Below are 112,766 nucleotides of genomic sequence, written 5' to 3'. Positions count from 1 at the left end.
CACGTCGAAGTCGATTTCCGCGCCGCGCGCGGCCAGTTCGCCGGCAATCGCCGCACGCACCCGGTCGGCGGTGCCCACCGGCACCGTCGACTTGTTGACCACCACGGTCGGCCGCTGTAGGTGGCGGCCGATGGTGCGGGCCACCGCCAGCACGTATTGCAGGTCGGCGCTGCCGTCCTCGTCCGGCGGCGTGCCGACGGCGATGAACACCACCTGCCCATGCGCGATGGCAGCGGCCGCGTCGGTAGTGAAGGCCAGCCGCGCGGCGGCGTGGTTGGCCTTCACCATCGGTTCCAGCCCCGGCTCGTAGATCGGGACGATGCCGCGGTTCAGGCCATCGACCTTGGCCGGGTCGATGTCGACGCAGACCACGTCATGCCCCACTTCGGCCAGGCAGGTCCCGGTGACGAGACCTACATAACCGGTGCCGAAAATAGCGACGCGCATTGGAAACGGTGGCTCCGGTGGGTTACGGCAGGACGCTCAGCAGCTCGACGTCGAAGGTCAGGGTCGCGTCCGGGCCGATCGGGCCACCCGGGGTGCCTTCGCTGCCGTAGGCCAGCTCGGACGGGATCCAGAAGCGGTACTTGGAACCGGCCGGCATCAGCGCCACGCCCTCGGTCCAGCCCTTGATGACCTGGCCCAGGCCGAAATCGACCGGTTGGCCACGCTCGTAGCTGCTGTCGAACACGGTGCCGTCGAGCAGCTTGCCCTCGTAGTTCACCCGCACCCGGCTGCTGGCCACCGGGCGCTCGCCGTTGCCGGCGCGCAGCACCTGGTACTGCAGGCCCGAGGCGGTGGTCACCACGCCCGGCTGGGTCTTGTTCTTGGCCAGGAAGGCGACGCCTTCCTCGCGGTTCTTGCCGGCGGCGGCGGCCTGCTTGGCGGTGCTGTAGGCCTGCAGCGTGGCCTGCGCCTGCTGGCGGTCCATCAGCGGGGTGCCCTTGGCGAAGAGGGTGGCGATGGCCTGGAAGGTCGCGTCCAGGTCGATCTCGTCCTTGATCGGCGCCAGCGACGGGCCGACGGCGTAGCTGCCCAGCATCAGGCCGACCTTCTCGCGGTCCACCGGCGGCGGCTGGCTGCCCGGCGCCATGCCCGGCACCGGCTGCCCCGCGCGCACCATCATCGTCGTGCGCAGCGCCTGGTCGGTCTGCTGCGCCTCTTCCTGCGACAGCAGCGGCTGGCCGCCGGCGAAGGCGTTTTCCACGGCGCGGCGCAGCGCGGCGACATCCACGTCGGCGGCAACCGGCTCGAACGAACTGGCGACATCCACGCCGATGGCGTAACCGACTTTTTCACGTTCCGAGGTCAAAACGGACTTCTCCTTGGTGGCCGCCGGGGCGGCGGGTTGTTGCGCGATGGCGACACCGGTGGCGGCCATTGCCAGAATCAGAAGCGACGCCGTGGCGCCACGCTTTCCCATCTTCATTCGCTGCATTCTCTGGAAGTGAACAAACGCCGCCATCGGCGCGAGGGGCGCCATTGTCGCACGCGTGCCGGTGATGTCGAGGTGCGCGCGGCTCTGCTCAATGGTGGTGCGGGGCCGGCGCGGCAAGCTCGCGCTCGATCGCCGCGCGCAGCCCGGCATCGTCCGGGCGCACCTTGCTCGGGAACTGCGCCACCACCCGGCCGTCGCGCGCGATCAGGTACTTGTGGAAGTTCCAGCCCGGCGCGACGCCGGTCAGGCGGGTGAGGTCGCGGTACAGCGGGGTGGCATCGTCGCCGACCACGTGCACCTTCTCGAACATCGGGAACTTCACCCCGTAGGTCAGCGTGCAGAACTCCTGGATCTCCACCTCGGTGCCCGGCTCCTGGCCCTTGAAGTCGTTGGAAGGAAAGCCGAGCACGGCGAAGCCGCGGCCGCCCAGTTCCTGGTGCAGCGCCTCCAACCCTTCGTATTGCGGCGTATAGCCGCACTTGGAGGCGGTGTTGACCACCAGCAGTACCTTGCCGCCATAGTCATGGTTCAGGTTGACCGGCTCCTTGCCGGCCAGCGGGCGGTAGTCGCGGTCCAGCAGGGATTGGTCCCCGGCATGGGCCGGCGCCATGAAAAGGCCGGCGATCGCCATGCCCAGCAGGAAATTTCGAAGTGCCATCTGTGTTCTCCCGGTTGCCCATCGGCGTCGGCAAAGACTAGGCCATCAGTTGGGTTACAGGGGAGTTGCATGCCGGCGTATCGGTGTTATAGTTGCATACAACACCAGACACCCTGTACGGGGGATCGCAATGGACCTGAAGCACTGTCGCCCTGCCCTGCCAGCGCTTGCCGCCGCCGGTACGCTGCTGCTGCTCGGCTGCACCCTGTCCATGCCGGCCGGCCGCAGCGCCGCGCCGACGCCCGATGCCGGCCTTGCCGGCGAAGCGGCCGAGGCCGAGGCCGACCTGCCGGAGAAGGCCCGGCGCCACGCGCGGCGGGTGCGCACCAGCCTGTCCCTGCCCTATTTCTCGTTCGCACGTCCGCTGAACCCACGGAGCTGACCATGAGCGACATCCACTGGAGCGATGGCGCTCCGATCTACCGCCAGCTGAAGGACCGGGTCATCGCGATGATGCTGGACGGCATCATCAAGCCGGGCGACGCCCTGCCCTCGGTGCGCCAGGTGGCCGCCGAATACCAGCTCAACCCGATCACCGTCTCGCGCGCCTACCAGGAACTGGCCGACGAGAACCTGGTCGAGAAGCGCCGCGGCCTCGGCATGTTCATGACCGAGGAGGCCGCGCGCAAGCTGCGCGGCAGCGAGCGCGAGCGCTTTCTCAACGAAGAGTGGCCCGGCGTGCTGGAGCGCATCCAGCGCCTGGGGCTGAGCCTGGACGATTTGCTGCCATCGGGGACCAAACAATGAATGCCACCGCCGAAACCGTCGTATCCGCCCGCGGCCTGCGCAAGGCCTACAAGCGCAAGCCGGCGCTGGACGACACCAGTTTCACCATCGCGCCGGGGCGCATCGTCGGCCTGATCGGCCCCAACGGCGCGGGCAAGACCACCGCGCTGAAGGCCATGCTCGGCCTGACCGCGTTCGAGGGCGAGCTGCAGGTGCTGGGCATGGACCCGCGCAGCCAGCGCAATGCGCTGATGAACGACGTCTGCTTCATCGCCGACGTGGCGGTGCTGCCGCGCTGGATGCGGGTGAAGGAAGCCATCGACTTCGTCGCCGGGGTGCACCCGCGCTTCGACCGCGCCCGCTGCGAGCGCTTCCTCGCCAACACCAAGCTGCTGCCGAAGCAACGCGTGGGCGAGCTGTCCAAGGGCATGGTGGTGCAGTTGCACCTGGCGCTGGTGATGGCCATCGACGCCCGCGTGCTGGTGCTGGACGAGCCGACCCTGGGCCTGGACATCCTGTACCGCAAGGAGTTCTACCAGCGCCTGCTGGAGGACTACTTCGACGAGCAGAAGACCATCCTCATCACCACCCACCAGGTCGAGGAGATCGAGCACATCCTCACCGACGTGCTGTTCATCCGCGACGGCAGGATCGTGCTGTCGGCCGACATGGAAAGCGTGTCCGGCCGCTACACCGAGCTGCTGGCCTCGGCCGACACGCTGCAGGCCGCGCGCGAACTGCGCCCCATCGACGAGCGCGCGCTGCCGTTCGGCAAGACCGTGCTGCTGTACGACGGCGCCTTGCCCGATGGCACGCCCTCCGGCGTGACCCGCGCGCAGCTGGACGCCCTGGGCGAAACCCGCAACCCCGGCCTCGCCGACCTGTTCGTGGCCATCATGAAGGGAACCTACGCATGAACGCCGTCCACCACATCACCCCTCTGGGCAAGTTCAAGTGGCTGCTCAAGCGCGAATACTGGGAAAACCGCGGCGGCTTCCTGCGCGCACCGCTGGTGGCCGGCGGCATCTCGCTGCTGCTGACGGTGATGGCGATCATCGCCGGGCTGTTCGCCGCCCACCGCGCCGCAGCCAATGGCGGCCTGCATATCGATGGCGTCAACGTCAACGGCCTGGACCTGGGCATGCTCACCCGGCAGATGTCGCCGGAAGACATGGTCAAGCTCGGCGAAGGCATGAACTTCACCCTGCTGCTCAGTTCGGCATGGCCGTTCATGGTGCTCGGCTTCGTGGTGTTCTTCTATTGCCTGGGCGCGCTGTACGACGACCGCCGCGACCGCAGCGTGCTGTTCTGGAAGTCGCTGCCGCTGTCCGACACGCAGACGGTGCTGTCCAAACTGGCCAGCGCGGTGGTCGTCGCGCCGGTGCTGGCGACGCTGGCGGCCATCCTCACCATGTTCGGCTTCATCGCGATCATCAGCATCGTGGTGCTGGCCCACGGCGGCAACCCGGTGACGCTGGTCTGGGCGCCGTCCAGCCCGTTCACCCTCATCGCCGGGATGCTGTGCTGGGTGCCGGTCTACGCGCTGTGGGCGCTGCCTACCGTCGGCTGGCTGCTGCTGTGCTCGGCATGGGCCAGGAGCAAGCCGTTCCTGTGGGCGGTGATGCTGCCGGTGTTCGCCGGGGTCGTCGTCAGCTGGTTCGGGCTGATGAAGCTGTTCGCGCTGGATGCCGGCTGGTTCTGGGCGCACGTGGTCGGCCGCCTGCTGCTGGGCACCTTCCCTGGCGTCGAAGTGGCTTACCAGGCCAAGTCCACGCAGGGTCAGTCGCTGCGTTCGGTGCTGGATGGCTTCACCCCGACCGACCAGTTGGCGACCCTGGCCAGCCCGCAATTGTGGATCGGCGTGGTCGTCGGCGCGTTGTTCATCGCCGCCGCCATCTGGCTGCGCCAGCGCCGCGACGAAATCTGACCGCAAAATCCGACCAATTACGCCCGCGAGGAATCCCGATGAAGATCACGCCCCTGCTGTTCGCCCTGGCCCTGCTGCCGGCCAGCGCCTTCGCCGAAGAACACTGCAAGTTCAGCCAGCCGCAGGCACTGGAGCTGGACCTGGCCGGAGTTAAGGCGGTGGTGTTCGAAGTCAACAGCCACGACCTGCGCCTGCAGGCCGGCCCCGGCGCCAAGGGGGCATTGTCCGGCCGCGCCTGTGCCTCCAGCCAGGACCTGCTGGGCCAGCTGTCGCTGGGCCAGCACAAGAGCGGCGACAAACTGACCGTCACGCTGGAACGCAAGCAGCCGGGGCTGAACTTCAACCTCGGCAGCACCTATGCCTGGCTGGACATCGCCGGCACCTTGCCGGACACCCTGCTGGTACAGCTCAAGGTCGGCTCCGGCGACGCCACGCTGGGCGGCGCGCGGGCGATGAGCGCCGACGTCGGTTCCGGCGACGTCAAGGTGCGCGACATCGGCGGCCTGGCGAGCGTCGCGGTCGGCTCGGGCGACGTCGAGCTGGACAACGTCGGCACGCTGCACCTGCTGTCGGTCGGTTCCGGCGACGTCCAGGCCCGCGGCGTGCGCGGCGAGGCCAGGGTCGGCAGCATCGGCTCCGGCGACCTGCAACTGCGCGACGTGCAGGGTGCGGTGAGCATCGACAGCATCGGTTCGGGCGATGTCGAACTCGACGGCGTGCAGGGCGCGGTGACGCTGGGCACGCTGGGGTCGGGCGACCTCGACGTGCGCGGCGCCGCCAGCCTGAGCGTGCGCCGCCGCGGCAGCGGCTCGATCGACCACCGCGACGTCCGCGGCAGCGTCGACCTGCCGAAGAAGCACTGACCCCTTCCACTTTCCCGCAAAGGACGCCGCCATGAAGAAGCTCGACACCTGCCTGCTCGCCCTGCTGCTGTGCCTGCCGCTGGCCGCCTGCGGCGGGCAGCCATCCTCCTCCACCGCGACCGAAACCGCCGACACCACGCTCGGCAAGAAGGTGCGCGAGGCCACCGACGAGGCCCGCAGGAAGCTGGCCACGGAGAACATCAGCGTTTCCCGCAACAACGGCGTCAAGGCGGAAATCACCCCGGCCGGCGACCTGTTGATCGACGGCAAGGCGGTCGCCATCGACGACGCCCAGCGCAAACTGCTGCTGGAATACCGCACGCAGATCGTGAAGGTGGCCGAAGCCGGCATCGACGTCGGCGTGCAGGGCGCCAACCTCGGCATGCGCGCGGCAGGCGAGGCGATCAAGGGCATCTTCTCCGGCGATACCGACAAGATCGAGGAACGGGTCAACGCCGAGGCGAAGCGGCTGGAAGAAAGCGCCCTGAAGATCTGCGAGCAGATGCCGGCCATGCTCGCCACCCAGCAGCAGCTGGCCACGGCCGTCCCCGAGTTCAAGCCCTACGCCACCATGGACCAGGACGACATCGAGGAATGCCGCAAGGGCAGCGTGACGCTGCGCTAGGCCGCGGCACCCGGCAGCGGCGGTAGAATGCCGCCCCTGCCGTTCGTCCCCGTACCGCCGCCATGAAGAAGCTGCTGCCCGTCCTGTTCGCCTGCGCCACCCTGCTCGGCGGCTGCGGCGACCGCGAAAAGTACGCGGCCCACCGCGCCGAGCGCAGCAAGCCCAAGACCGAGGTCAGCGCGGACATGGTGGCGATACGGCGTGCGCCCTATCCCAACCTGACCATCCTGCCCGGCGGCCACCTGCGGGTGGACGACATCGAGATCCCGCTGAAGCCGGCGCAGCAGGAAGTGCTGCAGGACAGCTTCGTCAAGCTGCAGATCCTGCGCCAGAACACCCTGACCGACGCCGCCACGACCGACGGCACCGGCGAACGCAGCGTGCCGATCCAGCCCGCGCCCGGGCAGCCGCCCTTCCCGGCCGACCTGGCCACCGGCATTCCCGAATTCAAGGAATACGGCGAGGCACTGGCCAACCTGCGCGCGGTGCGCTGAAAGCCGTGGATGCGGGGCTCGCCCCGCATCAAGCCATACCGGGAATGCACCTGCGCGGGGCAAGCCCCGCGCCTGCGGTACTCACCCGTGGATACCGCCGCGGGTAAGCGCCGCCGGGTCCAGCAGCCGCTTCAGCTCCGCCTCCGGCAACCCACTGTCCTCGCGTGCCACGTCCAGCACCGGGCGCTGCTCCTTGTAGGCGCGCTTGGCGATGGCCGCAGCCTTCTCGTAGCCGATGATCGGGTTCAGCGCGGTCACCAGGATGGGATTGCGCGCCAGCGCCTCGCGTACCCGCTCCTGCTTGACCACCAGCCCGGCGAACACCTTGTCGGCCAGCAGGGTCATCACGCTGGACAGCAGCCGGATCGAATCGAGCAGGTTGGCCGCGATCAGCGGCAGGGTCACGTTCAACTGGAAGTTGCCGGTCTGCCCGGCCACGGTGATCGCGGTGTGGTGGCCGATGACCTGCGCGGCGGCCATCACCGTCGCCTCCGGGATCACCGGGTTGACCTTGCCGGGCATGATCGAACTGCCCGGCTGCAAGGCCGGCAATTCCACCTCGCCCAAGCCGGCCAGCGGCCCGGAGTTCATCCAGCGCAGGTCGTTGGCGATCTTGATCAGCGCCACCGCCAGCGCGTTGAGCTGGCCGGACAGCTCCACCGCATCATCCTGCGCGGCCAGCCCCTCGAACTTGTTGTCGGCGCTGTCGAACCTGACCCCGGTGCCCGCCGAAAGCGCGCGCGCCACCTTGCCGCCGAAGCGCGGGTCGGCGTTGATGCCGGTGCCGATCGCGGTGCCGCCCAGCGGCAGCCGGCGCAGGCGCTTGAGCGCATCCTCGATGCGCCCCTGCGCCGATGCCAGTTGCGCCGACCACGCGCCGAACTCCTGCGCGAAGGTCAGCGGCATCGCATCCATCAGGTGGGTGCGCCCGGTCTTGACCACCTTGCCCAGCGAACGCCCGCGCCTGTCGATGGTCCGGCGCAGGTGCTTGAGCGCCGGCAGCAGCGTTTCCACCGTTTCCAGCTGCGCCGAGACGCGGATGGCGGTGGGGATCACGTCGTTGGAACTCTGCCCGAGGTTGACGTGGTCGTTGGGGTGCACGCGGGTCTTGCCGGCCTTGCCGCCCAGGTTGGCGAGCGTGGCGATGACCTCGTTGGCGTTCATGTTCGACGAGGTGCCCGAGCCGGTCTGGTAGACGTCCAGCGGGAAATGCGCGTCGTGCGCGCCGGCCGCCACTTCCGCCGCCGCCGCCGCGATCGCCCTGCCCACGCCCTTGGGCAGCAGCCCCAGGCCGGCATTGACCTCGGCGGCCGCGCCCTTGATCAGGCCCAGCGCACGGATGAAGGCACGCGGCATGCGCTGCCCCGACACCGGGAAATTCTGCACCGCGCGCTGGGTCTGCGCCCCCCACAGCGCCTCGGCCGGCACCTGCAGTTCGCCCATGCTGTCGTGTTCGAGCCGGTATTTTTCGCTCATTCGCAATCTCCTGATGTGGGTAAGGAAGTCAGCGGCTGGCGGCGCGAAGGCCCGGGCTGGCGGCTGCGCGAAGGATACGCCGCGGTGCCGCGCGAGGCGATGGAGGCCAGCCTCCCCGCTCCAGGGGGCTTCGGGGCCCGGCGAGCAGCCGCCCGACCCTGCCGTAGAATATGGCCCCCATCGTCATCACCCTCCGGCCCCCATGACCGACTCTGCCCTGCTCGCCCTGTCCCCGCTCGATGGCCGCTACGCCTCCAAGGTGGACGCGCTGCGCCCGATCTTCTCCGAGTACGGCCTGATCCGGGCCCGGGTGAAGGTGGAAATCGAATGGCTGCTGGCGCTGGCCGCCGAGCCGGGCATCGCCGAGCTGGCCGACTTCTCCGCCGCCGGCAAGACCACGCTGCGCGCGCTGGCCGAAGGCTTCAGCCCAGCCGACGCGGCCCGGGTCAAGGAAATCGAGCGCACCACCAACCACGACGTCAAGGCCGTGGAGTACTTCATCAAGGAACGCCTGCGCGACGACACCGAACTGGCCCCGGCGCTGGAGTTCGTGCATTTCGCCTGCACCAGCGAGGACATCAACAACCTGTCCTATGGCCTGATGCTGGCCGAAGCGCGCGAGAAGGTGCTGCTGCCGGCCTACGCAGGCATCGCCGCCACGCTGCGCAAGCTGGCGCACGAGCAGGCGACGCAGCCGATGCTCTCGCGCACCCACGGTCAGACCGCCTCGCCGACCACCCTGGGCAAGGAGATCGCCAACGTCGTTGCCCGCCTGGAACGGCAGGTCCGGCAGATCGCCGCGGTCGAGCTGACCGGCAAGATCAATGGCGCCGTCGGCAACTACAACGCCCACGTCGTGTCCTACCCCGACGTGGACTGGCCGGTCTTCGCACGGAAGTTCGTCGAATCGCTGGGGCTGGTGTTCAACCCCTACACCACCCAGATCGAGCCGCACGACAACGTCGCCGAGATCGGCGACGCCACCCGCCGCGCCAACACCATCCTGATCGACCTGGCCCGCGACATCTGGGGCTATGTCTCGCTGGGCTACTTCAAGCAGAGGCTCAAGGAAGGCGAAGTCGGCTCCTCGACCATGCCGCACAAGGTCAACCCGATCGACTTCGAGAACGCCGAGGGCAACTTCGGCATCGCCAACGCCCTGTTCGAGCACTTCAGCGCCAAGCTGCCGATCAGCCGCTGGCAGCGCGACCTGACCGACTCCACCGTGCTGCGCGCGCTCGGCACCGCCTTCGGCCACACCCAAGTGGCGCTGGACTCGCTGGCCAAGGGCCTGGGCAAGCTGGAGGTGAACCCGCAGCGGCTGGACGCCGACCTCGACGCGGCGTGGGAAGTGCTGGCCGAAGCGGTGCAGACGGTGATGCGCCGCCACGGCTTGCCCAACCCCTACGAGCAGCTCAAGGCGCTGACCCGCGGCCAGGGCATCACCGCCAGGTCGATGCATGCCTTCATCGAATCGCTAGAACTGCCGGAAGACGCCAGGCAGCGCCTGCTGGCGATGACGCCGGGCAGCTATACCGGTTTGGCCGCCGAACTGGCCAAGGCCATCTGAACTTTCCCGTAGGAGCGCACCTTGGTGCGCGACTTGGCTTTCCCGGCAAAGCCCCATCGCGCACCAAGGTGCGCTCCTACCCCGCAATCCAAGGATTTCCCCATGGCCACCGCCAAGCCAAAAACCTTCCCCATCGAAGTCCAGGCCCGCCCCGGCCTGATGCTGGGCATGCCCGCCGAGCGCTTCCTGCGCGACTATTGGCAGAAGCGCCCGCTGCTGATCCGCGGCGCCTTCGCCGGTTTCCAGACCCCGGTGCAGCCCGAAGACCTCGCCGGGCTCGCCTGCGAGGAAGGCGCGCTGGCGCGCATCGTCAGCCATGACCCGGCGACCGACGCGTGGACGCTGCGCACCGGCCCGTTCAACGAGGAAGACTTCCCCGGCATGCCCGACCACGACTGGACCCTGCTGGTGCAGGACGTGGACAAGTGGGATGCCGACGTGCGCGCGCTGGTGGACCACTTCGGCTTCCTGCCGCGCTGGCGCATGGACGACGTGATGATCAGCTTCGCCGCCACCGGCGGCGGCGTCGGCGCGCACGTGGACCAGTACGACGTGTTCCTGCTGCAGGCCCATGGCCGGCGCCGCTGGAAGATCGACGCCAGCGAATCCACCAAGGGCAAGCGCCCGCCGCTGGGCTTCCGCGACGACGTGGAGCTGAAGCTGCTCAAGAGCTTCAAGCCCACCCACGACTGGGTGCTGGAGCCGGGCGACATGCTATACCTGCCGCCAAACGTGCCGCACGACGGCATCGCGGTGGACCCGTGCCTGACCTTCTCCTTCGGCATGCGCGCACCGTCCTCGGCCGAGCTGATCAGCGACTGGCTGGACGACCTGGTGGCCGACGCCGACGAGGCGATCCGCTACCAGGACCCGGACCTGAAGCTGCCGGCCGACCCCAACGAGATAGACGCGGCGGCAATGGCGCGTGTGGTCGCCGCGCTCAATGCCCTGCGCATGAACGACCCGGACCGCCTCGGCGACTGGTTCGGCCGCTTCATCACCACCTACCGCGCCGCCGGCGACATCCTGCCCTCGCAGGCGCCTCCCGCGCCGGAAGAAGTGGAAACCGTGCTGGCCGAAGGCGGCCTGCTCGAACGCCACCCGTGGGCGCGGCTGGCCTGGCGCCGCGCCAGCCGTGGCGCATCGCTGTATTGCTCCGGCCGCAACTTCGCGCTGCCGGTCAAGGACGCGCAGACGCTGGCCGCCGCCGAACGACTCGATGACACCGCCTTCGCCAGGCTCTCGGCCAAGGGCCGCGCCGCTGTGCTGGAACTGCTGGCCGGCGGCCACTACCAGTTGCTGGATGCCGAAACGCTGGCGGCGATGCTGGCCGAGCAGGATGCGCTGGACGTCATGGAGGAAGCGTTCGACGAGGATGCCGACGCCCCGGAATTCGAAATCGAGGTCATGGAATACACCGAGGCCGGCGCAGGCGAACCGGCCAGCGCCGCCATCGACACCGTGCAGGTCAGCGAGGAAGGCGTCGAGGTCGTGGTGATCTGCGACGACGGGGACGACCGCGGGTAAGCCGTCGCGATGGACGCCCCCGCCGCCATCCGCATCGAGGCTGCCGACTACGCGCACCGGCACGAACAGCTGCATGCGCTGCGCCGGGCCGTGTTCGTCGACGAGCAGCGGGTCCCGGCAGAACTGGAAGCCGACGCGCTCGACCCGCTCAGCCACCACGTCGTTGCCCTGGACGCGGACGGCCAGGTCGTCGGTACCGGCCGGCTGACGCCGCAGCGGCGCATCGGCCGCATGGCGGTGGCCGCCGGCTGGCGCAACCGCGACGTCGGCGCCGCTCTGCTGCAGGCACTGGTCGCCGAAGCCGGCCGCCGCGGCTGGAACGAGGTGGCGCTGCACGCCCAGCTCGGCGCCCGCAATTTCTACGTCCGCAACGGCTTCCTGCCCGAAGGCGCGGAATTCGAGGAGGCCGGCATCGTCCACCAGACCATGCGCCGGCGGCTGGACGGGCCCATGCGCGTGCAGGACCCGGCCCAGGGCACGGCCGCGGCCACCGCCGTGGCCCACCGTGCCCGGCGCCGGCTGCTGCTGCATTGCCGCGGCAGCGATGCCCCCCTGCTCGGCCAGCCGCCGGTACTGCAGGCCCTGCGCCGCTTCGCCAGCGCCCGCCACGACAAGCAGGCCCTGCTGTTGCTGCATGACGGCGACCTGCAGGCCTTGCCGGCCGCGCTGCTGGCGCTGATGCAGCGCCTGCCCAGCGTGTTCGTGCTGCGCGGGCCGGTCGATCCGGCCGATGCCGCAGCGACCTCGGCGGCCATCCTCAACGACACCGGCGACTGCTACTTTCGTCCAATGGGCGAACGCCCCGACGGCGAGTTGTCGCTGGACTCCCCGGCCCGGGCACTCGCGCACGAAACACGGTTCCAGCGCATGTGGGAGCGTGCGCACGACTGTCCGGGCCTGCGCGCGCTCGGCATCTGAGCGTAATTCCGGCAGGACATGCAGTGGCCGAGCATTAAGACAATGGACAGGCGTCACTGCCCCTTCCTGTCCATGCGAGCGTATAATTCGGCGGATTCATCACGCCCGTGCGGCACCCGCCCCGCAAGGTACCGCCGGTTCCCTGAGCAATAATCAAGCGAATCCGACTCCCCATCGTGGACAATCTCCTGAAGCAGTTTGCGCAGTCATCGCAACTCGCCGGCGGCAACGCCGCCTATATCGAGGATCTGTACGAGCAGTACCTCGTTTCCCCGGACAGCGTGGACCCCAGGTGGAAGACCTGGTTCGACGGCTTCAAGGGCCGCGAGGCCGGGGATGTCCCGCATTCGGCCGTCATCGCCCACATCGCCGAGGCCGCCCGGAACGCGGTTTCCGGCGCTGCCGCCGTTGGCGGTGGCGATGAACGCGAACGCAACGTCGGCCGCCTGATCACCGCCTACCGCTCGCGCGGCCACCTCGGCGCCCAGCTCGACCCGCTGGGCCTGACCCCGCCGGTCAACCCGCCCGACCTGAGCCTGCCGTTCCACCACCTGTCCGATGCCGACCTCAACGACGAGTTCAGCACCGGCGGCGTCGGCGGCCAGCCGCGGATGAAGCTGCGCGACCTGCTGGCGCGCCTGAAGGCCACCTATACCGGCTCGATCGGCGCCGAGTTCATGTACATCGCCGAAGTTGGCCAGCGCCAGTGGCTGTACCAGCGGCTCGAGAACGCCGGCGGCAACTACAACCTCGACGCCGACACCAAGCGCCGCACGCTGGAGCGCCTGACCGCCGCCGAAGGGCTGGAGCGCTATCTGCACACCAAGTACGTCGGCCAGAAGCGCTTCTCGCTGGAAGGCGGCGATTCGCTGATCCCGATGATGGACACCGTGATCCGCGGCGCCGGCGCCGACGGCGTCAAGGACGTGGTGATCGGCATGGCCCACCGCGGCCGCCTGAACGTGCTGGTCAACACCCTGGGCAAGAGCCCGCGCAAGCTGTTCGACGAATTCGAAGGCCGCTTCGAGCACGACGACCGCGCCGTGGCCGGCGACGTGAAGTACCACATGGGCTTCTCCGCCGACGTCGCCACCAACGGCGGCCCGGTGCACCTGGCGCTGGCGTTCAACCCCTCGCACCTGGAGATCGTCGACCCGGTGGTCGCCGGCTCGGTGCGTTCGCGCCAGGAACGCCGCGGCGACACCGCGCGCAAGCAGGTGATGCCGATCCTGATCCACGGCGACGCCGCCTTCGCCGGCCAGGGCGTGGTGATGGAACTGTTCCAGATGTCGCAGGCACGCGGCTTCGCCGTCGGCGGCACCGTGCACATCGTCATCAACAACCAGGTGGGCTTCACCACCTCCAACCGCGACGACTCGCGCTCCACCCTGTACTGCACCGACCTGGCCAAGATGGTCGGCGCGCCGGTGCTGCACGTGAACGGCGACGACCCGGAAGCGGTGGTGTTCGCCGCCAGGCTGGCCTACGACTTCCGCCAGCAGTTCCACAAGGACGTCGTCATCGACCTGGTCTGCTACCGCCGCTGGGGCCACAACGAGGCCGACGAGCCGGCGATCACCCAGCCGCTGATGTACCAGGTGATCCGCAAGCACAAGACCACCCGCGAGCTGTACGCGGCCAAGCTCGAGGCCGAGGGCGTGATCCCGGCCGACGGCGGCCGCGCGCTGGTCGATGCCTACCGCGACAAGCTCGATTCGGGCGAGGTCACCACCGAGCTGGCCAAGGTCGAGAAGACCCCCCCGACCAGCAAGCTGTACGTGGACTGGCCGAAGCTGCTGGAAGGCAAGCTGTCCGATCCGGTCGACACCCGCGTCGAGATGGGCAAGCTCAAGCAGCTGGCCACGATGATCAACACCATCCCCGAAGGCGTCGAGCTGCACTCGCGCGTGGCCAAGGTCTACGACGACCGCCGCAAGATGGCCGCCGGCGAGATCCCGGGCGACTGGGGCTTCGCCGAGAACCTGGCCTACGCCACCGTGCTCGACCAGGGCCACAACCTGCGCCTGGTCGGCCAGGACGTCGGCCGCGGCACCTTCACCCACCGCCACGCGATCCTGCACGACCAGAAGACCGACAACTACTACCTGCCGCTGCGGCAGCTGGTGGAATCGCCGGAGCAGGCCACCATCATCGACTCGCTGCTCAGCGAGGAAGCGGTGATGGCCTACGAGTACGGCTTCTCCACCACCGACCCCAACACCCTGTGCATCTGGGAAGGCCAGTTCGGCGACTTCGCCAATGGCGCACAGGTGGTGATCGACCAGTTCATCGCCTCCGGCGAGGCCAAGTGGGGCCGCATCTCCGGCCTGACCCTGCTGCTGCCGCACGGCTACGAAGGCCAGGGCCCGGAGCACAGCTCGGCGCGCCTGGAACGCTTCCTGCAGCTGTGCGCGCTGGAGAACATGCTGGTCTGCGTGCCGTCCACCCCGGCGCAGGCCTTCCACATGCTGCGCCGCCAGCTGTGCATGACCACCCGCAAGCCGCTGGTGGTGATGTCGCCCAAGTCGCTGCTGCGCCACAAGCTGGCGGTGTCGTCGCTGGACGAGATGGCCAACGGCGAGTTCCAGCACCTGATCGGCGACGCCTCGGCCGAGGTCAAGAAGACCAGGCGCGTGGTGCTGTGCTCGGGCAAGGTCTACTACGACCTGCTGGAAGACCAGACCAAGCGCGGCCAGGACGACGTCGCCATCCTGCGCGTGGAGCAGCTGTACCCGTTCCCGCGCCCGCAGCTGGCCGCCGAGCTGAAGAAGTACGGCAAGGCCACCGACGTGGTGTGGTGCCAGGAAGAGCCGATGAACCAGGGTGCGTGGTACCAGATCCGCCACCACCTGCAGGCCTGCCTGGCCGATGGCCAGGCCCTGCACTACGCCGGCCGTTCGCGCTCGCCCTCGCCCGCCGTCGGCCACATGGCCGACCACGTCCGCGAGCAGCAGCAGCTGATCGCCGACGCATTGGTCAACCCGTTCAACGACCAGGTCGCTGAATAACCTCCCCCTTTCACGAATAGATACGAACCAGGAAGCCCACGCATGGCCACCGAAGTCAAAGCCCCGGTACTGCCCGAATCCGTCGCCGACGGCACCATCGCCACCTGGCACAAGAAGGTGGGTGAAGCCGTCAAGCGCGACGAGAACCTGCTCGATCTGGAAACCGACAAGGTCGTGCTGGAAGTGCCTTCCCCGGTCGACGGCGTGCTGAAGGAAATCAAGTTCAAGGAAGGCGACACCGTCACCAGCAGCCAGGTCGTGGCGATCATCGAGGAAGGCGCCGTCGCAGCCGCGCCGGCCCCGGCTGCCGCCGAAGCGCCGAAGGCCGCCGCCCCCGCGGCTCCGGCGGCCGCAGCCGCCCCGGCACCGGCCGCCGCCAAATCGCCGGCCGACGCGCTGCCGCCGGGCGCCCGCTTCAGCGCCATCACCGAAGGCGTGAACCCGGCCGACGTCGAAGGTACCGGCCGCCGCGGTGCGGTGACCAAGGAAGACATCGTCAACTTCGCCCGCAACGGCGGCGCCGGCAAGGCCGGCGGCGCGCGTCCGGAAGAGCGCGTGCCGATGACCCGCATCCGCAAGCGCATCGCCGAGCGCCTGATGCAGTCCAAGGATTCCATCGCCATGCTCACCTCGTTCAACGAGGTCAACCTGGCCAAGGTTTCCGCCGCGCGCAAGCAACTGGGCGAGGACTTCCTGAAGACCCACGGCATCAAGCTGGGCTTCATGAGCTTCTTCGTGAAGGCCGCCGCCAACGCGCTGCAGCGCTTCCCGGTGGTCAACGCCTCGGTCGACGGCGACGACATCATCTACCACGGCTATTCGGACATCTCCATCGCCGTATCCACCGAGAAGGGACTGGTGACGCCGGTGCTGCGCAACGTCGAGCGCATGTCCTTCGCCGACATCGAGAAGGGCATCGCCGAGTACGCCAAGAAGGCGCGCGACGGCAAGCTCGGCCTCGATGACCTGCAGGGCGGCACCTTCACCGTGACCAACGGCGGCACCTTCGGTTCGCTGCTGTCCACCCCGATCGTCAACCCGCCGCAGAGCGCCATCCTCGGCATGCATACCATCAAGGAGCGCCCGATCGCCGAGAACGGCCAAGTCGTGATCGCGCCGATGATGTACCTGGCGCTGTCCTATGACCACCGCATCATCGACGGCAAGGACGCGGTGCAGTTCCTGGTGGACATCAAGAACCAGCTGGAAAACCCGAGCCGCATGCTGTTCGGCCTGTAATGCCCGAAAGCCCCTCTCCCACCGGGAGAGGGGTTGGGGGCGCCAAGCTGCCACATCAGGCGCCACCATGATGAACGAGCCGCCGCGAGCCGCGCTGGCAAACCATCGGCTGTTCACCTGCTTCACTCGCGACGGTTTGCGACTGCGGCACACCCTCATCCGGCGCTTCGCGCCACCTTCTCCCGCAGGGAGAAGGGTTTGGTACCAAGGAACCTCAAATGGCTGAACAATTCGACGTCGTCGTCATCGGTGCCGGCCCGGCCGGCTACCACGCCGCCATCCGCGCCGCCCAGTTGGGCCTGAAGACTGCCTGCATCGACGCGGCGCTGGGCAAGGACGGCAAGCCGGCCCTCGGCGGCACCTGCCTGCGCGTGGGCTGCATCCCGTCCAAGGCGCTGCTGGATTCCTCGCACCAGTACCACAACATGCAGCACCAGTTCGCGCAGCACGGCATCAGCTTCAAGGACGCCGGCATCGACGTGGGCAAGATGGTCGGCCGCAAGGACGCCATCGTGAAGCAGTTCACCGGCGGCATCGCGCAGCTGTTCAAGGCCAACAAGGTCACCGCCTACTACGGCTTCGCCCAGTTGCAGCCGGGCAACGTGGTCAAGGTCAAGCAGCATGACGACAGCGAGGTCGAGCTGAAGGGCACCAACGTCATCATCGCCGCCGGTTCGGACTCGATCGAACTGCCGTTCGCCAAGTTCGACGGCGACACCATCGTCGACAACGTCGGCGCACTGGACTTCACCGAAGTACCCAAGCGCCTGGCGGTGATCGGCGCCGGCGTGATCGGCCTGGAGCTGGGCAGCGTGTGGAAGCGCCTCGGCGCCGAGGTCACCATCCTCGAAGCGCTGCCGGACTTCCTCGCCGCAGCCGATGCCGAGGTGTCCAAGCTCGCCGCGCGCGAATTCAAGAAGCAGGGCCTGGACATCAAGCTCGGCGCCAAGGTCGGCAAGACCGAGGTCACCGGCAAGGGCAAGAAGAAGGAAGTAGTCATCACCTACACCGACGGTGAAGGCGAAAAGACCCTGACCGTGGACAAGCTGCTGGTGGCCGTGGGCCGCCGCGCCGCCACCCGTGGCCTGCTGGCCGACGGCACCGGCGTGCAGGTCAACGAGCGCGGCCAGATCGTGGTCGATGACCATTGCCACACCGGCGTCGACGGCGTGTGGGCGGTGGGCGACTGCGTGCGCGGCCCGATGCTGGCGCACAAGGGCTTCGAGGAAGGCATCGCGGTGGCCGAACTGATCGCAGGCCTGCCCGGCCACGTCAATTTCGACACCATTCCCTACGTCATCTACACCAGCCCGGAAATCGCCTGGGTCGGCAAGACCGAACAGCAGCTCAAGGCCGATGGCGTGGCCTACAAGGCCGGCAGCTTCCCGTTCGCCGCCGTGGGCCGCGCGGTGGCGATGGCCGAGCCGACCGGCTTCGTCAAGGTGATCGCCGATGCCGAAACCGACCGCGTGCTCGGCCTGCACCTGATCGGCCCGAACGTCAGCGAGCTGGTGCACGAGGGCGTGCTGACGATGGAGTTCAGCGGCAGCGCCGACGACCTGGCCCGCATCTGCCACGCCCACCCGAGCCTGTCCGAAGCCGTGCATGATGCGGCGATGGCGGTGAGCAAGCGCGCCATCCACAAGGCGAACTGAGCGGGGAATGCGGGAACAGGGCACGGGGAATGAAACATCCCGCGCCCTGCCCTCCACGAACGCCGGCAGCGATGCCGGCGTTTTGCTTCCTCCGTTCCTTTCATTCCCCCTTTCCCCTTCCCTGTTCCCCGCCTCCATGAAATCCATCTGCGTCTATTGCGGCTCCAATCCTGGCGCCAAGCCCGTCTACGTCGAACGCGCCACCGAACTGGGCAGGCGCATCGCCGCCGAAGGCCTGCGGCTGGTCTATGGCGGCGGCCGCACTGGCCTGATGGGCGCGGTGGCCGATGGCGTGCTCGCCGCCGGCGGCGAGGTCACCGGCGTGATCCCGCAGCACCTGGTGGACCTGGAGGTGGCGCACAAGGGCGTGACCACGCTGGAAGTCGTCGGCTCGATGCACGAGCGCAAGTCGCGCATGTTCGACCTGTCCGACGCCTTCGTCGCCCTGCCCGGCGGCTTCGGCACCGCCGAGGAAATCTTCGAGATGCTGACCTGGCGTCAGCTCGGCATCGGCAAGAAACCCTGCGCCTTCCTCGACATCGATGGCTTCTACACGCAGCTGATCGGCATGATCGACCACATGGTGGCCGAGCGCTTCCTGCACCCGGAGCAGCGCGACGACCTGTGGCACGGCGAAGACCCCACGCGGATGCTGGAGTGGATGCGGGCGTATTCGCCGGCGCAGGCGGACAAGTGGTTCGACGAGAAGAAACGCAACGCATTGCGATAAGTCACCGGCGCGTGGCGACGCGGCGAACATGGCCGGCGCCTTGTTGCTTGCATAGCGCGGCGCGGCACGGTTCGACGAGAAAAGCGCAATGCGTTGCGCTGACTCCCTATCCCAGTGGGTGCCGACCGTTGGTCGGCACTGGCAGCCAGCCTGCAATGCCCCTCGGCGCTGCGCGCCCATGCCCGACCAACGGTCGGGCACCACCCGACGGGGGCACGTAGTGCCGGCCGCCGGCCGGCATCCGCCAGGAAACCAGGTCATGCGCGGTTGCCGGCCAGCGGCCGGCACTACACCATCTTGTGCAACGTCGCTTCGCGCGGCATCGGGTAGCCCAGCAGATAGCCCTGGCCGAAGTTGCAGCCCATTTCCAGCAGCACCTGCCGCTGGCGCTCGTTCTCGATGCCTTCGCCGATGGTCTCGATGCCCAGCGTGCGCGCCAGCGACACCACGCCTTCCACCAGTGCCTGCGTGTTCTTGCCGCCCTCGGTGTGCAAGCCAGAGATGAAGCTGCGGTCGATCTTCAGCGTGCTGATCGGGAACCGGTGCAGGTAGGACAGCGCCGAATAGCCGGTGCCGAAGTCATCCAGCTGCACTACCATGCCGCGCTCGCGCAACTGGCGCAGGATGCGCAGCGTGCGCGGCGCATCCTCCAGCAGCGCCGTTTCGGTCAGCTCCACCCGCAGCCGCGACGGGTCCGCGCCGGCCGCGTCCAGCAGCCCGAACAGGCGCCTGGCGAACTTCGGCACGTGGAAGTGGCGCGGCGAGACATTGACCGAGATGTAGCCCGACGTGGTCGCCGCAAGATCGTGCGCCACCTGCTCGTAGATCAGCCAGTCCACCTGCTCGATCAGGCCGCTCTCCTCGCCCAGCTGCATGAAGTCGCCCGGCAGCAGCAGCCCGCGTCCTTCGTGCTGCCAGCGCAGCAGCGCCTCGTGCCCGACCACCTTGCCGTCCCGCAGCGAGACGATGGGTTGGTAGAACGGCAGGAAATCGCGGTTGCCGATGGCGCGGCGCAGGTCCGCTTCCAGCTCCAGGCTCTGCAGCGACTGCTCGCGCATCACCTCGTCGAACACCACGCAGCGGTCCTGGCCCATGCCCTTGGCGCGGTACATCGCCGCGTCGGCGTCGCGCAGCAGCTCGGCGCCGGATTCGTAATGCGGGTTCCACAGCGAAATGCCGATGCTGCCGGACGGGAACAACTCGCGCCCTTCCACCCACATCGAGCATTCCAGCGCATGCAGCAGGCGCCGCCCCACGTCCATCGCCTCGTCCGCGCCGCCCTCGCAGCGCACCAGCATGGCGAACTCGTCGCCGCCCAGCCGCGCCACCACGTCGTTGCCACGCAGCAGGCCGACCAGCCGCCGCGCCACTTCCACCAGCATCCGGTCGCCGGCGGCGTGGCCGATGCTGTCGTTGACCCACTTGAAGCGGTCCAGGTCGAGGAACAGCAACGCGAATACCGGGCCGATGCCCAGCCGCGCGTGCTCGATGGCCTCCTCCAGCCGCTCCAGCAGGTGCAGGCGGTTGGGCAGCCCGGTCAGCGAATCGTGCATGGCCTGGTGGCTCAAGCGCTGCTCGATGCGCATGCGCTCGCCGATCTGCGCCAGCAGCTTCTGGTTGACCTCGCCCAGCTCGTGCGTGCGCTCGGCCACGCGCCGCTCCAGCTCGGCATGCGCCTGCAGCAGCCGGTTCTGGTCGCGCTGCCGCGCCAGGCTGTTGCCGATGTTGTGCGCGACGAAGGCCAGCAGGCGCTGGTCGTCCGGGGTGTACACGACCTGCGGGTTGTAGCTCTGCACCGCGATCACGCCCACCACCTCGCCATCGCTGAACAGCGGCACGCCGAGCCAGGACTGCGACTTGGCGCCGAACTCGTGCAGTTCGCCACGGGCGAGCAACTGGTCGATCTGCCTGCGCGTGGCCAATAGCGGCTGGCCAGTGCGGATGGTGTATTCGGTCAGGCCGCCGCCGAACTTGCGCGGGGGGCGCTCGCGGTTGAATTCGTCCACCGAATAGACGAACTCCAGCCCGTCGCCGGCCTCGTTGATCAATGCGATGTAGAAATTGCCGGCATCGAGCAGGCCGCCGATCACCCGGTGCAGCTCGGCATGGAACTCGGCTTGGCTGCCGCAGCTCATGGCCAGTTCGGAGATGTTGAACAGCGCCGCCTGCAATGCCTCGGCGCGCTGCCGCTCGACGATTTCGCCGCGCAGGCTGGCGTTGGCGTGCTCCAGCTCCAGCGTGCGCCGCTGCACGTGCTGTTCCAGCTGCACGTGCGCCTGGCGCCGGTCCATCGCGGTCAGGATGTGGGTGGTGACGAAGTTGAGGACCGCGCGGTCCTCGTCGTCGTACTGCACGCCGGGCTCGTAGCTCTGCACCACGATGGCGCCGCACACGACGTTGTCGCGCCACATCGGCACGCCCAGCCAGTCGGTGCTGTCCGGGCCGCTGGGCACCGAGTGCCGCGGGTCCAGTTCGCGGAGCAGGACCCGCGACGGGCCATGCATCACCCGGCCGCTGCGCATCACCGCGAAGGTCAGGCTGTCCTGCATGTCCTCGTAGTGGATGCGTTGCTCCGGGTCCGGCGCGAAGCTGTCCTGGGTATCGAAGAAGTACAGGAAGCGCAGGCTGCTCTGGGTTTCGTCGCATTCGACGATGTAGCAGTTTTCCGCGTACATCAACGTGGACAGGATGCGATGGAAATTGCCGAGCATTTCCGACATTTCAAGGTCGCTGCCGGCCAGGTCGGCGATCTCGAACAGGGCCTGCTGCAGGCGCTTGGAACGCTCCAGCTGCTCGATCTGCCGCCCCTGCCGCATCGATACCAGCACCGCGGCGACCAGCGCCCGCGCGGTGCTCAGCCATGCCCGGCGCTGCGTTTCCGAGAACGTGGCCGACACCTCGGCCAGCACCACGATGCGGGCGCCGCTCTCGGCGTGGGTCCAGCACTCCCACAGCGGCTGGTGCAGGCCGGCCGGCAGCTTGCCGCCGCCAAGCAGCACGCCGGCGGCCTCGCGCAACCGCGTGTCCTCGGCCGGGCTGGTACGGCAGCCGGTCCCCAGCACGGCATCATCCCAGGCAAGGACCACCGTGCTGCCGGCAGGCAACAGGCCATGCAGCGGCGTCACCACGTCGTTGACCGACGCATTGGCCTGTGCGGGCATGTTTTCGGCACTGCTTTGGCGCGGTTCGTCTGCCATGCCTTCCGTCTCTATCCGGTTCCGGTACCCGGAACTCCCCCCGCCCGCAGCATAACGCCCCGCGGCGTGACCAAGGTGTCCGGGTCGACATTTCCTGAACCCGCACTCCGGTGCCGGCGATGCCCGGCTAGGCACGGGCGCGGCGAATGCTTAGGCTGCGGCGCGTGGATACCGCCGTGCAGACACCGACCGACGAAACGCTGATGCTGGCCTATGCCGCCGGCGACGGCGAGGCGTTCGCCGAGCTGTACGCGCGCCACCGTGCCCGGCTGTTCCACTACCTGCTCGGGCAGTTGCGCGACCGCGCGCTGGCCGAGGAGCTGTTCCAGGACGTGTGGCAACGCCTGATCCATGCCCGTGCGGGCTGGAAGCCGGAGGCGGCGTTCGCCACCTGGTTGTTCCGCATCGCCCACAACCGCCTCAACGACCACTGGCGCGCCGCCCGCCACCGCCCGGCCGCCCCGGACGATGCCGACGCGCGCACCGCGCGGCTGGCCGATACCCGCACCCCGGAGCTGCTGGCCGACGAACAGGCGCAACGGCTGCAGCTGCATCGCGCGCTGGCCGAGCTGCCGCCGGAGCAACAGGAGGTGGTGATCCTGCGCCTGGAGCAGGAACTGAGCCTGGAGGAGATCGGGCAGATCACCGGCGTCGGCCGGGAAACCGTCAAGTCGCGGCTGCGCTATGCGATGGACAAGCTGCGCGCGAGGTTGAACGAATGAACACCCCCGATCGCCTGAGCCCCGAAGAACGCGCGCTGGCGCGGCTGCTGGGTCGCCCCGCGGCCGCGGCGCCCGATCCGCGCGTCGATGCCGCGATTGCCGAGCTGGCGCGGCAACCGGCCGCACCGGCGCCGACGCGACCCACGGCGCCGGCGCCCTTCGTCACGCCGCATGCGCGGCATCGGCGCCGCCGCGCCGTGGTGCCGGCATTGGCCGTGGCCGCGTCGCTGGTGCTGGTGGTGGGTCTGGCATGGCAACTGCGGCCCACTCCGCCGCCGCTGGACTTGCCCGTGCTCGCCGAGGCGCTTCCGCCGCCGGCAGCCGTACCGCTCCCTGCCGCCGACGTGCCGATGCCGGAAGCGGCCATCGAACCCGTGGCACCCGCCGTCCGCATGGCTGCCCCGGCAGAGGCGCCACCTCCTCGTGCAAGCGCGGCGTCCGATGCCGCGACCCGTACCGAGCGCGCACGCAAGGAATCGTCGCGGGCGGTGGAAGCGGCTTCCGCGAGAATCGTGCCACCCTCGCCGCCGGCTCCTCCCGCGCCATTGCCGGCCAGCCCAGCACAGGCCGATATCGTCCTGCCCGCCCCTGCCGGTGCCGCACCGGCACGGCTGGCTGCAACACCGGCGCCGGCAAAACTGGATGCACCCGCCGCCACGGCGGCATCCCCTGACCTGGACGCCGATGCCGCCCTGCCCCCGCGGCGATGGTTGCAACGCATCCGGCAGCGGCACGGGGACGGCGACGACGAGGGCGCGCGCGCCAGCCTGCGTCGCTTCGTCGAGGTTCATCCGAAGGCCCGCATCCCGCGCGACCTGCGCCCGTTGCTGGAAGATTCGTAGGTGCCGGGCTTGCCCGGTACGGAGCCTTCCACGGTAATGCTCCATGCGGGGCAAGCCCCGCATCTTGTGTCTTGAAGCCTGCCCCGATCAGGCAGACTTCCCCGGAGTGATCCGGGAGGTTCCGATGATGCCGTCTCCGCACTTGAGCCTTCGAGCTCGCACCGTAGATCCGGCACATCGGAACCCTTTTCCGCCCTGGAGCTTGAACGGTATCTTCGGCCCGCTTTTGCGAGAGCCAGCACGAACAAGGGCAAGCCAGGCGGTCACTGTATCCGGTTCGACAGCAGGAGACAGAGACATGCAGGTGATAGGCATCGACGTGGCCAAGGCCACCTTCGACATCGCCCTGCCACTGGGGCAGGGCAAGTACCGCACCCGGGGCAAGCTCGGCAACACCGCCGCGGGTTGGGAACAACTGCTGGCCTGGAGACAGGCTCACGCCCCGGAAGCGGCGGTGGGCATGGAAGCCACGGGTATCTACCACGAGGCGCTGGCCGAGCGGCTGGTCGCGGCCGGGGTCACCGTCTACGTGGTCAATCCGGCGCAGATCAAGGCTTACGGCCAGAGCGAGTTGCTGCGGACCAAGACCGACCGGACCGATGCCAAGCTCATCGCCCGGTTCTTGCAGTCGCGCCTGCAGGAGCCGGACCGGCTTCATCCCTACGTGCCGCCGACACCGGTCGAGCGCACGTTGCGGGCCTTGGTGCGCCGACGGGACGAGCTCAAGCAGATGCGGCAGATGGAGCTCAATCGGCTGGAGAGCACCCATGCGGCGTTGGCCGCGAGCATCGGCCAGGTCGTGGCGACGCTGGAACAGCAGATCACCCAGATCGAGAAGGCGATCAACGAGCACATCGACAATGACCCGGACCTGCGCGGACGGCGTGACCTGCTTACCACCATCCCGGGCATCTCCGGCACCACCAGCGCCTTCCTGCTGGCGTGTCTGGGCGAGCTGAACCAGTACAGCGACGTGGGCCAGATCGTGGCCCATGCCGGGCTGAATCCAGCCCGCCGGCAGTCCGGCACGCACGAAGGCAAGGTCCGCATCTCGCGTGTCGGCAATGCCACACTGCGCGCCAAGCTCTACATGCCGGCCCTGGTGGGCAAGCGCCACACCCCCGTGCTGGCCGCCTTTGCCCAGCGACTGGCCGAACGGGGCAAGCCACCCAAGCTCATCCTCTGCGCCTTGATGCGAAAGCTCCTGCACATCGTCTGGGGGGTGCTCAAGTCCGCTACGCCCTTCGATCCCCGAAAGGCCATTGCACACGCCTAAGCAAGACGGTATCTACGGCAAGCCCCATTCTCCCGACCGGACATGGCAAGACATCCAATCCGCCGCTGGGCTCTCGCCTAGAATGGCCGGGATGCCCGATACCCTCGCCACGCCCGCCAGCCACCTGCTGGAAGTCAAGCACAGCCGCTTCCTCGCCCATGCCGCCCCCATCGGCAACGCCGCCGATGCACTGGCCTTCGTCGCGTCGGTATCGGTCGCCGACGCCACCCACAACTGCTGGGCCTACCGCCACGGCGGCGAATACCGTTCCAGCGACGATGGCGAACCGGCCGGCACCGCCGGGCGCCCGATCCTGGCCGCCATCGATGGACAGGGCTATGACCGCATCGTCGTGGTCGTCACCCGCTGGTTCGGCGGCATCAAGCTTGGCGCCGGCGGGCTGGTACGCGCCTATGGCGGCGCCGCGGCCGAATGCCTGCGGCTGGCGCCACGGCTGCCGCTGATCGCGATGAAGCGGCTGCATCTGGCCTGCCCGTTCGATGCGCTCGGCAGCGTGCACACGCTGCTGGCCGCGCATGTGGTGGACAAGCTCGGCGAAAGCTTCGACGAACATGGCGCACGCTTGCACGTCGAACTGCCGGCCGAACGCGTCGATGACTTGAAAACCCGCCTGCGCGACGCCACCCGTGACAGGGTGCGGTGGAGCGACGAGTGAACGACCGGGAGGGGGTTGTCGATTTTCCCCTCCACCGTCCTCCCGGCCATTGCCGGCCTGCACTTCCCTCTTCTCCCACGCAGCCACTCCCCGATGACCGACACGTCCGCCACCGAACCCACCCCCGGCCGCAACAAGGCCAAGCTCGGCACGTTGCGCGCGCTGTGGCCGTTCGTGCGCCGGCACATGGGCCTGTTCGTGGCCTGGCTGGCAGCGCTGGCGGTGGCCTCGGCGGCGACGCTGAGCTTCCCGGTCGCGTTCCGGCGCATGATCGACGACGGCTTCAGCAGCGGCGGCAACATCGACCAGGTATTCCTGCTGGTGTTCGCGGTGGTGGTGGTGCTGGCGCTGGCCAGCGCGGCGCGCTTCTTCTTCGTCTCGCTGCTGGGCGAAAAGGTCGTGGCCGACCTGCGCCGGCAGCTGTATGCGCACCTGGTGGCGCTGGACGCGCAGTTCCACGACCGCAATCGCAGCGGCGAGCTGGTGTCGCGCTTGTCGGCCGACAGCGAGCTGCTGCGCAGCGTGGTCGGCAGCAGCATGTCGGTGGCGCTGCGCAGCACCGTCACCGTGGTCGGCAGCCTGGCGATGCTGTTCGTCACCAGCCCGCGGCTGGCCGCCTTCACCCTGGTCGGCATCCCGCTGGCGGTGCTGCCGATCGTGCTCGGCGCGCGCCGGCTGGAAAAGGCCTCGCGCGCCACCCAGGACCGCGTCGCCGACGCCAACAACCTCGCCAGCGAAACCCTCGGCGCCATCCGCACCGTGCAGGCGCATGCGCGCGAAGGCTACGAGACCGGCCGCTTCGCCGCCGCCGTGCGCGTGGCGGTGGATACCGCCCGGCGCCGCATCCGCACCCAGTCGCTGGTCACCGCCATCGTCATCACCCTGGTGTTCGGCGCGGTGGTGCTGGTGCTGTGGTCCGGCGCGCACGACGTGATCGGCGGGCGCATCAGCAAGGGCGAGCTCGGCCAGTTCGTGTTCTATGCGCTGATCGGCGGCGGCTCGGTCGGCGCATTGGCCGAAGTCTGGAACGAACTGCAGCGCGCGGCCGGCGGCATGGGCCGCATCGCCGAGCTGCTGCAGGAATCGGCCGGCGTGCGTGCCCCAGCATCGCCACAGATGTTGCCCGTACCGCTGCGCGGCGACATCCGCTTCGACGACGTGGTGTTCCACTATCCGCAGCGCCCCACCCAGGCCGCGCTGGAAGGCTTCACCCTGCACGTGAGGCCGGGCGAAACCGTCGCGCTGGTCGGTCCCTCCGGCGCCGGCAAGAGCACCGTGCTGTCGCTGCTGCTGCGTTTCCACGACCCGGACGGCGGCACGATCAGCATCGACGGCGTCGACCTGCGCGATGCCGACCCCACCGCGCTGCGCGAGCAGGTGGCGCTGGTGCCGCAGCAGCCGGCGCTGTTCGCCAGCAGCGCCGCCGACAACATCCGCTACGGCCGGCTCGAAGCCAGCGACGAGCAACTGCATGCCGCCGCCCGCGCCGCCGAGGCCGACGAATTCATCCGTACCCTGCCCGAAGGCTATGCCAGCGAACTGGGCGAACGCGGCGCGCGCCTGTCCGGCGGCCAGCAGCAGCGCATCGCCATCGCCCGCGCACTGCTCAAGGACGCGCCGGTGCTGCTGCTGGACGAAGCCACCAGCGCGCTGGACGCGCAGAGCGAGCGTGCGGTGCAGCAGGCGCTGGAGCGGCTGATGGCCGGGCGCACCACGCTGGTGATCGCGCATCGCCTTGCCACCGTGCTCAAGGCCGACCGCATCGTGGTGATGGACCACGGCCGCATCGTCGCCCAGGGCACGCACGAGCAGCTGCTGCGCGAAGGTGGCCTGTACGCGGAGCTGGCGCGGCTGCAGTTCATCGACTGATAACGCGCGACTAACGCTGCCGGGCGCATGCTCGCCCCGTCACACCGGGTTGCATGCCAAGCAGGAGGTTCGTCATGTCGTTCCGCCAGTTCCCCGCCACCGACACCAATGGCGAAAGCCGCATCATCATCGAGTTCAAGCCCGAGCCCGGCGACACGCAGAATGCCGCCGACAGCGGCCCGCGTTACGAGCTGGACGACGGCCGCCACCTGCGGCGCAATGCCCGCGAATTCACTACCGTCGACGGCGAGCTGACGCTGCGGATCTGAACGAACCTGCGCAGGAGCGCACCTTGGTGCGCGAACGGGCATTACCGGGAAAGCCTCCCGCGCACCAAAGTGCGCTCCTGCATCGTGGCTGGCGAATAATTCACCAGCCCTCTTGACAGCCTTGCGCCGCAACGGCCGCCGGCATTCATCCACAGGTTTGTGCGCAGTTCATCCACACCGGCTGTGGATGAATGCGCGCGCTCAGCGTTCCAGCACCCGGCCGATGCCGCTGCGGTCGATCTCGGCCACCGCCGCTTCGACGATTTCCGCCGCATATTCGTGGTCGAAGCCGATGCGGAAATGCACCTCGCCGGCCGGCGTGCGCGAGGAGTGGATCGAGGCCAGGCTGATGCCGTGGCGCTCGAACACGTGCAGCAGTTCGCGCAACGAGCCGGCGCGGTCCTCCGGCAGGTGCACGCTGATCGCGCGGCGCTCGCTCAGGTCGGCCAGCAGGTAGCCGAGCCGCTCGAAGCTGTAGTTGCCTTCCTGCAGGGTCGCCGCGTCGATCGCCTCGCGGTTGCCGGTCAGGAACTGCCGGCGGAAGGCGGCGCGCGACGCATCGTCGCCGGCGCCCACCAGCGCGCGCAGCTGCTGCAGCTGCCGCAGCAGCCGGTCGAGCATCTCCACCGTATGCGGGTTGCCGAACTGGATGTCCTCGTAGATCGCCGGGTTCAGCGACAGGATGCGGGCGATCGCCGCCGCGTCCATTTCGAACGCGGTCGAGCGGTACGGCATCAATGCCTGCAGTTCGCCGAGCAGCGGCGCGTACTCGCGCAGCACGCCGGCCTGCGCCAGATGGGTGGCATGCACCATCGCCTGCACCAGCGCCATCACCCGGTCGTGGTGCTCGGGCGTGGCCGCCACGCAATCGGCTTCCAGCGCGGCATACAACCGCGCCAGCCACGGCTGCCAGCGCGCATCGGGCCGCGCTTCGCAGACCACCATCACCCGCCCCCGCAGCGTCGGCGCCTTGGGCGGCGCGGTCATCGGGTGCAGGCCCACCACGGCCGCCTGCGACTCCAGCATCGCCGCCACCGGCGCGGTCTTGATCGAGGTGACGTCCAGCCACAGCCGCCCGTGTTCGCGGCCGCCGGACTGGCGTATGTAGTCGCGGATCAACCCCGGCGTATGCCGGATCGGCGCGGAAAACAGCAGCACGTCAGCCTGTTCCAGCAACTGCTCGGGCGTGTGCGAGTCGCTGTCGACCGGGTCGTGGCCAATCACCTCCAGCGCCATGCGCGACTGGAAGAAGCCGCGCAGCCAGCGGCCATAGGCGCCGCCGCTGCCGACGATGCCGATGACCGGCGAAGTGGTCGCGGGCAGGCTCACGCCAAGCGCTCGGCACGGAACCGGTGCGGCGTGCCCAGCGCAGCCGGTGCCGCGGCCAGCACGTCGAACTCCTCCACGCCCTGCGCCAGCGTCGCCTCCAGCGCGGCATGCACGCCGGCGATGGCGCGGCCCACGGCATCGGCGAACGCATGGCCCTTGAGCAGGAAGGCGACCAGCAGCGACATCAGCACGTCGCCGGTGCCGGCCACGTCCACCGGCAGGTGCGGCGAGGTCCAGCGCCAGACTTCATCGCGGCCAATCGCCAGCGTCACCAGTTCGCCGGGATCGCCGGACACCGAATGCGCGATCACCCACTGCGGGCCACGCTCCAGCAGCCTGCGCGAAGCGGCGATGGCGTCGTCCTGTTCCAGCGCCGGCATGCCGGTGAGCCGGCCCAGCTCGAAGGCGTTGGGCGTCACCAGCCACGCATGCGGCAACAGCCGCTCGGCGAAGATCGCTTCCAGCCCCGGTTCGACGTAGGGGCCGGTATGGGTGTCGCCGATCACCGGATCGAGGCAATAGCGCAGGCCCGGGCAGGACGGCAGCGTCGCGTCCAGCCAATCGGCAAATGCCGTGCCGTTGGCGACGCTGCCGAAATAGCCGGAAACCAGTGCCCCGGCGCGCTGCGGCAGGCCGCGCTCGCTGGCGCCCAGCAGCAGATCGGTGAACCAGTCGGCCGGCAGCACGCGCCCGCGCAGGGTGTCGTAGAACGGCGCATTGCTCAGCAGGGTGGTGGGGATTTCCGCCACCCGCATGCCCAGCGCGCGCAGCGGCGGCACCGCCGCGCTGTTGCCGGCGTGGCCGTAGACCAGCTGCGACTGCACGGAAATCACGTCCACCGGCGACGGCCCCTCGGGCCGCTGCCGACGACCGTGCACGAGGTGGCTGTGGTCGATATCGTTCATCGCCGCATTTTACGCCCGCGGCAATGGCGACCGGCTGCATGGATGCGCGCGCAACCAATGCGGGGACGACGAACTGCAAGGGCACGCCTTGGCTTTCCCCTTCTCCCCTCGGGAGAAGGTGCCCGAAGGGCGGATGAGGGGCGAACGTAGTCCAGATGGTTGACCATCATGGACTACGTTCGCCCCTCACCCCAACCCCTCTCCCATGGGGAGAGGGGCTTTTCAGGACGAGGTCATCCGGTCCCAGAAGCCCTTGACGCCGTCGATGAAGGTGGCCGACTTCGGCGAATGCTTGCGCGCTTCCTCGCCGGCGAAGGTGGCCTCGAACTGCTCCAGCAGCTTGCGCTGCTCGGCGGTCAGGTTCACCGGGGTTTCCACCAGGATGCGGCAGTACAGGTCGCCCTCGGTGCGGCTGCGCACCGACTTGACGCCCTTGCCGCGCAGGCGGAACAGCTTGCCGGTCTGGGTTTCGGCGGGAACGCGGATTTCCGCCTCGCCGCCGAGCGTGGCCACGCGCACGGTATCGCCCAGCGCCGCCTGCGAGATGCGGATCGGCACCTCGCAATGCAGGTCGTCGCCGTCGCGGGTGAAGATCGGGTGCTCGCGCACGCGCACTTCCACGTACAGGTCGCCCGGCGGCGTGCCCGGCGGGCCGGCCTCGCCCTCGCCCTGCAGGCGGATGCGGTCGCCGCTGTCCACGCCGGCCGGCACCTTGACCGACAGCACCTTGTCTTCCTCGACACGGCCGTTGCCGTGGCAGGTCTTGCACGGCCTGGCGATGATCTGCCCGCGCCCGCCGCAGTTGTGGCAGGCCTGCTGCATGGCGAAGATGCCGCGCTGCATGCGTATCTGGCCGCGGCCGCCGCAGACGTTGCAGGTTTCCACCTTGCCGTCTTCCGAACCGCTGCCGTTGCAGTCGCCGCACTCGGCCAGGGTCGGGATCTCGATGCGGCGCTCGACGCCGGCCACCGCTTCTTCCAGGTCCAGCTCCATCACGTAGCCGATGTCGGCGCCGCGACGCGGCTGGCGCGCGCCGCCACCGCCGAAGATGTTGCCGAAGATGTCGCCGAAGATGTCGTTCATGTCCGGGCCGCCGGCACCGCCGCCGCCCATGCCGTGCTCGAACGCGGCGTGGCCGTGGGCGTCGTACATGCGCCGCTTGTTGCCGTCGGACAGGACTTCATAGGCTTCCTTGCACTCCTTGAAGGAGGCTTCGGCAGCCGCGTCGCCCGGGTTGCGGTCCGGGTGGAACTTCATCGCGCAGCGGCGGTAGGCCTTCTTCAGCTCATCGTCGCCGGCGTCGCGGGCCACGCCCAGGACTTCGTAGTAATCGCGCTTGCTCATGCTTTACCTCTCCCTCCCCCTCCAGGGAGGGCTGGGGTGCGGGTTGGCTACAAGACAAGGGTCCGGGGCCGCATGGCAACCCCGAACCCTCACCCCACCCCCCTCCCGGCGGGAGAGGGGCCATGGACGTCAGGACTTCTTGTCGTCCTTGACCTCGGTGAACTCGGCATCCACCACGTCGTCGTGCGCCGGGCCCGGGGAGGCGCCCGCACCCTGCGCGGCATCGCCCCCCTGCTCGGAGGCCGCCGCGGCCGCGTACAGCGACTGCCCGGCCTCTTCCAGCGCCTTCGAGCGGGCCTCGATCTGTGCCTTGTCGTCGCCCTTCATCGCCGTTTCCAGGTCGGCCAGCGCCGACTCGACCTTGCCGATCACGTCGCCACCGACCTTGCTGCCGTGCTCGGTGATGGCGCTGCGGGTGGCATGGATCAAGCCGTCGGCCTGGTTGCGGGCCTGCACCAGTTCCTGGAACTTCTTGTCTTCCTCGCGGTGCGTCTCGGCGTCGGCGACCATGCGGTTGATTTCGTCCTCGGACAGGCCCGAGCCGGCCTTGATCTCGACCTTCTGTTCCTTGTTGGTCTTCTTGTCCTTGGCCGACACGTGCAGGATGCCGTTGGCGTCGATGTCGAAGGACACCTCCACCTGCGGCAGGCCGCGCGGCGCCGGCTCGATGCCGGTCAGGTCGAACTTGGCCAGCGACTTGTTGTAGCGGGCCTGCTCGCGCTCGCCCTGCAGCACGTGCACGGTCACCGCCGACTGGTTGTCCTCGGCCGTGGAGAAGGTCTGCGAGGCCTTGGTCGGGATGGTGGTGTTCTTCTCGATGATCTTGGTGAACACGCCGCCCAGGGTCTCGATGCCGAGGCTCAGCGGGGTCACGTCCAGGAGCAGCACGTCCTTGACGTCGCCGGCCAGCACGCCGCCCTGGATCGCCGCGCCCAAGGCCACGGCCTCGTCCGGGTTGACGTCCTTGCGCGGCTCCTTGCCGAAGAACTCGGCCACCGCCGCCTGCACCTTGGGCATGCGGGTCTGGCCGCCGACCAGGATCACCTCGTTGATGTCGCTCGAACGCAGGCCGGCATCGTTCAGCGCGGTGCGGCACGGCTCGATCGACTTCTTGATCAGGTCCTCGACCAGCGCTTCCAGCTTGGCGCGGGTCAGCTTGATGTTCAGGTGCTTCGGGCCGCTGGCGTCGGCGGTGACGTACGGCAGGTTGACCTCGGTCTGCTGCGCGCTGGACAGCTCGATCTTGGCGCGCTCGGCCGCGTCTTTGAGCCTTTGAAGAGCAAGAGGGTCCTTGCGCAGGTCGATGCCCTGGTCCTTGTTGAACTCGTCCACCAGGTACTCGATGACGCGGTTGTCGAAGTCCTCGCCGCCGAGGAAGGTGTCGCCGTTGGTGGCCAGCACCTCGAACTGCTTCTCGCCGTCGACGTTGGCGATCTCGATGATCGACACGTCGAAGGTGCCGCCACCCAGGTCGTAGACGACGATCTTGCGGTCCTTGTTGTCGCCCTTGTCCAGGCCGTAGGCCAGCGCCGCGGCGGTCGGCTCGTTGATGATGCGCTTGACGTCCAGCCCGGCGATGCGGCCGGCGTCCTTGGTCGCCTGGCGCTGGCTGTCGTTGAAGTAGGCCGGCACGGTGATGACCGCCTCGGTGACCTTCTCGCCGAGGAAGTCCTCGGCGGTCTTCTTCATCTTCTCCAGCACCTTGGCGGAGATTTCCTGCGGCGCCATCTTCCTGCCGTCGCTGGTCTGCACCCAGGCGTCGCCGTTGTCGTGGGCGAGGATGCCGTACGGCACGTGGGCGATGTCCTTCTGCACTTCGCCGTCGGTGAACTTGCGGCCGATCAGGCGCTTGACCGCGTAGAAGGTGTTCTTCGGGTTGGTGACCGCCTGGCGCTTGGCCGAGGCGCCCACCAGCACTTCGCCGTCCTTGGTGTAGGCGACGATGGAGGGCGTGGTGCGGTCGCCTTCCGAGTTTTCGATGACGCGGGCCTTGCCGCCGTCCATGATCGCCACGCACGAGTTGGTGGTGCCGAGGTCGATGCCGATGATCTTTGCCATTGCCGGTTTCCTCTGGAATTCAATCTGGGGGGCGGCCACGCCGCCGATGTGGGTGATGTAAGGACGCCGCGCGGGCTTTCAAGGGAGGACGGCCGGGCATTGCCCCGGGAATCGCCTTCCCCGCCCCGCCGTCAGTCGTACTTCGCCACCACCACCAGCGCCGGCCGCAGCAGGCGCTCGTTGAGCAGGTAGCCCTTCTGGAACACCGTCACCACCGTGCCCGGGGCCACGCCCGCCGGGGCATCGACCTGGCTGATGGCCTGGTGGTGCTCAGGGTTGAACGGCTGGCTGGTCGGGTCCAGCAGGGTCAGGCCGTTGTCGCCCGCCACTTTCAGCAGTTGCTTGTAGGTCAGCTCCAGCCCTTCGCGCAGCGGGCTGGGTTCGTTGCCGGCCGCGGCCAGCCCCGCATCGAGGCTGTCGAACACCGGCAGCAGGTCGCCCAGCAGTTTTTCGTTGGCGAACCTGCGGGCCTGCTCGACGTCGCGCACCAGCCGCTTGCGCTGGTTCTCAAGGTCGGCGCGCTCGCGCAGCGATTCGCCCTTGAGCTGCTCGATCTCGGCCTGCAGGGCCTGGACCTGCGCCTCGTGCTGTCCGGCGACATCTTCGGCACCGGGCATGGTCTCGAATTCGGGGTGGTCTTGGTTCATTTCCTGTTTCCTGGCGGTCGTTCTGCCGCCCACCCGGCCCCGTATGTGGGCGCTGCCGCCGCTTTCAAGGCCGGCGCAGCCGGTGAGACGGGCGCCGGCCACCCTGCGCCGCATTGACCTGCCGCATGCGCATGCTAGTTTTGCGCGGCCCCATTCCCTGCCCGCCATGCTCAGACATCTTTCGATCAAGGATTTTGCCGTCGTCCGCGCCACCGAACTGGAATTCGGGCCGGGCATGACCGTGGTTTCCGGCGAAACCGGCGCCGGCAAGTCGCTGATGGTCGACGCGCTGGGCTATCTGTCCGGGCTGCGCGCCGACAGCGGCGTGGTCCGCCACGGCGCCGGCCGCGCCGAGTTGTCGGCCGAGTTCGACCTGGCCGACGACGCCCCGGCGCGGCAATGGCTGCGCGACAACGAGCTGGACGACGACGCGCAATGCCAACTGCGCCGGGTGATCCGTGCCGATGGCGGCTCGCGCGCCTTCATCAACGGCCGCCCGGTGCCGGTGTCGCAGCTGTCGGAACTGGCCGCGTTCCTGGTCGAGATCCACGGCCAGCACGAGCAGCAGGCATTGCTCTCGCGCCCCAGCCAGCTGGCCCTGCTCGACGCCTATGCCCGCAACGATGCCGAACGCGCCGCCGTGCGCGCCGCCGCCGGCCGCTGGCAGGCGCTGGTGGACGAGCGCGAGGCGCTGTCACAGCAGGGCGACGTCTCCGACCGCCTCGGCTTCCTCGCCCACCAGCTCGGCGAGCTGCAGCGCGAGGAACTGGAACCGGCGGCGGTGGCGGCGCTGGCCGCCAGCCACCGCCGGCAGGCGCATTCGGCCGCATTGATCGAGGCCTGCCAGTTGGCCGGCAGCACCCTCAACGGCGACGACGGCCCGTCGCTGCTCGGCCTGCTGCAGCAGGTGCGGCACGAGCTGTCGCGGGTCAGCCAGCACGACGCACGGCTGGGCGAGATCGACGCCATGCTCGACGCCGCCGGCATCCAGCTGCACGAAGCCCTGGCGCAACTGGACCGCGTGCAGGACGACCTGGACAGCGACCCGGACGCCTTCGAGGACATCGAGCGCCGCCTCGGCCGCCTGCATGACCTGGCCCGCAAGCACCGCGTGCCGATGGAGAAGCTGGCCGCCACCCGCGACCGCCTCGACGCCGAAATGGAACAGCTGCGCGGCGCCGACGAACGCCTGTCGCGGCTGGCCGGCGAGATCGACGCCGCCGCCGCGCACTGGCAGGCGCAGGCGGCGCTGCTCAGCGCCAGCCGCGGCGCGGCGGCCAAGGCGCTGTCGGCCACCACCACCGCGCTGATCGGCGAACTGGGCATGGGCGGCGGCCAATTCCTGATCGAACTGGAGCCCCAGGCCCAGCCGCGGCCGGACCCCAACGGCGCCGAGCGCGCCGAGTTCCTCGTCGCCGCCAACGCCGGCCAGCCGCCCCGCGCCCTGCGCAAGGTCGCCTCCGGCGGCGAGCTGTCGCGCATCTCGCTGGCCATCGAGGTCGCCGCACTCGGGCTGGACGCGGTGCCGACGATGGTGTTCGACGAAGTGGATTCCGGCATCGGCGGCGCGGTGGCCGACATCGTCGGCGGCAAGCTGCGCGCGCTCGGCGAGCGCCGGCAGGTGCTGTGCGTGACCCACCTGCCGCAGGTCGCGGCCAAGGGCCACGCCCATTACCGGGTCAGCAAGGCGCCGGTGGAGGGCATGACCCAGAGCGCGGTGGAACTGCTCGACGGCAAGGGCCGCGAGGAGGAGCTGGCGCGCATGCTCGGCGGCGCCGAGGTCAGCAAGGAGGCGCGGGCGGCCGCGCGCAAGCTGTTGGCCGAAGCCTGAGCACACCGGCGGCTGCCTGATCGTAGATGCGGGGCTTGCCCCGCATGACGCTTCACCGTGAAAGCCCCGTGCGGGGCAAGCCCCGCACCTACGAGATTTTTTGCGAATGGCCGTTGTGATGCCGGCCCCGAAAACGACGACACCGGCGCAAGGCCGGTGTCGCTTCGATACACGCTCCGACGGCACTGCCGCCGGACAGGCTCACCGCCGCTTCTTGCGCACGTACAGCACCAGCGAATGCTCTTCGAGCTCGTAGCCGTGGTCGGTAGCGATCTTCTTCTGCAGCTCCTCGATCTCGCGGCTTTCGAACTCGATGATCTTGCCGGTGTCCACGTCGACCATGTGGTCGTGGTGGCCGCCGCGGTCCAGTTCGTAGACCGCCTGCCCGCCTTCGAAATTGTGCTTGAGCACCAGCCCGGCCGCCTCGAACTGGGTCAGCACGCGGTAGACCGTGGCCAAGCCGATCTCGTCGCCGCAATCGAGCAATTGGCGATAGATGTCCTCGGCGGTGAGGTGGTGGTGCGGGGTGTTCTGCTCGAGCAGCGCCAGGATGCGCATCCGCGGATGCGTCACCTTCAGGCCGACTTTGCGCAGGTCATTGGATTCCATGGCCATCGTGTTCATTGGCGGTTTAACGCCAGTTGCCTCCGGTCGGATCGCGCTGGGTGCCGGGGAGTGTATCATCGCCGGGATTTCCCCAATCGCCTGTCCCTAATGCGCAAGCTCCTGTTGATCGCCGTCGTCGCCCTGTCCACCACCGCCTGCGGCATCATCTACAAGCAGCCCATCTACCAGGGCAACCTGATCCACGCCGAAGCCGTGGCGCAGCTGCAGGTGGGCCAGAGCAAGCAACAGGTCAATGCGCTGCTGGGCACGCCGTCCATTCCCGACCCGTTCCATGCCCAGCGCTGGGACTACACCTCCAGCCAGCGGACCAACCGCCTGGGCACGACCGAAATGAAGAACTTCACCGTGTTCTTCGAGAACGACCGGGTCACGCGCTGGGAAGGCGACTACTTCCCCAACCAGGACGCGGAGCTGGCCAAGAAGAGCGTGCGCCAGTTCGGCCGCAACCTCGCCAAGGACAAGAAGAAGGGCCGCTGAGCCCGCACCGCACGGGCTTGAGGCCTCAATCGCCGCCGCGCGCCCGCCGGCGGCGATTTTCCTTGGGGTCGGCCAGCAACGGGCGCAGCAGCTCCACCCGGTCGCCCTCGCGCAATGCCTGCGTGGGCCGCGCCAGCACGCCATGCACGGCGGTGGCGACGGTCTCGCCGGCAACATCCAGTGCCGCCATTTCCACCGCTTCGGCGACGCTGCAGCCTTCGGGCAATTCCAGCTCGCGCCGCAGGTAACGGTCCGGCCAGGCCAGCACCACCTCCACGCGCACGGCTCAGCCCCCCTGCTCGGCCACGCGCACGAAATCATTGACCATGCGGTCGGCCAGCCCCTGGAAACCCAGCGCCAACGCCGGCCCGAGCAGGCGCGAGGCCGGCTCGAATTCCAGCTCCAGGCTGACCTTGCAGGCGGCATCGGACAGCGGCAGGAACTGCCAGCGGCCATGCAGGCGCTTGAACGGGCCGTCCTTCAACTGCATGTCGATGCTGGCCGGGCGCTGCAATACGTTCTCGGTCATGAACCAGGTCCGGAACGAACCCAACCCCAGGTCCAGCCGCGCCACCAGCCGCTCCGGTCCCTCTTCCAGGATTTCCGCCTTGTCGCACCAACGGAAACGCCGCGGGTAGGCGGCAACGTCATTGACCAAGTCGAACATGCGCGCGGCCGGTTGTTCGACCAGGGCACTGCGGCGGATGGTAGGCATGCGGTTGCTGCTGGATGTCCTGAACGCCTCCGAATCGGAGACAATAAGCGAATGAGCAAGAAACCCGGCAAGGATAAAGCAAAGAAGGCGGTGGCCGACAAAACCATCGCGTTGAACAAGCGCGCGCGCCACGAATACCACCTGGAAGACCGGGTCGAGGCCGGGCTGGTGCTGCAGGGCTGGGAGGTCAAGGCCATCCGCGCCGGGCGCGGCAACATGACCGACGCCTACGCCTACGTGAAGGATGGCGAGATCTACCTGATCGGCGCACAGATCACCCCGCTGATCCAGGCCTCCACCCACACCGTTCCCGAAGATCGCCGCCAGCGCAAACTGCTGCTGCACCGGCGCGAGATCGACAAGCTGATCGGCCGCGTCGAGCGCGACGGCTACACCCTGGTGCCCACCGCGATGTACTGGAGCAGGAACCGCATCAAGCTGGAAATCGCGCTGGCCAAGGGCAAGCAGGCCCACGACAAGCGCGACGCCGCCAAGGACCGCGACTGGGCCCGCGAGAAGCAGCGCGCCCTGCGTGCGCACAACCGCGACGCGTGACTCGGGAAAGCCCTGCATGGGGCAGCACCGCGCACCCGTAGATGCGGGGCTTGCCCCGCATGGGGCTTCAATGGGAAAGCCCCCGCATGGGGCAAGCCCCATGCCTACGCGCTCAATCGACAAACTCCAAAAAAACAGCGGCGCGGTGGCCTGTGCCACCGCGCCGCTTCCATATGGCGATACCACCCCCGAGGGGGCAGGCCGCGGGCGCATCAACTTCGCCCTAAAGCCGAACGACATGCTGCCGTTATTGGTATCAGCAGCGGTGCTATGGCTCCTACACCCGCCCCACTGCACCCAGTACCGGTCAGGCGAACTGCCGGTTCCAACGCCAAATCAGGAATCAGAATCATGGCACAAGTCATCAACACCAACATCATGTCGCTCAACGCTCAGCGCAACCTGAACACGAGCGGCACCAGCCTGGCCACCACCATCCAGCGCCTTTCCTCGGGCTCGCGCATCAACAGCGCCAAGGACGACGCCGCCGGCTTGGCCATCTCCGAGCGCTTCAGCACCCAGATCCGCGGCCTGGACGTTGCCACCCGCAACGCCAACGACGGCATCTCGCTGGCGCAGACCGCCGAAGGCGCGATGGTCGAGATCGGCAACAACCTGCAGCGCATCCGCGAACTGGCGGTGCAGTCGTCCAACGCCACCAACTCGCAGAGCGACCGTGACGCGCTGAACGCCGAAGTCAACCAGTTGCTGAAGGAAATCGACCGCGTCGCCAACCAGACCAGCTTCAACGGCACCAAGCTGCTGAACGGCGACTTCACCGGCGCCCTGTTCCAGGTCGGCGCCGACGCCGGCCAGACCATCGGCATCAACAGCATCGTCGACGCCAACATCAAGGAACTGGGCAAGGCCGGCTTCGCCGATGACGTGAAGGGTGCCGGTGTTACCGGTACTGCGACTGCCTCGGGCACCATCAGCGGCATCAGCGTCAGCGTGAAGAATGCAGCCGGTACCACCACCAATGTGACGCTGGACGACGTGAAGGTCGAAAACGGCGATGACGCCGAGGCTGTCCAGAAAAAGATCGTCCAGGCTCTCAATGACAAGATGGACCAGACCGGCCTTCATGCCTCGGTCAATGATGATGGCGACATCCAGCTGACCTCACTCAAGGCCGGTCAGGACTTCGGCGGCATCACCAATGGCTCCGGCACGGTGGCAGGCGTAACCCTGAGCTTGGCAGCCGATCTAGCCGCAACCGATGCCGCGGACGGCGTGGCGGCCAATGGCGGTGGCGTCAATCACTTGGAGAATCTGGATATCTCCAGCTTCACCGGCGCCCAGCGCGCCCTTGAAATCGTCGACAAGGCCCTGACCTCGGTGAACAGCTCGCGCGCCGACATGGGTGCGATCCAGAACCGCTTCAGCTCCACCATCTCCAACCTGGCCACCACCTCGGAAAACCTGTCGGCCTCGCGCAGCCGCATCCGCGACACCGACTACGCCAAGGAAACGGCCGAACTGACCCGCACGCAGATCCTGCAGCAGGCCGGTACCGCCATGCTGGCCCAGGCCAACAGCGCCACCCAGAACGTGCTCAGCCTGCTGGGCTGATCCCGGGCTGCACCGCAACAAGAAGGGCCCTGCCGCAAGGCAGGGCCTTTTGCATTATGGATATGGAACGGGACCGCGCGTAGATGCGGGGCTTGCCCCGCATGGAGCTTTACCGGGAAGGCCCCGTGCCGGGCAAGCCCGGCACCTGCGCAGGGACACCGCTCTTGCAGCAGGTAGGTCGGGGCTACGTCCCCGACGCACGCAATATCGGGACACGAACGTCGGGGACGTAGCCCCGACCTACTCCCCTCGTCATGGCCTGGATGCGGCACCTGCCGGCGAACCCGGGGATGGCACGGAACATGCATCCAAACCGGGGATCACGCGCAACGCGCTAAAGTCGCCGCGACGTCTGCCGATATCCGGAGGTGTCCCTACAGGCATCTCCTTGCCACCGAAGGAATCCACATGGCCACCTCCCTTGCTGCCGTCGGCTCCGGCCTGGACATCCCCACCCTGGTCTCGCAACTGGTGGCCAACGAGCGCAAGCCGGTGGCCGACCGCATCAACACCCAGGGCACGGCCGCCACCACCCAGCTTTCGGCGTTCGGCAGCATCAAGAGCTCGCTGAGCAGCCTGCAGTCCTCGCTGGCGGCATTGATCAAGAGCGCCGACGCGCCTGCCTACAAGACCACGGTGCCCGATGGCAGCGGCTTCAACGCCACCGTGGTGACCGATGCCAGCACCGGCAAGACCCAGGCCAGCGCCGGCACCTACAACGTCGAGGTGCTGAGCCTGGCGCAATCGCAGAAGCTCAGCTCGGGGGCCTTCGCCGCCGATGCCGCGGTGGGCGACGGGACATTGAAAATCGCCTGGGGCGACGAAACCCTCGACGTCGAGATAAAACCCGACAGCAAGCTCTCCGACATCGCCGCGGCCATCAACAAGGCCGCCGGCGGCAAGGGGGTCAACGCCACCATCATCACCGCCGACGACGGCCAGCACCTGGTGCTCAACGCGGTCGATGCCGGCACCGAAGGCACCCTGACCATCTCGGCCAGCGGCGGCAACGGCGGCCTGTCCGCGTTGACCTGGGACGGCAGCGGCGGCGGCCTGAGCCAGATCGTGGAGGCCACCAATGCGCGCGTGCGGGTGGACGGGTTCGAGCGCGAGTCCAGCAGCAACAGCATCAGCGACCTGATCCCCGGCATCACCCTGAACCTGACCGAGGCCGCGGAAGGCACCACCAAGACCCTGACCGTCAGCCAGGACAACAGCCCGCTCAAGATCAACCTGCAGGCCTTCGTCAGCGCCTACAACGCCTCGGTCAACCTGCTCAAGTCGTCCAGCGCCTACGACGCGACCAACGACAAGGCTTCCGCGCTGACCGGCGATTCGCTGGTGCGCGGCCTCCAACAGCAGCTGCGCAGCCAATTGAGCGCCAACGTCGTCGACATGAAGGCGCTGGGCCTGGCCATCGGCACCGACGGTACGCTGACGCTGAACGCCAGCACCTTCGACAAGGCGATGGCCGACAACCCGGCCGCCGCGTCCGCGCTGCTGGGCAAGGACGGCACGCTGTCCTCCTCGCTGTCCAGCGTGCTCAAGAGCAACCTGGACAGCACCGGCACCCTGACCCAGCGCACCGATTCCCTCAACAAGCAGATCAAGAAGCTGGAGAAGGATCTGGACGACCTGGATGCGCGCATGGAGAAGGTCTCGGCGCGCTACACCGCGCAGTTCACCGCGATGGACACGCTGGTGGCGCAGATGCAGAGCACCAGCAATTACCTGACCCAGCAGTTGAGCGCGCTGCAGCAGGCGAAGAGCTGACCGGCGGCTCAAGTAGGCGCTTCCCGCGGCCGATATACGTAACAGCCCCCCATCATCCCGGCCGCCCATGCCCCGTGGCGCCGGACAGGTTCCAGGAGACCTCCCCCAATGTACGGTTCCAGCCGCAACCACGCAGAGCAGTATCGCAAGGTCGGGATCTCGACCCGGGTTGTGGATGCCGACCCGCACAAGCTGGTGGCCATGCTGTTCGAGGGCGCCAACGAGCGCATGCGCCGCGCCGAGGCCTTCCTCGCCCAGGGCAACCAGGCCATGAAGGGCAAGGTGATCGGCGAGGCATGCGCCATCATCGGCCACCTCAACGGTTCGCTCGACCATGAAGCCGGCGGCGAGATCGCCAGCAACCTGTCGGCCCTGTACGACTTCGTCATCCAGCGCCTGACCGAGGCCAACCTGAACAACGACGCCGAGGCACTGCGGGAATCGCTGGTGGTGATGAGCGAAATCGAATCGGCCTGGAACGCCATCCCCGGCGAACAGCGCCACATGCCGGTGGCGGCCGGTGCCTGAGGAGAAGACACGCATGGATCACGACGCCACCCTGCAGGCCCTGCACGCCGACCTCGACGCCCTGCGCACCGCCGTGGAGCAGGAGGACCATGCCGAGGCCGCGCTGATCGCGGTCAGGCACGACCGCCACCTGCGCGAATTCATCGAGACCTGTGGCACCCAGGCCGCCGCCAACGGCCTGCGCAAGCTGCTGGAACTGCAGCGCGACCTGACCCGCGACATGCTGGCCCGCCGCGACGTCGCCGCCGCGCACCTGCGCAGCGGCCGGCAGTCGGTACGCGCCGCCAATGCCTACCAGCAGGCCGGAACGCTGGCATGAACGAACCCGGTGCCAGCGTCGTGCACCACCCGGCGGAAACCGAACTGTTCGCCGATACGCTGACCTGCGACGTGGCATTGCCGGCGGGCTTCGAGGCCGGCAGCAGCGTGGTCCACCCCGGTGCCGCCGAGATGCTGTTGCGCAGCGTCGCGCTGGTGGAGGATTCGCGCAGCACCGAAGACAACGACGAACGCGGCGAAAGCAGCCTGCAGGCACAGCGGCTGGAAGCGCGCATGGACCTGGTGCTGGTATTGCTGGGCCGGCTGTTGCGCCAGTCCGACACCACCGCCCTGCCCCTGCGTCCGCTGCGCTGGTCGCGCCGCGGCCTGCGCATGGAATTGGGCCAGCGCACCGGCAGCGCTCCCGGTACGCAGGGCATCGTGCGCCTGCAGCCGGCGGACTGGCTGCCCGACCACATCGAACTACCCGTGCAGGTACTGGCCGAGGCCGCCTCCGGCAACGGCGGCCATTACCTGTGGCTGCGCCTGAACGACCCCGGCACCGCGCTGGAAATGGCACTGGAGCGGCACCTGTTCCGCCTGCACCGCCGGCAGATCGCCAACAGCAGGCGTACGTGAAAGCAGCCCTTGTTGCAGGTGTGGGGCTTGCCCCACACGGGGCTTCACCGGGAAAGCCACGCATGGGACAAGCCCCATGCCTAGGCCACGCGAAGGCATCCCCCCCATGACCATTGCCGGTTGGCTCGCTGCCAACGCTCGGCTATGGTGCGACCACTTCCAGCCGTGACCCTCCTGTTGCCGTGCGTGTCCTGATTGTCGATGACCACACCCTCGTGCGTGCGGGCCTGTGCCGGTTGCTGCAGGGCTTTGCCGGGGTGGAAGTGGCGGCCGAAGCGAGCAATGCCGAGCAGGCACTGGAACTGGCCCTGCAACACCACCCCGACGTGGTCCTGCTCGATCTTTCCCTGCCCGGCCGCAGCGGCCTCGAAGCGCTTTCCGACATCCGCACCCGGCTGCCGCAGGCACGCGTGGTGATGATGTCCATGCACGACGACACCCAGCATGTGCGCGATGCGCTGGACCGGGGAGCGGCGGGCTTCGTCGTCAAGGACGCGGCGCCGCAGGAACTGGAACTGGCCTTGCATGCAGCCTGCTCGGGACAGGTTTTCCTCAGCCCGCAGATCTCGGCAAGGATGCTGGCACCGGCACAGGGCCGCGAACGCCCCACCGGCATCGCCGCGCTCTCGCCGCGGCAGCGGCAGATCCTGCGCCGGCTCGGCAACGGCCAGAGCACCAAGGAGATCGCCGCCGACCTCGGCATCAGCGCCAAGACCGTGGAAACCCACCGGGCGCGGATGATGGAAGCCCTGGGATGCCGCCGCGCCAACGACCTGTTGCTGCTGGCCGCCCGCCACCAGCACGAGCTGATGTGACGCGCAATTGCGGCCGCCTGCTGCCTGTGGCTGCATGGCGGCAACGGGAAATTTGTGACGCAAATCACGAAACAGGAAATCCGTCACCCGTCGCGTCAAATTTCCCGCGCGGGCCTGTCCACCGGGAAAGCCGCGGGCCAAGCGTCAAATGCATGACGCAATCGAGGAAAACATTGCTGCAATGTAGGTAATTTCCCTACGCATGTAGGGGTTTGACCGATTCAGCCCCCGGCACCGCAAAAGCAAGATGCGTTCCATGCCGACGCCAACCACGCGTCACCGGGGAATCGCATGAAAGCCACGCTCGCTACCCAACTCGGCCAACAGCTCCACCTCACGCCCTCGCTGCTGCAGTCCATCCGCCTGCTGCAACTGAACGGCCTGCAGCTGGAGCAGGAAATCCGCCAGGCGCTGGAGAACAACCCGCTGCTGGAGCTGGAAGAGCAGGCGACCGAAGCCGAGGCCATCCCCGGCAGCGATGCGCAGCTGGAAACGGCCGCATTCGACGAACTGCCGGAAAGCTCGATGTGGGACGTGGCCGGCGGCAGCTGGAACGACGCCGACGAGGACCGCACCGCGCGCCTGCCGGCCGGCGAATCCAGCGACCCGCACCTGCGCATCCTGCAGGCCCTGGCGCTGGACCTGGACGAAGCCGACCTGGGCATCGCCGCATTCTGGCTGGAGCACTGCGACGACGCCGGCTACCTCGCCGCGCCGCTGGCGCAGCTGACCCTGCTGGCCAGCGCCCGCTTCGACCGCAACGCCGCGCACGTGGAAGGCATCCGCCAGCACCTGCTGCAGGGCGACCCCATCGGCATGGCCGCGCGCGACCTGCGCGAATGCCTGCAGGTGCAGCTGGCCGCGCTGCCCGGCACGGTGCCGGCGCGACACCTGGCCAACCGCCTGCTCGGCGGCGACCTGAACCTGCTGGCCGACCACGACTACGCCGCCCTCGCCCGCGAATACGGCGTGGAGCAGGCCGACGTGCACGAGGCGTTCCGCCTGGTCCTGTCGCTGCAGCCGCGCCCCGGCGACGCCCTGCAGCCGCACGAAGATACCGCGGTGATCCCCGACGTGGTCGCCTGGCATGCCGACGGCCAGTGGCGCGTGGCGCTGAACCCCGGCACCACCCCGCGCCTGGGCATCAACCCGGCCTACGAAAAGGTGCTGAGCGAGAGCGACGCCGGCGCCAACCAGCCGCTGCGCGAAATGCTGCAGGAAGCGCGCTGGTTCACCCGCGGCCTGTCGATGCGCTACGACACCCTGCTGCGCACCGCGCGGGTGATCGTCGAACGCCAGGCCGCGTTCCTGGCCGAAGGCGAGGAAGCGATGGCGCCGCTGACCCTGAAGGAAGTGGCCGACGCCATCGGCATGCACGAGTCCACCGTCTCGCGCATCACCTCCGGCAAGTACCTGCAGACCCCGCGCGGCACCTTCGAGCTGAAGCACTTCTTCGCGGTGCGGCTGGAAGGCGCCAGCATCTCCGGGCTGGCGGTCAAGGCGATGGTACGCCGGCTGATCGAATCCGAGCCGCCGGCACGGCCGCTGGCGGACGACGCCATCGCCCTGCTGCTGTCGCGACAGGGGGTCAACATCGCCCGTCGTACCGTGGCCAAGTATCGTGAGCAACTGGACATCGCCCCGGCGCGCGCGCGGAAGCGGCAAAATGCACGTCCCCAGTTGGCCCGCGCGGGCTGAACCCGAGAGACCCCCATGAGCAAGCTGACCGTTCTGCTGGTCGACGACCACGAAGGCTTCATCAACGCGGCCATGCGCCATTTCCGCAAGCTCGACTGGCTGGAAATCGTCGGCAGCGCGGCCAACGGGCTGGAGGCCATCGAGCGCTCCGAGGCCCTGCGCCCGCGCGTGGTGCTGATGGACCTGGCGATGCCGGAAATGGGCGGGCTGCAGGCCACGCGCCTGATCAAGACCCAGGACGAGCCGCCCTACATCGTCATCGCCAGCCACTTCGACGATGCCGAGCACCGCGAGCACGCCCAGCGCGCCGGTGCCGACAATTTCGTCAGCAAGCTGTCCTACATCCAGGAAGTGATGCCGATCCTGGAGGGCATCCGCAAGGCGGACGGCCATGAGTGAATCGCGCATCCTGGTCATCGACAGCGAGGCGGTGCGCGCCGAGCGCAGCGTCGCCCTGCTGGAATTCATGGACCTCAACCCGCGCTGGGTGACCGACGTGGGCGACATCGACACCGGCCGCCACCATGCCAGCGACTGGATGGCGCTGGTGGTCGGCACCATCGAGGACCCGGCCCGCGCCGAGCCGTTCTTCCAGTGGCTGGGCGATACCGCGATGCCGCCGCCGGTGCTGCTGGCCGAGGGCGACCCGCTGGCCTTTTCCCGCCACTACGGCCTGCACGAAGCCAACGTCTGGCCGCTGGAGCAGCCCATGCGCCATGCGCAGATGGAGGCCCTGCTGCGCCGCGCCAGCCTCAAGCGGCTGGACGCCGAGCACCAGAGCGGCGGCGAGGACAGCGGCCCCACCGGCATCAGCCCGGCCATCGGCGCGCTGCGCCAGCTGATCGAGCAGGTGGCCGGCTTCGACACCACCGTGCTGGTGCTGGGCGAATCCGGCACCGGCAAGGAAGTGGTGTCGCGCGCCATCCACCAGCGCTCGCCGCGCCGCGACGGCCCGTTCGTGGCGATCAACTGCGGTGCGATCCCGCCGGACCTGCTGGAAAGCGAGCTGTTCGGCCACGAGAAGGGCGCGTTCACCGGCGCCCTGAGCGCGCGCAAGGGCCGCTTCGAGATGGCCGAAGGCGGCACCCTGCTGCTGGACGAAATCGGCGACATGAGCCTGCCGATGCAGGTCAAGCTGCTGCGCGTGCTGCAGGAGCGCAGCTTCGAGCGCGTCGGCGGCAACCAGACCATCCGCTGCAACGTCCGCGTGATCGCCGCCACCCACCGCAACCTGGAGGAGCGCATCGGCGAGGACAAGTTCCGCGAGGACCTGTTCTACCGCCTCAACGTGTTCCCGATCGAGGTGCCGGCACTGCGCGAGCGCATCGAGGACATCCCGGCGCTGGTGGAGACCATCGCCGCGCAACTGGCCCGCACCGGCCGCGGCGAGGTGCGCTTCGCCCCCGAGGCCCTGCAGGCGCTGTCCGGCTACCCGTGGCCCGGCAACGTGCGCGAGCTGACCAACCTGGTCGAACGGCTGGCGGTGCTGCACCCCGGCGGCCTGGTCCGCGTGCAGGACCTGCCGGCCCGCTACCGCGGCGACCCACCGGCGGCCGCGGCCACCGGCGCGGACGAGGAGCGCCCGCTGTCCGGCCTCCCCGCCTCCACCCAGCCGGCCGCGCCGGCCAACGGCAAGGTCGCGGAATCGCCGACCCAACTGCCCGACGACGGCCTGGACCTGCGCGACCACATGGCCAGCATCGAGCTGAAGCTGATCAACGAGGCGCTGGAACGTACCCAGGGCGTGGTCGCCCATGCCGCGCAGTTGCTTGGCCTGCGCCGTACCACGCTGGTGGAGAAACTGCGGAAGTACGGGATCGAGCGGGAATAAGGCCGGGCAAGCATCGCCCTCTCCTCTCTGTGGGAGCAGCCTTGGCCGCGGTGGGGCTTTCCCGAGAAAAGCAATCGCGGCCAAGACCGCACCCCCATTCACTAATTAAAGTGCAGAAAAAATCACATAAATTCCAGATTTCAATAATTAAGTGTTGAAATGCACACATTAATTTAGTGATGCATAAAGTTCACCTTTTCACATGTATAGTGCGAAAATGGACACAATGGGCAGAAAGGCTTACAAGTGAACACAAGCCCCATCAAAAGCCCCGATGAGCTGCTTCAGGAAATCGGCGAGAAGATCAAGGAGCGCAGGCTCCACGAAGGGCTGACGCAGGCCACCCTTGCCGACAAGGCCGGCGTGTCGCGGCGTTCCCTGATTGAGCTGGAGGCCGGTCGTGGCTCCCAACTCGAAACATTTGTCCGCGTCCTCAAAGCCATGGGCCTGGACGACAACCTTGCCACCACCATCCCTGTGCCCCGGGTAAGCCCCATGTCCATGCTGAACGCCGCAAAGGGCAGGAAAAGAGGGTATCGCTGATGGCGGGCTATCAAACCGTCCAACAGATTGAAGTGCGTATCTGGGGGCAACTGGTAGGTGCGGTGGCGCTGGATCCTGCCATCGGCTACCACGTCTTCGAATACGCCCGCTCCTGGAGGCAGAAAGGCGTGGAACTGTCCCCCTTCCACATGCCGACATCGAGCACCCCGCCCCTGTTCGTCTTTCCACAACTCGAAAAGGCGACGTTCATGGGCCTGCCGGGCATGTTGGCCGACGCCCTGCCAGACAGCTTCGGCAATGCATTGATCGACTCATGGATGTCCAAGCGCGGCATCGCCGCCGAGCACGCGACGACATTGGATCGCCTGGCCTACATGGGCAAACGCAGCATGGGCGCGCTGGAATTCAAACCTGCCAGGTCGGGCGCCGGGCAGGCTTCGCTGGCCCCACTGCAAATGGCCTCCCTGGTGGAAGCGGCACGAAAAGCCATCGAAGGCGACCTGTCCACCGATGACCTGTCGGCAGAATCGCTCAATCGCATCATTTCGGTGGGCACCTCCGCCGGTGGCGCAAGGGCAAAGGCCGTCTTGGGCTGGAACCCCGAGACCAACGCCCTCGTATCAGGCCAATTCGACCTGCCCGATGGCTACCAGCATTGGCTGCTCAAGTTCGACGGCATGGGCAAGGACAAGGCGCTGGGGCCGAGCGAAAAATATGGCCGCATCGAGTTCGCCTATTCGCAAATGGCCAAAGCCGCCGGCATCCACATGGCCGAGTGCCGGTTGCTTGAGGAAAACGACCGCGCGCACTTCATGACCAAGCGGTTCGACCGCAACGGCAACCAGAAGATCCACGTGCAATCGCTCTGTGCGCTTGCCCACATGGACTACAAGCTGCTTCAGGCCCACGCCTACGAATCCCTGTTCCTGGCGGCCCACCGGCTGGGGCTTGACGGGGAAGCCATGACCCAGCTTTTCCGGCGGATGGCCTTCAACGTCATTGCCCGCAACCAGGACGACCACACCAAGAATTTTGCCTTCATGCTCGAAGAAGGCGGCAGATGGGCGCTTGCACCGGCCTATGATCTGATCTTCGCCTGCAAGCCGGATTCGATATGGAACAAGCAACACCTCATGTCCATCAATGGCAAGTTCGACGGCATGACGCGGGAAGACCTCCATGCCGTGGTTGATCGCTTTTCGATCCAGAACGCCAGAACCGCACTGGAGGACGTGCGCAAGGCGGTGGCCGGCTGGCCACGACATGCCGAACTGGCAGGGCTGGATGAGGAAGAAACCTCAAGGATTGCCGGGTTGCATCGGCAGATCTGATTGTTCGCCCAACCTGCACCGAAGCATGTGCTCCATGGCCGCACGAAAGCTCAGGCTACACTCGTGATTGTTGCCCACTCCGCACCATGCTTACTCTAGGCATGATGCTTGCTTTCAAACATCACATGCCCCACCCAGCCGGAATCAGGAAGACAAACCACCATGACGATTCCGCTGACACGCCCGCTCTTGCCGCCATTAGAGGACTTCGTTCCCTATTTGGAGCAGGTGTGGGCCAGCGGCATGCTAACCAATGCCGGTGCGATGCATCAGGCGCTGGAAAACGCCTTGAAGCAGCACCTGGGCATCAGTCATTTGGCGCTTACGTCCAATGGCACCTTAGCCTTGATGCTGGCCTTGCGGGCCCTTGGCATCAGCGGCGAGGTCATCACCACGCCCTATTCCTTCGTGGCGACGGCCCACTCACTGCTGTGGAGCGGCATCACTCCGGTATTCGTCGATATCGACCCGGTGACGTTGAACCTGGATCCCGCAAAGATCGAAGCGGCGATCACGCCGCGCACCAGTGCCATCATGCCGGTGCATTGCTACGGCACGCCCTGCGATGCGGCTGCCATCGACAGCATTGCCCGCAACCACGGCCTGAAAGTGATCTACGACGCCGCACATGCCTTTGGCGTCGAAGATGAAGGCGGCTCCATCCTGCGCCACGGGGACATGAGCATCATCAGCTTCCACGCCACCAAGGTGTTCAATACCTTCGAGGGTGGTGCCGTGGTCTGTCCCGACCCCGAAATCGCCACGCAGATTGCCCGCTTGCGCAATTTCGGCTTCGTCGATGAAACCACCGTTTCCTGCGTCGGCATCAATGCCAAATTGAACGAGGTCAGTGCAGCATTCGGCCTGCTCCAGTTGCAGCATGTCGAAAGCGCGCTGGAGCAACGCGGTCGTGTAGCCGCTCATTATAGGCAGCAGCTGAGAGGCATCAAAGGCGTTCGCTGCCTGCCCATAAGCGTTGGCACGCGGCCCAACCATGCCTACTTCCCGATATTACTGGACGAAGATTTTCCGCTGACGCGCGATGCGCTCTACCACTCGTTCCGCGAAAGGGAAATCATGGTGAGGCGCTACTTCTACCCGCTCATCAGCGCCTTCCCCATGTACGCAGATTTTCCATCAGCGTCCGCCGAAAACCTGCCCGTAGCCAATACCATCTCCAGCCAAGTGCTTTGCCTGCCGATATTCCCGAATATGGAGAACGCGGAAATCGACACCATCACCACCTTCATCCGGGAAGCTTCACGGCGCTGATGCCTGAAGCCAGCCTTCCAACAAAGGGTCACCATGAGCCAAGAACAATTCATCGAGAACTTCCTTGCCGCCACCGACTTCCGCAACCCGGTGGAGGTCACGCTGGATACGGTGCTGGTCGAGCTGCCGGAGTGGGACTCGCTGGCCGCCTTGGGGGTTATCGTCATGTTCGACATGGAATACGGCAAAACCATCACCGGCGAGGACCTCAAGAAGACCCGCACGCTCGGCGACCTCTATGCACTGACGGGTGCTTGAATCATGGCCACTTCCACGCTGAACAACGTCCGTTTCGCCGGCATGGCCTCCTGCGTTCCCAAGCGCGTGGTGTCCAACCTGACCGATTGCCGCCCCGCCATCCGCGCGGAGCGCGAGCGGCTGGTGCGCAACATCGGCATCGAGACGCGACGCATGGCGGCGGAATGGCAATGCTTTTCCGACTTGGCCTTCGACGCCACCGAAGCCCTGCTCGAACGGCTGCAATGGAAGCGCGAGGAGATTGATGCGCTGATCGTGGTCACGCAATCGCCGGACTACCCGATCCCCTCCACCGCCATCATCCTGCAGGATCGCCTGGGCCTGCCCAATTCGACGATCGCCTTCGACGTGAACCTCGGCTGCTCGGCCTATCCGTTCGGCCTGCACCTGCTTGGCTCGATGGTCGCCGCTGGTGGCGTGAAGAAAGGCCTGTTGCTGGTGGGCGACCGCAGTTCCACCAACGAATCCCCCATCTTTTCCGATGCCGGCACCGCCACCGCGCTGGAGTTCTGCCCGGACGCACCGCCCATGCACTTTGACCTCAACAGCGATGGCAGTGGCTACAAGGCGATCATCCTGCCGGTGGGTGGGCACCGCGAACCCATCGGCATCCAGCATCTGGTGCCGTTCCGCGACAACGAAGACGAACCCTGGCAGCGCGGCACCGACCTGCAACTGGATGGAACCGCCGTGTTGAGCTTCTCCACCCAGCGCGTGCCACCGGCCGTGGAATCGCTGCTCCAGTACGCCAATGTCGGCAAGGACGACGTGGATTACTTCGTGTTCCACCAGGCCAACCGGATGATCAACGAAACCATCCGCAGGAAACTCGGCCTGCCGGTGGAGAAGGTGCCTTCCACCCTGCACGATTTCGGCAACACCAGCGGCGCATCGCTGCCGGTGACGATGACGGTGCGCCTCAACAAGGAGCTTGCCGGCGGTCGCAAGCAACTGCTGCTGTCCGGCTTCGGCATCGGCCTGTCATGGGGAAGCTGCCTGCTCGAGATCGACGGCGCCTGCCTGCCCGACCTGATCGAATCCTGATGCCCCGTCGAAGCGAGCAGACCCATGACGCCAAGCAATGACTTCAACCCCTTCGGCCTGGCTGGAAAGCGCATCCTGGTCACCGGTGCCAGCTCAGGCATCGGCCTGGAAATCGCCCGCACCTGCGCGCGCATGGGCGCCGAGTTGGTCGTGACTGGCCGGGACGCTGCGCGCCTCGACGCCTGCCTCGCTGAACTGCGCGGCATTTCCGACCTGCCTCACCGCGCGATTCGTGCAGACCTCACGCTTGCCGCCGAACGCAGTGCATTGGTGTCGGACGTGGGCGGAGCAGTCGATGGGTTGGTTCACAGCGCCGGCATTTCCCGGTTGTGCCCGGTGCGGATGATGAGCGAGGCCCACCTGCGCGAAGTGCAGGCGATCAACGTGGAAAGCCCGATGCTGCTGACCCAGGAGTTGCTCAAGCGCAACCTCGTCGCCGCCGAAGGCTCGATCCTGTTCATTGCTTCCATCGCCGCGCATATCGGGGTGGCAGGTGTGGGCGCCTACTCCGGCACCAAGGCGGCACTGATTGCCATTGCCCGTTGCTTGGCAGTGGAAGTGGCAAAACGCGGCATCCGGGTCAACTGCCTTTCACCCGCCTTGGTCGAAACCCCCTTGTTCGAAGCAACTGTGCAGATTACCGGCAACGCAGCCATCGAGGCGCAAAGGGCCAGTTACCCACTGGGCTTCGGCAAACCCGCCGACGTAGCCAATGCCGCCGTGTTCATGCTGTCCGGCGCCAGCCGCTGGATCACCGGCACCACGCTGGTGATGGATGGCGGCCTGACCATCGGTTGAGGCAGAGATGAAGGAACTGGTGATACTGGGTGCGGGAGGGCTTGGCCGGCAGGCGCTCGAACAACTGCTCCGCGACTACGGGATGGGGCGCGAATGGCAGGTGGCCGGTTTCCTCGACGAACGCGGCCCGGAGGCGATGCCTGCCGGCGTGGATTACCCGTGGCTGGGGGAGCCAGCCACGTTTCAGCCTGAAGAACGCCATATCTTCGTGGCCGCCATCGGCGACCCGGACAGCCGCCGCCATCAGGTCACGTCGCTGCTGGCGCGTGGCGCCGAATTCATCCCGGTACGCACGCGCTGCGAGCTGGGGGCGCGCACCACCTACGGCTCGACGTTCTTCGGCTACGACGTCTGTTGCGGCGTGGATTGCCGGATCGGCAACTATGGCTACATTGACCAGCAAACCCTGTTGGGCCACGACGTGGTGACTGGCGATTACGTCCACATCGGGCCGCGCTGCGTGGTGGCCGGCCACGTCCACATCGAGGACGCAGCCGTACTCAACCCCGGCGCGATGATCGCGCGCGGCGTGTGCATCGGCGCAGGCGCGGTGATCGGCATGGGTGCGGTGGTGTTCAAGGATGTTCCCGCCGGAGCCACCGTAGCCGGCAACCCCGGTCGCATCGTGTTCCAGAAATGACCCCGGTACGCTTCTTGCCTGACGGAGAACCATGTCGCGCCATGCCCTGAACCCCGAGCATTACACGAGCCAGGCCACGTTCGAGTTGGAACGGGAACGACTGTTCGGCCGGTTGTGGACGTTCGTCGGCTTCGCATCCATGGTGGCCGAGAAAAACCGCTTCTTCACCCGCAAGGTGGCCGGCGTGCCGGTACTGGTGCAGCGCACCGACGCCGGCATCCGCGCCTTCCTCAACCAATGCCCGCATCGCCTGTCGGCCATCCAGCTGGACAGCCACGGCAAGCGCCCGCTGGTCTGCCCCTACCACGCCTGGTCGTTCGGCCCGGAAGGGGAATTGCGCGGCCTGCCCAACCCCGGCCTGTACCAGTTCACGGCGGCCGAGCGTGAGGGCATCTGCCTGAGGAAGCTGCACCTGCGCGAAGTGGGGACAATGTTGTTCGTGAACCTTTCCGAGCAGCCGCTCGCACTGGAAGAGCAGTTCTCCCCCGAGCTGCTGCGCGAACTGGAGGAAGTCTCCCTGCTCTTGGACACCCAGGTGATCTACAGCTGCCACACCGCGCGCTACAACTGGAAGCTCAACATGGAGAACGTAAAGGACTACAACCATGTTCCATTCGTCCATCCGCGCACCTTCCTACCGGCGATGGCCACGCCGGTACGCTCAATTTCCGGCGACCCGGAAACACCCTCGCTCATCAAAGCGATGATTAGCGAAGCCACCCCGCCAGCATTGGCCTCACTCAGCTACCCAACGCGCGCCGAGTTGAAACCACATGAAAGCTGGTTCCGCCCACTATGTGACCTGTACCGGGACGAGCACGCTTATTACAACTGGTTCCTGTACCCAAACGTCAATTTCTGCTGCGTGCGTGGCGAACATTTCCTGTTGCAGCAATACGACCCTGTATCTCCTGGCGTCACCGATTATCACTTGTGGATGATGACCGCCCGCCGCAAGGACGACCGCACCGATTTCACCGCGCTACTCTCCACTCTGATTCGTGGCGAACGCGCGGTGATAGACGAGGACACCCGGGTGCTGGAACGCTTGCAGGATTCGTTCGGCAACCACTCCCCACCGTTCATGCATGGCGAATACGAGGTGCATCTGGTTCGCCAGCATCAGTGGTACCGGCATCAGGTGCTGGGAGAAAGCGCATGAGCGTTCCCGTGCATGTTGTGGCAGGAGCCGGCACCGCGTTGGAACAAGCACGCGAGGTTGCCGCTGCTTGCCGGTTGCAGGTCGATGTCCTCGAACTCGCCACGGCTGACCATTTCAATTTCGACCTGACGACATTGCTGGAACGGTATGCCCCCGGAACTGCTGCCGTATTCATTGCGCTTGACGCACGCGCAGTCAATTTCGCCCGGATCAAACTGCTGGCAGAAGCGCGACTGGCTGGATACACAGGTTTCAACCTGATCTCTCCCCATGCCCACGTTGCTGGCAGCGCGCGGCTGCTGGGCAACGTGCTGGCCGACGCCGGTGCGTACATCGGCGGCAATTGCCGCGTGGGTACCGGCACATGGCTGGAAGCCGGCGTCATGCTGGGCGATGCCTCGCACACCGGCACCGGTATCTGGTTGAAGGCCGGAACCGTGGTCGGTGCCAAGGCGCAGATAGGTACCGGAACGACCTTGGGCGAAGCGGTCATCGTTCCAATGAATGCCCAGATTGGCCGCCACTGCGAATGGCTGTTGTCTGGCCCAACCCCTATGCAACTATCTTCGCGAAGCTTCTTCGACCATCTGATGCCACAAGGGGCACGCATTTTGGAAGCCTGAAAAGAGGCACTCCCGCAGCCCTTGTCTCCACTGAACCGGATTTCACAATCACATGAATTCATCCAAGCCTGACCACATTTTCATCGTTGGCGTGGAAAAAGGTGGTACCACAGCTCTGGCAGGTTGGCTGGTGAAAAACGGGTTTGCCACCTATGCCCTCCCCGGCATGAAGGAACCCAACCACTATTCGAACCTTGCACCCGCACCGCCGCTACCCGTGGGCAACTTACCCACGCTCGATGCCAGCGTCGGGTATTTCACCAACAGACTGGCAATGTCCCGTTTGCCCACACGGAGAACTCGCATCGTCGTATGCATGAGAAATCCGTTCGAGCGGACGTGGAGTTCGTACAAGATGAAGAAGCTCGTCGTCCAGCAGGGCGAAGGAGCCGAGCACATCCGGAGCCGTGTCCATTCCGCTGCCGGGACAAACTTCACCGAGCCGGAAACGACGACGTACCAGCGCTGGAAGGAGCAGAACAGGAAGCACTTCCCACACGAATCGGAGTTCTTCTGCGACAAGTACTTCGATGCGGAAGCCGAACGCATCATGGCCGGTTCCTTCCTGCAACGGACCGACTACGAAACAGCATTTCTCACGGTGCGCCACAAGTTCCCTCTGCTCTCCATCCTTTGGTGCAGCTACTACTATCGTGGCCTGCGGATGGTGCTGGAAAAGTATCCTCCAGAAGACGTTACCGTCCTGACGATGAACCAGCTGCATGACGCCGAAAAACGTAAAGCGCTCATCGGGCGTTTGACAGGCACCCCACAGGACAGCTCTGAACTGGACTTCGTTTTCACCTCGCGCGACCTGAGCTTCGACGAGCCCGAGCCGGATTTTTCCACGAGCCAGTTCGACGGCTTACGCAAGCTTTTCAAGTATGACTTGGAGCAGGTCGTTGCACTGCTTGATGCCCACGGCGTTCACACAGACCTGTTGGACATGCAGGAACTGCAACGCCACATCGCTTGATTCCTCCGGTCCCGTCCCGGCCACTTCACTCCCAGGCGCCGCAATGACTTCCTCATCCTCCACCCGCTTCGAAGAAATCATCGGCCTGTTGCAGCAGCGCGGCAGCCTGTACCTGCTGGCCCCCAGCTCGCACCTCGGGCTCTTGTTTATCCCTCCCATCCTCGCCGCGCTCCGGCAACGCGTTCCCGTGCTGGAAATCGTGGCCGTGGACGACTTGTATGCGCGCGATGGCCGCGTCCTGCCCGGCATCCACCGCCTGCTGTCCAGCCACGCATTCGCGGCCGAGGCGCATGCCGGCCTGGCAGCCGTGAATTTCGGGGCCTCGCCCAACACATGGCTGACCTTCCAGTCGCTGGCCGGTAACGCGGGAATCCAGGCATGGGACCTGCCCGAAATGCTTTACGCGCTGGACATCCCGCTGGTCTATGAAACAGGGCGCACCACGCGTACGCTGGCGGCCCAGGCATCCCCCCAGCTGCTGACATTGCGTAGCCGGCTGGCCGATGAACTGAGCCGAAAAACGCTCGACGCCATCATGGCGATGCGAGAGAGCGGGCGCCGGGACAGCCTGCTCGACGTACTCTGCCCGGCGGAGCAGGAATACTTTTCCTTCTACCGCACCGTGCAACACCCTATCGGCCTGGGCAATGACGAGCATTACGTCGATATCGGTACCTACGATGGCGACACGCTGCGCAAATTCCTTCTCGCCAGCCGTGGCAAATACGCGTCCATCAACGCCTTCGAGCCCGACCCGGCCAATTTTGCGGTGTTGCAGCGCAATTTCCCGGAAGGGAAGGAAAACCTGGTGCTGCACAATCTGGCGGCATCGGACACAAACACCCCTCTGCGCTTTTCGGCCAAGGGGACGATGGGAAGCCGGGTGCAGGCCGACGGAGACATCCACGTCCCCAGTGTCAGGCTGGACGACATCCTAGAAAACGTCACCCTGTTGAAAATGGACGTGGAAGGCCACGAAGCCAGCGTCCTTCGCGGCGCCGGCAACCTGATCCGCGCCTGCCGGCCACGCATGGCCATCACCTGCTACCACCATGTCCGGGACCTGCTGGACATCGTCGAGACAATCGACACCCTCCTGCCCGACGCCCATCTGCGCCTGCGCCATTACTCGCTATATTTCTACGACACCATCCTTTACGTCGAATGATGCAGTTGGGCGGTGCCGTGCCGGCGACATGGCACCGGCCCCTCCATTTCCCGTGGAATCTCTTTCCATGCGCGCACCTCTTTGCAGCCGATGCCTACCGATCCAGCGCTGACCAGCATTCTCGTTCCCGCCTACAAGGCCAAATTTTTCCGACAGGCGCTGGACAGCGCGCTGGCGCAGACATGGCCTGAGCTGGAGCTGATCGTGTGCGACGACAGCGGTGACGAAAGCATTGCGGAGATGGTCGAGCAGGCACACCGAACCGCACGGTTCCCGATCCTGTATTCGCGTAACGCCACGCGCCTAGGCGAGCTTGCCAGCACGGCCAGGGGCATTGCCCTGGCGCGTGGGCGCTACATCAAGTTGCTGCACGATGATGACGTGCTGGAACCGGAATGCGTGGCCTCGCTCGTTGCCGCTATCGAAAGCCGGCCGGGAATCGCGCTGGCGTCGTCACGCAGGCAACGCATCGGCGGGCTTGGCCGCAAGCTGCCGGACATCGGCGCAACCGTGTTTCCGTTCGACCGCGACGTGGTGGTCAACGGCCAGGAGTTGGTGTCCTTCCTCGCCGACCACACCATCAACTTCATTGGCGAGCCCAGTTGCGTGCTGTGCCGGCGGGAGGACCTGCTGGAGATCGGCGACGAATTGATGTCGCTCGACGGCAAGGTGATCCATTGGGTGGGCGACCTGGCCCTGTATGCAAAGCTGTTGCGCCACGGCGACCTGGCGATGCTGGCGGCACCGTTGACCAACTTCCGGGTTTCGGCACGGCAGTTCAGCCAGATCGGCCGGGACCAGCCCGGTGTGGGCGAACAGGGACACGCCGATTTTCGCCAGAGCATCCGTGGCCTCGGGTGGTACCGGAGTACGGGGGACGGCACCGCCGACAAGGTGACCGTCACTTCGCTGGATGCTTCCGGACCCGCGGAAACCATCGATCTGCGCGAGCGGCTCGAACAGGCATTCGCGCTGGCCCACACCCACATGCAGATGCACGAATGGCTGGTTCGGCGGCAACTGCTCCCAGCCCAGGCCGCCCCGTTCGCGCACCATCTGGCGGATGCCGCGTCCCTGCGTCCAACACGGCTGGGAATCCTGATCCGGCCCCGCCCCGACACGCGCCCGCACGATATCGAACGCACCTTGGTCCGGCTGCCGTTGCCGCCGGAAATCTACCCGCGGATTGCCTGCCGGGTACTGGGTCATCCCCTGCCCACTCCCGCCGACGCATTCATGGTGACGGAGGCAAGGGGGCGATACGACGATGCTCCCTCCCTTGATGAGGCCGTCGCGGACTGGGACGTGGATTGGCTGCTGATGGTCGAGGCGGGAACGGAATTCAGCCTCGGCGGCCTGCCCAAATTGATGCTGGAAATCGCCGAGGCGTCCCCCGGGCTGCGCGCACTTCATGCCGACGAGTGGTACCGCGACGACAACGGCGCATTGGCCCCGGTGATGCGCTCAGACTTCGACATCGACCAATTACTCGGTAACCCGGCGATGCTGGCCGGGCATTGGGTATTCCGCCGCGAGGCGCTGCTCGAAGCCGGTGGCTTTGACCCGGAAGCCGGCAACGCGGCGGAACTGGACCTGATCCTGCGACTGGTGCAGCAGGGCGGTTTCGACGGCATCGCTCACCTGCCCGAACCATTGCTGACCTGCGCACCGCCGCGTTTCGATGCACAGGCCCAGCAGCGCGTCATCACCCGCCACCTGCACGCGCGTGGCTACGCCAATGCCGCGGTCGTGGGCATCGGCAGCGGCCTGTATCGCATCGACTACGGCCACGACCAGCAACCATCGGTTTCACTGGTGGTCATCGTCCCGGCAGGCACCACGCTGGCCGCGCTGGAGCGCTGCGTGGTTTCGGTACTAGAAAAAACCCGCTACCCGAATTACGAACTGCTGCTGATCAACAACGGCGCCGCCGCCAGCATCAGCCAGTGGATGCAGCAGGTCGAAACGCTGGCCGCCGGCCGCGTGCGCGCCTTCGCCTTCGACCCGCCGCTGGCGCACAGCGCCGCCTGCAACGTGGCCGCCACGCAGGCCGCGGGCGACTACCTGCTGTTCCTGCGCCCGGAAGTGGCGGCCTTGCAGCCGCAATGGCTGGACGAGCTGCTCAACCACGGCCTGCGCCCGGAGGTGGGCGTGGTCGGCGCGAAGACCATTTCTGCCGATGGCAAGATCACCCATGCCGGCCTTGTTCCCGGTCTGACGGGCAGCGGCGGCCGCGCCTTCGCCGGCCAACCGATGGACGCGCCAGGCTACATGAACCGCTTGCAAGTGGCGCAGAGTTACTCGGCGGTGGCCGATAGCTGCCTGCTGATCGACAAGGCGCTGTTCATGGAGCTCGACGGCTTCGACCACGCCACGTTCGCCGACGAGGGCGCCGACGTGGACCTGTGCCTGCGCGCACGCCAGCGGGGCTACCTCACGATATGGACGCCACACGCGTTGTTGCTGCATTCGGTCGAAGCCGTACCCCTGCCGGAATCTGCCAACGATGCACTGTTGGAACGCTGGCTCCCCGCCCTCGCCCATGATCCGGCCTACAACCCCAGCCTGCGCCTGGACGTGCCGGGCGGCTTCCGCCTGGGCGAGTCGGATTTCTCGTGGCAGCCGTTGCCGTGGCGGCCCATCCCGCGCGTGCTTGCGCACCCCGCCGATCCGTGGGGCAGCGGCCATTACCGGGTAATCCAGCCATTCGAGGCGCTCAAGGCCGCCGGCCAGGCCGAAGGCGCGCTCTATGCCACCCTGCTCGACACCGTCGAACAGGCGCGCATCGATCCGGACGTGGTGGTGCTGCAACGCCGGGTCACCGACGAGGAGCTGGAGCGCATGCGGCGCATGCCGCGCTTCTCGCGGGCGCTCAAGGTCTTCGAGCTCGACGACTACCTGCCCAACCTGCCGGTCAAGAACATCCACCGCGAGCACATGCCACGCGACATCCTGCGCAGCCTGCGGCGTGCCTTCGCGCTGGTCGATCGCGTCGTGGTCTCCACGCCGGCGCTGGCCGAAGCCTTCGCCGGCATGCACCCGGACATCCGCATCGCCGGCAACCGCCTGCCGCCAGCGTGGTGGCGGAACCTGCCTGCACCGCGTCGCAACACGGGCACGAAGCCGCGCGTGGGCTGGGCCGGTGGCGTGAGCCACGCCGGTGACCTGGAGATGATTGCCGGCGTCATCACCGAACTGGCCGGCGAGGTGGACTGGGTCTTCCTCGGCATGTGCCCGGAGCAGTTGCGGCCATGCGTGGCCGAGTTCCACCCCGGCGTCGACATCACCGTCTACCCCCGCACGCTGGCCCGGCTGAACCTCGACCTGGCCATCGCCCCGCTGGAGCAGAACCGTTTCAACGAGTGCAAGAGCAATCTGCGCCTGCTCGAATACGGGGCATGCGCGGTGCCGGTGGTATGCAGCGACGTCGGCCCCTACCGTGGCGACGACCTGCCGGCAACCCGCGTGCGCAACCGCCACCGCGACTGGGTGGGCGCTATCCGCGGGCATCTGGCCGACGCCGATGCCCGCGCCGCCACCGGCGATGCGCTGCGGACCGTGGTACACCGTGACTGGATGCTGGCCGATGCGGGATTGGAGGAGTGGCGGGCGGCTTGGTTGCCGTGAAGGCTCATGTCACTCCAGGGACATCACATGCCGTCATCTCCGCGCAAGCGTGAATGGCGGCTCCTGACTTTTGCCCACCCTGCAGCCAACCTGCCTGCGGGCCTCACACTGCCAGTGTGATTTCCGCTGGCTTGCCAAGCCTGGCGGCGAATGTCACCAGCATATCCAAGCTGAACTTTTCGACCTTGCCCCGCTTGAGATCGGACACCCTGCTCTGACTGACACCCAATACCTTGGACGCCGCGACCTGCGTCATTCTGCGCTCCCGGATGGTCCTCTCCACCTGAGCCATCAGGTCGGCGCGCAGCGCCAGCACCTGCGCCTCGGCATCGTCAAAGCCCAGATCGGCGAACACGTTGCCGCTGGAAGCCTCGACCCTGTTTTCGTCCCCGGCACTCTTGCACATGGGCTGTCTCCACCTATGAAATCAATTTGTAGCGGGCCTTGCCCTTGTCCAGGTCCTGTTGGCTGGTGCGCTGGGTCTTCTTCTGGAAGGCATGCAGCACATAGACGGCCGTTGCGCTTTCCACCACGTAGAACACCCGGTATGCGCCATCCGGGATCCGGACGCGGATCTCCCGCACGCCCTTGCCCACCGTCGGCATGGGTTTCCAATCGCGCGGATCCACACCTTGCTGGACCATGCGCAAGTCGGTACCCGCTTCCCTTCGCGCCTCAAACGGAAATTCCTTCAGGTCATCCCGTGAGGTACCCAGCCAGAACAGTTCCTTCATGGTCGAAATATACAACAACTTGGATATTTCGCCATGACGACCATGTATCGACCCCGTAATGGATGGACTGCCATCATCACCTGATCCGCTCCTCCCACAGTGGAACGCGCCGGAAAACCGTCACGCCGCGGCAGGAAATCAGGAGTAAGGTGGCGCCACTGTTCATCTGCCCGGTATCGCGGTTCCGGCATGGGTCTTGCAGATGAACAGGCAGGCAACCTCCTGCCCTGGAAATCCGGCGATGTCCCACTCCGTCAACTCGATCCTGTCCCAGATCCGCAGCTACCAGTCGCAGGTGGCGCAGGCCGCGCCGACCGGCGATGTGGCGCGCGGCAACGCCATCGGCGGGCTGGGCGGGCTGTCCGGTACCCAGCCCACCGCCGCGCCCAGCTTCAGCCAGACCCTGCAGGGCGCGCTGGCCGGGGTCAACCAGGCCCAGCAGACCTCCAGCACGCTGGCCGCCGCGTTCGAGCGCGGCGACCCCAATGCCGACCTGGCCCGGGTCATGGTCGCCTCGCAACAATCCCAGCTGGCGTTCCGCGCCACCGTCGAAGTCCGCAACCGTCTCGTCCAGGCTTACCAGGACGTGATGAACATGCCGCTGTAAGGAATAGCCCGCCATGCCACTCGCGTTGTCCAGTGAGACGTTCAATTCGGAAAAGGCCGGCGCCTGGTTCGACCGGCTGCAGAGCCTGCAGATCACCCGTCGGCTCGGGCTGATGGCGATGATCACCATTGCCGTCGCGGCCGGCCTGTTCGTGTTCTTCTGGGCGCAGAAGCCGGCGATGGTGCCGCTCTACACCGGGCTGGACCAGAAGGCCACCGCCGAGGCCACCGACCTGCTGCGCACCGCGCAGATCCCGTTCGAGCTGGACGCGGTCACCGGCGCGATCAGCGTGCCGGAAAAGAACGTCCACGACGCCCGCTTGAAGCTGGCCGGCTCCGGCCTGACCGACAGCGGCCGGCTCGGCTTCGAGCTGATGGAACGCGACCCCGGCTTCGGCGTCAGCCAGTTCGTCGAGAACGCGCGCTACCAGCACGCGCTGGAAACCGAGCTGGTGCGCACCATCACCACGCTGCGCCCGGTGCGCGACGCGCGCGTGCACCTGGCCATCCCCAAGCCCAGCGCCTTCACCCGCCAGCGCGACGTCGCCAGCGCCTCGGTGGTGCTGGAGCTGCGCGGCGGCCAGCAGCTGGAGCGCAACCAGGTCGACGCCATCGTGCACATGGTCGCCTCCAGCATCCCCGACCTGGCCCCCGAGCGCGTCACCGTGGTCGACCAGAGCGGGCGCATGCTGACCATCGCCGACCCGAACAGCGACGCGGCGCTCAACGCCGCCCAGTTCGACCAGGTGCGGCGGCTGGAGACCTCCTACAACCAGCGCATCCGCGAGCTGCTGGAGCCGATGACCGGGCAGGGCCGGGTCAACCCGGAAGTCAGCGTCGACATGGATTTCTCGGTCACCGAGGAAGCCCGCGAGCTGTACAACGGCGAACCGCAGAAGGTGCGCAGCGAGCAGATCAGCGAGAACACCAGCACCACGCAGGGGCCACAGGGCGTGCCCGGCGCGGCCAGCAATACCCCCCCCGGCCCCGGCGCGGCCCCGGCCACCGCGGCCACGCCCACCGAGACCAGCAAGAACGCCACCCGCAACTACGAGCTGGACCGCACCCTGCAGCACACCCGCCAGCCGGCCGGCCGGGTCAGGCGCGTGTCGGTGGCGGTGCTGGTGGACCACGTGCCGCGCCCCGGCGCCAACGGCAAGCTCAGCGACCAGCCGCTGAGCGCGGCCGAGCTGACCCGCGTGGAAGCGCTGGTCAAGCAGGCGGTGGGCTTCGACGCCGAGCGCGGCGATACCGTGTCGGTGATGAACGCCCCGTTCGTGCGCGACACCGTGCCGGTCGAGGAGCCGGTGTGGTGGCAGCAGTGGTGGGAGAACCCGCAGGTGCGCGACGCCCTGCGCTTGGTGCTCGGCGCGGTGGTGCTGCTGGCGCTGCTGTTCGGCGTGCTGCGCCCGGCCCTGCGCCAGATCGCCGGCCCGCCGAGGAAAGGCCCGATGATCGGCGAGGACCCGCTCAGCGCCAACGTGCAGGTGGTCGAGGACGAGGACGGCCTGCCGGTGATGTCCGAGGACCAGCTGCAACTGGGCGCGGCCTCGCCGCTGGCGCTGCCGCTGGACGCCTACGAAGAGCGCGTGCGCATGGCGCGCGAGGCGGTCAAGACCGACTCCAAGCGCGTGGCGCAAGTGGTGAGGGGATGGGTGGCCAATGATTGACAACACCGTCAATCCGATGACGGGCGTGCAACGCGCCGCGGTGCTGCTGCTGTCGCTGGGCGAGGCCGACGCCGCCGAGGTGCTGCGCCACATGGAGCCCAAGGAGGTGCAGAAGATCGGCATCGCCATGGCCACCCTCAGCGACGTCAGCCGCGAGCAGGTACAGCAGGTGATGGACGACTTCGGCGCCGAGCTGGGCAGCAAGACCTCGCTGAGCGTCGGTTCGGACGACTACATCCGCAACATGCTGGTGCAGGCGCTGGGCAGCGAGAAAGCCAACAGCCTGATCGACCGCATCCTGCTCGGCCGCAACACCACCGGGCTGGACACGCTGAAGTGGATGGACCCGCGCTCGGTCGCCGACCTGGTGCGCAACGAGCACCCGCAGATCATCGCCATCGTCATGTCGCACCTGGAGCCGGACCAGGCCGCCGAATCGCTGAAGCTGCTGCCCGAGCGCACCCGCGTGGACGTGCTGCTGCGCATCGCCACGCTCGACGGCATCCCGCCCAACGCGCTGAACGAACTGAACGAGATCATGGAGCGCCAGTTCGCCGGCAATCAGAACCTGAAGTCGTCCAGCATCGGCGGCGTGCAGTGCGCGGCCAGCATCCTCAACTTCATGGACAGCGGCCAGGACCAGGCCATCCTCGGCGCCATCGCCCAGATCGACGCGCCGCTGGGCGGCCGCATCCAGGACCTGATGTTCGTGTTCGACGACCTGGTGGACCTGGACGACCGCGAGATGCAGCTGGTGCTGCGCGAGGTCAGCGGCGAGCGCCTCGGCCTGGCCCTGCGTGGCGCCGACATCAAGGTGCGCGACAAGATCACCCGCAACATGTCCCAGCGCGCGGCCGAGATCCTGCTCGAAGACATGGAAGCACGCGGCCCGGTGCGCCTGTCCGACGTGGAGGCCGCACAGCGCGAGATCCTCGCCATCGTCAAGCGCATGGCCGATGAAGGCACGGTCAGCATCGGCGGCAGCACGGAGGCGATGCTGTGAGCGGCGTCGTGCGCTGGATCGCACCGGACCTCACCGCCCCCGAACCGGCCATGCCGGAGCCGGACGAGGTGCGCCCGCCCGCGCCCGTCGAACCGCCGCCGCCCCTGCTGCAACTGCCGACGCTGCAGGAAATCCAGGCCATCCAGGACGCCGCCCGGCAGGAGGGCCTCGAACAGGGCCGCGCCGAAGGCCACGCCCAGGGGCAGGCCGAAGTGCGCCGGCTCACCGCGCAGATCGAGGGCATCCTCGACAACTTCGGCCGCCCGCTGGTGCGGCTGGAGGACGAAGTGGTGGCCGCGCTGGGCGAACTGGCGGTACGCATCGCCGGCCATCTGGTCGGCCGCGCCTACGAGGCCGAACCGGCGCTGCTGCGCGACCTGGTCGGCGAAGCGCTCGATGCCGTCGGCGGCAGCAGCCGCGACGTCGAAGTGCGCCTGCACCCGGACGACATCGCCGCGCTGGCGCCGCTGCTGTCGCTCGCGCCCGGCCAGCGGCTGAGCCCGGACCCGGGCCTGAGCCGCGGCGACCTGCGCGTGCACGCCGAAAGCGTGCGCATCGACGGCACCCTCGACGCGCGCCTGCGCGCGGCGTTGTCGACGGTGATGCGCAAGGCCGGGGCCACCTCATGAACAGTGCCGCGCCCCTGCCCTCGGACTGGGCCGCCGCGCGCAACCTGCGGCTGGCCGCGCGGCTGGACGCCATCGCGCTGGACGCCGGCCACGGCCGCGGCCTGATCCGCGAAGGCGTGCTGCGCCGCGCGGTCGGCCTGACCCTGGAAGCGGTGGGCTGCGAAGCGCCGATGGGCGCCACCTGCAAGGTCGAGGTGGCCGATGGCTGGGTCGATGCCGAGGTGGTCGGCTTCGCCAGCGACCGCACCTACCTGATGCCCAGCGCCGAGCTGTACGGCCTGCTGCCCAACGCACGGGTGGTGCCCTCCTACCGCCGCGGCGGCGTCGAGGTCGGCGAAGGCCTGCTCGGCCGCGTCATCGACAGCGACGGCGTGCCGCTGGATGGCAAGGGCCCGATCCGCGCCGAAGGCAGCGCCAGCATGGCCGGCGCCTCGATCAACCCGCTGGCGCGCGAACCCATCATCCAGCCGCTGGACGTGGGCGTGCGCGCGATCAACGCGCTGCTGCCGATCGGCCGCGGCCAGCGCGTGGGCCTGTTCGCCGGCTCCGGCGTCGGCAAATCGACGCTGCTGGGCATGATGACCCGTTTCACCTCGGCCGACGTCATCGTCGTCGGCCTGATCGGCGAGCGCGGCCGCGAAGTGCGCGACTTCGTCGAGACCACATTGGGCGAGGAAGGCCTGCGCCGCGCCGTGGTCGTCGCCGCCCCGGCCGACCGACCGCCGCTGGCGCGCCTGCATGGCGCCTACCGCGCCACCGCCATCGCCGAGTGGTTCCGCGACCAGGGCCTGAACGTGCTGCTGCTGATGGATTCGCTGACCCGCTTCGCCCAGGCCCAGCGCGAGATCGGCCTGTCGGTGGGCGAACCGCCGACCACCCGCGGCTACCCGCCCAGCGTGTTCGCCAAGCTGCCGGCGCTGGTCGAACGCGCCGGCAACGGCGCCAAGGGCCGCGGCTCGATCACCGCCTTCTACACCGTGCTCACCGAGGGCGACGACCCGCAGGACCCGATCGCCGACGCCGCCCGCGCCATCCTCGACGGCCACATCCTGCTCTCGCGGCGGGTGGCCGACTCCGGCCTGTACCCGGCCATCGACGTCGAATCCTCGGTCAGCCGCGTGGTCCAGGACATCGCCGACGACGCGTGGCGCGCCCGCATCCGCAAGCTCAAGCGGCTGGTGGCGGCGTATTCTTCCAACCGCGACCTGATCGCCATCGGCGCCTACCAGCGCGGCAACGACCCGGCCACCGACGAAGCGCTGGAGCGCTGGCCGGAAATCCTCGACTTCCTCGGCCAGGACGTCAGCCTGGCCGCCGATCTGCCCCACAGCCTTGCCGCACTGAAACAACTGGTCGAAAGCGAGAACGTCCCATGAAGCAATCCCGTCGCCTGGACCCGTTGCTGCGCCGCGCGCAGGACCACGAGGACGAAGTCGCCCGTGTCCTGGCCGAGCGCCAGCAATCGCTGGACATGCACCAATCGCGGCTGGAGGAGCTGCGCCGCTACGCCGAGGAATACGCCAACCAGCAGATGGCCAGCGCGCAGATGGCCGCGACCAGCCCGGCGCAGCTGATGAACCGCCGTGCCTTCCTCGACCGCCTCGACAGCGCCGTGCAGCAGCAGAGCCAGACCGTGGACCACAACCGCGAGCGCGTCGATGCCGAGCGCGCGCGGCTGCTGCTGGCCAGCCGCGACAAGCAGGTGCTGGAACAGCTCGCCGCCAGCTACCGTGCGCAGGAACAGAAGGTCGAAGACCGCCGCGACCAGCGCGAGATGGACGACCTCGGCGCGCGCCGCGTGCGCCTGGCGCAGCAGGCCGCCGCCGACGAGGGCAAATCGTCATGAACGGCCTGTCCTTCCCGGTCGCCCCGGCACCGGCATCCACCGCTTCCACCGCGCAGGCAACCGGCAACGGCGGCGACAAGGCCGGCGGCGATGCCTTCAAGCACCTGCTCGACGGCGCCGGCAGCCCGGCCAAGGCCAGCGGCAAGGAAACCGCGGGCAAGCCGCGGCCGGCCCCCGGCCGCGCCTCCGACGCGGCCGACGACACCGCTGCCACCGAAGAAACCACCGGCAAGCCCACCGACACCGCCACGCGCGGCGACGCCGACGCCGCTGCCAACGACGACACCCAGGGCGAAGCGCCCTGGCCGCCGCCGGGCCTGCCGATGCTCGCGCCGGCCGACCCGGCGCCCGCCCCCGGCGCGGATACCCAGCTCGCCGTCATCCCGGCCGTGCCCACGGCCACGAATCCGGCGCCCCCGCCGGCAGCGGAAACCGCAACGCTGGCCGCCACCGCACCACCACTACCCACCCCAACGGCCACCACGGCCACGTTGCAGGCCGCGCCCATCGCCAAAGTAGCGGCACCGCCGCTCGGTACAACGACTGCCGCCGCCACGTTGCCGGCCTTGCCCATCAACGAGGAGGCGGCTCCCGCCCCGGTGGCCGAAGCCTTGGCATCGCTGGCCGGCGATACCGCCGTGGCCAATGCCGACAGCGATGCCGCCCCCACGCCCTTGCCGAACTTCGGCCACCTGCTGCAGGGCGCGACACCGGCACCGGTGCGGGTCGAAGCCACCCCGTTCACCGGCGAACTGGCCAAGCCCGTTGCCGTCCACACCCCGGATTTCGACGAGGCCATCGGTGCTCGCATCGGCTGGCTGGCCGAGCAGAAGATCGGCCATGCCCACATCCGCGTGACCCCGAACGACCTCGGGCCGGTGGAAGTGCGCCTGCAACTGGAAGGCGACCGCGTCCACGCCAGCTTCACCAGCGCCCACGCCGACGTGCGCCACGCGCTGGAGAACAGCCTGCCGAAGCTGCGCGAAATGCTTGGCGAACAGGGCATGCAGCTGGCCCATGCCGACGTCGGCCAGCATTCGGACCCGCGCGCGAACGGCGGCGACGGACAGGCCGGGGCCGGTGGCGGCGATGCCGAAACGGGTGCCCCGGGCACGGAGCTGCCGGCCATCACCGCGCACGGCATCCGCCTGCGGGGCCTGCTCGACGCCTATGCCTGAGCGCATCGGTGCCCGAGGCAAGCCCCCGTAGGCGTGGGACTTGCCCCACGCGGAGCACCCTCGGTAAAGCCACCATGCGGGGCCAGCCCCGCATCTACAAGGGCGCACCGGCACGGTTGCTTCCCCATTCCCGTCAAATTCCCGGCACAACTGAACGCTGGCACCTCCGGCACGTGTATTGCATCCTTTCGGGAAGCACTTCAGGGAGCACACCGTGGCCGCCGCCGCCGACAAGAACCGCAAGACCGACACCCCCAAGGAAAAGGACAGCACCACCCCGCAGCCCAAGCGGTCGATGCTGATGGTCGCCCTGATCGCGTTGATCGCCGCCGCGGCCGCAGGCGGCGGCATGTGGTACTTCACCCAGCACCAGGCCGGCGACGGGGCCGCCGCCAAGGCGGCGACGGCCAAGGCCGCGATGCCGGCCCCGGCGCAGTACTTCGCGCTCGACCCGGCGTTCGTGGTCAACCTCAACGGTCCGCTCGACGGCCCGCGCTACCTGCAGGTCGAGGTGCAGCTGGTGACCCGCGACCCGCAGGCGCTGACCGCGCTGCAGACCCACGCCCCGGCCATCCGCGCGCGGTTGCTGATGCTGTTCTCGCAGGTCGAGCCGGCGCAGATCGCCGACCGCGCCGGCAAGGAAAAGCTGCAGCAGTCGGCGCTGGCCGAGGTGCAGAAGCTGATGACCACCGAGACCGGCAGCAAGACCGCCGACGACCTGCTCTTCACCAGTTTCGTCACCCAGTAAGGCACTGGCGATGATCAACGACCTGCTGTCCCAGGACGAAATCGATGCCCTGCTGCATGGCGTCGATTCGGGCTCGGTGGATACCGCCGAGCCGGCGCCGCCGCCCGGCGAAGCGCGCGCCTACGACTTCGCCAGCCAGGACCGCATCATCCGCGGGCGCATGCCGACCCTGGAGATGGTCAACGAGCGCTTCGCGCGGCTGTGGCGCATCGGCCTGTTCAACCTGATCCGGCGCTCGTCGGAGCTGTCGGTGCGCGGCATCGAGCTGATCAAGTTCAGCGACTACATGCACTCGCTGTACGTGCCCACCAACCTCAACCTGATCCGCTTCAAGCCGCTGCGCGGCACCGGGCTGATCGTGTTCGAGCCGACCCTGGTGTTCGCGGTGGTGGACAACTTCTTCGGCGGCGACGGCCGCTACCCCACCCGCATCGAGGGCCGCGAGTTCACCGCCACCGAGATGCGGGTGATCCAGCTGATGCTCAAGCAGACCTTCGCCGACCTGCGCGAGGCCTGGAGCCCGGTGATGAACGTCGATTTCGACTACATCAACTCCGAGATCAACCCGCACTTCGCCAACATCGTCACCCCGCGCGAGTACGTGGTGGTCAGCCGCTTCCACGTCGAGCTGGAAGGCGGCGGCGGCGACATCCACATCACCCTGCCCTATTCGATGCTGGAGCCGATCCGCGACGTGCTCGACGCCGGCATCCAGAGCGACCGCAACGACCGCGACGAGAGCTGGGGCATCACCCTGCGCGAGCAGCTGGACAATGCCGAGCTGGAGCTGTCCAGCGTGATCGCGCGGCGCCGCCTGAGCCTGCGCGACCTGACCAAGCTGAAGGTCGGCGACATCCTGCCCATCGACCTGATGAAGGAAGTACCCCTGTGCGTGGAGGGCATCCCCGTGTTCACCGGCGAATTCGGCGTGGCCAACGACCGCAACGCCATCAAGATCCTCGCCACCCAGCCGCCGGGCACGCGCCAGCGCTCCCCCCTGATCCAGGAAGACGCCAATGACTGAGAACGACCCCAACGACGTGCCGGCCGCCGCCCCGGCGCAGTTCGCCAACCTGCAGGCCGACGGCGAGCAGCATTCCGACCTGGACCTGGACGTGATCCTCGACGTGCCGGTGACGCTGTCGCTGGAAGTGGGCCGCGCGCGCGTGCCGATCCGCAACCTGCTGCAGCTCAACCAGGGCTCGGTGGTGGAGCTGGAACGCGGCGCCGGCGAATCGCTGGACGTGTTCGTCAACGGCACCTTGATCGCCCACGGCGAGGTGGTGGTCATCAACGACCGCTTCGGCGTGCGCCTGACCGACGTGGTCAGCCCCAGCGAGCGCATCCGGAGACTGCGTTGATCGCCACGCTCGCCACCGCCGCCGCGCCGCTGGCCAAGGCCGCGATGCCGGTGGGCCAGCATGCGCCGGCCACGCCGGGCCTGTTCGGCGCGGTGCTGGCGCTGCTGCTGGTGCTGGCGCTGATCGTCGGCCTGGGCTGGCTGCTCAAGCGCTTGCCGGGCAGCGGCTTCCGCCCGCCGGAGGGGATGAAGCTGGTCGCCAGCCTCAGCCTGGGCGCGCGCGAGCGGGTGGTGGTGGTCGAGGTCAACGGCCAGCAACTGCTGCTGGGGGTGGGCGCCGGCGGCATCAGCACCCTGCACGTGCTGCCCGAGCCGCTGCCGGCCACGCCCGCGCCCAACCTCAAGCAACTGCCGAATTTCGCGCACCTGCTGTCGCAGAAGCTGCGCAAGGATCCCTGACCATGCCGGGCCATCGCCTGAACCGCTCCACCTGCCTGCAACTGCTCGTGCTGCTGGCCCTGCTCGCCCTGCCGGCGCTGGCGCTGGCCGCCCCCGGCGCGCCGCAGCTGCCGGCGCTGCCGGACGTGAACGTCGGCCGCATCGGCGGCCAGCCGGTCAGCCTGCCGCTGCAGACGCTGCTGCTGATGACGGCGATCACCCTGCTGCCGTCGATGCTGCTGATGCTGACCGCCTTCACCCGCATCATCATCGTGCTCGGCCTGCTGCGGCAGGCGCTGGGCACCGGGCAGACGCCTTCCAACCAGGTGCTGCTGGGGCTGGCGCTGTTCCTGACCGCGATGGTGATGATGCCGGTATGGGACAAGGCCTGGTCCACCGGCATGTCGCCCTACCTCAACGGCGAGATCGACTTCCAGACCGCGTGGACGCTGACCACCCAGCCGTTGCGCGCGTTCATGCTGGCGCAGGTGCGCGAGACCGACCTGCTGACCTTCGCCGGGCTCGCGGGCCACGGCCCCTACGCCGGCCCGGACGCGATCCCGTTCCCGGTGCTGGTGGCCTCCTTCGTCACCAGCGAGCTGAAGACCGCCTTCGAGATCGGCTTCCTGATCTTCATTCCGTTCGTCATCATCGACCTGGTGGTGGCCAGCGTGCTGATGTCGATGGGCATGATGATGCTCTCGCCGATGCTGATCTCGGCCCCGTTCAAGCTGTTGCTGTTCGTGCTGGTGGACGGCTGGGTGCTGGTGGTCGGCACCCTGGCGGCCAGCTTCAATGCTGTTTGAGGCGGGGAACAGGGAACCGGGAATGCGGATTTCCCGTCCTTCGTCCCCCTCCCCGCCGTCCGACCACCTTCCATTCCCTGTTCCCCATTCCCCCGTTCCCGGCCTTTCCCCATGTCTCCCGAACTCGCCCTTACCGAACTGCGCGGCGGACTGGTCGCCACCTTGTGGATCGCCGGCCCGCTGCTGCTCGCCGTGCTGGTGACCGGCGTGGTGGTCGGCGTGGTGCAGGCCGCCACCCAGCTCAACGAGCCGACCATCGCCTTCGTCGCCAAGGCAGCGGCGCTGACCGTGACCCTGTTCGCGCTGGGCAGCCTGCTGGTCGGGCACCTGGTGGAATTCACCACGCTGCTGTTCCAGCGCATACCGCACCTGATCGGCTAGGCGGGCGTCCCGATGCCCGCCCCCGCCCGCTCCCTCTTCCCGCAGGCCCTTCCCCGAACCGGGGAAAGGCCCGCCGGCACATAGGCCCGCCGTGGATTCCGTCACCCGGGTGGTCATCGACGGCCAGCAGGCCTTTGCCATCATCGGCACCGTGCTGTGGGTGATGCTGCGCATCGGCGCGATGCTGGTGGCCATGCCGATGGTCGGCAGCCGCTCGGTGCCGGCGCGGGTGCGGGCGATGCTGGCGCTGGTCCTGTCGATGGCGCTGGCGCCGATCCTGCCGCCGGTGCCGGCGTGGAACGGGTTCGACGCGGCCGCGGTGCTCACCATCGCCCGCGAACTGGCGGTGGGCGTGGTCATCGGCTTCCTGCTGCGGCTGATCTTCGAGGCCGGCTCGATGGCCGGCGAACTGATCGCGCAGGGCACCGGCCTGGCCTTCGCGCAGATGAGCGACCCGCTGCGCGGCGGCAGCTCCGGCGTGATCGGGCAGTGGTTCTATCTGCTGTTCGGGCTGATGTTCTTCGCCAGCAACGGCCACCTGGCGCTGATTTCGCTGCTGGTGGACAGCTACAAGGCGTTGCCGGTCGGCACCGCCCTGCCCGACCCGCATGCGATGGCGGCGCTGGCGCCGACGCTGATGCTGCAGCTGTTCCGTGGCGCGCTGACCCTGGCGCTGCCGATGACCGTGGCGATGCTGGCCATGAACCTGGCCTTCGGCGTGCTGGCCAAGGCGGCCCCGGCGCTGCACCCGATGCAGTTCGGCCTGCCGGTTTCGCTGCTGCTCGGGCTGGTCCTGCTGACGCTGTTTTCCGGGGAAATGGCCGGGCCGGTGCAGCGGCTGTTCGACACCGCCTTCGACAGCATGCGCCAGGTCACGATGTAGGCCCCGCCGGCCGCCGCGGCATGCGCCGGGATGCCATTGCAAGTGCCGCCAAAGCCCGCGATAGTCCACCCACCGGCGGCGGGGAAAAGGCCGCCGGCACCAGGGAGTTCGGCCCGCGGCATCCGCCGCGACAGTACCGGGGGAACGAGGTGCTCGCAGGAAGCCATGACCCGTTGCTGGTCACGCTGTCGGTGGTCGTCGCCGTGCTGGCCTCGTTCACCGCGCTGGACATGGCCGCGCGCGTCAACGCCGCGCCTTCGCGCCGCGCCGCGCTGCCGTGGCTGCTGGCCGGCGGCATCGCGATGGGCACCGGCATCTGGTCGATGCACTTCGTCGGCATGCTCGCCTTCAGCCTGCCGATCCCGCTCGCCTACGACCCGTGGACCACCCTGCAATCGCTGCTGGCCGCCGTGGCGGCCGCGCTGTTCGCGCTGTGGCTGGTATCGCTGCCGACCCCGCCGCGGCTGCGGCTGGTGCTGGGCGGGCTGTTGATGGGGCTGGGCATCGCCTGGATGCACTACGTGGGCATGGCTGCGCTGCACATGCAGCCGGCCATCGACTACGAACCGGTCCGCTTCGTGCTGTCGGTGCTGGTGGCGGTGGCCGCCGCATGGGCCGCGCTGTTCATCGCCTTCCGCCTGCGCGCGACGCAACGGGCGCTGCCGCTGCGGTTCGCCGCCGCCACGGTGATGGGCCTGGCCATCGTCGGCATGCACTACACCGGCATGGCCGCCGCGCGCTTCCCGGCCGGCGCGGTATGCGGCGCGGCGCAGCGGGGCGGCATCGGCGGCGGCTGGCTGGCCGCCGGCGTGGTGCTGCTGACCGTGGCGGTGATGCTGGTGGTACTGCTGGTTTCGCTGTTCGAGCAGCGCCGGCAGGCGCGCCTGCTGCAATTGCGCAACACCACCCTGGCCGCCTCGCTGGACGAGGCCCAGCGCGAGCTGCTGCATGCCAGCCGGCACGACGCCCTGACCGGCCTGCCCAATCGCCAGCTGGCGCACGAACACATCACCCTGCTGCTGCAGCAATGCACGCGGGAGGGGCGCACCTGCGCGGTGATGGTGCTGGACCTGGACGATTTCGGCCACATCAACCGCGCCTTCGGCCCGCAGGCCGGCGATGCGGTGATGGCCGATGTCGCCGTGCGGTTGCGACAGGCACTGCCGGCCGGCGGCGTGGTCGGCCGGCTGGGCGGCGACCGCTACGTGGCCGCCGCGTCGCTGGAGCATGCCGACGCCGCCACCGCGCTGGCGCAACGCCTGCTGGGCACGCTCGCGGCGGTGCAGGTGGCCGGCGCGGCCTGCACGTCAGCGGCAGCCTCGGCATGGCGGTGCAGCCATTGCCGGGCGACTGCGCCACCCAGCGGGTGTCGCAGGCCGAAACCGCGCTTGCCCACGCCCGCCAGGCCGGCCCCAACCGCCATGCGCACTACGCCGAATGGATGGATGCCGGCGCCGCGCACGACCAGCACCTGCTCGACGACCTGCGCGCGGCCATCGGCACCCCGCAGCTGTCATTGCACTACCAACCGCGGGTGTGGGCCGACAACGGCCGGGTCTGCTGCGCCGAGGCGCTGTTGCGCTGGCGCCATCCGGAACACGGGCCACTGCCCAGCCAGCGCGTGGTGCGCCTGGCCGAGCGGCACGGGCTGATGGACGCACTCGGGCAATGGGTGCTGGACGAGGCCTGCCGGCAATTGCGCAGTTGGCGGGACGCCGGCCACCGCGACTGGCAGGTGTCGGTCAACCTGTCCGCGCAGCAGCTGGCCTCGCCCGCCCTGGCCGATACCGTGCGCCAGTGCCTGCAGCAGAACGACCTGCCCGCCGCCCAGTTGCTGCTGGAGATCGACGAAACCAGCGCGGTGCACGCCGGCGCCGACGCGCCGGGCCCCCTGCACGCCCTCGCCGCGCTGGGCGTGGGCATCGCCATCGACAACTTCGGCGGCGGCAACGCCGGCCTGCTGCAGTTGCGACGGCTGCCGGCCAGCCGCATCCTGCTGCACCCGGCCTTTGTGCAGCCGCTGGAGGAACGCGACGAGGACGCCACGCTGCTTGCGGCCGTCGTCACCCTTGGCCATGCGCTGGACATGGAAGTCGGCGCCAAGGGCATCGAGAACCCGCGCCAGCGCATCCACGTCGAGCAGTTGGGTTGCGACCAGTTGCAGGGCCACCAGATCGGCCGCCCGGCCAGCGCCGAGCAGTTCATCCGCCTGTACGGCAGCCACTGAGACCGGCCGGAACGGTTCTTGCACGCAAGCGGCTGACCTTCCCTTGCGCGGCGCGTCATGGCGGAAAACGAAGACGGCACCGAAAAAACCGAACAGCCAACAGCCAAACGCCTGCGCGATGCCCGCGAGAAGGGCAACGTCCCGCAGTCGCGGGAACTGTCCACCGCCACGGTGTTCGTCGCCGCGGTGCTGTCGCTGTACGCGCTGTCCGGCTACATGGGCGGCGCCGCGCGGCAGTGGATGAAGCTCGCGCTGAGCCCGGACCCGGGCCTGCTGCATGCCCCGCAGGCGCTGTTCGGCCATGCCGGCTGGACCCTGCTGAAGCTGATGCTGGTGTTCGCGCCGCTGCTGCTGGTGTGCCTGGCCGCCGGCTTCGTCGCACCGGTGCTGATGGGCGGCCTGCGTTTTTCCAACAAGGCGCTGATGCCCGACCTGAACCGCCTGAACCCGATGACCGGGCTCAAGCGCATCTACGGCCCCGAATCGCTGGCCGAGCTGACCAAGTCCCTGCTGCGCATCGTCTTCGTCGGCGGTGCCGTCGCGCTGGTGGTCTGGCACGGCATCGGCGGCCTGCGCAGCCTGCTGCGGCTGCCGCTGGAGAGCGCGGTCCACGATGGCCTCGGCTTCACCCTGCGCCTGCTGCTGGCCGCGGCCGGGGCGATGGCGCTGCTGGCGGCCATCGACGCCCCGTACCAGAAATGGAACTGGCTGCGGAAGCTGAAGATGACCCGTGAGGAGCTCAAGCGCGAGATGAAGGAAAGCGAGGGCAGCCCCGAGGTCAAGGGCCGCATCCGGCAGATGCAGATGCAGCTGTCGCAGCGGCGGATGATGGAGGCGGTGCCCACCGCCGACGTGGTGCTGGTCAACCCCACCCACTATGCGGTGGCGCTGAAGTACGAGGCCGGGCGCATGAACGCGCCGACTGTGGTCGCCCGCGGGGTGGACGAGCTGGCCCTGCGCATCCGCCAGGTGGCCGACGGCAACCGCGTGGCGATCGTCTCGGCGCCACCGCTGGCACGCGCCTTGTATAGGGAAAGCCAACTCGGCAAGGAAATCCCCGTGAGACTGTATTCGGCCGTCGCCCAGGTCCTGTCCTACGTCTATCAGCTGCGCACCTGGCGCAGCGGGCCGATGCCGGCCCTGCCCGCCCTGGACGTGGATGAATTCGGCAAGGGAGCCCGCCGATGAGCGCGCAGCCGCTGCCCAACACCGCCCGCCGGATACTGGACCTGCTGCGCCACGGGCTGGGCGCGCCGCTGATCGTGCTGGCGCTGCTGGCGATGGTGGTGGTGCCGCTGGCCGCGCCGGTGCTCGACGCCCTGTTCACCTTCAACATCGCCATCTCGCTGCTGGTGCTGCTGGCGGTGGTGTACGTGAAGCGGCCGCTGGACTTCACCATCTTCCCGATCGTGCTGCTGGTCACCACCATGCTGCGGCTGGCCCTGAACGTGGCCTCCACCCGCGTCATCCTGCTCAACGGCCAGAACGGCCACGAAGCCGCCGGCAAGGTCATCGCCTCGTTCGGCGAGTTCGTGATCGGCGGCAACTACGCGGTCGGCATCGTGGTGTTCGCGATCCTGACCATCATCAACTTCGTGGTCATCACCAAGGGCGCCGGGCGCGTGTCGGAAGTGACCGCGCGCTTCATCCTCGACGCCATGCCCGGCAAGCAGATGGCGATCGACGCCGACCTCAACGCCGGCCTGCTGACCCGCGAGGAAGCCAAGCTGCGCCGCGAGGAAGTGCGCGAGGAAGCCGACTTCTACGGCGCGATGGACGGCGCCAGCAAGTTCATCCGCGGCGACGCCATCGCCGGCATCCTGATCCTGTTCATCAACCTGCTCGGCGGCCTGGCCGTGGGCGTGCTGCAGCACGGCATGCCGTTCGGCGACGCCGCCTCAACCTACACCCTGCTGTCCATCGGCGACGGCCTGGTGGCGCAGCTGCCGGCGCTGCTGGTGTCCAGCGCGGTGGCGATGCTGGTCACCCGCGCCTCGCGCTCGCAGGACATGAGCGAGGCGATGATGGGCCAGGTGTTCGGCCAGTACCGGGCGCTGGCGATCGCCGCCGGCATCATCGGCCTGGTCGGGCTGGTGCCGGGCATGCCCAACCTCGCCTTCCTGACCCTGGCGGCCATCCTCGGCTTCCTCGCGTGGAAGCTGTGGAAGCGCGAACAGGCCGGCGGCGGCGCCAGGCCACCGGCCGGCGACGCCACCGCCGCACCGGGCGAAATGACCGCCCTCGGCGTACCGGCGCCCGCGCCGACCGCCGAGCTGAGCTGGGACGAACTGCGCCCGGTCGATCCGCTGGGGCTGGAAGTGGGCTACCGGCTGATCCCGCTGGTGGACAAGGCGCAGGGCGGCGAGCTGATGGCGCGGATCAAGGGCGTGCGCCGCAAGCTCACCCAGGACGTCGGCTTCCTGATCCCGCCGGTGCACATCCGCGACAACCTGGAACTTCCCGCCGCCGGCTACCGGCTGCTGGTGCACGGCGTGCCGGTGGCCAGCGCCGACATCCACCCCGACCGCGAGCTGGCGCTGGACCCCGGCAGCGCGATGGGGCAACTGGAAGGCATCCCCGGCAAGGACCCGGCGTTCGGGCTGGACGCCACCTGGATCCAGCCGCACCAGCGCGCCCATGCCGAATCGCTGGGCTACACCGTGGTCGACCCGGCCACCGTGGTCGCCACCCACCTGTCGCACCTGATCCGCGAGCACGCCCCGGAGCTGCTCGGCCACGAGGAAGTGCAGCAGCTGCTGGCGACGCTGGCCAAGAGCGCGCCGAAGCTGGCCGAGGACCTCACCCCGAAGGCACTGCCGATCCCGGTGATCGCGCGCGTGCTGCAGAACCTGCTGATCGAGCACATCCCGATCCGCCAGCTGCGCAAGATCGCCGAGGCGCTGGTCGAGAACGCCCCGCTCAGCCAGGACCCGGCGGTGCTGACCGCCGCGGTGCGCAACGCGCTGGGCCGCTTCATCGTGCAGGAGATCGCCGGCATGTCGCCCGAGCTGCCGGTGTTCACCCTCAACCCGCAACTGGAACGGGTCTTGCAGGAATCAACGCAGGGCAACGGTGCCGCGCTGGAACCCGGTCTCGCCGAGCGCCTCCACCAGAGTCTTGCCGACTGCGTCGGCAAGCAGGAGGCGCGCAACGAGCCGGCCGTGGTGCTGGTACCGGGCCCGGTCCGCGCCGCGCTCGCGCGCATGGTCCGCCACAGCGTCCCCTCGCTGTCGGTGCTGGCCTACAGCGAGGTACCGGAAGACAAGCGCCTGAAACTGGTCGGCACGATCAGCTGAAGGCTCCTGGCAACCGGCACCGGCGACGGAAAACCGCCACTGCCACGAAGCACGTAAGGAGCACGCACCGCCATGCACGACACCGCCACTGCCCCCGCTCCTTCCCTGCCCCCCCATTCCGATTCCCGAGCCGCCAGCATGAAGATCAAACGTTTCGTCGCCGCCGACATGCGCACCGCCATGAACCTGGTGCGCAAGGAACATGGCCCCGATGCCGTGATCCTCTCCAACCGGCGCATCGAGGAAGGCGTCGAGATCGTGGCGGCCGCCCATTACGACGAGTCCGTGGTGCAGCGCGCCCTGGAAGCCGCGCGCCCGGCCCCGGCCGCCGCGCCCAAGCCGCGCAGCGCCGCCGAAGCCATCATCGCCGCGGTCACCCGCCGCAGGGCCCCGGAAACCGAAGCCGAGCCGGTGGCCGCCACCACCTCGGCGGTGGCCGAACTGGCGCGCTCGGCGGTGGGTGCCACCGGCCGCTCCATCGACAGCAGCCTGGAGCTGGCCCCGGGCAGCCGCTTCCCGGCCCAGCCGCGGCCGCAGCCGAAGGCCCCGGCCGCGACGGTGCCGGAGCAGGTGTTCGCCAACTTCCTCGGCAACGCCGAGGCCGCCACGGCCCTGCCGCCGCGGGAAACCGTCGCGGCGGCACCGGCGCCTGCGCCGGTCAACCGCGCCCGCTTCGTCATCGACCCGCCGCTGGAAGAGCCCGCACCCGCCCCGTTGGCTATCGCGCCGGTCCAGCCGGTCCAACCAGAATTGGCGCCGGTGCAGATGCCGGGGCCTGCCGCCCCGGCGCTGAGCGTGGTCGCCAGCGCCCCGCGCGACGACGAGCAGCTGACCCAGCTGCGCCAGGAAATGACCGGCATGCGCCAGCTGATCGAGCGCGAGATGCACCGCCTCAACGACGAGCGCCTGCGCGGCAACCCGGTGCGCGCCAGCGCCCTGGACCTGATGGACGAATACGGCTTCGACGCCGGCCTGGCCCGCGACGTGGCGATGCAGATCCCGGCCGACACCGACCCGGCGCGCGCCCGTGGCCTGATGCTGGGGCTGATCTCGAAGAAGCTGCCGATCACCCCGGCCGACCCGATCGAGACCGGCGGCGTCATCGCCCTGGTCGGCCCCACCGGCGCCGGCAAGACCACCACCATCGCCAAGCTGGCCTCGCGCTTCGCCGAAACCCACGCCCCGCGCGACGTAGCCCTGGTCACCACCGACACCCAGCGCATCGGCGCCCGCGAGCAGCTGTACGGCTTCGGCCGCCAGCTCGGCATTGCCGTGCACGAGGCCCACAGCGGCACCAACCTGAACCAGTTGCTGGAGCGGCTGGCCGACTACAAACTGGTGCTGATCGACACCGCCGGCCTCGGCCAGCGCGACCGCGCCCTCACCGCCCAGCTGCAGTGGCTGCGCGCGGCCGGGCAGATCCGTACCCTGCTGGTGTTGCCGGCCAACACCGGCTTCCAGGACATGGACGAGGTGGTGCGCCGCTTCGGCGCAGCCAACCCGCAGGGGCTGGTGCTGACCAAGCTGGACGAGACCGGGCGGCTGGGTTCGGCGCTTTCGGTGGCAGTGGATCACCATTTGCCGATCACGTGGGTGACGGATGGGCAGGATGTGCCGGAAGATCTGCACCGGGCCTCGGCGGCCAATCTGGTACTTCGCCTTGAAGATTTGCGCCGAGCGGCCGATATGCCATGCAGTACTCCGGAGTTGACCGATGCCGTCGCGTGAATACGCCAAACTGACCAACGCCTTCCCGCTGTCGGCCACCCGCCTGCAGCCGGCCGGGCCGGTGCGCACCATCGCGGTGACCGGCGGCAAGGGCGGCGTGGGCAAGACCAACGTCTCGGCCAACCTGGCCGTGGCGCTGGCCGGCATGGGCAAGCGCACCCTGCTGCTGGACGCCGACCTGGGCCTGGCCAACATCGACGTCATCCTCGGCCTGCAGCCGAAGAACACCCTGGCCGACCTGGTCGCCGGCCGCTGCACGCTGGAAGAAGTGATCATCGAAGGCCCCGGCGGCGTGCTGGTGGTGCCGGCCGCATCCGGCCGCCGGCACATGGCCGAGCTGCAGCCGGCCGAGCACGTCGGCCTGGTCAACGTGTTCTCCGAGCTGGAACGCGACTTGGACGTGATGATCATCGACACCGCCGCCGGCATCACCGACAGCGTGCTGACCTTCTGCCAGGCCGCGCAGGACACCGTGGTGGTGGTCTGCGACGAACCAGCGTCCATCACCGACGCCTACGCGCTGATCAAGGTGCTTTCGCGCGAGCGCGGCGTGGACCGCATGCAGGTGGTGGCCAACATGGTGCGCGACCCCAACGAGGGCCGCGTGCTGTACGAGAAGCTGGTGCGGGTCTGCGACAAGTTCCTCGCCGACGTCTCGCTGAACTACCTGGGCTGCGTGCCGCAGGACGACTGGCTGCGGCTGTCGGTGCAGCGCCAGCAGCCGGTGGTCAAGCTGTACCCGGCCTCGCCGGCGGCGCAGGCCATCCAGGAGATCGCCCGCCGCACCGCGCGCTGGCAGGCGCCCACCGAGCCGCGCGGCGGCGTCGAGTTCTTCCTCGAGCGCATCCTGCAGCAGCGCGGGGTGGCCACATGAAACCCGCGGCCGCCGCCCACTACCGCGAAGTGCAGCGCGCCAGCGCCAACGACGTCATCGTCCGCCACTCGGACCTGGTGCGGCGCATCGCCCACCACCTGGCCGCGCGGCTGCCGGCCAGCGTCGAGATCGACGACCTGATCCAGGCCGGCATGATGGGCCTGATCGAGGCCTCGCGCAGCTACGACGCCGAACAGGGCGCCTCCTTCGAAACCTATGCCTCGATCCGCATCCGCGGCTCGATGATCGACGAGATCCGCCGTGGCGACTGGGTGCCGCGCTCGGTGCACCGCCGCGCCCGCGACGCCGCCGCCACCATCCGCCGGCTGGAGCAGGAAACCGGCCGCGCCGCCAGCGCCAGCGAAGTGGCCGAGGCGATGGAGATGCCGCTGCCGGACTACCTGCGGCTGATCGAGGACGCCGCGCGCGGCCAGGTGCTGAGCCTGGAATCGCGCATCGAGGACCAGGGCGAACTGGACACCCCGACCAGCGGCGGCCCGACCCCGCAGCAGATGCTCGAACGCAGCCAGTTCGGCGAGGAGCTGGGCAAGGCCATCGCCGTGCTGCCCGAACGCGAGCAGCTGGTGCTGTCGCTGTACTACGAGCAGGAACTGAACCTGAAGGAGATCGGCGCGGTGCTCGGCGTGAGCGAGTCGCGCGTCTGCCAGATCCACGGCCAGGCCATGCTGCGCCTGCGCGGCCGGCTGAAGATTTTCGAGGCGGCCGACGCCGGCCTCGACGAACCATGAAGAGGAACACCTTTTGAACAAGAACATGCGGATCCTGATCGTCGACGACTTCTCGACCATGCGGCGCATCGTCAAGAACCTGCTGGGCGACCTGGGCTTCACCAACACCGCCGAAGCCGAGGACGGTCACGCCGCGCTGGCGCTGCTCAACAGCCAGCCGTTCGATTTCGTGGTCACCGACTGGAACATGCCGGTGATGACCGGCATCGAGCTGCTCAAGGCGATCCGCGCCGATGTCCGGCTCAAGACCCTGCCGGTGCTGATGGTCACCGCCGAGGCCAAGCGCGAGCAGATCATCGAGGCCGCGCAGAACGGCGTGAACGGCTACATCATCAAGCCGTTCACCGCGCAGACCCTGCAGGAGAAGCTGGGCAAGATCTTCGAGCGGCTGGGGGCCAGCGCCTGATGAACGCCTCCGCGGGCACCGCAAACGAAAGGGCCCTGCTGGCGCAACGCCTGCAGGACGCGCTGACGGCACTGGAAAGCGGCGACGAAACCGGCTGGCGCCGGGAAATTGACGCCCTTGCCGCGGCGCGCGAGAAACCGATGGTGGCCGGGCTCGGCCGGCTGGCGCGCGAGCTGGGCAAGGCGCTGGGCGAACTGCCGACGCTGCCGTCCGAGGCCGGCGAGCTGACCGATGCCTGCGCGCGCCTGGACCACGTGGTGGAGATGACCGAAAAGGCCACCCACCGCACCCTCGACCTGGCCGAGGAATGCCGCACCCTGACCGCGCACCTGCACGAAGGCGCGCTGCCGGCCGAGGAACAGCAGCAGGTGCTGGACCGCATCCGCCACAACCTGACCGAGATCGCCCTGACCCAGAGCTACCAGGACCTGACCGGGCAGATCATCCGCCGCGTGGTCGGCATCGTCCGCCGCGTGCACGAGGGCTTCGGCGCGCTCGGCCTGCCGCCGCCGGAAAACGAGAGCCGCGACGGCCTGGCCGGCCCCGCCGTCACCGGGCTGGACCGCCACGCCGTTTCCCAGAACGACGCCGACGACCTGCTCTCCGACCTGGGGCTGTGACGCCATGAGCGCCTTCGACGAGGACATCGCCGCCGACTTCATCCTCGAGGCCCAGGAAATTCTGGACCGCCTCGGCGAGCAGCTGGTGACGCTGGAGCAGGCGCCGCAGGACGGCGACCAGCTCAACGCGGTGTTCCGTGGCTTCCACACGCTCAAGGGCGGCGCCGGCTTCCTCGGCATCAACGCGATGGTCGAACTGTGCCACGCCGCCGAGGAAACCCTGGGCATGGCGCGCTCGGGCAAGGCGGTATTGCAGGCGCACCACTTCGACGCCGCGCAGCAGTCGCTGGACTGGCTGCAGGCCATGCTCGACGCCGTTTCCGCCGGCACCGAACCGGAGCACGCGCCGCCGGCGCTGATCGCCCTGTTCGACGTCGACGCGGTCCCGGCCGCCGCCCCGGTGGCCGCCGCCGCGGCCGACGGCGACCTGATCGACGAAGACGAATTCGAGGCCCTGCTCGACCAGTTGCACGGCAGCGCCGCACCCGGCGCCAAACCGGCCGCCGCGGCAAAGCCCGCCAAGGGCGGCGACGACCTGATCAGCGAGGACGAATTCGAGGCCCTGCTCGACGAACTGCACGGCGGTGCCGCTCCCGGCGCCAAGCCGGTCGCGGCCGCCGCGCCGGCCGCCAAGGCCAAGGCCGGCGACGACCTGATCACCGAAGACGAATTCGAAGCCCTGCTCGACGAACTGCATGGCGGTGCCGCCCCCGGCGCCAAGCCGGTCGCGGCCACCGTCGCTGCGCCGGCCCCGGCGCCGCGCACGACGGCCACGCCCAAGCCCGCCGCCGCCCCGGGCAAGCCGGCCGTCGAGCCCGAGCACACCGTGCGCGTGGACACCAAGCGGCTGGACGCCATCGTCAACCTGATCGGCGAGCTGGTGCTGTCGCGCAACCGCCTCAAGACCCTGCGCATGCGCCTGAAGGACGAGGAGCTGGACCGCGCCGTCTCGGTGCTGGACATCGCCACCGCGCGCCTGCAATCGGCGGTGATGCGCACCCGCATGCAGCCGGTGGGCAAGGTGTTCTCGCGCTTCCCCAAGGTCGCCCGCGACGTCGCCCGCAACCTGAAGAAGGAAGTGGACCTGGAGCTGATCGGCGCCGAGACCGAGCTCGACCGCAACCTGGTCGAGGCACTGGCCGACCCGCTGGTGCACCTGGTGCGCAACGCCATCGACCACGGCATCGAGATGCCCGACCTGCGCGAGGCGCAGGGCAAGCCGCGCAGCGGCCACGTGCGCCTGTCCGCGCACCAGGAAGGCGACTACGTCAGCATCGAGGTGCAGGACGACGGCGCCGGCATCGACCCCGAGCGGCTGCGCGCCAAGGCGCGCGAGAAGGGCCTGCTCGACCCCGAGGCCGCCGCCCGCCTGAGCAGCGAGGAATGCCTGCACCTGGTGTTCCTGCCCGGTTTCTCGACCAAGCAGGAGGTCACCGACATCTCCGGCCGCGGCGTCGGCATGGACGTGGTGCAGTCGCGCATCCGCGAACTGAGCGGGCAGATCCAGATCCAGTCCGAGCTCGGCCGCGGCAGCCGTTTCCTGATCCGCGTGCCGCTGACCCTGGCGATCCTGCCGACCCTGCTGGTGCAGGCCGGCGAGGACATCTACGCACTGCCGCTGGCGCGGGTGATGGAAGTGCTGCACGCCCCGCCCTCGTCGCTGGGCTGGTTCGACGGCCGCGCCGTGCTCGACCGCAAGTCGCACACCCTGCCGCTGCTGGACCTGCGCCAGTGGCTGGACGTGGAGCCGATACAGGCCAGCCTGCTGACCATCGTCGTGCTGCAGATGGGCGAGGCCCGCTTCGGCCTGGTCGTGGACCAGGTGCGCGGCCGCGAGGAAGTGGTGATCAAGCCGCTGCCCAAGGCCCTGCGCGGGCTCAACGGCTACGCCGGCGCCACCCTGATCGGCGACGGCCGCATGGCGCTGATCCTCGACGTGGACGGCCTGCGCAGCCAGGACTGAGCACCGGCCGGTTCAAGTCCCCCCTGCAAAAGCCGATACACCATCAATGGACAGACTCAGCATCATCGGACTTTTCCTTGCCCTGGCCTCGCTGGTCGGCGGCAGCATCCTCAAGGGCGCGGGCCTGTCCTCGCTGTGGTCGCCCGCCGCGTTCGTCATCGTCATCCTCGGCACCATCGCCGCGATCCTGCTGCACACCTCGCCGGCGATCTTCCGCCATGCCTTCCGCATCGTGCGCTGGGTGGTGCGGCCGCCGGCCAGCGACCGCCAGCTGCTGATCCGGCAGATCGTGGAATGGAGCAACATCGCCCGCCGCCAGGGCCTGCTCGGGCTGGAGCCGCATGTGGAGCAGCAGGACGACCCGTTCGTGCGCAAGGGCCTGCAACTGGTAGTCGACGGGGTCGAGCCGGACGCCATCCGGCGCATGCTGGAGATCGAGCTCAGCGGCCAGGAGCACCGCGACCTGGCCGCGGCCAAGGTATTCGAGGGCATGGGCATCTACGCGCCGACGCTGGGCATCATCGGCGCGGTGCTGGGTCTGATGGCGGTGATGAAGAACCTGGCCGACCCGAGCAAGCTCGGCCACGGCATCGCCGCCGCGTTCACCGCCACCATCTACGGCATCGCCTCGGCCAACCTGCTGTTCCTGCCGGTCTGCGCCAAGCTCAAGAGCGTGATCGCGCACAACAGCCGCGACCGCGAGATGATCATCGAGGGCCTGATCGCGATCGCCCAGGGCGAGAACCCGCGCAACATCGAAACCAGCCTGGCCGGCTTCCTGGGCTGAGGTTCGGATCATGGCCCGCCGCACCGCCCACGAAGAGCACGCCAACCACGAGGCATGGGCCATCCCCTATGCCGACCTGATGACGCTGCTGCTGGCGTTCTTCGTGGTCATGTACGCCATTTCCTCGCTCAACGAGGGCAAGTACCGGGTCATGGCCGACGCCCTGACCACCGCCTTCGGCGGCGCCCCGCGCACCATCACCCAGGTGCAGGTGGGCAACCAGCAGGTGCAGGGCGGCGGCCACGACAGCCCGTCGGTGATCCGCGCGCCGAGCATGACCGGCGGGGCGATGTCCGACCCCACCCGGCTGCCGTCGATGGCCTCGCAGATGACCCAGCCGGTGTCGCTGCGCGACCGCGAGCACCTGCAGCGCGCCGAGCGCCAGCTCAGCCGCATCGCCGAGCGGCTGAACCTGTCGCTGGCGCCGCTGGTGGACAAGGGCGTGATCAACGTGCGCCGTACCGAGCTGTGGATCGAGGTGGAGATCAACAGCGACATCCTGTTCCCGACCGGCTCGGCGACGCTGGAGGCCAGCGCCCGCCAGACCCTGGGCACGCTGGCCGACGTGCTGCGGGACGTACCCAACGGCGTGCGCGTGGAAGGCCATACCGACAACGTGCCGATCGCCACCGCGCAGTACCCGTCCAACTGGGAGCTTTCGGCCACCCGCGCGGCCAGCGTGGTGCACCTGTTCGCCGACCACGGCGTGCAGCCGCAGCGGCTGGCGATGATGGGCTACGGCGAATTCCGCCCGCGCGAAAGCAACGACCTGCCCGAAGGCCGCAACCGCAACCGGCGGGTGATGGTCATCATCCTGGCCGACTCGGCCGCCAGCGCCGACGCGCTGGCCGACGACGTGGTCGCCACCGCCGCCGAACAGGCCGCGGCGGCGACCGACAGCGCCACCCCGGCGCCCGCCCCCGAGGCGGGCCAGCCGGCCGCAACAAGAGGAGTGCACTGATGCGTATCTGGGCCATTGCCAACCAGAAGGGTGGCGTCGGCAAAACCACCACCACCCTGGCCCTGGGCCGCGGCCTGGCCGCGCTCGGCCAGCGCGTGCTGCTGGTCGACCTCGACCCGCACGCCTCGCTGACCCGCTCCTTCGGCGTGCCGCTGGACCCGCCGCCAAGCGGCGTGCTGGAACTGTTCGCCACCCCGCCGCAGGAAATCGCCGCGCTGGCCCGCCCCAGCGACATCCCCGGGCTGGACTACCTGTGCGCGCAGGCCGCGCTGGCCACGCTGGAACGGCGCAGCGCCAGCCAGCCCGGCCTCGGCCTGGCCCTGCAACAGGCGCTGGCCCGCCACGGCGAACGCCACGACCACATCCTGCTCGACTGCGCCCCCACCCTGGGCCTGCTGATGATCAACGCGCTGGCAGCCGCCGACCGCCTGATCGTCCCCACCCAGGCCGAGCCGCTGGCGCTGCACGGGCTGGACGGCATGGTGCGCACCGGCGAGATGGTCGAGCGTTCGCGCCAGCGACCGCTGCCGATCTCGATCCTGCCGACCCTGTTCGACCGCCGCACCCGCGCCGGCAACGAAACCCTGAAGCAAATGCAGGACCGCTACGGCACCCGCGTCTGGGAAGACGCCATCCCGGTGGATACCCGCATCAGCAACCCGGCCACCCTGACCGCGCCGGTCCAGGACGACGGCTACCCCGGCCGCGGCCTGGCCGCCTACCGCCACGCGCTGGACTGGCTGCGCGCCGAGGACGCCGCGCAACTGGAGAAAGCGGCATGAACGCGACCAACGTGCTCGACGACTATCTCGGCGAACTGCTGCTGGACATTGCCCCGGCCGCCCCCGCACCCAAACCCGGCGTGGTCGCCGTGGTGCCGCCCACCGCCGTGGCCGAGGCCATGACCGGGGAAACCGTGGTCGAAGCCAAGGCCGAGGCCGGCGAACCGCGGCAGGCCGCGCCGACCGTCGTGGCCCTTGCTCCGCCCCCCGCGCCGGCAGCGGCGGAACCCGCGGACACCGCCACTGCCCCCGCCATGCCTGCCCCCGTCATGGAATCGCCCATGCCCGCCGCCCCCTCCCCGGCTCCCGCCGTCGCCAAGGCCGCACCGGCGCCGCGCCCCGCGCCCGCCCCTGCTGCACCCGCCCCGGCGCCGGAGGTCACGGCCCCCGCCGTGGCCGGCAACAACGTCTGGGCCACCCTGCAGGCGCAGGCCCGCGAGCCCGAACAACCGCGCCACCGCCGCGCCAACGAGCGCACCTCGCGCTGGCTGCGGCTGCGCTGCGGCGCGCAGGCCTATGCGCTGGAACTGCTCAAGGTGCAGGAAGTGGTGCTGCCGGTGCCGCTGCTGGGCCTGCGCGGCACCGGTCCCTCGATGCTCGGCATCATGAACCTGCGCGGCCAGGTGGTGCCGGTCATCGACCTCGGCCTGCACCTGGACCTGACCCCGGTCGTCGAGGACAGCCAGACCCGCATCGTGGTGCTGGAGGAAAACGGCGAAGTGCTCGGCCTGCGCGTCTCGGCGGTCGAGGACGTGACCAACCTGACCGAATCGCAGATCGAGCCACCGGACACGGTGCGCATCTGCCGCATCTCCAACACCCTGTTCCGCGGCGTCGCCCGCCTCGGCCAGCGGCCGATGATCCTGCTCGACGCCGGCCAGCTGCTGGCCTGCGAGCGCTGAACCCGCTTCCGTAGATACCGTCTTGCTTAGGCGTGTGCAATGGCCTTTCGGGGATCGAAGGGCGTAGCGGACTTGAGCACCCCCCAGACGATGTGCAGGAGCTTTCGCATCAAGGCGCAGAGGATGAGCTTGGGTGGCTTGCCCCGTTCGGCCAGTCGCTGGGCAAAGGCGGCCAGCACGGGGGTGTGGCGCTTGCCCACCAGGGCCGGCATGTAGAGCTTGGCGCGCAGTGTGGCATTGCCGACACGCGAGATGCGGACCTTGCCTTCGTGCGTGCCGGACTGCCGGCGGGCTGGATTCAGCCCGGCATGGGCCACGATCTGGCCCACGTCGCTGTACTGGTTCAGCTCGCCCAGACACGCCAGCAGGAAGGCGCTGGTGGTGCCGGAGATGCCCGGGATGGTGGTAAGCAGGTCACGCCGTCCGCGCAGGTCCGGGTCATTGTCGATGTGCTCGTTGATCGCCTTCTCGATCTGGGTGATCTGCTGTTCCAGCGTCGCCACGACCTGGCCGATGCTCGCGGCCAACGCCGCATGGGTGCTCTCCAGCCGATTGAGCTCCATCTGCCGCATCTGCTTGAGCTCGTCCCGTCGGCGCACCAAGGCCCGCAACGTGCGCTCGACCGGTGTCGGCGGCACGTAGGGATGAAGCCGGTCCGGCTCCTGCAGGCGCGACTGCAAGAACCGGGCGATGAGCTTGGCATCGGTCCGGTCGGTCTTGGTCCGCAGCAACTCGCTCTGGCCGTAAGCCTTGATCTGCGCCGGATTGACCACGTAGACGGTGACCCCGGCCGCGACCAGCCGCTCGGCCAGCGCCTCGTGGTAGATACCCGTGGCTTCCATGCCCACCGCCGCTTCCGGGGCGTGAGCCTGTCTCCAGGCCAGCAGTTGTTCCCAACCCGCGGCGGTGTTGCCGAGCTTGCCCCGGGTGCGGTACTTGCCCTGCCCCAGTGGCAGGGCGATGTCGAAGGTGGCCTTGGCCACGTCGATGCCTATCACCTGCATGTCTCTGTCTCCTGCTGTCGAACCGGATACAGTGACCGCCTGGCTTGCCCTTGTTCGTGCTGGCTCTCGCAAAAGCGGGCCGAAGATACCGTTCAAGCTCCAGGGCGGAAAAGGGTTCCGATGTGCCGGATCTACGGTGCGAGCTCGAAGGCTCAAGTGCGGAGACGGCATCATCGGAACCTCCCGGATCACTCCGGGGAAGTCTGCCTGATCGGGGCAGGCTTCAAGACACAAGATGCGGGGCTTGCCCCGCATGCGGCGTTCCCGGTAAAGCCCGTGTGGGGCAAGCCCCTCACCTACGGGTATGCGCTTCAGGAGTTGCGCTCGCCACCCAACCGCAGCATCAGCACCAAGGGCTGCAACGGCGAAGACTCGAAACCGAAGTGCTCGTAGAAGCGTTGGGCGCGTTCGTGCAGCACATGCACCAGCATCGCGCGCACACCGACCTGCTCGGAAATGCCGATCACGCGCCGCACGGCATCCATCAACAAGTCGCCACCCAAGCCGAGGCCGTGCGCCGGCCTGTCCACCGCCAGGCGGCCCAGCACGATGGCCGGCACCGGATCGGGCATGTTGCGCTTGACCTTGCCCAAGGCCAGCCCATGCGAAATCGCCCCGGCGGCCAGCGCGTAATAGCCACGCACGACGTTGTCGGCATCGGCCACCACGAAGGTACGGCTGGCACCGCCCAACTGGTTGACCAAGGCACGCCGGCGCAGCCAATCGTCGAGTTCGCTTTCACCACAGTCGAAGCCGTCCAGCCGGTGCATGGCCGCCAGCGGCACCGGCTCGGCCAGCGGCAGGCGCATTACGCCTTTTCCCAAATCGGCTTGCGCACCAGCAGCCGCTCAAGGCCGGGATTCGGCTTCGGCGGCGCATCCAGCACCGCCATGAACCGCGTGAACTTCTCTTCGTCCAAGGTGAAGAACACCTGATCCAGCACCACCTCCTGCGCGCGTGCGCAGGCGGTTTCCAGCATGAAATCAGAGCGGCTCTTGCCCAGCAGGCTGGCGGCCTGGTCGATCAGGTCGCGCTGCTCGGGCAAGGCACGCAGGTTGATGGCAGCAGCACGCATGGCTCCTCCGATATACAAAAGATATACGGATGCTGGATCTACGTGTAGTAGTTGTCAACACAAATCAGTTGGTCGTCGCCTTCGATGGCTTCGGCAATGCGACTCCATTTCTATAAAATATTAATAATATCAGTTGGTTGTTGGAAAAATATGAGTCATTGCCTCACATTCCAGGCCAATGCCCCCAGTACCCCCAATTGGCCGTGCTCGATGCGCCATACCGGTACCTGCTGCAACATCGGCGAGAGCCTGCCCTTGGCGAGGAAGCGCTGCATGAAGTCGCCCTCGTGCAGCCAGCGGGCGATGTGGTCGGTGATACCGCCGGTCAGGTGTACCGAGCGAGCGCCGAAAGTGAGAGCGATGTCGCCGGCGAAGCTGCCCAGCCAACCGCAGAAGGTACGGATGCTGGCCACGGCCAGCGGGTCGTGGCCGGTGGAAGCCGCGGCGACGATTTCGGCCGGTGTGTTCCAGCGCGGCGTGCCGCCTTCCAATTCACACAGGCAGGCATACAACGTGACCAGACCAGGACCGGACAGCACCTGCTCGTTGTCGACATGGCCGTGACCGTGGCGCTGCTGCAGCAGGCGCAGCACCTCCATTTCCAATGCAGTGCCAGCGGCCAGCGCCGCGTGCCCGGCTTCGCTGGCCAATACCGGCGGGTGGCCACCCTGCAAGCGCACCGCCACGCCAAGCCCGGTGCCAGGGCCCAGCACCAGCGCCGGGCCCGGTGCCGCCTGCTCGGCATGCGTGGACAAGCGGTGCCGGCTGCCGGGGGCGGCATGGAGGATGGCCCCGGCGACGGCGGCGAAGTCGTTGATGATTTCCAGCGTCTCCAACCCGGTTTCGCGCCGGGTATCGGCCAGCGACACCGGCCAGGCCAGATTGGTGTTGAGCAGGCGGTCACCGTCCAGCACGCCGGCGATGGCGACCGTGGCGTGCGTCACCGGCGGTATTGCCGGGTCCCTGCGCAGCCGGTCCGCGTAATCGCACAGGATCGCCCCCAGGCCGGCATGCTCGGCACAGTGATAGACGTGGAAGTCGCGCACATCGACGGCCGCGTTGTCGCCGCCGGACGCGGGCATCCATCCCAGACGGGCGTAGGTGCCGCCGACGTCGGCGCCGATGACCGCGTAGGCGGCAGCCACCTCGTGGCACGGGGTCGCCATCGGGCTGCTCATCGCTTTTCCCGTCCTGCCTGCATGTGTCGATCCGTTTCTTCAGGGAGGCGCATCATGCGGTATCGCCGGGGCCGTGGAAACCACTGGTGTCACCGGCGGCTCAGGCACCCGGTGTGCCCTTCTTCGCGCGCGCCTGCTCGCGGGCCGCGCGCAGGCGGTCGAGCTTTTCCTTGAGCTTGATTTCCAGCCCACGCTCGACCGGCTGGTAATAGACGCGCTCGCCCATTTCATCGGGGAAGGCGGTCTGGTCGAGGGCGATGCCGCCTTCGACGTCGTGGTCGTACTGGTAGCCCTTGCCGTAGCCCAGGGACTTCATCAGCCGCGACGGGGCATTGCGCAGGTGCATCGGCACCGGCTGGGTGCCGAGTTCGGCGATGTCGGCCTGCGCCGCGGCCAGTGCCTTGTAGCTGGCGTTGGACTTGGCGGTGCTGGCCAGGTAGATGGCCAGGTTGGACAGGGCGATGTTGCCTTCCGGCGCACCGATGCGGTCATAGGCATTCCAGACGTTGATCGCCATTTCCAGCGCGCGCGGGTCGGCCAGCCCCACGTCCTCCACCGCCATGATGGTGAGCCGGCGCAGGAGGTAGGACGGGTCGCAGCCGCCGTCGAGCATGCGCGCCAGCCAGTAGATGGCGCCATCCGGGTTGGAGCTGCGCACGGATTTGTGCAGCGCCGAGATCTGGTCGTAGAACTGCTCGCCCCCCTTGTCGAAGCGCCGGGTGCGGTCGGCCAGCACCTGCAACAGCGTCTCCGGGGTGATTTCGCCGCCCTCGCCGGCCGCCAGCTCGGCGGCGATTTCCAGCAGGGTCAGCGCGCGGCGCACGTCGCCATCGGCGGCGCGGGCGATTTCCAGCAGTGACCCGGGCGAGATGCTGATGTCCTCGCCGCCAAGACCACGCTCCTCGTCGTCCAGTGCCCGCTGCAGCGCTTCGACCACGTCCTCGGGCGACACCGCTTCGAGCACGTGCACGCGGCAGCGCGACAGCAGCGCCGAATTCAGCTCGAACGAGGGGTTCTCGGTGGTGGCGCCGACGAAAATGATGGTGCCGCGCTCGATGTGCGGCAGGAAGGCGTCCTGCTGGCTCTTGTTGAAGCGGTGTACCTCGTCGACGAACAGCACGGTGCGCCGTCCCTCGGCGAAGCGCTGCGCGGCCTCGGCCAGCACCTGCCGTACTTCCGGCAGCCCGGACAGTACCGCGGAAATGGCGCGGAACTCGGCGTCGGCATAGTGCGCCAGCAGCAGCGCCAGCGTGGTCTTGCCGCAACCCGGCGGCCCCCACAGCACCATCGAGTGCACGCGGCCGGCTTTGATCGCCCGGCGCAGCGCGGTAGTGGGCGCCAGCAGGCGTTTCTGCCCGACCATCTCGTCCAGCGTGCGCGGGCGCATGCGCTCGGCGAGCGGGCGCATGCCTTCGCGGTCCGCGCTCAGCAGATCGGCGGGCGGTTCGGAAAAGGTGTTTCGGGATCTGGCCACGGCGGCATTCTAGCGGGGGCGCGTCTCGGCCATTGAGATGCAGGTGCTGCATGCGGGGTGCGTCGGGGGCGCAGCCCCGACCTACGGGTGTGTCATGGGTAGCGCCGCCGCTGGCCGGCACTACCCATCGGCATCCATTCAGCGTTCGCCGATGACGTCCACGTTCTTGTCGGGAACGAAGCGGAACGTGCCGTTGGCGAAGCTCGGGTTCTTCTTCCAGCCGCTGAAATCGATCACCGTGCGCTGGCCCACCGCATCGATGATTTCCATGCGCGCCAGCCCGTTCTGGCCAAAGCCCAGTGCGGCGTACTGGAAGCTGGCCTCGGTCTCGCGCTTGGGACTCAGCGACAGCCACTGCATGCCGTCGCGCGGCGCGGCTTCCTCGCTGACGTCGTACTGGCGGTCCAGCAATGCCGGGTTGACCAGCGCGGTCAGCGGGCTGTTCTGCTCTTCCTCGCCCTGGCTGCGCACCGTGGCCTGTTCCAGGTCGGGTTCGTAGACCCATACTTTGCTGCCGTCGGCGACGATCAGCTGCGGGTGCGGGCTGGTGTATTCCCAGCGGAACAGGCGCGGCGCCGACAGCGCGACATGGCCGCTGGACGACTCCTTGAGCTTGCCGCGGGTGTCGAACACCTGCTGGCTGAACTGCCCGTCCAGGCCGCGCAGGCCATTGGTGAAGGCATCGAGGTCGTCGCGCGCGCCGGCATGGGCGCTGCCGGCGAACCCGGCACCGGCCAGGGCAACGGCAATCAGGGTGTGGCGCAGGGTGGCATTCATGGCGATGGCGTGCTGGCGTGGAAGGTAGGCAGAGTCTGCCCTGATGGAACTGAATGGGCGGCAATCATCATCGGACGCGCCGCCCTGCCCTTATTTGGGTGGCGGCGGCGCCAGCACCGTGCGGTCGCCGTTGTGTTCCGGCGCGCTGACCACGCCGGCCGCCTCCATCGCCTCGATCAGGCGCGCGGCGCGGTTGTAGCCGATCTTCAGGCGGCGCTGCACGCCCGAGATCGAGGCGCGGCGGGTTTCGGTGACGATGCGCAGGGCCTCGTCGTACAGCGGGTCGGATTCGTCGCCGGCGGCGCTGGACTCGGGCAGGCCGGTGGCGCCGACCACCACGCCGTCGCCCATCGTCTGTACCTCGTCCAGCACGCCCTCGATGTACTCGACCGGGCCGCTGGCCTTGAGGTGCTCGACCACGCGGTGCACTTCCTCGTCGGAGACGAAGGCGCCGTGCACGCGGTCGGGCATGGCGGTGCCCGGCGGCAGGTACAGCATGTCGCCGTTGCCCAGCAGCGCCTCGGCACCGGACTGGTCGAGGATGGTGCGCGAGTCGATCTTTGAACTGACCTGGAAGGCGATGCGGGTCGGGATGTTGGCCTTGATCAGGCCGGTGATGACGTCCACCGACGGCCGCTGCGTGGCGAGGATCAGGTGGATGCCGGCCGCGCGCGCCTTCTGTGCCAGCCGCGCGATCAGCTCTTCGACCTTCTTGCCGACGATCATCATCATGTCGGCGAATTCGTCGATGAAGATGACGATGAAGGGCAGCGGCTCCAACTGGCGCGGCACCTCGCCCATTTCCGGGTTCGGCTTGAACAGCGGGTCCATCAGCGGCTGGCCGGCGTCGATGGCGTCCTTGACCTTCTTGTTGAAGCCGGCCAGGTTGCGCACGCCCACCGCGCTCATCAGCTTGTAGCGGCGCTCCATCTCGGCCACGCACCAGCGCAGGCCGTTGCCGGCCTCCTTCATGTCGGTGACCACCGGCGCCAGCAGGTGCGGGATGCCCTCGTAGACGCTCAGTTCCAGCATCTTCGGGTCGATCATCAGCATCCGCAGGTCCTTCGGGCTGGCCTTGTACAGCAGGCTCAGCACCATCGCGTTGACCGCCACCGACTTGCCCGAGCCGGTGGTGCCGGCCACCAGCAGGTGCGGCATGCGCGCCAGGTCGGCCACGGTCGGGCGGCCGGCGATGTCCTTGCCCAGCGCCAGGGTCAGCACGCTGGCCGACTTGTCGTATTCCTTCGAGCGCAGCAGCTCGGACAGGAAGATCATCTCGCGGGTGACGTTGGGAATCTCCAGGCCGATCACCGACTTGCCGGGGATCACGTCGACCACGCGCACCGACTTGACCGACAGGCCGCGGGCGATGTCCTTGTCCAGCGAGCTGATCTGGCTGACCTTGATGCCCGGCGCCGGCTCGATCTCGAAGCGGGTGATGACCGGGCCCGGATAGGCGCCGACCACCTGCGCGTCGATGCGGAAATCCTTGAGCTTGAACTCGATCTGCCGCGACAGGGTTTCCAGGGTCTGCTCGTCGTAGCCCTTGGGCTGCGGCTTGGGATCGTCCAGCAACGCCAGCGGCGGCAGGTCCGAGCCGTCGCCGTTGACGCCCTGGAACATCGGGATCTGCGTCTCGCGCTTGGCGCGCTCGCTCTTCTCGATGACCGGCACCGGCCGCGGCTCGATCTTCACCGGCTCGCGCTTGGCACGCACTTCGGCATCGACCTTGCGCACTTCCTCGCGTTCCTCGCGCAGGGCGCGGGTCTGTTGCCATTCGCTGGCCTGCTCCTTCTTCTGCGCCAGCAACGGCCCCAGCGCCAGCACCCAGCCGCCGATCTTCTCCATCAGCCAGAACCAGGACAGCCCGGTGGCAAGGGTGACCGAGGTCAGCAGCAGCACCAGCAGGAACAGGCTGGCGCCCAGTTCGCCAAAACCGTTCTTCAGCGACTTGCCGACCAGCACGCCGAGGCCGCCGCCGGCATTGGCGACGTCGGCGCCACCGATGCGCAGGTACAGGAAGCCGGTGGCGCCGATCAGGAAACCGACGATGCCGACCAGCCGCAACGCCGGGCCCAGGTCGTCCTGCCCGCGGTCCTCGCGCTTGAGGCCGAACATCGCGATCCACGCCACCGCGCCCAGCATCAGCGGGATCAGGTAGGCGACATGGCCGAACAGCTGGCGCAGTACGTCGGCGATCCACGCCCCCACCTTGCCGCCCATGTTGTGCACCGGCGCGACCACCGAGCCGGAACTGGTCCAGCCCGGGTCGGTCTGCGGCGAATAGGTGAACAGGCTGGCCAGCAGGTACAGCAGCGCCGGCGCGATGGCGATCAATGCCAGGTCGCGCCACAGCTTGTTGCGGCGCGTGTTGTCCGCCGCCGCGGCCTGCTTGCGCGCGGCGGCGCTGGTGTTCCTGTCACGTTCCGGGAGCTGTTTCGCCACCTTGGACCAGACCTTGAGAAATGCATGGTTAGCGCTTGATATTAAACGACGGCTGCCCCTGTTTCATCCGCACAGGGAAAGGGAAAGCCCCTCTCCCTCCGGGAGAGGGGTTGGGGTGAGGGGCAATGGGGTCCAGATGGTTCAGACATCATTGGCTCCGCTCACCCCTCATCCGCCCCTGCGGGGCACCTTCTCCCGCCGGGAGAAGGAAAGCGCCTTGATTCACCCAGCAGCGGGCACCACTCTATTACGCAGCCCGGGCCATCGCCCGCCTCTTCCCCCTGCCACGAGCCTGCATGAGCACTTCCAGCCTTCCGACCAAGCACACCCGTCTGTTGATCCTCGGCTCCGGCCCCGCCGGCTGGACCGCCGCGGTCTATGCCGCGCGCGCCAACCTCAAGCCGCTGGTGGTCACCGGCCTGCAGCAGGGCGGCCAGCTGATGACCACCACCGAAGTGGACAACTGGCCGGGCGATGCCCACGGCCTGATGGGCCCGGACCTGATGGCACGCATGCAGGCCCATGCCGAGCGCTTCGACACCGAAGTGGTGTTCGACCACGTCCACACCGCCGATCTGTCCAAGCGCCCGTTCACCCTGACCGGCGACAACGCACAGTACACCTGCGACGCGCTGATCATCGCCACCGGCGCCACCGCCAAGTACCTCGGCATTCCCTCCGAGGAAGCCTTCAAGGGCCGTGGCGTGTCGGCCTGCGCCACCTGCGACGGCTTCTTCTACAAGGACCAGGACGTGGTCGTGGTCGGTGGAGGCAACACCGCGGTGGAGGAAGCGCTGTACCTGTCCAACATCGCCCGCAAGGTCTACCTGGTGCACCGCCGCGACACCCTGCGCGCGGAAAAGATCATGCAGGACAAGCTGTTCGCCAAGGTCGCCGCCGGCAAGATCGAGACCGTCTGGCACCACCAGGTGGACGAAGTGCTGGGCAACGGCATGGGCGTGACCGGCGTGCGGGTCAAGTCCACGCAGGACGGCAGCACCCGCGACATCGACGCCCACGGCTTCTTCGTCGCCATCGGCCACCACCCGAACACCAACCTGTTCGACGGCCAGCTGGAGATGGAAAACGGCTACCTGAAGATCCGCTCCGGCATCGCCGGCAATGCCACCGCCACCAACATCGAAGGCGTGTTCGCCGCTGGCGACGTCACCGACCAGCACTACCGCCAGGCCATCACCTCGGCCGGCTTCGGCTGCATGGCGGCGCTGGACGCCGAGCGCTTCCTCGACCAGCAGGGCTGAGGCCGGCCCTGTCGCCGGGTCGCCACCGCATGGCGCGCATCCGCTGGCTGGATTCATTGCGGGCCATCCCGGCCGAACGCTGGGATGGCCTGCACGACGGTTGCAATCCTTTCATCAGCCACGCCTTCCTCGCCGGCCTGGAACAGCACGGCTGCCTGCGCCCGGAATGGGGCTGGACGCCGCAGCACCTGACCCTGTGGCGCGGCGATGAGCTGGTCGGCGCGGTACCGGGCTACCTGAAGGAAAACTCGCACGGCGAGTTCGTTTTCGACCACGCCTGGGCGCACGCCTATGCGCGGCATGGGCTGGACTACTTCCCCAAATGGCTCGGCGCCGTGCCCTATTCGCCGGTCACCGGCCCGCGCCTGCTGGCCCGCGATGACGACGACCGCCGCGCCCTGTTGCATGCCATCGTCGAGCACGTGCAGGCCGCCGGGCTGTCGTCGGCCCACGTCAATTTCCACGAAGCCGCCGAGGACGAGTTGTTCGACGACGATTGGCTGCAACGGCTGGACGTGCAGTTCCAGTGGCGGCGCCGGCCCGGCTGGGAGGGCTTCGGCGACTTCCTCGCGGCGATGGACAGCAAGCACCGCAAGAACATCCGCCAGGAGCGGGCGAAGATCAACCGCGCCGGCATCGGCTTCCGCATCGTCCACGGCGACGAGGCCGGCGACGACGACCTGCGCGCGATGCACGGCTTCTACCTGCAGACCTTCGCCGAATACGGCAACGCACCGGCGCTGACGCTGCCGTTCCTGCGCCATCTGGCCGAACGGATGCCGCGGCAACTGGTGCTGTTCCTCGCCATGCAGGACGACACGCCGATTGCCGGCGCCCTGTGCCTGCGCGGCGGCGACACGCTGTATGGCCGCTACTGGGGCGGCACCGCCCTGCCCGGCCTGCATTTCGAGACCTGTTACTACCAGGGCATCGACTACTGCCTGCGCGAAGGCCTGCGACGCTTCGAGCCCGGCGCGCAGGGCGAGCACAAGCTGGCGCGCGGCTTCCTGCCGACCGAGGTGCGCAGCCGTCACTGGATCGGCGACCCGGCATTCCGGCAGGCGCTGGCGGACTGGTGCGGCAAGGAGCGGTTGGACGTGGCGCGCTACGCAAGGCAGTTGGCGGCCCACTCACCGTTCAAGCCGTAGATGCGGGGCTTGCCCCGCATGAGGCCTTCCCGACCAAGCCCCGTGCCGGGCAAGCCCGGCACCTACGAGATTTTTGCGAATGGTCATGCCGTGGATGCGGGACCTGCCCCGCATGCAGCACTCCCGGTGAAGCGCCGTGCGGGGCAAGCCCCGCACCTACAATGCGGTGCATGAGCCGCCCCCCGTTCCTGCTGCCACCTGCCCCTGACGCGCCGTTCCCGCCGGCCGAACTGGCACTGCACGAACCCGACGGCCTGCTCGCCGTCGGCGGCGACCTGTCCCCGGCGCGCCTGCTCAACGCCTATGCCGGCGGCGTGTTCCCGTGGTTTTCCGAAGGCCAGCCGCTGCTGTGGTGGTCGCCGGACCCGCGCATGGTGTTCCGCACCGATGGCGTGCGCCTGTCCTCGCGCTTCCGCCGCGGGTTGCGCGCCAGCACGTGGCGCATCACCGCCGATACCGCGTTCGCCGCGGTGATGCGGGCCTGCGCACAGGCCCCACGCCCGGGCCAGGACGGTACATGGATCACCAACGACATGCTCCACGCCTACGTCGAACTGCACCGGCTCGGCCACGCCCATTCGCTGGAGGTCCGCGACGGCGACGAACTGGTCGGCGGCATCTACGGCGTGGCCATCGGCCGCATGTTCTTCGGCGAGAGCATGTTCAGCGCCCGCAGCGGCGGCTCCAAGGTGGCGCTGGCCTCGCTGGCGCAGGCATTGCACGACTGGGGTTGGCCGTTGATCGACGCCCAGGTCGAGAACCCGCACCTGCTGCGCATGGGCGCCACCCACCTGCCGCGCGACGCTTTCCTGTCCCAGGTCCGGCAACTGGTGCGGCTTCCGGAGCCGGCGGGCAGCTGGACCCGGCGTTTCGGTGAACGGGCGGCGGCGGAGCTGGCCTGAACGGGCCTTTCAATGGATCGTTTAACGCAAACTTTGCATGATCGGGCGACGCGGGGTAAAATACCCGGCTTCCGGGCCTGAAAAGGCCACCCGCAGAACCGCACAGGATTACATGTCGAAAGACGACTCCATCGAGTTCGAAGGCACCGTCAGCGAGACGCTTCCGAACACCACGTTCCGCGTCCGGCTGGAAAACGGGCACGAGATCATCGCCCACATCTCCGGCCGCATGCGCAAGAACTACATCCGCATCCTCACCGGCGACCGCGTCAAGGTGGAAATGACGCCGTACGACCTGACCAAGGGCCGCATCACCTACCGCATGAAATAAGCGGATTCGGGCTTGCCTGAAAAGCCAGCCGTTGTGCTGGCTTTTTTGCGTTGGGTTGGAATGACACCCGGCCAAGGCCGGGTGCTACAGAGCATGTGCGTTGATGCCGATAGGTGTGGTGGGTGCCGACCGTTGGTCGGCACTATCTGCCATCGCCCGGCCAAGGCCGGGCGCTACAAAACGGCGCGGCATCAGCCCGCGCCGCACCTCCATTCCCCGTTCCCTGCTTCACTCCACCGTCGCCGGCAACAGGCGCTCCGGCTCGGGCGTGGCCTCGACCACCAGCTCGCCGTCGCGCACGTCGATGCCGACCTTGCCGCCGCCCACCAGCTTGCCGAACAGCAGCTCGTCGGCCAACGGGCGCTTGATCCTGTCCTGGATCACCCGCGCCATCGGCCGCGCACCCATGTCCGGGTCGAAGCCGTGCTGGGCCAACCAGTCGCGCGCGGCCGGCGTGGCCGACAGCGCCACGTGCTTGTCCTGCAACAGCATTTCCAGTTCGATCAGGAACTTGTCCACCACCCGCAGGATGTGCTCGAAGCCCAGCGCCTGGAACTGCACCACCGCATCCAGCCGATTGCGGAATTCCGGGGTGAAGCTCTTGCGGATCACCTCCATCGCGTCGGTGGCGTGGTCCTGCTTGGTGAAGCCGATCGAGCGCCGCGAAGCCTGCACCGCGCCAGCGTTGGTGGTCATCACCAGGATCACGTTCTTGAAGTTGGCCTCGCGGCCGTTGGTGTCGGTGAGGATGCCGCGGTCCATGACCTGCAGCAGGATGTTGAAGATGTCCGGGTGCGCCTTCTCCACCTCGTCCAGCAGCAGCACGCAGTGCGGGGTCTTGACGATCTTCTCGGTCAGCAGGCCGCCCTGGTCGAAGCCGACGTAGCCCGGGGGCGCGCCGATCAGGCGGCTGATCGAATGCGGCTCCATGTATTCGGACATGTCGAAGCGCACCAACTCGATGCCCAACTGCAACGCCAGCTGGCGGGTGACCTCGGTCTTGCCCACCCCGGTGGGGCCGGCGAACAGGAAGTTGCCGATCGGCTTCTCCGGGTTGCCCAGCCCCGAGCGCGACAGCTTGATCGCCGAGGCCAGCGATTCGATCGCCGGGTCCTGGCCGAAGATCACCATCTTCAGGTTGCGCTCCAAGTGCTGCAGCACGTCCTTGTCGGTGGCGGTGACCTGCTTGGCCGGGATCCGCGCCATCTTGGCGACGATGGCCTCGACCTCCTCGACGTCGATGGTCGCCTTGCGCTCGTCCTCCGGCAGCAGCCGCTGGCGCGCGCCGGCCTCGTCGATCACGTCGATGGCCTTGTCCGGCAGCAGGCGGTCGCCGATGTGCTTGACCGACAGGTCCACCGCCGCCTGCAAGGCGTCGTCGGCGTAGGTCACGCTGTGGTGCGCCTCGTACTTGGGGCGCAGGCCCTTGAGGATCTCGTAGGCCTCGCCCACGGTCGGCTCGACGATGTCGATCTTCTGGAAGCGCCGCGCCAGCGCGCGGTCCTTCTCGAAGATGCCGCGGTATTCCTGGAACGTGGTCGAGCCGATGCAACGCAGCTCGCCCGAGGCCAGCGCCGGCTTGATCAGGTTGGAGGCGTCCATCGTGCCGCCCGAGGCCGAGCCGGCGCCGATGATGGTGTGGATCTCGTCGATGAACAGCACCGCGCCGGGCACCTTCTTCAGCGCGGTGATCACGCCCTTCAGGCGCTTCTCGAAATCGCCGCGGTACTTGGTGCCGGCCACCAGTGCGCCCAGGTCCAGGGAATAGATCACCGCGTCGGCCAGCACCTCGGGCACCTCGCCGTCGACGATGCGCTTGGCCAGGCCTTCGGCGATCGCGGTCTTGCCGACGCCGGCTTCGCCGACGTACAGCGGGTTGTTCTTGCGGCGGCGGCACAGCACCTGGATGGTGCGCTCGATCTCGTCGCGGCGCCCGACCAGCGGGTCGATGCGGCCGGCGCGGGCCTGTTCGTTGAGGTTGCTGGCGTATTCGGCGAGGGCGTCGCCCTTGGCCTCGCCCTCGCCGCCCTCGACCCGGCCCTCGCCGTCGATGGAAGGTGCGGCCTCGCCCTCTTCGCCGACCTTGGCGATGCCATGCGAGAGGTAGTTGACGATGTCCAGCCGGGTCACGTCCTGCTGGTTCAGGTAGTAGACCGCGTGCGAGTCCTTCTCGCCGAAGATCGCCACCAGCACGTTGGCGCCGGTGACCTCCTTCTTGCCCGAGGACTGCACGTGGTAGACCGCCCGCTGCAGCACGCGCTGGAAGCCGAGCGTGGGCTGGGTGTCGCGGCCGTCGTCGTCGGCCAGCCGCGACACCGAGGTTTCCACCGCCTGCTCCAGTTCCTGCCGCAGGCGCTCCAGGTCGGCACCGCAGGCCTTGAGCACGGCCTGCGCGGACGGATTTTCCAGCAACGCCAGCAGCAGGTGCTCGACGGTCATGAATTCGTGGCGGGCCTCGCGGGCGCGCTTGTAGCACTGGCCAATCGTCTGTTCGAGGTCTTTGCTGAACATGGGGGGCTCCGACTGCGGTTGCAGACAATATGCGGCCTTGCCGCACGATTTCCACAACCCGGCCGGATATGGCCGTTCAGGCAGGCGTCGGGATCGGCCATGCCGGCCTCAGGCCTTTTCCATCGTGCACAGCAGCGGGTGCTGGTTCATGCGCGCGAATTCGTTGACCTGGGCGACCTTGGTTTCGGCCACCTCGCGGCTGTAGACGCCGCAGATGCCGCGGCCGCGGGTGTGGACGTGCAGCATCACCTGGGTGGCGCGGTCCAGGTCCATGCCGAAGAAATCCTGCAGCACGGTCACCACGAAATCCATCGGGGTGTAGTCGTCGTTGAGCAGCATCACCTGGTACAGCGGCGGCGGCGCGACTTCGGGCTTGCCGGTCTCCACCAGCAGGGCATGGTCGTTTTCGTGTTGGAGCTTGCGTGGCATCGGCGAATTATAGCGGTTGGCCCCGGCCGCCCGCGCCCGGCCCGCCCCGGTCGCCGCTACAATTCCCGCCTGCCCACATTCCCCGCAGGGACCGCATGAAGAAGATCGCAATCGCAGTGGCAATGGCCGGCCTGATGGCCGGCATGACCGGAACCGCAGGCGCCGGCGAACCGGACCCGGGCATCAAGGCACAGCTCGATTCGCTGGAGTACGCCTACGAAGTCGACGAGGACGGCGACTACCGCATGGTGTTCGACATGGAGGACGAGCGCACCCAGCTGGTGTTCGTGCGTTCGACGGTCGAAACCTACGGCAACCACCGTGTCCGCGAGATCTGGTCGCCCGGCTACAAGTCGCCCGGCACGCAGTTCCCGGCACTGATCGCCAACCGCCTGCTGGAGGACTCCAACGACTCCAAGCTGGGCAGTTGGGTCAAGCAGGGCGACGCGGCCATGTTCGTGGTCAAGATCGACGCCGACGCCGGCGCGGAAATGCTGAGCGACGCCATCGACGCGGCGATCAGGAGCGCCGACGCGATCGAGCTGGAACTGACCTCGAAGGACGACTTCTGAGCGTGGATGCGATGCGGTCCGAGCGCTGGGCGCCACGCGTCACCGTGGCCACCGTGGTGTCCCGCGCCGGGCAGCTGTTGCTGGTCGAGGAAGAAAAGGCCGGCCGGCGGGTGCTGAACCAGCCGGCCGGGCACCTGGAACCCGGCGAAAGCCTGCTGGAAGCCGCCGTGCGCGAAACCCGCGAGGAAACCGGCTGGGACGTGCGCCTGACCGCCTTCATCGGCAGCTACCAGTGGGCCGCGCCGGATGGCACGCCGTTCCTGCGCTTCGCCTTCGCCGCCGAACCGGTGCTTCATCATCCCGAACAGGCGCTGGACGACGGCATCGTGCAGGCGCTGTGGCTGACGCCGGCGGCGATCCAGGCGGACATGGCGCGGCTGCGCAGCCCGCTGGTCTGGCAGACGCTGTCGGACTGGCTGGCCGGCCAGCGCCATCCGCTGTCGCTGGTGAGGCAGGTGCCGTGAGCATCGCGCGGACCTTGGTCTCCCCCCTCCCATCCTCCCCCGCAAGCGGAAGAGGTGGCGTCGTGCCATGCGCAATCGGCTCCGATTGGACTCGGGGAAGGTGAAAGATGGTGGCTGACGTCATTGTCGGAGTATCGGGCGGCGTGGATTCCTCGGTCGCCGCGCTGCTGCTGGTGCAGCAGGAGCACAAGGTCGCCGGCCTGTTCATGCAGAACTGGGCCGACGATGGTTCCGGGGAGTGTCGGGCAGAGGATGACCGCCGCGACGCGGTGGCGGTCTGCGGCCGGCTCGGCATCCCGTTCCATTTCCGCGACTTCTCCGCCGAATACTGGCGGGGCGTGTTCGAGCACTTCCTCGCCGAGTACGCCGCCGGGCGCACCCCCAACCCGGACGTGCTGTGCAACCGCGAGGTCAAGTTCAAGCACTTCCTCGATGCGGCCCGCGAACTGGGCGCGCTGCGCATCGCCACCGGCCATTACGCGCAGGTGGCGCAGGCCGGCGGCCGCTGGCGGCTGCTGCGCGGCGCCGACCGCGGCAAGGACCAGAGCTATTTCCTGCACCAGCTGGGGCAGGAACAGCTGGCCGCCACCCTGTTCCCGATCGGCCATCTGGAAAAGAGCGAGCTGCGCCGCATCGCCCGCGAGGCGGCGCTGCCGACGCATGCCAAGAAGGATTCCACCGGCATCTGCTTCATCGGCGAGCGCGACTTCCGGCAGTTCCTCGGCCAGTACCTGCCCGCGCGCGAAGGCGAGATCCACGACCCGCAAGGCCGCACCATCGCCCGCCACCCTGGCGTGTTCTATTTCACCCTGGGCCAGCGCGAGGGGCTGAACATCGGCGGCGTGCGCGGCCGCCCGGCGGCGCCGTGGTACGTGGTCGGCAAGGACGTGGCGCGCAACATCCTGTACGTGGACCAGGGCCACGACAGCCCCTACCTGCAATCGCACTGGCTGCGCAGCGAGGCCATGCACTGGATCGCCGGCGCGCCGCCGGCCGCCACCTTCGAATGCACCGCGCAGACTCGCTACCGCCAGCCCGACGAGCCGTGCACGGTGAACGTGCGCGACGACGGTACGCTGGAGGTCCGCTTCGCGCATGCGCAGCGCGCGGTGACCCCCGGCCAGTCGCTGGTGCTGTACGACGGCATGGAATGCCTGGGCGGCGCGGTGATCGCCGCCACCGATGCACCGCTGGAGCAGCGCACCCGGCAGCCCGTATCCCCCGAGAGGCAAGCATGAGTTCTTCGTTCGACGACCGCGTACTGGCACTGGCCGGCATCGCCCAGGCCCTGCAGCAGGTGCGGCGCATCGCCGAGACCGGCCATTCCGACGCCGCCGTGGTGCATACCGCGATGGACAGCGTGATGCGCATCGACGCGCCCACCCCGGCCGCGGTATACGGCGACCCCCGGCAACTGGAGCCGGGCCTGCGCCTGCTGCGCGACTACTTCCGCAACCAGGGCAAGGACGAGCTGCTGCCGCGGCTGGCGCTGGCGGTGATGCAGCTGGAGCGCCGCTTCGTGCGCGAGGACGCGGCCATCGCCAAGGTGCAGGCCGGCGTCCAGCGCAATGCCGGGCTGGCGCGCGAACTCGGCGACAGCGCCCACCCCGACGTGCTGGCGGCGATGGGCGGCCTGTACGCGGACACCATCAGCCAGCTCAAGCCGCGGATCATGGTGCAGGGCAACCCGCACTACCTGGGCCAGGCCGGGGTGGTGGCCGAAATCCGCGCCCTGCTGCTGGCCGCGGTGCGCTCGGCGGTGCTGTGGCGCCAGCTCGGCGGCAGCTACTGGGATTTCCTGTTCTCGCGCAAAGGCATGCTGGAAACCATCGAACGGCAATTGCGCGGGGGCGGCTAAAGACCCACCCCACCCGGCCGATACTGCAATCGTGACACTGCCGAGAACGTCCATGTATTCACGCATTGCTATCCGCCTGGCCGCCCCGCTGGCCCTGACTTTCCTGCTCCCGGTGGCAGCCGCGTTCGCGTGGCCCTCCGCCGCGGTATGGGCGATCCTGACCACGATGGTCCTGAGCTGGCTGGTGTTCGCCTACTACAGCGTGCATGGCCAGGCCCAACGCTCCCCGGAACACGCCCGCGTGCTCAAGGAGCAGGACCAGTTGCTCAACGAGCTGCGCAGCTTCGTCAGCAACGAGATCGACGGTTCGCGCGGCGAGATCGAGCGCGCCCGCGAGCTGATCCGCCAGGCGGTGGCCGGCCTCGGCGGCAGCTTCGACGCGATGAGCCGCAAGTCGCGGCAGCAGAGCCAGGCGCTGGCCCGCATCGTCGACCGTGCCGGTGAAGACGGCGGCGGCGGCGTGGACGTGGCCCGCTTCGCGCAGAACGCCAGCCAGCAGATGGAGCAGCTGGTCGAGGCGCTGGAGCAGGTCAGCGGCCAGAGCAGCAATACCGTACAGCACATCGACCAGATGGCGCAGCACCTGGACGGCATCTTCGCGCTGCTGGAGGACGTCAAGTCGATCGCCGACCAGACCAACCTGCTGGCGCTGAACGCGGCCATCGAGGCGGCCCGTGCCGGCGAGGCCGGTCGCGGCTTCGCGGTGGTCGCCGACGAGGTGCGCAACCTGTCCGAGCGCTCGACCACCTTCAACGAGCAGATCCGCAAGCTGGCGCACAGCTCCAAGGACGCCATCGCCAAGGTCCGCGAAACCGTCTCGCACATGGCTTCGCGCGACATGGACCGCTCCCGCGAGGCGCGCCAGGAAGCGGCGGCGATGCTGGACAGCGTGGCCGCGATCAATGCCTCGCTGGGCGACGGCATGCGCGAGATCTCCGAGTGCGGCCGCGCCATCGACGGCAGCGTCGCCGAGGCGGTGCGCGCCCTGCAGTTCGAGGACATCGCCACCCAGGCGCTGGGCGGCGTGCATACCCACCTGGACCGCCTGACCGCGATCAACCGCGAAGCCGTGGCCCTGCAGGAGCTGCTGCACCGCAGTGGCGGCGTGCTCGACAGCGAACTGGTGACCGCACTGCAGCGCACCGGCAGCCGCCTGCGCGAGATGCGCAGCGAGTGGGAACGCCCGCCGCACAAGCCGGTGGCGCAGCAGAGCATGGGCAGCGGGACGGTGGAGCTGTTCTGAGCCCCCGGCCCGCGTGATCCCGAACAGCCCCGGCCCCGGCCGGGGCTTTGCTGTCGCCGCCCACCGCCATCTCCTGCCGCATGATCCTCCGCGCCACCCAGGACAACCCCGCCACGCCGTTCCCGTCGGAACCGGCAAGCGCGGCGGTTGCGTCCGCGCGGCCGGCGGCCATGCCGGGGGCGGCGCTGCTGGCACTGGAAGTACTGGCGCAGCAGGAACTGGCGCAACTGCGGCGGCAGCTGGAGCAGGAACCCGAAGATCCCCCCATCGCCCCGTTGGCCGCCCTGCTCGCCTGGGACCTGGGGTTGACGGAAACGCGGTAGCCGCCGCGCGACCGCGGAAGACGGCTCTTGCATGTCCCTGTAGATGCGGGGCTTGCCCCGCATGGGGCATTGCCGGGCAAGCTCCCGTGCCGGGCGAGCCCGGCACCTGCGAGGGCCGATTCGTGCGAGGGGAGTCTCGCCATCCCCAGCATGCCTGCCACGCCCTTGTAGATGCGGGGCTCGCCCCGCATGAGGCACTACCGGGCGAGCCCGGCACCTGCGAGGAAGGTCACGGAAGCCTGACTGCAACGCGCCGTGGACAGGACCTCAGAGGGTGACGATCGGCGCGTCCGGGCGGGCCGGCAACGCCGGCTCCCTGCCCTCTTCGTTGCGCCGGCGCAGCCACTGCGCCATGTCCCGCGGCGGCAGCGGCCGCGAATACAGGTAGCCCTGCATTTCATCGCAGCCCTGGCGCTGCAGCATCGCCTCCTCCAACGGCGTCTCCACGCCTTCGGCCACCACCTGCATGCCCAGCGCATGCCCGAGCTGGACGATGGCCTGGGTCACCTCGGCGGTGCCGGCGTCCTGGCGCATGCCATGCACGAAGCTGCGGTCGATCTTCAGCCGCTGCACCGGGAACCGGTTGAGGTAATGCAGGTTGGAGAAGCCGGTGCCGAAGTCGTCTACCGCCAGCGGCACGCCGTGCCGCTCGAAGGTGTCGAAGCACTGGCGCAGCACCTCGGTGTCGCGGATCAGCGCCGATTCGGTCAGTTCCAGCTCCAGTCGCTGCGGCGGCCAGCCGTGGCGCTCGCAGATGCGGACCACCCGTTCGGCGAAGCCGGGCTCGCGCAGCTGCATGGCCGACACGTTCACCGCGATGCGCTCGAACTCCAGCCCCGCCGCCTGCCATACCGAGGCCTGCCGGCAGGCTTCGTCCAGCACCCATTCGCCGATGCGGACGATCTCGCCGCAGCGCTCGGCCACCGGGATGAACTCGGCCGGGTTGCAGGGCTCGCCGTCCGGGCGCATCCAGCGCAGCAGCGCCTCGATGGCCGGGGCGCGGTTCGGGTCGCTGCCGACCAGCGGCTGGTAGGCGAGGTGGAATTCCTCGCGCTCCAGTGCGCCGTGCAGCGCGTGTTCGATTTCCAGGCGGCGCTGGATGTGGGCCAGCGCGTCCTGGCTGTAGTACTGGAAGGTGTTGCGCCCGGTTTCCTTGGCCGCGTGCATCGCCGCGTCGGCCGCGCGCAGCAGCGCGTCGAAATCCTGCCGCGCATCGTCCGGCAGGGCGATGCCGATGCTGGCCCCGACCTTGAGCGTGGCATCGTCGCGGTGCAGCGGCGTGGCCAGCGAGGCGATCAGCTTGCGGGCGACGTGGCCGGCGTCCTCCGGGTCGGCCAGGTCGCGCAGCACGACGATGAACTCGTCGCCGTTGAAGCGCGCGAACAGGTCGGCGTTGCGCAGGTTCTGGTGCAGCCGCGAGGCCGCCGCCTTGAGCAATACGTCGCCGGTGGCGTGGCCGAAGGTGTCGTTGATCGCCTTGAAGCCGTCCAGGCCGATGAACAGCATCGCCAGCACGGTGCCGTGCTGGCGCGCTTCGAGCAGGGCCGCCTGCGCCTGCTCACGCAGCAGCACGCGGTTGGGCAGGCCGGTCAGCAGGTCGTAGTGGGCGAGCAGTTCGATGCGCTCGTTGGCCTCGCGCTCGCGGGTGATGTCGCGGAACAGCACGACGAAGCGCTCGGGCAGGCCCTCGCGCCGGTCCAGCTCGATCTGCACCTGCACCCACACTCGCTGGCCGGAATGGCGGTAGAAGCACAGGTCCAGCTGCTCGGGCAGGCCGCCGTCGGCAATGCGCAGCAGCGCGGCCTCGAAGCCGTCGCGCGAATCCTGCGTGTACAGGGCCAGTGCCTGCTCCAGCGTCACCGGCTCCTTGCGCAGGCCGTGGATGCGGTAGCACTCCTCGGTCCACAGCATGCTGCGGGTGGCGACCTCGATCTCGCAGCCGCCGATGCGGCCCAGCGCGGACACCCGGTTCAGCAGTTCGGTGCGCCAGCGGACCAGCGCATCGGTCTGGTGCTGCTCGGTGATGTTCTGCACCTGCCCGCGCACCTTGCCGATGCCGCCCCCGTCTCCCGGCTCGGGCTGCATCCATACCCCCAATTGCAGGCTGGCTTCGCCGGCGTCGGCCGCCGGCACCGCCAGTTCGAAATGCTGTGGCTGGCCTTCACGGTGCAGCCGCCGCCATGCCGTCATTGCCTGCTGGCGCGCGGGCCGGTCGAGCAGGGACAGCCAGCGCCGGTTTTCCGGCAGGCTGCCGGGCGCGCGGCCCAGGGCGGCATGCAACTCGGGGGACCACAGGAAGCGCCCGTCGCGCCGCGACCAGTGCCACCCGCCCAGCCCGGCGATGTGCCGGACCTGCCCCAATTGCACCTGCTGCTCGTGCAGTTCGGCTTCCAGCGCCTTCACCCGGGCTTCGTCGCTGCCCGGCAGTGCCTGCAGCGAGGGTTCGCCGACGGTGGCGGCCTCGACCGTGCAGATGTAGGCCGACACCGCGCCTTCAGGCGCGTGGACCGCGCTCAGGAAACCCTGCAGGCAACCGCCGTTGCCGGGGATGGAGCACGGCTGCATGCCCTGCGCGCAGGCCAGCCGGCGCACGCCGGCCAGGGCAAGGCGGTGCGTGGACAGGCTGCGGTGCAGCCCCTGTCCGCGCGCAGCCGCATTGGCGGCCAATGGTCGCCCTTCCGGGTCCAGCAACACGATCGCCCCCGCCAACGGGTGGCTCAGCATGCCTGCGATGACGCCTTGATCCACGCAGTACCGCTCCCAATCCTCTTCCCGCGACACGGGTACGTCATCGTTAACGGCGCGCCCCGTCGAAAATTGAGGACTGCGTCATCACCCCCGCTGCCGGTAAGATGAACCCCGGTTCCCTACCCGGCACACCACGCACCAATGGAGACCGGCCAGCCCCGCGCCCACCCCGCCCCCACCACGGATTCGGCGATGGCCCGCCTGCAGCGCGCGGTACTGGCGGTGGTCGGCGTGGGCGGGACACTGATCCTGCTGTGGGGGCTGCTGCCGCGGCTGTGGCCGGGGTTGGCCGGATCGACCGCCCTCTGGAGTGTGACCTCCGTCGCCCTGGTCGCGCTGTTCGCCGGCGTCGCCCTGGCCCTGCTGCTGCCGCGCCTGCGCCGGCTCGAGCGGCTGGTGGCGCGCGACCTGGCCGAGCTGGAATGCAGCCGGGCGGCGCTGGAAACCGGCAACCGCGAGCTGCAGGCGATGGCCGGGCGCCTGTTCTCGGTACAGGAGGACGAGCGCCGGGCCATTTCCCGCGACCTGCACGACGACATCGGCCAGGCCGTCACCGCGATCAAGCTGGCCGCCCACGCCGCCATCGACGAGGCCGACATGCAGCGCCGCAACGCGGACCTCGGGCAGATCGTGGAACTGGTGGACAGCACCGTCATCCGCCTGCGCAACCTGTCGATGCTGCTGCGCCCGCCGCAGTTGGACGCGCTGGGGCTGGAAGCCGCCCTGCGCTGGCAGGCCGGGCAGCTGTTCCGCGCCTCCCCGGTGGAGCTGCTGCTGGAAGTGGGCGACCTGCCGCAGCGGCCGGACAACGAGATCGAACAGGCCTGTTTCCGCATCGCCCAGGAAAGCCTGACCAACGCCCTGCGCCACGCGCTGGCCAGCCAGGTGCGGCTGCGCCTGGCCGATGCCGGTGACGGCCGCCTGCACCTGCAGGTGGCCGACGACGGCGAGGGCTTCGACCCCGCCGGCCCGCGCGGGCTGGGCCTGATCGTCATGCGCGAGCGCGCGCAGAGCGCCGGCGGCCGCCTGCAGATCCACACCGGGCCGGGCGAAGGCACCCGCATCGAGCTGCACCTCCCCTATCGCGCAGCGCAGGCCGCCAGCGCCTGCGCAGGACACTAGAACCATGTGGAACGCTCCCCCGGCGCCGGCGGCGCAGGCGACGGTCACCCGCCTCGGCGCCGGCAACCCCGAACTGGCCGCGATGGTCGCCGAGGCCGCCCGCGGCGGCACCCCGCTGATGCTGCTGCACCTGGACATCGACCACTTCGCCTCGGTCAACGAGAACATGAACGCCGAAGTCGGCGACCAGGCGCTGGTGCTGGTCGCCCAGCGCCTGCGCGAACAGCTTCCCGAACAGGGCCGGCTGTGGCGCCACGGCAGCGACGAATTCGTGCTGGCCATCCCGCGCGCGGCCGGCGTGCCGCTGCCCGAGGACATGGCCGAGCAGTTGCGCCAGCAGATGGAACTGCCGCTGTCGGTGCTGCCCTACACCCTGTTCCTGACCGCCAAGATCGGCGTGGCCCTGTGCCCGGAGCACGCCACCGACCCCAGCCGGCTGCTCGACCTGGCCGAGGATGCCTTGCACCAGGCCGCCCGCGAGGGCGGCAACATCGTGCAGGTGCACATGCTGCACCGGCCGCTGAGCGCGCACAGCGAGAGCATCATCGCCCGGCAGTTGGTGGACGCCATCGACAACGGCGAGCTGCGCCTGCGCTACCAGCCGCTGGTCAGCGCCCGCGACGGCCACGTGGTCGGCATGGAGGCGCTGCTGCGCTGGCAATCGCCGACGCTGGGCATGCTGGTGCCCGAGCGCTTCATGCGCACCGCCGAGCGGTTGGGCATCATCGTCCAGATCGGCACCTGGGTGCTGGAGATGACCTTGCGCCAGGCCCGCACCTGGCGCGACCAGGGCTTCGACGACCTCAACGTCGCCGTCAACGTTTCCACCCTGCAACTGCTGCGCCCGGGCTTCTTCGCCGAGGTGATGGGGCTGCTGCAGTCCACCGGCGTGCCGGCGCAGATGCTGACGCTGGAGATCAACGAAAGCGCGCTGACCAACAACGTCAACTTCGTCTACGAAACGCTGGCCCACCTGCGCGGCGAGGGCATCAGCCTGAGCCTGGACAACTTCGGCACCGGCGACTCCAGCCTCAGCGCGCTGGTGCGCTACCCGGTGGACAAGCTCAAGATCGACCGCACCTTCATCAAGAGCGCCCCGGCCGCCGACCGCGAGGCCGCCATCGCCCGCGCCATCATCGCCATGGGCCACCAGTTGGGCATGAGCGTGATCGCCAACGGCGTCGAGTCGCAGGCGCAGTTGGGCTTCCTGCGCCGCAACGACTGCGACGTGTTCCAGGGCTACCTGTTCGGCGAACCGATGTCGGCCGACGCCGCCGGCCTGACCCTGCGCCGCCGCTACCTGCGCCCGGAAGCCTTCGCCGAGAGCCGCCCGGACCGCACGTTGCTGCTGCTGGACGACGAGGAGAACGTGCTGCGCTCGCTGGTGCGCCTGTTCCGCCGCGACGGCTACCGCATCCTCGCCGCCGGCAACGTGCGCGACGCCTTCGAGCTGCTGGCGATCAACGACGTGCAGGTGATCCTGTCCGACCAGCGCATGAGCGACATGAGCGGCACCGAGTTCCTCGGCCGGGTGAAGATGCTGTACCCGGACACCATCCGCCTGGTGCTGTCCGGCTACACCGACCTGACCACCGTCACCGACGCGATCAACCGCGGCGCGATCTATCGCTTCCTGACCAAGCCGTGGAACGACGACGAACTGCGCGAGCACA

The 112,766-nt window shown here is 68.3% G+C and carries 108 protein-coding genes and 1 pseudogene (2 of these 109 running past the window's edge); 84 read left to right on the top strand and 25 right to left on the bottom strand.

The window, feature by feature from the left end; genetic code table 11:
- The 3 genes from MIC98_RS09530 to MIC98_RS09520 form a co-directional block, all read right to left on the bottom strand.
- Positions 1-447, bottom strand: the beginning of a protein-coding gene (locus MIC98_RS09530) for a UDP-glucose/GDP-mannose dehydrogenase family protein (protein ID WP_239736987.1). The gene continues 903 nt to the left of window position 1, outside the view; only the first 447 of its 1,350 coding nucleotides appear in the window; it begins with the start codon at positions 445-447; its stop codon lies off the left edge, out of view.
- A 22-nt stretch (positions 448-469) separates the two neighbouring features.
- Positions 470-1,429 (bottom strand): FKBP-type peptidyl-prolyl cis-trans isomerase, encoded by a 960-nt coding sequence (locus MIC98_RS09525; RefSeq protein WP_057639680.1) that lies wholly within the window; start codon positions 1,427-1,429, stop codon positions 470-472.
- Positions 1,430-1,526: 97 nt separating this feature from the next.
- Complete coding sequence (locus MIC98_RS09520) at positions 1,527-2,096, bottom strand: glutathione peroxidase (RefSeq protein WP_239736986.1); 570 nt, start codon at positions 2,094-2,096, stop codon at positions 1,527-1,529.
- 130 nt (positions 2,097-2,226) lie between these two features.
- Between MIC98_RS09520 and MIC98_RS09515 the strand changes: the two genes are divergently transcribed.
- The 7 genes from MIC98_RS09515 to MIC98_RS09485 all read left to right on the top strand — a co-directional run bounded on the left by MIC98_RS09515 (position 2,227) and on the right by MIC98_RS09485 (position 6,731).
- The gene (locus MIC98_RS09515; protein ID WP_057639682.1) at positions 2,227-2,478 is read left to right on the top strand and encodes a hypothetical protein; all 252 of its coding nucleotides are present in this window, start codon (positions 2,227-2,229) and stop codon (positions 2,476-2,478) included.
- 2 nt (positions 2,479-2,480) lie between these two features.
- The gene (locus MIC98_RS09510) at positions 2,481-2,843 is read left to right on the top strand and encodes a GntR family transcriptional regulator (RefSeq protein ID WP_057639683.1); all 363 of its coding nucleotides are present in this window, start codon (positions 2,481-2,483) and stop codon (positions 2,841-2,843) included.
- Positions 2,840-3,739: an ABC transporter ATP-binding protein gene (locus tag MIC98_RS09505; protein WP_239736985.1), complete on the top strand. Its 900-nt coding sequence runs from the start codon at positions 2,840-2,842 to the stop codon at positions 3,737-3,739. Before MIC98_RS09510 ends, MIC98_RS09505 begins: the two co-directional genes overlap by 4 nt.
- Positions 3,736-4,749, top strand: a complete 1,014-nt coding sequence (locus MIC98_RS09500; protein WP_239736984.1) for a hypothetical protein — start codon at positions 3,736-3,738, stop codon at positions 4,747-4,749. The genes MIC98_RS09505 and MIC98_RS09500 overlap by 4 nt, the downstream gene beginning before the upstream one ends.
- A gap of 38 nt (positions 4,750-4,787) precedes the next feature.
- Positions 4,788-5,612 carry a DUF4097 family beta strand repeat-containing protein gene (locus MIC98_RS09495; protein ID WP_239736983.1) on the top strand — a complete coding sequence of 275 codons (825 nt, stop codon included), beginning with the start codon at positions 4,788-4,790 and terminating at the stop codon, positions 5,610-5,612.
- Between the two features lie 31 nt (positions 5,613-5,643).
- Positions 5,644-6,237, top strand: coding sequence for a DUF2884 family protein (locus MIC98_RS09490; protein ID WP_239736982.1), 594 nt, complete (start codon positions 5,644-5,646; stop codon positions 6,235-6,237).
- A 62-nt stretch (positions 6,238-6,299) separates the two neighbouring features.
- The gene (locus MIC98_RS09485) at positions 6,300-6,731 is read left to right on the top strand and encodes a hypothetical protein (RefSeq protein WP_239736981.1); all 432 of its coding nucleotides are present in this window, start codon (positions 6,300-6,302) and stop codon (positions 6,729-6,731) included.
- A gap of 81 nt (positions 6,732-6,812) precedes the next feature.
- On the opposite strand, the gene MIC98_RS09480 is transcribed toward MIC98_RS09485, so the two are convergent.
- Positions 6,813-8,207 (bottom strand): class II fumarate hydratase, encoded by a 1,395-nt coding sequence (locus MIC98_RS09480; protein ID WP_239736980.1) that lies wholly within the window; start codon positions 8,205-8,207, stop codon positions 6,813-6,815.
- A 202-nt stretch (positions 8,208-8,409) separates the two neighbouring features.
- On the opposite strand from MIC98_RS09480, the gene purB reads away from it, so the two are divergent.
- The 7 genes from purB to MIC98_RS09445 all read left to right on the top strand — a co-directional run bounded on the left by purB (position 8,410) and on the right by MIC98_RS09445 (position 18,854).
- Positions 8,410-9,777: an adenylosuccinate lyase gene (purB, locus tag MIC98_RS09475; RefSeq protein ID WP_239736979.1), complete on the top strand. Its 1,368-nt coding sequence runs from the start codon at positions 8,410-8,412 to the stop codon at positions 9,775-9,777.
- A 102-nt stretch (positions 9,778-9,879) separates the two neighbouring features.
- Entirely contained in the window at positions 9,880-11,304 is a 1,425-nt protein-coding gene (locus MIC98_RS09470) for a cupin domain-containing protein (protein WP_239736978.1), read from the top strand.
- 9 nt (positions 11,305-11,313) lie between these two features.
- Positions 11,314-12,222, top strand: coding sequence for a GNAT family N-acetyltransferase (locus MIC98_RS09465; RefSeq protein WP_239736977.1), 909 nt, complete (start codon positions 11,314-11,316; stop codon positions 12,220-12,222).
- A 176-nt stretch (positions 12,223-12,398) separates the two neighbouring features.
- Entirely contained in the window at positions 12,399-15,230 is a 2,832-nt protein-coding gene (locus MIC98_RS09460) for a 2-oxoglutarate dehydrogenase E1 component (RefSeq protein WP_239736976.1), read from the top strand.
- Between the two features lie 42 nt (positions 15,231-15,272).
- Positions 15,273-16,469 carry a dihydrolipoyllysine-residue succinyltransferase gene (sucB, locus tag MIC98_RS09455; protein WP_057639694.1) on the top strand — a complete coding sequence of 399 codons (1,197 nt, stop codon included), beginning with the start codon at positions 15,273-15,275 and terminating at the stop codon, positions 16,467-16,469.
- Between the two features lie 218 nt (positions 16,470-16,687).
- Positions 16,688-18,124 carry a dihydrolipoyl dehydrogenase gene (gene lpdA / locus MIC98_RS09450; RefSeq protein ID WP_057639695.1) on the top strand — a complete coding sequence of 479 codons (1,437 nt, stop codon included), beginning with the start codon at positions 16,688-16,690 and terminating at the stop codon, positions 18,122-18,124.
- A 136-nt stretch (positions 18,125-18,260) separates the two neighbouring features.
- On the top strand, positions 18,261-18,854 hold the full coding sequence (locus MIC98_RS09445) for a TIGR00730 family Rossman fold protein (RefSeq protein WP_239736975.1): 594 nt from the start codon (positions 18,261-18,263) through the stop codon (positions 18,852-18,854).
- A 287-nt stretch (positions 18,855-19,141) separates the two neighbouring features.
- Here MIC98_RS09445 and MIC98_RS09440 read toward each other — a convergent pair whose 3' ends face one another.
- Positions 19,142-22,015, bottom strand: a complete 2,874-nt coding sequence (locus tag MIC98_RS09440; RefSeq protein ID WP_239736974.1) for an EAL domain-containing protein — start codon at positions 22,013-22,015, stop codon at positions 19,142-19,144.
- A 200-nt stretch (positions 22,016-22,215) separates the two neighbouring features.
- On the opposite strand from MIC98_RS09440, the gene MIC98_RS09435 reads away from it, so the two are divergent.
- The 6 genes from MIC98_RS09435 (at position 22,216) to MIC98_RS09410 (ending at position 27,705) form a co-directional block, all read left to right on the top strand.
- Positions 22,216-22,773, top strand: coding sequence for an RNA polymerase sigma factor (locus MIC98_RS09435; RefSeq protein WP_239736973.1), 558 nt, complete (start codon positions 22,216-22,218; stop codon positions 22,771-22,773).
- Entirely contained in the window at positions 22,770-23,615 is an 846-nt protein-coding gene (locus MIC98_RS09430; protein WP_239736972.1) for a hypothetical protein, read from the top strand. The genes MIC98_RS09435 and MIC98_RS09430 overlap by 4 nt, the downstream gene beginning before the upstream one ends.
- Before the next feature lie 298 nt (positions 23,616-23,913).
- A complete protein-coding gene (locus MIC98_RS09425; protein ID WP_239736138.1) occupies positions 23,914-24,891 on the top strand; it encodes an IS110 family transposase in 978 nt (325 codons plus the stop codon).
- A gap of 91 nt (positions 24,892-24,982) precedes the next feature.
- Complete coding sequence (locus tag MIC98_RS09420) at positions 24,983-25,567, top strand: YigZ family protein (protein WP_239736971.1); 585 nt, start codon at positions 24,983-24,985, stop codon at positions 25,565-25,567.
- Positions 25,568-25,660: 93 nt separating this feature from the next.
- Positions 25,661-27,436 carry an ABC transporter transmembrane domain-containing protein gene (locus MIC98_RS09415; protein ID WP_239736970.1) on the top strand — a complete coding sequence of 592 codons (1,776 nt, stop codon included), beginning with the start codon at positions 25,661-25,663 and terminating at the stop codon, positions 27,434-27,436.
- A gap of 74 nt (positions 27,437-27,510) precedes the next feature.
- Complete coding sequence (locus MIC98_RS09410; protein ID WP_239736969.1) at positions 27,511-27,705, top strand: hypothetical protein; 195 nt, start codon at positions 27,511-27,513, stop codon at positions 27,703-27,705.
- A 201-nt stretch (positions 27,706-27,906) separates the two neighbouring features.
- On the opposite strand, the gene MIC98_RS09405 is transcribed toward MIC98_RS09410, so the two are convergent.
- From MIC98_RS09405 to grpE, 5 genes are all read right to left on the bottom strand, one after another.
- Positions 27,907-29,034 (bottom strand): prephenate dehydrogenase, encoded by a 1,128-nt coding sequence (locus tag MIC98_RS09405; protein ID WP_239736968.1) that lies wholly within the window; start codon positions 29,032-29,034, stop codon positions 27,907-27,909.
- Entirely contained in the window at positions 29,031-29,939 is a 909-nt protein-coding gene (pdxY, locus tag MIC98_RS09400) for a pyridoxal kinase (RefSeq protein WP_239736967.1), read from the bottom strand. The genes MIC98_RS09405 and pdxY overlap by 4 nt, the downstream gene beginning before the upstream one ends.
- A 222-nt stretch (positions 29,940-30,161) precedes the next feature.
- Positions 30,162-31,283, bottom strand: coding sequence for a molecular chaperone DnaJ (gene dnaJ / locus MIC98_RS09395; protein ID WP_239736966.1), 1,122 nt, complete (start codon positions 31,281-31,283; stop codon positions 30,162-30,164).
- Positions 31,284-31,412: 129 nt separating this feature from the next.
- Entirely contained in the window at positions 31,413-33,341 is a 1,929-nt protein-coding gene (dnaK, locus tag MIC98_RS09390; RefSeq protein ID WP_239736965.1) for a molecular chaperone DnaK, read from the bottom strand.
- Positions 33,342-33,472: 131 nt separating this feature from the next.
- A complete protein-coding gene (gene grpE / locus MIC98_RS09385; RefSeq protein WP_057639704.1) occupies positions 33,473-33,988 on the bottom strand; it encodes a nucleotide exchange factor GrpE in 516 nt (171 codons plus the stop codon).
- Positions 33,989-34,154: 166 nt separating this feature from the next.
- Here grpE and recN point away from each other — a divergent pair, with 166 nt between their 5' ends.
- The gene (gene recN, locus MIC98_RS09380; RefSeq protein WP_239736964.1) at positions 34,155-35,819 is read left to right on the top strand and encodes a DNA repair protein RecN; all 1,665 of its coding nucleotides are present in this window, start codon (positions 34,155-34,157) and stop codon (positions 35,817-35,819) included.
- Positions 35,820-36,020: 201 nt separating this feature from the next.
- On the opposite strand, the gene fur is transcribed toward recN, so the two are convergent.
- Entirely contained in the window at positions 36,021-36,428 is a 408-nt protein-coding gene (fur, locus tag MIC98_RS09375; RefSeq protein ID WP_057639743.1) for a ferric iron uptake transcriptional regulator, read from the bottom strand.
- A gap of 105 nt (positions 36,429-36,533) precedes the next feature.
- On the opposite strand from fur, the gene bamE reads away from it, so the two are divergent.
- Positions 36,534-36,923: an outer membrane protein assembly factor BamE gene (gene bamE / locus MIC98_RS09370; RefSeq protein WP_239736963.1), complete on the top strand. Its 390-nt coding sequence runs from the start codon at positions 36,534-36,536 to the stop codon at positions 36,921-36,923.
- Between the two features lie 25 nt (positions 36,924-36,948).
- Here the strand turns inward: bamE and MIC98_RS09365 are convergent, their stop codons facing one another.
- Both MIC98_RS09365 and MIC98_RS09360 read right to left on the bottom strand, forming a co-directional pair.
- Complete coding sequence (locus MIC98_RS09365) at positions 36,949-37,206, bottom strand: RnfH family protein (RefSeq protein WP_057639707.1); 258 nt, start codon at positions 37,204-37,206, stop codon at positions 36,949-36,951.
- Positions 37,207-37,209: 3 nt separating this feature from the next.
- Positions 37,210-37,638, bottom strand: coding sequence for a type II toxin-antitoxin system RatA family toxin (locus MIC98_RS09360; RefSeq protein ID WP_239736962.1), 429 nt, complete (start codon positions 37,636-37,638; stop codon positions 37,210-37,212).
- Between the two features lie 51 nt (positions 37,639-37,689).
- Between MIC98_RS09360 and smpB the strand changes: the two genes are divergently transcribed.
- The 22 genes from smpB (at position 37,690) to MIC98_RS09245 (ending at position 60,710) form a co-directional block, all read left to right on the top strand.
- Entirely contained in the window at positions 37,690-38,193 is a 504-nt protein-coding gene (gene smpB, locus MIC98_RS09355) for an SsrA-binding protein SmpB (protein ID WP_057639709.1), read from the top strand.
- Between the two features lie 351 nt (positions 38,194-38,544).
- Positions 38,545-39,765, top strand: coding sequence for a flagellin (locus MIC98_RS09350; RefSeq protein ID WP_239736961.1), 1,221 nt, complete (start codon positions 38,545-38,547; stop codon positions 39,763-39,765).
- Between the two features lie 408 nt (positions 39,766-40,173).
- Positions 40,174-41,538, top strand: a complete 1,365-nt coding sequence (gene fliD, locus MIC98_RS09345) for a flagellar filament capping protein FliD (RefSeq protein WP_239736960.1) — start codon at positions 40,174-40,176, stop codon at positions 41,536-41,538.
- A 108-nt stretch (positions 41,539-41,646) separates the two neighbouring features.
- Complete coding sequence (fliS, locus tag MIC98_RS09340) at positions 41,647-42,066, top strand: flagellar export chaperone FliS (protein ID WP_239736959.1); 420 nt, start codon at positions 41,647-41,649, stop codon at positions 42,064-42,066.
- Between the two features lie 13 nt (positions 42,067-42,079).
- On the top strand, positions 42,080-42,385 hold the full coding sequence (locus tag MIC98_RS09335; RefSeq protein ID WP_057639713.1) for a hypothetical protein: 306 nt from the start codon (positions 42,080-42,082) through the stop codon (positions 42,383-42,385).
- The gene (locus MIC98_RS09330; protein ID WP_239736958.1) at positions 42,382-42,963 is read left to right on the top strand and encodes a PilZ domain-containing protein; all 582 of its coding nucleotides are present in this window, start codon (positions 42,382-42,384) and stop codon (positions 42,961-42,963) included. The genes MIC98_RS09335 and MIC98_RS09330 overlap by 4 nt, the downstream gene beginning before the upstream one ends.
- Before the next feature lie 182 nt (positions 42,964-43,145).
- Entirely contained in the window at positions 43,146-43,778 is a 633-nt protein-coding gene (locus tag MIC98_RS09325) for a response regulator transcription factor (RefSeq protein ID WP_239736957.1), read from the top strand.
- A 291-nt stretch (positions 43,779-44,069) separates the two neighbouring features.
- Complete coding sequence (rpoN, locus tag MIC98_RS09320; RefSeq protein WP_239736956.1) at positions 44,070-45,476, top strand: RNA polymerase factor sigma-54; 1,407 nt, start codon at positions 44,070-44,072, stop codon at positions 45,474-45,476.
- A gap of 15 nt (positions 45,477-45,491) precedes the next feature.
- Positions 45,492-45,875, top strand: a complete 384-nt coding sequence (locus MIC98_RS09315) for a response regulator transcription factor (RefSeq protein ID WP_057639717.1) — start codon at positions 45,492-45,494, stop codon at positions 45,873-45,875.
- Positions 45,868-47,307 carry a sigma-54 dependent transcriptional regulator gene (locus MIC98_RS09310; RefSeq protein WP_239736955.1) on the top strand — a complete coding sequence of 480 codons (1,440 nt, stop codon included), beginning with the start codon at positions 45,868-45,870 and terminating at the stop codon, positions 47,305-47,307. The genes MIC98_RS09315 and MIC98_RS09310 overlap by 8 nt, the downstream gene beginning before the upstream one ends.
- A 246-nt stretch (positions 47,308-47,553) precedes the next feature.
- Positions 47,554-47,850 carry a helix-turn-helix domain-containing protein gene (locus MIC98_RS09305; protein ID WP_239736954.1) on the top strand — a complete coding sequence of 99 codons (297 nt, stop codon included), beginning with the start codon at positions 47,554-47,556 and terminating at the stop codon, positions 47,848-47,850.
- Entirely contained in the window at positions 47,850-49,142 is a 1,293-nt protein-coding gene (locus tag MIC98_RS09300; protein WP_239736953.1) for a type II toxin-antitoxin system HipA family toxin, read from the top strand. The genes MIC98_RS09305 and MIC98_RS09300 overlap by 1 nt, the downstream gene beginning before the upstream one ends.
- Before the next feature lie 162 nt (positions 49,143-49,304).
- Positions 49,305-50,414, top strand: a complete 1,110-nt coding sequence (locus MIC98_RS09295) for a DegT/DnrJ/EryC1/StrS family aminotransferase (protein ID WP_239736952.1) — start codon at positions 49,305-49,307, stop codon at positions 50,412-50,414.
- A 33-nt stretch (positions 50,415-50,447) separates the two neighbouring features.
- Positions 50,448-50,672, top strand: a complete 225-nt coding sequence (locus MIC98_RS09290) for an acyl carrier protein (RefSeq protein ID WP_239736951.1) — start codon at positions 50,448-50,450, stop codon at positions 50,670-50,672.
- Between the two features lie 3 nt (positions 50,673-50,675).
- Positions 50,676-51,716 (top strand): ketoacyl-ACP synthase III, encoded by a 1,041-nt coding sequence (locus MIC98_RS09285; protein ID WP_239736950.1) that lies wholly within the window; start codon positions 50,676-50,678, stop codon positions 51,714-51,716.
- A 24-nt stretch (positions 51,717-51,740) separates the two neighbouring features.
- Entirely contained in the window at positions 51,741-52,514 is a 774-nt protein-coding gene (locus MIC98_RS09280; protein WP_239736949.1) for an SDR family oxidoreductase, read from the top strand.
- Positions 52,515-52,521: 7 nt separating this feature from the next.
- Positions 52,522-53,154 carry an acetyltransferase gene (locus tag MIC98_RS17055; RefSeq protein ID WP_275584495.1) on the top strand — a complete coding sequence of 211 codons (633 nt, stop codon included), beginning with the start codon at positions 52,522-52,524 and terminating at the stop codon, positions 53,152-53,154.
- A gap of 31 nt (positions 53,155-53,185) precedes the next feature.
- The gene (locus MIC98_RS09265; protein WP_239736948.1) at positions 53,186-54,316 is read left to right on the top strand and encodes an aromatic ring-hydroxylating dioxygenase subunit alpha; all 1,131 of its coding nucleotides are present in this window, start codon (positions 53,186-53,188) and stop codon (positions 54,314-54,316) included.
- Positions 54,313-54,939: an acetyltransferase gene (locus tag MIC98_RS09260; protein WP_239736947.1), complete on the top strand. Its 627-nt coding sequence runs from the start codon at positions 54,313-54,315 to the stop codon at positions 54,937-54,939. The genes MIC98_RS09265 and MIC98_RS09260 overlap by 4 nt, the downstream gene beginning before the upstream one ends.
- Positions 54,940-54,991: 52 nt before the next feature.
- The gene (locus MIC98_RS09255; RefSeq protein WP_239736946.1) at positions 54,992-55,915 is read left to right on the top strand and encodes a hypothetical protein; all 924 of its coding nucleotides are present in this window, start codon (positions 54,992-54,994) and stop codon (positions 55,913-55,915) included.
- A 43-nt stretch (positions 55,916-55,958) separates the two neighbouring features.
- The gene (locus MIC98_RS09250; RefSeq protein ID WP_239736945.1) at positions 55,959-57,083 is read left to right on the top strand and encodes an FkbM family methyltransferase; all 1,125 of its coding nucleotides are present in this window, start codon (positions 55,959-55,961) and stop codon (positions 57,081-57,083) included.
- A 90-nt stretch (positions 57,084-57,173) separates the two neighbouring features.
- Positions 57,174-60,710 carry a glycosyltransferase gene (locus MIC98_RS09245; protein ID WP_239736944.1) on the top strand — a complete coding sequence of 1,179 codons (3,537 nt, stop codon included), beginning with the start codon at positions 57,174-57,176 and terminating at the stop codon, positions 60,708-60,710.
- Positions 60,711-60,813: 103 nt separating this feature from the next.
- Here the strand turns inward: MIC98_RS09245 and MIC98_RS09240 are convergent, their stop codons facing one another.
- A complete protein-coding gene (locus MIC98_RS09240) occupies positions 60,814-61,116 on the bottom strand; it encodes a helix-turn-helix transcriptional regulator (protein ID WP_239736943.1) in 303 nt (100 codons plus the stop codon).
- A 13-nt stretch (positions 61,117-61,129) separates the two neighbouring features.
- Positions 61,130-61,453 carry a type II toxin-antitoxin system RelE/ParE family toxin gene (locus MIC98_RS09235; protein WP_239738116.1) on the bottom strand — a complete coding sequence of 108 codons (324 nt, stop codon included), beginning with the start codon at positions 61,451-61,453 and terminating at the stop codon, positions 61,130-61,132.
- A 232-nt stretch (positions 61,454-61,685) separates the two neighbouring features.
- On the opposite strand from MIC98_RS09235, the gene fliE reads away from it, so the two are divergent.
- The 28 genes from fliE (at position 61,686) to MIC98_RS09095 (ending at position 88,227) form a co-directional block, all read left to right on the top strand.
- Positions 61,686-62,051 (top strand): flagellar hook-basal body complex protein FliE, encoded by a 366-nt coding sequence (fliE, locus tag MIC98_RS09230; protein ID WP_239736942.1) that lies wholly within the window; start codon positions 61,686-61,688, stop codon positions 62,049-62,051.
- Positions 62,052-62,064: 13 nt separating this feature from the next.
- Positions 62,065-63,720, top strand: a complete 1,656-nt coding sequence (gene fliF, locus MIC98_RS09225) for a flagellar basal-body MS-ring/collar protein FliF (RefSeq protein ID WP_057639731.1) — start codon at positions 62,065-62,067, stop codon at positions 63,718-63,720.
- Between the two features lie 16 nt (positions 63,721-63,736).
- Positions 63,737-64,723: a flagellar motor switch protein FliG gene (gene fliG / locus MIC98_RS09220; RefSeq protein ID WP_057639732.1), complete on the top strand. Its 987-nt coding sequence runs from the start codon at positions 63,737-63,739 to the stop codon at positions 64,721-64,723.
- A gap of 50 nt (positions 64,724-64,773) precedes the next feature.
- Complete coding sequence (locus tag MIC98_RS09215; RefSeq protein ID WP_239738115.1) at positions 64,774-65,352, top strand: FliH/SctL family protein; 579 nt, start codon at positions 64,774-64,776, stop codon at positions 65,350-65,352.
- The gene (locus MIC98_RS09210) at positions 65,349-66,728 is read left to right on the top strand and encodes a FliI/YscN family ATPase (RefSeq protein WP_057639734.1); all 1,380 of its coding nucleotides are present in this window, start codon (positions 65,349-65,351) and stop codon (positions 66,726-66,728) included. The genes MIC98_RS09215 and MIC98_RS09210 overlap by 4 nt, the downstream gene beginning before the upstream one ends.
- Entirely contained in the window at positions 66,725-67,198 is a 474-nt protein-coding gene (fliJ, locus tag MIC98_RS09205; protein WP_057639735.1) for a flagellar export protein FliJ, read from the top strand. Before MIC98_RS09210 ends, fliJ begins: the two co-directional genes overlap by 4 nt.
- On the top strand, positions 67,195-68,376 hold the full coding sequence (locus MIC98_RS09200) for a flagellar hook-length control protein FliK (protein WP_239736941.1): 1,182 nt from the start codon (positions 67,195-67,197) through the stop codon (positions 68,374-68,376). The genes fliJ and MIC98_RS09200 overlap by 4 nt, the downstream gene beginning before the upstream one ends.
- A 214-nt stretch (positions 68,377-68,590) precedes the next feature.
- A complete protein-coding gene (locus tag MIC98_RS09195; protein ID WP_239736940.1) occupies positions 68,591-69,124 on the top strand; it encodes a flagellar basal body-associated FliL family protein in 534 nt (177 codons plus the stop codon).
- Between the two features lie 10 nt (positions 69,125-69,134).
- Positions 69,135-70,148 carry a flagellar motor switch protein FliM gene (fliM, locus tag MIC98_RS09190; RefSeq protein ID WP_152979481.1) on the top strand — a complete coding sequence of 338 codons (1,014 nt, stop codon included), beginning with the start codon at positions 69,135-69,137 and terminating at the stop codon, positions 70,146-70,148.
- A complete protein-coding gene (fliN, locus tag MIC98_RS09185) occupies positions 70,141-70,485 on the top strand; it encodes a flagellar motor switch protein FliN (RefSeq protein WP_057639738.1) in 345 nt (114 codons plus the stop codon). The genes fliM and fliN overlap by 8 nt, the downstream gene beginning before the upstream one ends.
- 44 nt (positions 70,486-70,529) lie before the next feature.
- The gene (fliO, locus tag MIC98_RS09180; RefSeq protein ID WP_083490032.1) at positions 70,530-70,883 is read left to right on the top strand and encodes a flagellar biosynthetic protein FliO; all 354 of its coding nucleotides are present in this window, start codon (positions 70,530-70,532) and stop codon (positions 70,881-70,883) included.
- 2 nt (positions 70,884-70,885) lie between these two features.
- Positions 70,886-71,668 (top strand): flagellar type III secretion system pore protein FliP, encoded by a 783-nt coding sequence (fliP, locus tag MIC98_RS09175; RefSeq protein ID WP_239736939.1) that lies wholly within the window; start codon positions 70,886-70,888, stop codon positions 71,666-71,668.
- 111 nt (positions 71,669-71,779) lie between these two features.
- On the top strand, positions 71,780-72,049 hold the full coding sequence (locus MIC98_RS09170) for a flagellar biosynthetic protein FliQ (RefSeq protein ID WP_239736938.1): 270 nt from the start codon (positions 71,780-71,782) through the stop codon (positions 72,047-72,049).
- A gap of 91 nt (positions 72,050-72,140) precedes the next feature.
- Positions 72,141-72,932, top strand: a complete 792-nt coding sequence (gene fliR / locus MIC98_RS09165) for a flagellar biosynthetic protein FliR (RefSeq protein WP_239736937.1) — start codon at positions 72,141-72,143, stop codon at positions 72,930-72,932.
- 149 nt (positions 72,933-73,081) lie between these two features.
- Positions 73,082-74,584, top strand: a complete 1,503-nt coding sequence (locus tag MIC98_RS17115; protein ID WP_239736936.1) for an MHYT domain-containing protein — start codon at positions 73,082-73,084, stop codon at positions 74,582-74,584.
- On the top strand, positions 74,467-75,159 hold the full coding sequence (locus tag MIC98_RS09155; RefSeq protein WP_239736935.1) for an EAL domain-containing protein: 693 nt from the start codon (positions 74,467-74,469) through the stop codon (positions 75,157-75,159). Before MIC98_RS17115 ends, MIC98_RS09155 begins: the two co-directional genes overlap by 118 nt.
- A gap of 57 nt (positions 75,160-75,216) precedes the next feature.
- Positions 75,217-76,347, top strand: coding sequence for a flagellar biosynthesis protein FlhB (gene flhB, locus MIC98_RS09150; RefSeq protein ID WP_239736934.1), 1,131 nt, complete (start codon positions 75,217-75,219; stop codon positions 76,345-76,347).
- Positions 76,344-78,455, top strand: a complete 2,112-nt coding sequence (gene flhA, locus MIC98_RS09145) for a flagellar biosynthesis protein FlhA (RefSeq protein ID WP_057641915.1) — start codon at positions 76,344-76,346, stop codon at positions 78,453-78,455. Before flhB ends, flhA begins: the two co-directional genes overlap by 4 nt.
- Before the next feature lie 138 nt (positions 78,456-78,593).
- The gene (gene flhF, locus MIC98_RS09140; protein ID WP_239736933.1) at positions 78,594-80,183 is read left to right on the top strand and encodes a flagellar biosynthesis protein FlhF; all 1,590 of its coding nucleotides are present in this window, start codon (positions 78,594-78,596) and stop codon (positions 80,181-80,183) included.
- The gene (locus MIC98_RS09135) at positions 80,170-81,057 is read left to right on the top strand and encodes a MinD/ParA family protein (RefSeq protein ID WP_239736932.1); all 888 of its coding nucleotides are present in this window, start codon (positions 80,170-80,172) and stop codon (positions 81,055-81,057) included. Before flhF ends, MIC98_RS09135 begins: the two co-directional genes overlap by 14 nt.
- Positions 81,054-81,806: an RNA polymerase sigma factor FliA gene (locus tag MIC98_RS09130; protein ID WP_057641918.1), complete on the top strand. Its 753-nt coding sequence runs from the start codon at positions 81,054-81,056 to the stop codon at positions 81,804-81,806. Before MIC98_RS09135 ends, MIC98_RS09130 begins: the two co-directional genes overlap by 4 nt.
- Positions 81,807-81,819: 13 nt before the next feature.
- Complete coding sequence (gene cheY / locus MIC98_RS09125) at positions 81,820-82,212, top strand: chemotaxis response regulator CheY (protein ID WP_239736931.1); 393 nt, start codon at positions 81,820-81,822, stop codon at positions 82,210-82,212.
- Entirely contained in the window at positions 82,212-82,832 is a 621-nt protein-coding gene (locus MIC98_RS09120; protein WP_057641920.1) for a protein phosphatase CheZ, read from the top strand. The genes cheY and MIC98_RS09120 overlap by 1 nt, the downstream gene beginning before the upstream one ends.
- 4 nt (positions 82,833-82,836) lie before the next feature.
- Positions 82,837-84,795 (top strand): chemotaxis protein CheA, encoded by a 1,959-nt coding sequence (locus MIC98_RS09115; RefSeq protein WP_239736930.1) that lies wholly within the window; start codon positions 82,837-82,839, stop codon positions 84,793-84,795.
- A gap of 46 nt (positions 84,796-84,841) precedes the next feature.
- The gene (locus MIC98_RS09110) at positions 84,842-85,582 is read left to right on the top strand and encodes a flagellar motor protein (RefSeq protein ID WP_057641922.1); all 741 of its coding nucleotides are present in this window, start codon (positions 84,842-84,844) and stop codon (positions 85,580-85,582) included.
- A 10-nt stretch (positions 85,583-85,592) separates the two neighbouring features.
- Positions 85,593-86,543 (top strand): flagellar motor protein MotD, encoded by a 951-nt coding sequence (motD, locus tag MIC98_RS09105; protein WP_239736929.1) that lies wholly within the window; start codon positions 85,593-85,595, stop codon positions 86,541-86,543.
- Entirely contained in the window at positions 86,543-87,325 is a 783-nt protein-coding gene (locus MIC98_RS09100) for a ParA family protein (protein ID WP_239736928.1), read from the top strand. Before motD ends, MIC98_RS09100 begins: the two co-directional genes overlap by 1 nt.
- A complete protein-coding gene (locus MIC98_RS09095; RefSeq protein ID WP_239736927.1) occupies positions 87,322-88,227 on the top strand; it encodes a chemotaxis protein CheW in 906 nt (301 codons plus the stop codon). The genes MIC98_RS09100 and MIC98_RS09095 overlap by 4 nt, the downstream gene beginning before the upstream one ends.
- A gap of 26 nt (positions 88,228-88,253) precedes the next feature.
- Here MIC98_RS09095 and MIC98_RS09090 read toward each other — a convergent pair whose 3' ends face one another.
- The 7 genes from MIC98_RS09090 to MIC98_RS09060 all read right to left on the bottom strand — a co-directional run bounded on the left by MIC98_RS09090 (position 88,254) and on the right by MIC98_RS09060 (position 96,180).
- Complete coding sequence (locus MIC98_RS09090; protein WP_239736138.1) at positions 88,254-89,231, bottom strand: IS110 family transposase; 978 nt, start codon at positions 89,229-89,231, stop codon at positions 88,254-88,256.
- Positions 89,232-89,542: 311 nt separating this feature from the next.
- The gene (locus MIC98_RS09085; protein WP_239736926.1) at positions 89,543-90,040 is read right to left on the bottom strand and encodes a GNAT family N-acetyltransferase; all 498 of its coding nucleotides are present in this window, start codon (positions 90,038-90,040) and stop codon (positions 89,543-89,545) included.
- Positions 90,040-90,306, bottom strand: a complete 267-nt coding sequence (locus MIC98_RS09080) for a DUF1778 domain-containing protein (protein WP_239736925.1) — start codon at positions 90,304-90,306, stop codon at positions 90,040-90,042. The genes MIC98_RS09085 and MIC98_RS09080 overlap by 1 nt, the downstream gene beginning before the upstream one ends.
- 155 nt (positions 90,307-90,461) lie before the next feature.
- A complete protein-coding gene (locus tag MIC98_RS09075; RefSeq protein ID WP_239736924.1) occupies positions 90,462-91,484 on the bottom strand; it encodes a glucokinase in 1,023 nt (340 codons plus the stop codon).
- Between the two features lie 100 nt (positions 91,485-91,584).
- Positions 91,585-92,958 carry a replication-associated recombination protein A gene (locus MIC98_RS09070; RefSeq protein ID WP_239736923.1) on the bottom strand — a complete coding sequence of 458 codons (1,374 nt, stop codon included), beginning with the start codon at positions 92,956-92,958 and terminating at the stop codon, positions 91,585-91,587.
- Between the two features lie 138 nt (positions 92,959-93,096).
- Positions 93,097-93,735: an outer membrane lipoprotein chaperone LolA gene (gene lolA, locus MIC98_RS09065; RefSeq protein ID WP_239736922.1), complete on the bottom strand. Its 639-nt coding sequence runs from the start codon at positions 93,733-93,735 to the stop codon at positions 93,097-93,099.
- 90 nt (positions 93,736-93,825) lie between these two features.
- Positions 93,826-96,180 carry a DNA translocase FtsK gene (locus tag MIC98_RS09060; RefSeq protein WP_239736921.1) on the bottom strand — a complete coding sequence of 785 codons (2,355 nt, stop codon included), beginning with the start codon at positions 96,178-96,180 and terminating at the stop codon, positions 93,826-93,828.
- Between the two features lie 296 nt (positions 96,181-96,476).
- Here MIC98_RS09060 and trxB point away from each other — a divergent pair, with 296 nt between their 5' ends.
- The 4 genes from trxB to infA all read left to right on the top strand — a co-directional run bounded on the left by trxB (position 96,477) and on the right by infA (position 99,823).
- Positions 96,477-97,442: a thioredoxin-disulfide reductase gene (gene trxB, locus MIC98_RS09055; protein ID WP_239736920.1), complete on the top strand. Its 966-nt coding sequence runs from the start codon at positions 96,477-96,479 to the stop codon at positions 97,440-97,442.
- Positions 97,443-97,471: 29 nt separating this feature from the next.
- Positions 97,472-98,590: a GNAT family N-acetyltransferase gene (locus MIC98_RS09050; RefSeq protein WP_239736919.1), complete on the top strand. Its 1,119-nt coding sequence runs from the start codon at positions 97,472-97,474 to the stop codon at positions 98,588-98,590.
- A 170-nt stretch (positions 98,591-98,760) separates the two neighbouring features.
- Positions 98,761-99,492 carry a leucyl/phenylalanyl-tRNA--protein transferase gene (gene aat / locus MIC98_RS09045; RefSeq protein ID WP_057641843.1) on the top strand — a complete coding sequence of 244 codons (732 nt, stop codon included), beginning with the start codon at positions 98,761-98,763 and terminating at the stop codon, positions 99,490-99,492.
- Positions 99,493-99,604: 112 nt separating this feature from the next.
- Positions 99,605-99,823, top strand: coding sequence for a translation initiation factor IF-1 (infA, locus tag MIC98_RS09040; protein ID WP_005409596.1), 219 nt, complete (start codon positions 99,605-99,607; stop codon positions 99,821-99,823).
- Between the two features lie 228 nt (positions 99,824-100,051).
- Here infA and clpA read toward each other — a convergent pair whose 3' ends face one another.
- Together clpA and clpS are read right to left on the bottom strand one after the other, a co-directional pair.
- The gene (gene clpA / locus MIC98_RS09035) at positions 100,052-102,334 is read right to left on the bottom strand and encodes an ATP-dependent Clp protease ATP-binding subunit ClpA (RefSeq protein WP_239736918.1); all 2,283 of its coding nucleotides are present in this window, start codon (positions 102,332-102,334) and stop codon (positions 100,052-100,054) included.
- Between the two features lie 108 nt (positions 102,335-102,442).
- Entirely contained in the window at positions 102,443-102,763 is a 321-nt protein-coding gene (clpS, locus tag MIC98_RS09030; RefSeq protein WP_057641839.1) for an ATP-dependent Clp protease adapter ClpS, read from the bottom strand.
- 134 nt (positions 102,764-102,897) lie between these two features.
- Here clpS and MIC98_RS09025 point away from each other — a divergent pair, with 134 nt between their 5' ends.
- The 6 genes from MIC98_RS09025 (at position 102,898) to MIC98_RS09000 (ending at position 107,223) form a co-directional block, all read left to right on the top strand.
- Positions 102,898-103,335 (top strand): hypothetical protein, encoded by a 438-nt coding sequence (locus MIC98_RS09025; RefSeq protein WP_345772172.1) that lies wholly within the window; start codon positions 102,898-102,900, stop codon positions 103,333-103,335.
- An 11-nt stretch (positions 103,336-103,346) separates the two neighbouring features.
- Positions 103,347-103,799, top strand: coding sequence for an NUDIX hydrolase (locus MIC98_RS09020; protein ID WP_239738113.1), 453 nt, complete (start codon positions 103,347-103,349; stop codon positions 103,797-103,799).
- Positions 103,800-103,909: 110 nt separating this feature from the next.
- Positions 103,910-105,037 carry a tRNA 2-thiouridine(34) synthase MnmA gene (gene mnmA / locus MIC98_RS09015; RefSeq protein WP_239736916.1) on the top strand — a complete coding sequence of 376 codons (1,128 nt, stop codon included), beginning with the start codon at positions 103,910-103,912 and terminating at the stop codon, positions 105,035-105,037.
- Complete coding sequence (gene hflD / locus MIC98_RS09010; RefSeq protein WP_239736915.1) at positions 105,034-105,657, top strand: high frequency lysogenization protein HflD; 624 nt, start codon at positions 105,034-105,036, stop codon at positions 105,655-105,657. Before mnmA ends, hflD begins: the two co-directional genes overlap by 4 nt.
- Positions 105,658-105,709: 52 nt before the next feature.
- The gene (locus MIC98_RS09005; protein WP_239736914.1) at positions 105,710-106,900 is read left to right on the top strand and encodes a methyl-accepting chemotaxis protein; all 1,191 of its coding nucleotides are present in this window, start codon (positions 105,710-105,712) and stop codon (positions 106,898-106,900) included.
- Between the two features lie 80 nt (positions 106,901-106,980).
- Positions 106,981-107,223, top strand: a complete 243-nt coding sequence (locus MIC98_RS09000; RefSeq protein WP_057641829.1) for a hypothetical protein — start codon at positions 106,981-106,983, stop codon at positions 107,221-107,223.
- 267 nt (positions 107,224-107,490) lie between these two features.
- Here MIC98_RS09000 and MIC98_RS08995 read toward each other — a convergent pair whose 3' ends face one another.
- Positions 107,491-109,971, bottom strand: a complete 2,481-nt coding sequence (locus MIC98_RS08995) for an EAL domain-containing protein (protein WP_169788712.1) — start codon at positions 109,969-109,971, stop codon at positions 107,491-107,493.
- A 393-nt stretch (positions 109,972-110,364) separates the two neighbouring features.
- On the opposite strand from MIC98_RS08995, the pseudogene MIC98_RS08990 reads away from it, so the two are divergent.
- A pseudogene (locus MIC98_RS08990) lies at positions 110,365-111,093 on the top strand (sensor histidine kinase); the annotation flags it as partial.
- Positions 111,094-111,097: 4 nt separating this feature from the next.
- On the top strand, positions 111,098-112,766 hold the 5' portion of the coding sequence (locus MIC98_RS08985) for an EAL domain-containing protein (RefSeq protein ID WP_239736913.1). Its footprint extends 98 nt past the window's final position; the window shows 1,669 of its 1,767 coding nt (coding positions 1-1,669); the start codon lies at positions 111,098-111,100; the stop codon falls past the right edge of the window.

It is taken from the genome of Stenotrophomonas sp. NLF4-10, assembly GCF_022359915.1.
GTDB classification, from domain to species: Bacteria; Pseudomonadota; Gammaproteobacteria; order Xanthomonadales; family Xanthomonadaceae; genus Stenotrophomonas; species Stenotrophomonas daejeonensis.
Note: the sequence above shows the minus strand (reverse complement) of the source record. Positions and strands in the feature narration are given on the sequence as shown.

Bases quoted from the DNA above. Each gene is read 5' to 3' on its own strand.
- MIC98_RS09525 (WP_057639680.1), bottom strand. From the start codon at position 1,429: ATGAAGATGGGAAAGCGTGGCGCCACGGCGTCGCTTCTGATTCTGGCA.
- MIC98_RS09520 (WP_239736986.1), bottom strand. From the start codon at position 2,096: ATGGCACTTCGAAATTTCCTGCTGGGCATGGCGATCGCCGGCCTTTTC.
- MIC98_RS09515 (WP_057639682.1), top strand. From the start codon at position 2,227: ATGGACCTGAAGCACTGTCGCCCTGCCCTGCCAGCGCTTGCCGCCGCC.
- MIC98_RS09510 (WP_057639683.1), top strand. From the start codon at position 2,481: ATGAGCGACATCCACTGGAGCGATGGCGCTCCGATCTACCGCCAGCTG.
- MIC98_RS09505 (WP_239736985.1), top strand. From the start codon at position 2,840: ATGAATGCCACCGCCGAAACCGTCGTATCCGCCCGCGGCCTGCGCAAG.
- MIC98_RS09500 (WP_239736984.1), top strand. From the start codon at position 3,736: ATGAACGCCGTCCACCACATCACCCCTCTGGGCAAGTTCAAGTGGCTG.
- MIC98_RS09495 (WP_239736983.1), top strand. From the start codon at position 4,788: ATGAAGATCACGCCCCTGCTGTTCGCCCTGGCCCTGCTGCCGGCCAGC.
- MIC98_RS09490 (WP_239736982.1), top strand. From the start codon at position 5,644: ATGAAGAAGCTCGACACCTGCCTGCTCGCCCTGCTGCTGTGCCTGCCG.
- MIC98_RS09485 (WP_239736981.1), top strand. From the start codon at position 6,300: ATGAAGAAGCTGCTGCCCGTCCTGTTCGCCTGCGCCACCCTGCTCGGC.
- MIC98_RS09480 (WP_239736980.1), bottom strand. From the start codon at position 8,207: ATGAGCGAAAAATACCGGCTCGAACACGACAGCATGGGCGAACTGCAG.
- purB (WP_239736979.1), top strand. From the start codon at position 8,410: ATGACCGACTCTGCCCTGCTCGCCCTGTCCCCGCTCGATGGCCGCTAC.
- MIC98_RS09470 (WP_239736978.1), top strand. From the start codon at position 9,880: ATGGCCACCGCCAAGCCAAAAACCTTCCCCATCGAAGTCCAGGCCCGC.
- MIC98_RS09465 (WP_239736977.1), top strand. From the start codon at position 11,314: ATGGACGCCCCCGCCGCCATCCGCATCGAGGCTGCCGACTACGCGCAC.
- sucB (WP_057639694.1), top strand. From the start codon at position 15,273: ATGGCCACCGAAGTCAAAGCCCCGGTACTGCCCGAATCCGTCGCCGAC.
- lpdA (WP_057639695.1), top strand. From the start codon at position 16,688: ATGGCTGAACAATTCGACGTCGTCGTCATCGGTGCCGGCCCGGCCGGC.
- MIC98_RS09445 (WP_239736975.1), top strand. From the start codon at position 18,261: ATGAAATCCATCTGCGTCTATTGCGGCTCCAATCCTGGCGCCAAGCCC.
- MIC98_RS09440 (WP_239736974.1), bottom strand. From the start codon at position 22,015: ATGCCCGCACAGGCCAATGCGTCGGTCAACGACGTGGTGACGCCGCTG.
- MIC98_RS09430 (WP_239736972.1), top strand. From the start codon at position 22,770: ATGAACACCCCCGATCGCCTGAGCCCCGAAGAACGCGCGCTGGCGCGG.
- MIC98_RS09425 (WP_239736138.1), top strand. From the start codon at position 23,914: ATGCAGGTGATAGGCATCGACGTGGCCAAGGCCACCTTCGACATCGCC.
- MIC98_RS09420 (WP_239736971.1), top strand. From the start codon at position 24,983: ATGCCCGATACCCTCGCCACGCCCGCCAGCCACCTGCTGGAAGTCAAG.
- MIC98_RS09415 (WP_239736970.1), top strand. From the start codon at position 25,661: ATGACCGACACGTCCGCCACCGAACCCACCCCCGGCCGCAACAAGGCC.
- MIC98_RS09410 (WP_239736969.1), top strand. From the start codon at position 27,511: ATGTCGTTCCGCCAGTTCCCCGCCACCGACACCAATGGCGAAAGCCGC.
- pdxY (WP_239736967.1), bottom strand. From the start codon at position 29,939: ATGAACGATATCGACCACAGCCACCTCGTGCACGGTCGTCGGCAGCGG.
- dnaJ (WP_239736966.1), bottom strand. From the start codon at position 31,283: ATGAGCAAGCGCGATTACTACGAAGTCCTGGGCGTGGCCCGCGACGCC.
- dnaK (WP_239736965.1), bottom strand. From the start codon at position 33,341: ATGGCAAAGATCATCGGCATCGACCTCGGCACCACCAACTCGTGCGTG.
- grpE (WP_057639704.1), bottom strand. From the start codon at position 33,988: ATGAACCAAGACCACCCCGAATTCGAGACCATGCCCGGTGCCGAAGAT.
- recN (WP_239736964.1), top strand. From the start codon at position 34,155: ATGCTCAGACATCTTTCGATCAAGGATTTTGCCGTCGTCCGCGCCACC.
- fur (WP_057639743.1), bottom strand. From the start codon at position 36,428: ATGGAATCCAATGACCTGCGCAAAGTCGGCCTGAAGGTGACGCATCCG.
- bamE (WP_239736963.1), top strand. From the start codon at position 36,534: ATGCGCAAGCTCCTGTTGATCGCCGTCGTCGCCCTGTCCACCACCGCC.
- MIC98_RS09360 (WP_239736962.1), bottom strand. From the start codon at position 37,638: ATGCCTACCATCCGCCGCAGTGCCCTGGTCGAACAACCGGCCGCGCGC.
- smpB (WP_057639709.1), top strand. From the start codon at position 37,690: ATGAGCAAGAAACCCGGCAAGGATAAAGCAAAGAAGGCGGTGGCCGAC.
- MIC98_RS09350 (WP_239736961.1), top strand. From the start codon at position 38,545: ATGGCACAAGTCATCAACACCAACATCATGTCGCTCAACGCTCAGCGC.
- fliD (WP_239736960.1), top strand. From the start codon at position 40,174: ATGGCCACCTCCCTTGCTGCCGTCGGCTCCGGCCTGGACATCCCCACC.
- fliS (WP_239736959.1), top strand. From the start codon at position 41,647: ATGTACGGTTCCAGCCGCAACCACGCAGAGCAGTATCGCAAGGTCGGG.
- MIC98_RS09335 (WP_057639713.1), top strand. From the start codon at position 42,080: ATGGATCACGACGCCACCCTGCAGGCCCTGCACGCCGACCTCGACGCC.
- MIC98_RS09330 (WP_239736958.1), top strand. From the start codon at position 42,382: ATGAACGAACCCGGTGCCAGCGTCGTGCACCACCCGGCGGAAACCGAA.
- rpoN (WP_239736956.1), top strand. From the start codon at position 44,070: ATGAAAGCCACGCTCGCTACCCAACTCGGCCAACAGCTCCACCTCACG.
- MIC98_RS09315 (WP_057639717.1), top strand. From the start codon at position 45,492: ATGAGCAAGCTGACCGTTCTGCTGGTCGACGACCACGAAGGCTTCATC.
- MIC98_RS09310 (WP_239736955.1), top strand. From the start codon at position 45,868: ATGAGTGAATCGCGCATCCTGGTCATCGACAGCGAGGCGGTGCGCGCC.
- MIC98_RS09300 (WP_239736953.1), top strand. From the start codon at position 47,850: ATGGCGGGCTATCAAACCGTCCAACAGATTGAAGTGCGTATCTGGGGG.
- MIC98_RS09295 (WP_239736952.1), top strand. From the start codon at position 49,305: ATGACGATTCCGCTGACACGCCCGCTCTTGCCGCCATTAGAGGACTTC.
- MIC98_RS09290 (WP_239736951.1), top strand. From the start codon at position 50,448: ATGAGCCAAGAACAATTCATCGAGAACTTCCTTGCCGCCACCGACTTC.
- MIC98_RS09285 (WP_239736950.1), top strand. From the start codon at position 50,676: ATGGCCACTTCCACGCTGAACAACGTCCGTTTCGCCGGCATGGCCTCC.
- MIC98_RS09280 (WP_239736949.1), top strand. From the start codon at position 51,741: ATGACGCCAAGCAATGACTTCAACCCCTTCGGCCTGGCTGGAAAGCGC.
- MIC98_RS17055 (WP_275584495.1), top strand. From the start codon at position 52,522: ATGAAGGAACTGGTGATACTGGGTGCGGGAGGGCTTGGCCGGCAGGCG.
- MIC98_RS09265 (WP_239736948.1), top strand. From the start codon at position 53,186: ATGTCGCGCCATGCCCTGAACCCCGAGCATTACACGAGCCAGGCCACG.
- MIC98_RS09260 (WP_239736947.1), top strand. From the start codon at position 54,313: ATGAGCGTTCCCGTGCATGTTGTGGCAGGAGCCGGCACCGCGTTGGAA.
- MIC98_RS09255 (WP_239736946.1), top strand. From the start codon at position 54,992: ATGAATTCATCCAAGCCTGACCACATTTTCATCGTTGGCGTGGAAAAA.
- MIC98_RS09250 (WP_239736945.1), top strand. From the start codon at position 55,959: ATGACTTCCTCATCCTCCACCCGCTTCGAAGAAATCATCGGCCTGTTG.
- MIC98_RS09245 (WP_239736944.1), top strand. From the start codon at position 57,174: ATGCCTACCGATCCAGCGCTGACCAGCATTCTCGTTCCCGCCTACAAG.
- MIC98_RS09240 (WP_239736943.1), bottom strand. From the start codon at position 61,116: ATGTGCAAGAGTGCCGGGGACGAAAACAGGGTCGAGGCTTCCAGCGGC.
- fliE (WP_239736942.1), top strand. From the start codon at position 61,686: ATGTCCCACTCCGTCAACTCGATCCTGTCCCAGATCCGCAGCTACCAG.
- fliF (WP_057639731.1), top strand. From the start codon at position 62,065: ATGCCACTCGCGTTGTCCAGTGAGACGTTCAATTCGGAAAAGGCCGGC.
- fliG (WP_057639732.1), top strand. From the start codon at position 63,737: ATGACGGGCGTGCAACGCGCCGCGGTGCTGCTGCTGTCGCTGGGCGAG.
- MIC98_RS09215 (WP_239738115.1), top strand. From the start codon at position 64,774: ATGCCGGAGCCGGACGAGGTGCGCCCGCCCGCGCCCGTCGAACCGCCG.
- MIC98_RS09210 (WP_057639734.1), top strand. From the start codon at position 65,349: ATGAACAGTGCCGCGCCCCTGCCCTCGGACTGGGCCGCCGCGCGCAAC.
- fliJ (WP_057639735.1), top strand. From the start codon at position 66,725: ATGAAGCAATCCCGTCGCCTGGACCCGTTGCTGCGCCGCGCGCAGGAC.
- MIC98_RS09200 (WP_239736941.1), top strand. From the start codon at position 67,195: ATGAACGGCCTGTCCTTCCCGGTCGCCCCGGCACCGGCATCCACCGCT.
- fliM (WP_152979481.1), top strand. From the start codon at position 69,135: ATGATCAACGACCTGCTGTCCCAGGACGAAATCGATGCCCTGCTGCAT.
- fliN (WP_057639738.1), top strand. From the start codon at position 70,141: ATGACTGAGAACGACCCCAACGACGTGCCGGCCGCCGCCCCGGCGCAG.
- fliO (WP_083490032.1), top strand. From the start codon at position 70,530: ATGCCGGTGGGCCAGCATGCGCCGGCCACGCCGGGCCTGTTCGGCGCG.
- fliP (WP_239736939.1), top strand. From the start codon at position 70,886: ATGCCGGGCCATCGCCTGAACCGCTCCACCTGCCTGCAACTGCTCGTG.
- MIC98_RS09170 (WP_239736938.1), top strand. From the start codon at position 71,780: ATGTCTCCCGAACTCGCCCTTACCGAACTGCGCGGCGGACTGGTCGCC.
- flhB (WP_239736934.1), top strand. From the start codon at position 75,217: ATGGCGGAAAACGAAGACGGCACCGAAAAAACCGAACAGCCAACAGCC.
- flhA (WP_057641915.1), top strand. From the start codon at position 76,344: ATGAGCGCGCAGCCGCTGCCCAACACCGCCCGCCGGATACTGGACCTG.
- flhF (WP_239736933.1), top strand. From the start codon at position 78,594: ATGAAGATCAAACGTTTCGTCGCCGCCGACATGCGCACCGCCATGAAC.
- MIC98_RS09135 (WP_239736932.1), top strand. From the start codon at position 80,170: ATGCCGTCGCGTGAATACGCCAAACTGACCAACGCCTTCCCGCTGTCG.
- MIC98_RS09130 (WP_057641918.1), top strand. From the start codon at position 81,054: ATGAAACCCGCGGCCGCCGCCCACTACCGCGAAGTGCAGCGCGCCAGC.
- MIC98_RS09120 (WP_057641920.1), top strand. From the start codon at position 82,212: ATGAACGCCTCCGCGGGCACCGCAAACGAAAGGGCCCTGCTGGCGCAA.
- MIC98_RS09115 (WP_239736930.1), top strand. From the start codon at position 82,837: ATGAGCGCCTTCGACGAGGACATCGCCGCCGACTTCATCCTCGAGGCC.
- MIC98_RS09110 (WP_057641922.1), top strand. From the start codon at position 84,842: ATGGACAGACTCAGCATCATCGGACTTTTCCTTGCCCTGGCCTCGCTG.
- motD (WP_239736929.1), top strand. From the start codon at position 85,593: ATGGCCCGCCGCACCGCCCACGAAGAGCACGCCAACCACGAGGCATGG.
- MIC98_RS09100 (WP_239736928.1), top strand. From the start codon at position 86,543: ATGCGTATCTGGGCCATTGCCAACCAGAAGGGTGGCGTCGGCAAAACC.
- MIC98_RS09095 (WP_239736927.1), top strand. From the start codon at position 87,322: ATGAACGCGACCAACGTGCTCGACGACTATCTCGGCGAACTGCTGCTG.
- MIC98_RS09090 (WP_239736138.1), bottom strand. From the start codon at position 89,231: ATGCAGGTGATAGGCATCGACGTGGCCAAGGCCACCTTCGACATCGCC.
- MIC98_RS09085 (WP_239736926.1), bottom strand. From the start codon at position 90,040: ATGCGCCTGCCGCTGGCCGAGCCGGTGCCGCTGGCGGCCATGCACCGG.
- MIC98_RS09080 (WP_239736925.1), bottom strand. From the start codon at position 90,306: ATGCGTGCTGCTGCCATCAACCTGCGTGCCTTGCCCGAGCAGCGCGAC.
- MIC98_RS09075 (WP_239736924.1), bottom strand. From the start codon at position 91,484: ATGAGCAGCCCGATGGCGACCCCGTGCCACGAGGTGGCTGCCGCCTAC.
- lolA (WP_239736922.1), bottom strand. From the start codon at position 93,735: ATGAATGCCACCCTGCGCCACACCCTGATTGCCGTTGCCCTGGCCGGT.
- trxB (WP_239736920.1), top strand. From the start codon at position 96,477: ATGAGCACTTCCAGCCTTCCGACCAAGCACACCCGTCTGTTGATCCTC.
- MIC98_RS09050 (WP_239736919.1), top strand. From the start codon at position 97,472: ATGGCGCGCATCCGCTGGCTGGATTCATTGCGGGCCATCCCGGCCGAA.
- aat (WP_057641843.1), top strand. From the start codon at position 98,761: ATGAGCCGCCCCCCGTTCCTGCTGCCACCTGCCCCTGACGCGCCGTTC.
- infA (WP_005409596.1), top strand. From the start codon at position 99,605: ATGTCGAAAGACGACTCCATCGAGTTCGAAGGCACCGTCAGCGAGACG.
- clpA (WP_239736918.1), bottom strand. From the start codon at position 102,334: ATGTTCAGCAAAGACCTCGAACAGACGATTGGCCAGTGCTACAAGCGC.
- clpS (WP_057641839.1), bottom strand. From the start codon at position 102,763: ATGCCACGCAAGCTCCAACACGAAAACGACCATGCCCTGCTGGTGGAG.
- MIC98_RS09025 (WP_345772172.1), top strand. From the start codon at position 102,898: ATGGCCGGCATGACCGGAACCGCAGGCGCCGGCGAACCGGACCCGGGC.
- MIC98_RS09020 (WP_239738113.1), top strand. From the start codon at position 103,347: ATGCGGTCCGAGCGCTGGGCGCCACGCGTCACCGTGGCCACCGTGGTG.
- hflD (WP_239736915.1), top strand. From the start codon at position 105,034: ATGAGTTCTTCGTTCGACGACCGCGTACTGGCACTGGCCGGCATCGCC.
- MIC98_RS09005 (WP_239736914.1), top strand. From the start codon at position 105,710: ATGTATTCACGCATTGCTATCCGCCTGGCCGCCCCGCTGGCCCTGACT.
- MIC98_RS09000 (WP_057641829.1), top strand. From the start codon at position 106,981: ATGATCCTCCGCGCCACCCAGGACAACCCCGCCACGCCGTTCCCGTCG.